Here is a 115,343-nt window from a genome sequence, read left to right as displayed (position 1 = left end):
ATCTTTTTGAAAGATATAATCTCTTCTTTCTTCTTCATCTTCTTTTACAAACTTCATAATTTCTTTAATTTATTGGTTAATATAAACTGTTTTTTTATTCACAAAGGCTAGCATACCTTCTTTAGATAATTCACGGCCAAAACCTGAATTTTTCGTGCCTCCAAATGGCAGTCTTGGATCCGATTTTACCATGCTATTAATAAAAAAAGCTCCATCTTCTATTTTCGAAATTTGCTTTGAGGCCCTTTTATAATCTTTTGTAAAAACCATGGTTCCTAATCCAAAAGTGGAATTTGAAGCGGTTTTATAAGCTTCATCTTCGGATTTAACTTTAATAACTGCGGCTACTGGCCCAAAGGTTTCTTCCTTAAATATAGGCATTTCAGGTGTAACATCGGTTATAACCGTAGGGTGATAGTAAGCACCGTCTCGTTTATTTCCTATAACCACCTTTGCACCGAGTTTAATTGATTTTTCAACTTGTTTCTCTAATGTTTCTGCTAAATCCTCGCGAGCTAAGCATGAGATCGTAGTGTCTTTGTCGGTTGGATTTCCGTATTTTAAATGTTCCGTTTTAGATATAAATTTTTGAATGAAATCGTCATAAATTTCCTCAACAACAATAAATCGTTTTGCGGCAATGCAACTTTGACCAGAATTCTGCATACGTGCAGAAACTATAGTATCTATATGTGCGTCTAAATCGGCATCTTTTAAGATAATACACGCATTATTTCCGCCCAATTCTAAAAGTGAAGACTTAAGATTCTTGCCAGCAAGTTCCGCAATTTTTCGTCCGGCTTTTTCGCTTCCGGTTAAGGAAACCGCTTTAACAACTTCGTCTTCCATGAGGTTTTCAATAGCATCATGGTCTGTAATGAGTGTTTGAAAACACCCTTCAGGAAATCCGGCATCTTTAAATAATTTTTCAATGGCTAGCGCGCACCCTGTAACATTAGATGCATGTTTTAACAATGCAACATTTCCAGCGGTTAAGGTTGGAATGGCGAATCGAAAAACTTGCCAAAATGGATAATTCCACGGCATAATAGCAAGTATGCAACCTAAGGGATCATAGCTTATAAAACTTTCGTGTGCATCGGTCTTTATAATGTCATCTTGTAGAAATTGAACTGCGTTCTTAATATAAAAGTCAATAAGAAAATTACACTTCTCAATTTCGGCTTCACTTTCAAGAATTGGTTTTCCCATTTCCTTAGTAATGAGTTGACTTAATTCCGATTTATTTTTAAAAATTTCATTAGCTAAATTCTGCAATAGTTCAAAACGTTTGGTAATTTCAACTTGTTTCCAAGTCTTAAAAGTGGTGTCTGCAAAGGCTAGTTTTTCTTGTAAGTCTGATTTTGAATTTACCGTGTAAGTTTCAAGATGGTTTCCATTAAAAGGATTGTATGTTTTTATTGTTGCTGTATTTGTTTTCATATATAAATGTGTTCTTCAAATTTAATTTTAATCGAGATTTTAACTTAATGCGATTACTAAAATATTTAACGCTAATAATAAATAGCATAACAGCTAATATTGCTATCTAAAGAGTTAAATTGTGGATAGTGTTGCTTATATCTTTGTAACACAGCAAAGTGCTGAATTTAAAAATTAATATAAAAATAGAAACATGAGTGATAACGGAAATACAGTTTTAGGAATATTAGCAGGAACCGCAGTAGGAGCAGTTTTAGGAATATTGTTTGCACCAGATAAAGGTAGTGTAACGAGACAGAGAATTGCAGATGAAGCTGCCACACGAAGAGATTATATGGCCGATAGAGCCACTGAATTAAGAGATTCTCTCGGAAATACGATATCTAGCCAAAAGGAAAACTTGGATCATCAAGTTGAAGCAATTATGTCTAACGCTAGTTATAAAGCAGAGGATGTGATTACAACGTTAGAGTCGCGTTTAAAAGATTTAAAAGCTAAGAATAAGAACTTACAGAAAAAAGCCTAATAAATGAGTGTATTTAGCGATATAAATAACACTACGGAAAAAGCTTCTCATATTGGTGAGCGCTATGTAAAAGCGTCTCACCAATATTTTAAGTTAAAGGTTTTTCAGCAATTAACGGTTTCCATAAGTTTGTTAGCTAAAGTGTTAGCGATTGGTATCCTTTTATTTGCTGGTTTGGTGTTTTTCTCAGTGGCAGGAGCCATAGAGTTGAGTAATGCATTAGATAGCTATTCGCTAGGGTTTTTCTTGGTTGGACTAATTTATATTTTAGTCTCAATAATAATCTACCTTATGCGAGCAAAATTCAACCCGTTTATTATAAAGAAACTTGGACCTAAATTTTTTGATTAAAATATGAAATCATATACCACATTTAGAGAGATTGAAAACGATCTAAAACGCTATAAGTTAGAACGCGATATTGCATGGGAGGAACTTAAGCTAATTAAAAGTGAATATAAGGAAGACTTACAACCATTGAATTGGGTGGGTTCTGCCGTTAAATTGACTGGAAAATACAGTTTTGTTGCCTTAATGAAAAAATGGATTTTCGGTAAATAATGCGTTACACCTTTACTTTAGCAACAATTTGTTTTTTAAATTCATTTGGTGAAATACCGTATTTTTCTTTAAAAATTTTAGAAAAATAACTTCTACTAGTAAAGCCAATGGAGTATACTATCTGCGAAATATTTAAGTCGGTCATTTTCATCAACTCTCGGGCTTGTTCTAAACGAATATGTCGAATAAATTCAGTAACCGTTCGTTTGTACAGAAACTTAAATCCATCTTGAAGCTTCGCTTGAGACAATCCATAGTCAATTGATAATTGATCTAAAGAATATTGTTTTGCAGGCTCTTTTTGTATAAGATCGCAAATTTTCTTAACGGTTTTTAATTCTTGCTTTGTTATCGATTTCGGTAGTTTTTTACCGCTTGTCTGCCTGTTGTGTTGCTGAATATGTAGCGAAAGAATTTCATAAATTTTTGCCTCAATTTTTAAAACACGCAACATACCTTTGGACTTAATCTTATGGATAGATTTTACATCATCAGCCATTTTTAAGTTCAATTCTCCATAATGTACAAACCTATTTTCGTGATCCGTATCAACAAAAACTTCATATAATTTTTTGTTTAGGGATGATACATTTGTAGTTCTCTTTTTTAAAAATTCCTTTCGTACGATTTGAATAATATTAATCTGAAGCTTTTCGTTTTTAGGAAAGTGAAGGTAATTAGTACCGTCTGACTTATTCGCGAATATCACAGATTGAAATTGCTGAGTCTTACGCTCTTCATTTTGTGCGCCTAAGCGATGTTCAAAAGCACCTTGCAAATTATAAATAAACCTTATAGGATTAAAATCTTCAGCTTCAATTTTAAGGACAAACTCCTTATAAAATTTAATATCGAAATCTAATAAATTAACTCCCCAATCAAACGGAATATAAGTGATTGTTCCACGAGCGTTGGCATTATCAATAGTCATCGTGTATTCTCCCCAACTTTCTTCCACTGTACCGTCTAGGTATTCACTGATTTGAGTGAAAATATCTCTAGTATTGGTTGGGTTTATTTCTATTTCAATCATATTTATTTATTAGTGTTCGTCTTGTTTAAAGGATTTAACGGTTTGAGATCTACATAAGCATAATTCACATCTCCGATGTGTTTATAATTTTCTTCACCTTGATTCAGCGGAGACCAAAATAATCTTTGATCTAAATCATTGGTGTTATACTGATCTAATAACGTTTGAGAAAACAATATATAGTCGTCTTTATCGATAGTGTTTTTTAACAGTTTGTGTGCAATAACCACATCTTCGCCCATTAACTTTATGTGCTTGCCAATGTTTACCGCTTCAACGTTTTCTCCATAATGCAAAATTATTTTTAACCCTAAAGATTTTATAATGGGTTTGTTTTGCATTTCATGCTTGTCATCTAAACTGGCTAGTTTTTTATAAAATTCAGAATAAAAGAAAGTGCATTGATCAATCAATTTTTTTAGCGGTGGTAATTCGCCTCGCTTAAAAAATAAAACGGCATCCCCCTCAATTTCCGAGACTCTAAGGCCAATTTCATTTGCATAAATAATTTGGTTCAATAGGGCAAGAATCACTTTTGAACTCAGTTCTGCTTCTGTAGCACTCATAAATTTAGTAAATCCACTAATATCGGGTATACAGATTAACATAAGTGATTTATTAAATTAGACATGAAAAATGTAAAATTAAGTTATTTTAAATTATGATTTTGACAAATGTTAAAATTAATTGCCATTAAACATAGTAATGTTGGTTATTAGCACCATATCAGTTAAGCATTAACTCGATAGAGCAAATTTAAAGACGTCGCAGGATTTACATTCGTGAAGTAACCAAGTTATATAATATTATGAATATTTACGAAGCCATTAGAAGAGACCACGATATACAACGCGATTTACTAGATAAATTAGTTGATACCTCTGGTGACACCAAAGAAAGAACTCATTTATTTAAAGAGCTGCGCAAGGAATTAACGTTGCACGCTAATGCTGAAGAACGGCATTTTTATAAACCTTTAATACCAACTGATATGATGCAAGAACATGCGAGACATGGAATTGCAGAACATCATGAAATTGATGAGCTTATTGAACAGCTTGAAAAGACCGATATGGATTCGTCGGCATGGTTGAAAATTGCAAAAAATTTAAAGCACAAAGTAGAACATCACTTAGAAGATGAAGAGTTGACTTTTTTTCAGTTATCAGGCAAAGTTTTAAATGACAAAGAGAAATTAGAGTTAGCTACTAAATATAACGCTTATATGGAAGCGCATAGATAAGCTATTATTTTCTACCATAGGAAAGCTATTTGAATAAATTTTATCAATAGGATATAAATCCATTTTTAAACTTATTTGAATAGCTTTTTTTTTGTCTAATCTCATATAGGTTGTATAAGGTAATGAGATTTATTTCCTTTATGAGGCCATTAAAAATTCACCATAATTGTTAAGAGAATTAATCCTAATTAGTTGCGTTAATTTCTTAAGTAAATGCATTAACGAAACTGTGATAGGATACTTAATTTTGAGTAATAATGCAAAGTGTTATATCAACACTAGAAATAATTAAGATGTAAACGAGTAAGCATCAGTAAATTACTCAGACTTAAAAACATAAATAAAATGGCAACATACACAAAAGAAGTAGGAAACAAATTAAATGGTTTATTAGAAAAGAATTATGATGCGGAAAAAGGGTATCATAAAGCTGCTGAAAATACAGATCACACAGGTTTGAAATCTTTTTTTAATCGAAAAGCAGAGCAAAGAAGAACATTCGGTTATGATTTAAAATCAGAGATTAAATCATTTGGACAAGAAGTTGATAAAGGAGGTAGTCTTACAGGTTCGGCTCATAGAGCTTGGATGGACGTTAAAGCATTATTCTCTTCGGACGATGCGGAATCTATGTTAGAGGAAGCTATACGAGGAGAAAAAGCCTCGGTTGACGAATACAATGATGTTATTAATGATACTAGTTTACCGAGTTCAACGAAATCGATTCTAATGTCTCAGAAAAATCATATTGAAACCGATTTATCTAATATAAAATCATTAGAAAATTTAAAATAATTAGTTCATTGTAAACTGATTTTAAACGCGCGTGATCTATAATCACGCGCGTTCATTTTATGTGCCAACCTGATTATATTTTTAATTACAGTTTGGAACCTAAAAAAATTAATGTCTCTTATTAGTGTCATACTATCAATTTAGAAGCAGTGAAAATCGGTAATTAAATTAACACTGAATAGCGTTAATTTTTTATTGAGATAATGTTTTAAGCATTCAAGATAAAAGTTAAAGAAGTTAATCACGTACTTGTAAATAAAAATAAAATGTTTTATAAACTTTCAAATACATCCCCTTTACTATTAATAGAGGCTGCTTTTGATGCGAAATTTAAATATCCTTTACTTTTTAAAAATGCTCCAATTATCAATGGATTGTCAGAGCAAACACTGCCAGTAATAACCATGAATAACCCCAATAAAATTGATTATGCAATTTGGGGTGCTTTACCACAAGATTATAAAGACGGTTGGGAAAATTTTCAGAATCTCACCAATACTTTAAATATGTCCATCGACAAAATTCAAACATCAGATTGGACCAATCAATTACTAAATCATCAACGTTGTTTAATCATAGTTTCTGGCTTTTTTACATCTTATCTCCACAATGGTGAAGTATATCCATTCTATGTGTATGAAAGGAACCATAGACCGTTTGCTTTGGCCGGCATATATTCTACGTTAAATGATGGATTTTTATCAGTAAGTCTTACAACGTCTACAATGACTAATGGATTAAAAAATATACACAATATTGGTCCAGATTTTCCGATCGCGATGGATGGAAATAATGCGCGGGATTGGATCGACCCAGACTTAACGACATTTGACGAAAGTAATTTGGTGACACTCAATTTAAAAGCGCACACTATTTCAAAAGAGTTTTATAAGAATGATATTATATATGACTCCATACTAGAACCTGCGCATTATAATGGTATGCCAATTTTATCTGTGAAATAATTAATTCTTCGTTATAAAAAATCCAACTACGCCCAAATCTAAATTACTACTAGTCTTCATATAATATAATGTTTGGTCTTTAACCCATTTCTTGCTAGTTCTAAGTTCTTATTTTGGATAAAAATAATAATTGATTTATAATATCACGGTTTACATCTTTATGGTTTTGCTTTGAATTACAACAATACTCTTAGTAATTTATTATTCATCACTTTTTTAGGGTTTTATTTAATTAACCTACCATATCTTTTCTGCCAAATTTGAAGTCGTAATTCTATATAGTCAATTCAAAAATTCAGTATAAAAAATAAGTTACTTTATATACCGAAAAAAAAAGACAATTTGAAAAAATCGACATATTACAAATTTACATTCTTAGATTAAATTCGGTGTTATTGAGTCAACAACTTCTTCTATAGAGTTAAGTGAATTTTAAGGTATTACGTATATTTGTTAATATAATTAATAGCTATAAAGTTGAAAATACTTTTATTAGTTTAGTATAGGTTGGTTACCTAGTAGATGAAGCGAATTCTCGGTTAGAGAATTCGCTTTTTTTTGTGAAAATTTGGTTCTATTAAAGCGGTTAAGATCGGTTGCATTTGAGCAAATAGAAGTCGTGGTTATAACCCATCTTTGTATGGAAGGTTAGAGGTTCTAACCTATTAACTTAAAACCAAAAAATATGTTACGTTGGACAATCACATTCGTTATAATAGCAATAATCGCAGCAATCCTTGGATTCGGTGGAATTGCAGGAGCAGCAGCAGGAATTGCTAAAGTTGTATTCTTTATATTCATAGTACTTTTTGTACTATCTTTATTAAAAGGAGTCATAAAAAAATAAATAATTAGTATTATATAACTATTTAATAGTCTTGAGAAACTCAAAATTCTCAAGGCTATTTTTTTTTCCACTGGCAATTGCGATGTTATATTTATATAGGAATAAGGTGATAACAGACTCAGTTTTTAGTTAGACTCAGTAAGTATTGTTTTGTAGCTAATTAGTCTCATTCCAAAAGCATTTTAAAATGTATTTTTTTGGTTTAAATATGTTCAAGTATGTATCAGGATTGAAGCTTTTATCTCTAGTAAATGTTATTCGATTCGTACATAATTTTCAGAAAAGATTTTGTTGCCCTCTTCATCTAGTTCAATTTGTTCAAAACGATTTTCAGAAATTTCAAGTTCAAAGTTAAATTCTTGTTGTTCTTGTATAACTTCATTCATAAAGGCAGAACCAAACTCTAAAATTTCTGTCAAATTATCATCATCATACTCATAAGAACCATAACCAAAAAATTCAATAGAATCGGTTTTTAATAATTTACACCACATCACTTTGCTGTCAGAATACATTTTAATCTGCCGTGATATTGTATTATTTGAAAACGAATCCACAACCTTATTGTCCTTATAATTGTAAAATCCTTTAAGTTCCCAAGTCCCTTTCAGAAGATTGGTTCGTTTATTTACCTCAGTATTTACTTCGGTCGTTTCAAGGTCGTTTTTTTGTTGATCCTTACAGGCAAATACCAAGACTAGAACCATAATTAAGAATGTCGATTTAATTTTCATGATTTTATGGATTTTGTAGTTAAATACTTAAAAATTACGAAATTAAAAGCAAAAATCAGCGTGTATTCATATTATTTATACTACCATAACGAGTGTTGATAACTTATAAGTAAGGTTTTATACAAAAAACCTACTTTTGTTTTACGTAATAAAACACAAGATATGTCAGATACGATAGAAAAAGTAAAATGTTTAATTATAGGTTCTGGACCTGCAGGGTATACAGCTGCTATTTATGCTTCTAGGGCTAATATGTTTCCGGTTTTATATCAAGGAGAACAGCCAGGAGGTCAATTAACCACCACTAATGATGTTGAAAATTTTCCGGGTTATCCAGAGGGTATCACTGGGCCTGAAATGATGATTGAATTACAAAAACAAGCGGAACGATTTGGCACTGATGTGCGTCATGGTTGGGTTACAAAGGTCGATTTTTCAGGGGATATCCATAAAGCGTGGATAAATGAAGAAAAGGAAATTCATGCCGATACTATAATTATTTCTACAGGTGCTTCTGCAAAATATTTAAACTTACCGTCCGAACAAAAATATTTAAAACTAGGAGGCGGCGTGTCTGCTTGTGCGGTTTGCGATGGTTTCTTTTATAGAAATCAAGAAGTCGTAATTGTTGGAGCCGGGGATTCTGCTTGCGAAGAGGCTCATTATTTATCTAAACTTTGTAAAAAGGTCACCATGTTAGTGAGACGTGACGAATTTAGAGCTTCTAAAATCATGGCGAAACGTGTAAAGAATACAGAGAATATTGAAATCTTATTTAATACAGAAACGGAAGAGGTTTTGGGTGACGGTCAGGTAGTAACGGGTGTCAGGGTGTTTAATAACCAAACTAATGAAAAACATGATATTGAAGCCACTGGTTTCTTTGTAGCTATAGGTCATAAACCAAATACAGATATTTTTAAAGACTATTTAGATTTGGATGGCACTGGTTATATTATTAATGCAAAACCAGGCACCAGCAAAACGAATGTAGAGGGTGTATTTGTTAGCGGAGATGCTGCAGACCATGTTTATAGACAGGCAATAACAGCAGCAGGAACAGGCTGTATGGCAGCCTTAGATGCTGAACGATATTTAGCTGCTAAAGATTCTGATTTTGAATTTGTAACTCCGACTTATAACTAAATAGTTGTTATAATTTATTACATTAAAAGAGCCGAAGTATTAAAACTTCGGCTCTTTTATTTTAAGTTATAATCTATAACTACCGTTGCTTTTTTTGTAATTTAGAGGTGTCTTCAAATTTAGTAATGGTTATCGCCGGATTCCCAAAAAGATAAATCTCACTATCACCAGAAGCCGCAATCGTAATACTTTCAGTGGCCGATATGGTTAAGTCACTACTATCTTCTAAAGTCGCTTCAACCACTTTTACATCAAATTTGGCTCCATCAAACTTGGTGGAGCTATCTAATTGAAATAATGCACTATCTGCAAAACCTTCTATCACGGCGTCAGAGCGTTGATATAAAATAAAGCCAGTTACTTTACTATTTATAAGAGCGTCTAGTTTACAATTGTCGCTCAATTCTATTTTTGTAGTTTCGGCATTTAAGTTCAATCTTGTTTTCGATTTTCCTGAACTTTTATAATCGATGCTTTTTGCATTAATGTTAAGGTAAGCTCTTGAATCGTCTGCCGTTATTAAAGTGACATCTCCCAATTCCATTGAGGTCAGTGATCTAATTTCTCCATCACCTCTGGTCTCTATGGTTTGTAATCCCTCACTATAATTTACAGTAATATTTAATTTTTTTTTGGTCGTAATTTTCATGGCTTCAGAAAAAGTAAGAACACCATCTACAACATTAAACTGTATCACGTCATGTAGATTGTCATCAGCTTCTACACTTACCGAAGGTTTACTATTATAAACGACTTCTACAGCAAAATCACTGTCAATTACAATTGTATGGAAATCGTCGACGTACGTTTGCTTAACCGTGACATTTCTATCGCCTTTAATCTTTTCTGTCGATTGTGCAACTGCCCATTGAGAAAGGGCAATAAATACAAGCAGAATAAGTAATAATTTTTTCATATTTAAAAGTTTACTGTCTTTAAGCGTAGCAAAACACGCTACTAAGGGTCATTTTTTTCATCTATATAATCCTTAAGCTTATATTTTGCAGTTCAATATTAATGATTTCTATTTAATATTGGTCAATTAAAAGTAATTTAACTCATAAGAGCAAAAATCAGCCCAAACTTATAAAGTAGCTGAATAAGGCGTGATATTTCATTGTTTTAGGGTTTTAAAATACGTGGATAATTTAGACCTCTAAACTGAAATGTTGACATAGTATAAATTTCTATTTAATGTTTTACTTTATGAACGATAATCAGCTTAAATGATTACGACCTTGTATTTATTTTTAAATTCTTTATACCGTTTAACTCTCATAAATAGCATGTGATAAGATTAAGAGTTAGATGGTTATATTTTTATAAATATTTTGAGGGTTTCAATTTGAGTTCATCAAGGTATTGCACAAATTGTAATTTGGATATAATTAACCAAGACATAACCCCATGTGAAGATTCCATTTTAGTAGGGAATAATTATTTTATCAAATAAAAAATAGTAAATTGTTGAATGATAATCCGGCTGATTAGTCTTAATCATAACGATATAATTTTTATAATGCAATTAATTATATCGTTATAAATATTAGGATCAAGCCTTTATAAAATAAATAACGATATTTTTGAAAAGAAATTTAGCCCAGAATGGTCACCAACAGCACTGAAAAAGTCTATCAATTACTAGAAGAAGCCTACACTTCTCGAACCAACGATATTTCCAATAGTATAGCTATTACCAAAAAAGCATTACGTTTAAGTGAAGAAATTAATGACAAGGCGCTAATAGGCAAAAGTTTGAATAAATTGGCGCTTTACTATATGGTAATTAGCGAATTTGAAAAATCTAATGTTTTATCAGAACGAGCGATTCAAATTTTTAAATCTATTAGCACCCAACATGTTGGTATTGCAGATGCACTTTACAATATAGGCAGCGTATTCTATAAGACAAACGATTTTTATAGCGGTTTAATTCAATTGTTAGAAGCTTTAAAAATTTATAGAAATGCTGATGATTTACATGGCGTTTCTAAAGTAGAAAAGGCGGTGGGTACTATCTATGAATACATTGGGGATTATGAAAATGCTTACAAAACATACGTCAGTTCTTTTGAGATTGCTTCCAAGTTATCGGATAGAAATTTGGAATCCAATGTGCTCAATAATTTATCTGGTTTATTTCTGAAAAACGATAATATAGAATTGGCGAAAGAAAAAATAAATCGCTCAATTATATTAAAAAATCAGGCTAAAGATACCAGAGGTCTCGGGTTTGCTATATATGGTCGTGGAAAGATTTTTTTAAAGACAGGTCAATATGAAGAAGCTAAGCGCGATTTTTTTAAAGCATTAGATATCCATATGGAACTGAATGAGCAAATGGGCTCTGCCATGTGCTTAACGAAGCTTGGGGAAATGTATAATAAGCTTCAAGATTTTGAAAAAGCAGAATTTGTACTTAAGCAAAGTTTAGAGATTGCTGTTAGTATTAACTCCGCAATGTTAAAGATTAAAACGTACAATCTCCTTTATAAGATGTACAAAGGCCATCGCAATAATGTAGATGCCTTGAAATTTTTGGAACTTTATGTTCACGAGAAGGAAAAAATAACAAATTCACAGACAGTAAAAATTATTGAACATTATGACCTCATTAATCAAATGAATAATTTGGAGAATGAAGCGAGAATAAATAAAGAAAAACAAAAAGCTACCGATAAAATAAACAAAGAAGAACAGGAAGCAGTGAGGTTAAGACAAGAGTTTTTGTCTATTATGAGTCATGAAATCAGAACTCCATTAAATGCCATCACTACTATAATTTCAATTTTAAAGGATAATATCATTAAAGCCGACAAAGAATTATTTAATAGTCTCCAGTTTGCTTCTAATAATTTAATAAATACTGTAAATGATACGTTAGATTTTACAAAATTAGATTCGAATAAGTCGGTATTAGAAGTGCGCAATGTTAATCTTAAAGAACTATGTTCAAATATTATTAATTTACATAGCAATAACGCAAATCTCAAGGATCTTAATTTAGTTCTTAATAGTAATATCCCTCCAGACCGTTATTATTCCATGGATCAACCTAAAATCGGTCAGATATTAGGTAACTTAATTAGTAATGCCATAAAATTTACTAGGAGTGGAGGTGTAGTTCTAAATACTGTATTAATAGAGGAAGATGACGTTTATGATACCATTCAGTTCAGTGTTACTGATTCAGGAGAAGGCATTTCAAAAGAAAATTTAGATGTTATATTTGATAGTTTTTCGCAAATAAAACCTGTAATTTCTAGAGATCAAGGCGGCACTGGATTAGGACTTGCTATTGTTAAAAAATTAGTAGAATTACATCAAAGCGAAATATTTGTTAGTAGTATTCTTGGCAAAGGATCAGAATTTTATTTTGAGCTAAAACTAAAAAGAGTTCTCAATATTATAAAAGTAGAACCGATAGATTATAGTAAATTGAAAGGTAAATTAGCCCTCATTGCAGATGATACTTTAATTAATGCCTTACTTATGAAAAAGGTCTTGAAAAAATGGAATGTGTCGTCTGATCTGGTTAAAGATGGAAAAGAAGCGGTAGAAGCCTCTAAAATTAAAAATTATGATTTTATTTTAATGGATATACATATGCCGATAATGAATGGTGTCAAAGCCACCAAAATGATTAGGAATACTAAAAATAAAAATAATAATACACCAATTTTTGCCGTCACTGCTGACGTTCAGATAAAAGAACGTAAAGAAAATAGAACCTTGTTTGATGCTATTTTATGGAAGCCATTAGAAATTGAAAAACTATATCTTGCTTTATCGAAAATAAGTGAATTAAAAGCGTAAGTTTCACACTGCTTACATTTTGAAGATTGAAAATAAGATCAAAAAATAACCATCCTAAACTCTAATTAGAATTTAGGATGGTTTGTCTACTGAGAGTATCTCAGTACAGGTTGATTGGCTGATAAAAGTATTTATTGTTTTCTTATATTTCCTGCTGAGGTATCAGACTTTTCAATGATTTGAGGATTTCCTGAATATTCAATATCTCCACCACTTGTCGCTTTTGCCATTAATTTTTTAGACGTATTGACTGAAATGTCAGCACCACTTGTAGCTTTTACATTAGAGGTTTCTGCTAGTAATTCTGAGGCATCTATATCGCTACCGCTGGTTGCTGATGCCTTAAAGCTAATCGTAGTACCACTTAACTTAATATCACTTCCACTTGTAGAATTACAAGTTAATGCTTTAGTTTTTACACTGAGTTTTATATCTGCTCCACTTGTGGATTTTAAGTCTAAATTAGAGACTTCAATAGTGTTTCTAGAAAACACATCGCTTCCGCTTGTTGCTTTTATTGCCGATATGTTTTCAATATTTAAAAACACTTTTTTCGATGCAGCTTGTCTAATATTTTCCGTAGCGTAGATTCTTAAAACACTATTTTCAACCTCGGTCATTATTAGGTCCTGAAGGTTTTCATCGGCTTCAATGGAAATTCCAACGTCATCCGTTTGTGTAATATAAAGGTCTAGACCGTGGCTGACTTTAATTTCTTCGAAATCTGATGAGATTGCTCTCTCAACTTGAACAACATTGCCGTTGCCATCGATACCCGAGCCTAAATTCATTGATAAGTTACACGATAGCATTAAAATACTGATAATACTGGTTGCTATAATTCTTGTTAGTGTGGTCATGATTTCTGTTTGTTTTTTGATTGATGAATTAAATTTTTATAAATTTAAGATGATTATATACCATTTGATAATAAAGAGTGATGAGCTGTTAAAAGTTATGGCTCAATTGTCATTAACTTCTATATCCACCCCGTTTTCTTCATTAATTTGAACGCTAACCTCTGGTTGATCGTCAATAGATGCGTTTGTTTTAGTTACGGACTCAATAATTTCCTTTTCTACCTTGGTAAAAATTTCCTCGTCTTTTTTAGATGCTTTACAGTCTAAGCAAAGTACATCACCATCAAGAACTTTATAGTATTGGTTGCCCATATCGTATTTTAATAAATTTCTCTGTGCGTAGTAGTCTTGAGTAAATCGAGGTGCAAAATCATAAGGAAAAAATATAGTGCCTTCCGGAAGATAAAGTGTAACTTCAATTCTTTGATCGCTAAATTTATTGACTGCATCTGTTGTTAAAAATGCATCTAGATTTAAAACATTATCTTCAACGGAATAATTATAACTTATATTCTGAGCCCGATCTCTTGCCGTATCATAATTACTACCTCTTGCAAATCCGTTAATTTTAATACTAGCTAAAGAATCTGTCGTAGATTTTATCATCAATCTAATATCAGTCGTTGAAATTATCTTTTGGTCATTATTTGCACGGGTTATTTTATAATTGTGATAAGATCTATTCAAATGTCTATTATAACTGTCATGACCAATCATTTTAATTGCCAAAGTATCTCCAGATATAACATTTATAGGTTCTTCTACCTGTGTAATATTAGCGTCGTATGCTTGCTCAGTAGCTTGTTTCACTCCGGTTATAATTAGCCCTATAATAGACACAATCCAAAGCCCTAATAATGTAAATTTAGCCACATTGCCAATGGATTTTAAGTTGTTGACCAGAATTTTTAAACCTAAATAAAATATAAAGAAAAATGGAATGCCAATAGCGAAGAATAATAGTATAGACATTAACCAAATTGGAATATTTGCGGCATTCGAAGCATCAATAAAATCCATACCAGGAAAATGAATGGCATCGGTTATACCAACGGTAAAAAGTGCGATTATTAAACTTATTATGGCGCTTATACCAATAATTATTAATAATATACCAATAAATTTAGCGATGACTTTTAAGAAAAACATTATTATAGTACCAATGGTCTCAAAAAAGGATTGTGAACTCGATTTTAACTTACTACCTTGTTTTTGAAAATCAACACTTTTTACAGATTCAGAAATATTATCAGACACATGGTCAAAACCTTCTTTTAGTTTATCACCATGTTTTTTTAAATCGACATGTTTAAAGTTTTCCGAAACTGTATCAATACCGTCTTTAATTTTTTTTTCGATGTTGCTAATATTTACAGGATCACCGGTCATGGTCAGTTTTTCGGCTGTGGTTTTTGCTTCAGGAATTAAAGCCCAAAGCAAAATATAGAGTAATACTCCTGTACCAGCACTAAAAAATAGAATAACCCAAATAAGCCTAATCCACAGCGCATCGAGTCCAAAATAATGGCCTAAACCAGCAGCAACACCGCCAATATAAGAATTGTCTGTATCTCTGTATAAACGTCGGGATGATGTTGATTTTTGTTTATAATCTTGTTTTGGCTCATCTTCAAAAATTTCGTCGTCTACAAGATAGTCTTCTGGTTGGCCCATAATGGCAATAACGTCGTCAACGAGTTTAACACCTACGACCTGTTTTTCATTCTGTATGCGCTCAGAAAACAATTCTGCAATGCGAGCTTCTATGTCTGCTATAATTTCAGAACGACCTTGAGAGTCCGTAAATGAACGTTTTATAGCCTCAAGATAACGCGATAATTTAAGGTATGCATCTTCATCTATATGAAAGAATATACCTGCTAAATTTATATTGACTGTTTTATTCATTTTTTTGGTGTTTTTGTATTGGTTACTAGGTTAACTGCATTTTGTAAATCGCTCCAAGTGGAGTTTAATTCATTGAGAAACAGTTTTCCTGTTTCCGTAAGACCATAATATTTTCTTGGTGGTCCAGAGGTTGATTCTTCCCAACGGTAATTGAGCAATCCAGCATTTTTTAATCTTGTTAATAGCGGATATATAGTTCCTTCTACCACAAGCATTTTAGCGTCCTTTAATGTGCCCAGAATTTCAGCAACATATGCATCTTCATCTTTTAAAATGGATAAAATGCAATACTCTAGGACACCTTTGCGCATTTGTGCTTTTGTGTTTTCTATCTTCATATTTTAAGAGTCTTAAATTTGATTAAACTGTTCATTTTTTGATTGATTTGATTATTGATGAAATATTAATTATTTTAAAAAGTTGATGGTGAGAGGAAATTTAAATTCACGTCCATCTCTTGCGGATAAACTTGCTTTAACAATAAGTGCCAATTCCACAATAAAAGCCATTACGGCTAATACTCCTAAACCTCCTCCTATATAAAGCAGCGCAGAAGGCTCACCGACATTGATATGGAAATTATGAAACCCATTAAAATCGATAATATCCAAACCTCTAATTAATTTGAAAATGAAAAACGGTACACTGATCGTTCCAATAATTATAGCATATAGCAAAACACTTATTTGAAAATTAATAGCTTGCTTACCATGCTGATCTATAAATTCTGATTTGTTCTTATTTACCGACCATAATACAATGGGGCCAATGAAATTTCCAAACGGAATTATAAATTTAGAAAAGGTGGACAAATGAATGAATGTTGCTAAATTTTTATGATGATTATCTAACATATCTAAAAGTATATAATAGTTTCTTATACAAATATATGTCTTTAAAAAGGTATTATGTTACGCATAGTACTTAAAATTAACATTTTTTTAACATTAGTTAGGTTGAATATTTTGAATTATTTTAGTGGAAATTATAGTGTTAATAAGTTTCCCAATGTCATGGGAATGAAATAAATTTCAATGAATATTTCTCCTTCAAAACTCAACTCTTTTTTAATGTTCAAGCTTCCTGCGGCCTATTTTACGGGTGTAAGAACAAAAGAGATAACCAACAACTCATGTAAGGTAATAGTAAAACATCGTTGGGTAAACCAAAACCCATTTAAATCCATGTTTTGGGCAGTACAAGGCATGGCGGCAGAATTAACCACTGGTGCATTGGTGATGAAAAAGATAAGAGAAAATGGTAAAAAAATTTCAATGTTGGTAGCGTCTAACAATGCGTCATTTTCTAAAAAAGCCACAGGAAAAATCACATTTACCTGTACCGAAGGTGGTAAAATTGATGAGGCTATAAGACAAGCAATTGAATCAGGAGAAGGGCAAACGGTTTGGTTAAATTCAAAAGGCATTAATGAAGAAGGAGTGGAAGTTTCTGATTTTAATTTTGAGTGGACGTTAAAAGTTAAATCTTAGTATTATCATTATGAGATCCTAAAGAATGTTTATGTAGATGGACGTCTTGTTTTGGTAGTCTGATAGACCTAGAAAAAGAGAGGTATCGTTATAGTATTCATTTTCAAAGTGCCCTTCATGTAATTTGAAATTTTTTTAATGATGTAACAAAATCTAAAAAAGTACAACCTATAAAAGAATCAAGTACTACTGAATTAGTTCAGTATCTCAATCAAAAATTAATTTATTATGGAACAACTACCTAATTATAATGACAGAAATGCTCACGAAATAGATTATCGCATCTATGGAGAAGAAATGCAATATGTAGAAATAGAACTCGATCCTCAAGAAGCTGTTATTGCTGAAGCTGGAAGCTTTATGATGATGGACGATGGTATAAAAATGGATACTATTTTTGGTGATGGTTCTCAAAAAGATACGGGTTTTCTAGGTAAAATTCTTGGTGCTGGAAAACGAATCCTAACGGGAGAAAGTTTATTTATGACTGCTTTTTATAATAACCTTACAGGGAAACGAAATGTTTCCTTTGCGTCTCCATATCCCGGAAAAATAATTCCTATTGATTTAACTGAGTTTGGAGGTAAATTTATCTGTCAAAAAGATGCTTTTCTTTGTGCAGCTAAAGGTGTTAGCGTTGGCATTGAGTTTTCTAAAAAATTAGGTCGCGGACTTTTTGGAGGGGAAGGATTTATAATGCAAAAATTAGAAGGAGATGGAATGGCCTTTGTGCATGCCGGAGGTACAACTGCCGTAAAAACATTGGCAGCAGGTGAAACCTTACGTGTAGATACCGGTTGTATTATAGGTTTTACGCAAAGTATTGATTACGATATTGAATTTGTAGGAGGTATTAAAAATTCTATTTTCGGCGGAGAAGGTTTATTCTTTGCTAAATTACAAGGCCCTGGAAAAGTATTTATACAATCGTTGCCGTTTAGTAGATTAGCAGGTCGTGTGCTAGCCTCTATTCCCCAAGGAGGAAAATCGAAAGGAGAAGGCAGTATTCTCGGAGGTATCGGCGATTTGTTAGATGGAGATAATCGTTTTTAAAATCAATGTATTAGCTAATTGTTAATTCGTGTCTCAGCACATTATCATTCAGTATCTAAGCATGTTTTAAAACTAAGAAAATCTCATTTTTTTAACATAATTAGCTGTTAAACTTTATAGGATCTAAATTAGATTTCAAAAATTTTACTACCTTTAAGACTGAATTGAAATAATAGCCTATAGAGAACATCTACTTTTGTTAAACCTAAAACCAAAATCACCTATGGCGCGAGCAATGTACGAGTACACTAAAACTGTACTTAGTAAAGTGAGTTTTGATGCAACATTATTTTGTAAGGAAGTTCAAAAAGCAGTTAGACGATTATTGCCTCATGAACTTGAAGAACTTAGAATTTTTGTGCAGTCCCTAATCAATCAAAACCCAGAATTAAATCAATGTTTAATTTATTTAAAAGCATAAATAAAAAAGCGACTTTCGAGTCGCTTTTTTTATAATATTTTGGAAATCAATCTGTAGAGTTATCTCTGTAAATCATCATACCTCAAGATCAATAGTTGAAATTTCTTTTTAAATCTATTTCGCTTTTGGACTTATGATTTCTACATTCTGAAAAGCAATGGCTCCACGAATTATTCCAGAAATTACGTTGTGCATAGCATCAATAATTTGCATCTTTAACTCGCTTTTATGATATATAATGCTGACTTCCCGAGCAGGAGATGGTTCATTGAAGTGTCTTAAATTCGGATTCAATTTCTCTTTAATATCTAATGTATGTAAATAGGGGAGCAGTGTCATTCCCATTCCTTCATTAGACAACTTAATTAAGGTTTCGATACTACCACTTTCAAGCTGGAAATTTTCATCAATTTGATCCTTGAATGATTTACATAGATTTATAACCCCATCTCTAAAACAATGACCATCTTCTAAAAGTAACATATCATCAATACTTAGATCAGAAACGTCAATAGTTCTCTTGTCTTTTAATCGGTGACTTTCGGGGATATAAGCTACAAAAGGTTCATAATATAATACACGTTCTTTAATGTTGTCGCTCTCTAGTGGGGTCGCCGCAATAGCCGCATCTAGGTGACCATCACTTAATCTCGATAGAATTTCTTCAGTGGTTAATTCTTCAATCTTTAGTTTAACTTTTGGAAATTTTTTAATAAAAGTATTTAAAAACATTGGTAACAGTGTTGGCATAATCGTTGGAATAATGCCCAAACGAAACTCACCGCCAATAAAACCTTTTTGCTGATCTACAATATCTTGAATTCTATCGGCTTCATTAACAATATTTCTGGCTTGATATACAATTTTACGACCAACATCAGTTAATTCAATTGGTTTTTTGCCTCTATCAAAAATCACGATATCTAATTCATCTTCTAATTTCTGAATTTGAGTACTTAACGTCGGTTGCGTGACAAAACATTTTTCCGCTGCTTTAGTGAAATTCTGATGTTCTGCTATCGCCAAAGCATATTTGAGTTGTGTAATGGTCATAACTATTAATTTAGACTATAAAAGTATATAAACTATTCATAAAAACTATGCATATTAAAGCTTATTTGAGTCGTAAATTTGAATAAACAATTCAACCATACAATATTGTAATATTGAATTAAAAAAATATATATCATGACACTAAATAGTATAGGTTTAGACACCGAAAAAACGAAAGTATTAGTTGATGAATTAAATCAGTTATTAGCAAATTTTCAATTGTATTACCAAAACTTAAGAGGTATTCACTGGAATATTAAGGGTAGAGCGTTTTTTGATCTTCATGTAAAATTTGAAGAATTGTATACCGACGCTAACTTAAAAGTTGATGAAATTGCAGAACGTATATTAACACTTGGAGAAACACCGCTGCACACATTTGACGATTATACCAAAGCAGCTAAAGTACCTGTTGGAAAAAATATTTCTAAAGACGAGAAAGCAGTACAACTGATTGTAGATTCTCTATCGGAATTATTAAAAATAGAACGTGGAATTTTAGAAACTTCAGATGAAGCTAATGATGAAGGTACAAACTCAATGATGAGCGATTTTATTACTGAACAAGAAAAAACGGTTTGGATGATGAAAGCTTGGTTGGGTGAGACCGTTTAATTTACAGAAAATTCAAATCTACTAATGTTTTGTTAGTAGACTATAATTTTTTATAAAACGATATTTCATAACTAGATAAAGCCAGCAATATGCTGGCTTTATTTTTACTTCGATAGATATTTCTAAGGCTTAAAATCTAATATTCAGGTTTAAATCTTTATTGTAAACAGTGAATTTGGCATCCTCATAATTTGGTGGGCCAAATGACATAGAATTATTAGAAATGCCATACGATTCTAATGGCATACCATTGTCTCTAAAGTCCATTTTCCCATTACTGTTTGCATCGTGGAAAGCAATAATTGCATAGTCGCCAGCTTTAACGTTTTCAAAAGTAACGGTTATTTTTCCGTCTTTTATTTCAGATTCTGCACTCATTAACCCTTTGCCTTTCATAAAAGTGTCAGCGGTATGAAGTCCTAATTTAACTGTTCCTTTGTCGCTAGTTACATTATTTATGGTAACTGTTACAGTAACGCTCTTATCTTGAGCGAAACCGAATAGTGTGGTGAATGCAAGCGCTAGTGCTAAGAATAAATTTTTACTTGCAAATTTGGTTGTGCTTTTTTTGAATTTGTGAATCTTTAATTTCATAATAAAATTGAATTGGTGGTTAGTAAATAATACGGTTCTTTTTTGTTGATGATTCAAATATCATATAATAGCTTCAATATCTATTATCGCAATTACTGAACTGTATAATTATGAGGATGAGCTGTGTTTTTTTAGTTAAAAGTGATCAGTTCACTCCCTACAATCCATTTACCAGCAACCGGCTATAATAATCCTCTCGCTTTTATTTCCAAATATTTGTTAATTGTATTAATCGTTAAATTCTCTGGTGCCGTTAAAATGGATTGAATACCATGTTTTTGAAGTTCGGTGACAATTAATTTCTTTTCGTAAACAAATTTTTCAGCAATAGTTTTCTGAAAAATATCGAAGGTATTATGAGCATTGGTCTTAGTGAGTTTCTGTAACTCTGTGTTTTCAAAAAATATAACGACTAATAAATGATGTTTAGCAATGGCTTTTAGATAAGGTAATTGGCGATGAAGCGCATCTAAAGTTTCAAAATTGGTGTAGAGTAGAAGTAGACCACGTTGTGTAAGACTTCTTTTAATATCGATATATAGTCTAGAAAAGTCAGATTCCGCAAAATCAGTATTAACATTATATAGGGTTTCTAAAATTAAATTCATTTGCGATGGTCGTCTTTCTGCAACGACCTTATTATCTACCTTGCGAGAAAAGGTAAACATGCCAGCTTTATCTTGTTTTTTAAGCGCAACATTACTAATAACTAAAGTGGCATTGATGGCATAATCTAAAAGGCTTAAACCTTCAAAAGGCATTTTCATAGCTCTTCCTTTGTCTATCACAGAATAAACAGGTTGAGAGCGCTCGTCTTGAAATTGATTAACCATCAATTGATTACGTTTGGCTGTGGCTTTCCAATTGATATTTCTTATATCATCACCGTTAACATAATCCTTAATTTGCTCGAATTCGATAGTATGACCTATGCGACGTATCTTCTTTAAACCATATTCAAATAATTTATTCGAAAAAGCTAGGAGCATATATTTTCGTAGCTGCAAAAAAGATGGATAATTGGGAACCATCGCATCTTTGGCAAATTGATAACGTCTAATTACAAAACCAATGGGTGAATTGGCATAGATATTAAGATTACCAAAATAATATTCGCCACGTTCTAAAGGTCTTAACGTATAAGTGATTTTCTTTTTATCTTGCTTTTTGAGTTGGGTATTAATTTCAAAATCGCGCTTTTGATATTGAAAAGGCATTTCGTCGATGAGTTGTAAATCTGCAGTAAAATTATAAGTATTCTGAATGGACAACTCTATAGGGTTGTCGTCGCCATTACTTAGTTTTTCAGGAAGAATTCGTGATGCAGAGATTCCTTTTTGTTTGTACAATAAAACGAAATCAATGAGCAATAAGCCAATAGCGATAAAGAATAATGTGATGATTATGTTTAGTAATCCTGGAAAAATATACGCAAGGATAAACAATGCTACCAAAATCATGGCAACCACAAAAAACCGAAAGGTTAAATAGGTATGTTTAAAAAAGCGCTTCACTATCTTGGAATCTCAATGGTTTCGAGGATTTGGTCCACAACCTTTTCCACAGTAAAAGCTTCCATTTCACGTTCAGGTGTTAATACTAATCTGTGTTTTAAGACGGCTTTTGTACATCGTTTTATGTCATCTGGCGTTACAAAATCTCTACCATTAATCGCGGCATTCGCTTTGGCAGCATTTAAAATTGCAATAGAGGCTCGCGGTGATGCACCTAAATATAAATTGGCATTGGTTCTGGTATTATGCACAATAGATGCAATATAACTCAAGAGATTATCTTCTACGACTATTTGCTTAATGAGGTTTTGATAGTTTTTTATAGATTCCGCAGACAGTACCGCTTTTATAGAATTAAAATCCATTTGGTCTTGGCGAGAATGATTATCAACCAAAATCTGAACTTCGTCTTGTAGCGACGGATAATCCACTTCAATTTTGAACAAAAAACGATCTAATTGTGCTTCTGGCAAACGATAGGTGCCCTCTTGCTCAATTGGGTTTTGGGTAGCGAACACTAAAAAAGGTAGTTCCATGTCGTAACGTGTACCATCCATAGTGATTTGGCGTTCTGCCATAACTTCAAATAAAGCAGCTTGTGTTTTTGCTGGCGCTCTGTTAATTTCGTCAATCAATACAATGTTCGAGAAAATAGGTCCTTTTTTATATTCGAACTCACTAGACTTTACATTAAAAATTGAAGTTCCTAAGATATCACTTGGCATTAAATCTGGCGTAAATTGAATACGGCTAAAATCTACAGCCATAGTTTTAGCAAGCATTTTTGCCGTAACTGTTTTTGCCACACCAGGAACTCCTTCTATGAGTGAATGCCCATTGGTTAAAATAGAAATAATTAAAAGTTCAATCATTTCATTTTGTCCAACAATGAATTTTGCAATTTCTCGTTTAATGTCTTCAACACTATTTTGAAGCGGTTGTAAATCAATTCGGCTTTGAAAATCTTCGGAAGTCGGTTGAGGAATCGGTTCGGTTACTTCATCTATACTTTCGTTAACTGGATTTGCTTTATTAGCGCTATTTTCTTCAGTTGAATTTGTAGCGTCAACACGTTCTGATGATGGTTTATTTTGGTCTTCCATAATAACTTATGTTCGTTTAAAATGTTCTATTTTTTTATTCAATTCTATCAGCTCTCGCTCTGTATGATCCGTTTTCGACTTTAAAAAGAGAATGTAATCTACTAAGGCTTTTGTTTCTTCGTTGGTATGGTTAGATTTTGCGGCTAGTTTATTTATAAAACTAACATTAAATTGATTGGTTTCTAAATAATATTGCGTTCTTACAAACTCTAAAAAGTATTGAATTTTCTTTTCAATTATATTAGAAAAATCGCCATGTTGGTAATACAATTCGCCAATCGTTTTTGTGAAATCCACGGTAGCATTTTCGAGTTTATTAATCACGGGAATTATACGTTGTGTGCGTTTTCCTCTAAAAATAACAAAGAGTATAAGCCCGAACATACTAATGTAAAACGCCCATTTAAGAGCAGAGTTTGATAAAATAAATCGCAGTGGACTTGTGATAACTTTTCGGCCACTTTTATAATTGTTATCCCAAATAATCTGTTGCTTTGGCATGTAGGATAAAACGGTTGCTGCATAATCTTCTTTATCGTCTAAAAGATGGTAATTGGTAAAAGCAAATGGGTTGGTATGTAGAATAAATTGCCCACTATTTTCGCCAATATCTATTTTAATAAAGTTGGCATGTGTTTCATCTATCTCATCGTCGTTTTGGGTGGTAATCGTTCCTAAAATGGTAGTTCTTAAAGTGTCAACAGATTCAAAAAAACTATTTTCTATAACATCTTTATAAATTCTGTTATTGGCTTTGAGGCTAGGACTTGTAAATTTTGTGTCGGCTTCTTTCCTATAAATATTGGTGTATTGGCGTTGCACACTAACATTCAGGGTGTCCATGACATTACCATAGAAATAAGTGCTGCTGATAAAAACGGTATTGCCGTCTTCAACAAATTGTATTAAAGCCTCGGATTCTTCTTTTCCGAAATTGATATGGTCATTGATAAAGACAAGGGATTTTGGTTCTGAAAATGTTTCGTCCTTTAGGTATTCGTAAATCGATTTCTCAGACACTAGAATTTCATCTTCAGAAAACGTGTTCAACTCATTGAAAAGCACATAACAACCCAAGGGTATTTTATCTACCGCAGAATACGAATTTCGCCAGTTCAAAGCTTTTGGTTTAGTCACTTCGGCCACCATCATAAAAACGATTACAGCTCCAATGATATAGAGCGCAACTTTAGAACGCTTATCCATGCTGTGTTGTTTTTATTAATTGATTAAAATCGGCTTGGTTTTTATTAAAACTAGCTTTGTCTATAGGAAATTCCCCGTACCAAACATAATCGTATATATAGGATACACGTTTAAATAAGATTTTGAGTTGGCTGTCGTTTATTTCATTGAGGTAATCTGAATTGGTCTTTTCGAAATGCCAATCTATAATTTGTTTTTTTGCTAAGAACTTTAAAGATTGTAGATAAAGGTAACGTGTTGCGAGTCTGTAATTATCATCTTTTAAAGCTTTTGAAATTAACTTATCGAAATCTATCTGTTCAATATTTTCTTCCACATAACTGAAACCTTCAATAATTTTATTTTCAGTCTTGAAAACAGATCTTATTGGATTATCTAAGAGAAATTTAATTAGCAGGTATAAAACAATAATACCTAATAATCCATATACAATGTATTCCAAAGTTTGATAGTCGATAAAATCGATATCGAACCCAAATACATCTCCCAACCAGTTGAAAAATTTTCTGAGAACACGTTGCATGAGATTAATACCGCCTGTGTCATTTATAGAATAATTGAAATCGTCGCCCGAATACTGCTCTTTAAAGTTGTCTTTAAAATAGGTTACATCGAGTTGAGACGAGTCTTTTTTAATTATAGCATCTTGCGCTTCTAACAAAGCAGAACTCAAAACGGTGCATAAAAACGTGTGACTATATTTGAGTTGAGCGTTACTCATTTATACCAATTTGGTCGATTTTCTTTTGAAGGAATACATTGTATTTCAATTCATTTAGGTTGTAATATAAAATACCGTAGGCTATTTGTGATAAGGCCTGTGTATAGATAAATGATAATAAGAATGCCGCAAAACCAATGGTAAATACTAATGTCGCGAAAGTACTTGTGGCTAAATCTACATTGCTCTCTACTGAGAAATAGACATAGACTCCAATAATAACACTTGGAATTGAAATGATGAGCATGGATATCATAAAGTTAAGAATACCAATAACCAAACCGAATAAAACAATACGCCAAAAATTTGACATTGTAAAACTAAAGCCTTCTGAAAGTGCGTCTCCGATGCTTTTACGGGTTGAGAAAATAGACATAAATGTTAAACCGAAAACGGCGCTCAAGGTAAAATTTAAACCATATTGCGCTAACATACCTAATAATGGAATAAAAGCTAAAACCATGGTGATAATCATATATGCTACTACAAGAAGTGCTCCGATAAGAATAAAAACGATGATGGTACTTAGGTTCTCTAAAATACTTTTCCAAATACGTTTTGATGCTATATCACCTTCATATTTAACATAATCAGCAACGTAAGCACTAGAAAAACTAAAGTTAATTAACGACGTCACAAAAAGAATTAAAAACAGAATAATAGCTCCAGCAATAAAGTAGCTTTCGGTTGCTACATTGTTACCCATTCCAAATCTAAAATCTTGACTCGCCAACCCCATAAAACCTGTGACCAATAGATAAGAGCAAATCAAAGTCAGTATAATACTTATTGCGTTGTACCGGAGATATAGATTGGTGTAGGTTTTAAAATTATGTTTCAGAAATAAAAAGTAGGTATTTATAATATCTCCAAACGTATTTCTTGTTCTAAGTTCAATATACTTTTCGTTCACGCTATTAAGGATTTGGGTTGTAATTGTGATGTGGCGACCTGTGGTTTTATTTTATGTGCTTTGTTTAAGGCAATAGGGTAAACGATATAATAGAAAACAATTATAAATAACGATAAAAAGATAATACCATAAGCCAAGAACCAAGGCATTTGTTCGCCATATCGGGTTATAAATCCTTCAATAAATCCAGCAATTACAAAGAAAGGTATTGTGCTCACTACAATTTTTAAACCATCTTTAGCACCTTTCATAAAAGCAACCCGTCTCGAATAGGTTTTGGGGAATAAAAAGCTATTACCCATAACTAATCCTGCACAACCTGCAATAACAATTACAGAAATTTCAATAGTGCCATGTAACCAAACTGTCGATGTTTTATCTAAAATTCCATGATTATAAAAAAATGTAATAAAGGCGCCTAGCATAATGCCGTTGCTAAAAAGTACGTAAATCGTTCCCACGCTAAAAATTGCTCCACAGGCAAAAGCGATGATAGCGACTCTAATGTTATTAATGGTAATCCCTAAAAAGGTGCCAATTTCACTACCGCTTTTATAAACAGCCATGGGTTCACCTTTTTCAATGTTTTCTAAAGTCATATTTACATAGCCATCGCCAAGTATTAAGCGAATAAAAGAATCATCATTTAGAGTTGAAACTGCACCAATAGTTACGGCCGCCATGAAAATTAGAAAGGTGTAAAGTAAGGTTTTATGATATTGATAAAAGAATAATGGAAATTCGTCACGCCAAAATGAAACAATTTTATTTTTCGATTCTTTTTTGGTGATATAAATTTTCTGATGTGCTTGCGAAGCTAAAGAATTGAGATACAACAAAGTTTTGCTCTCTGGATAATACGTTTGAGCATAAGATAAATCGTTGGTAAGTTGTATATAATAAGAAGCTAAGTCATCAGGATTTATTTTAGCATTATTCTCTAATGCATTTTCAAATTCAATCCATTTTTCCTTATTTTGCTTCACGAATGACGCTTCGCGCATAAATCATTTTTAATTAGAAACGAATATACATTTCAATGAGCAAATTAGCAATTAACACGGCACAAAATGTCAACTTAGATTATAAGTTAATTGGTTTAGGTGAACGCATGGTGGCTTTTTTAATTGATGGGATTATATTATTAACTTATATGACCATTATTGAGAATTTGGTTTCGGTTTCTGAAATTTTTGAAGCCGATAGCTGGACCAGACGTGGTTTTTTAGGATTGTTAACCTTACCTGCACTTTTTTATTCTGTGATTTGTCACATACTTTTTGGAGGACAGACCATTGGAAAAATGATCTTAAAAATTAAAGTTGTTAGCGTAGACGGCTCGCCAACACAGTGGTATAATTTCTTTGTACGTTGGATGTTGAGAATTGTTGATTTATGGATTTTTTCACCATCTATAGGGCTTATTAGTATTTTATTGTCAGATAAAAAGCAGCGTGTTGGAGATGCCGCTGCAGGAACGGTAGTTATAAGTGTGAAAAAAAATCACAAAATTACCAGTACTATCTTAGACGATATCAACGACGATTATATCCCCGTTTTTAGTAACGTCACTCAGTTATCAGACAAAGATGTGAGGATTATAAAAGATGCTTTTACAATTTCTAAAAAGAGCAATGATTTTAAAACCTTAACGATTTTAAAAAATAAAATTTGCGATACCTTACAAATTGAGTCTAATTTATATGATGTTCAGTTTATCGATACCATATTAAAAGATTATAATTATTATACACAGAACATGTAAGTAGAAGCTATTTTTGTTTAATTAAGGATTGTAGCATTTATTTGTAGTCAATACAACTAGACTATCACAGAAAGCCAATTTCTGAGAGTTATGCAAAATATTTTAGACTATGATTTCAAGATCAATACAGGTGAAATAAAAGAAACAAATAAACTATGTTTTTCCAATTTATAGATATTTTAGGAACCATAGCATTCGCTATTTCTGGTGCACTCGTGGCTATGAATAAACGGATGGACCCTTTCGGTGTACTAATCATTGCTTTTGTAACTGCCGTTGGTGGTGGAACTTTACGAGACGTTATGATTGGTATTGAACCCGTTTCGTGGATGAGAAATATGACATTTGTGTATGTCATTATTGGTTCTGCTACTTTTGCTGTAATCTTGAAAAATCGTATAAATTATCTTAGAAAATCGTTATTTTTATTCGATACTATCGGTATTGCGCTTTATACAGTGGTTGGCGTAGAAACCGGACTTATAGCCGGTTTGCACCCTTTGATTTGTATTGCTTTAGGAACTATGACCGCTTGTTTTGGCGGGGTTATAAGAGATATACTTTGTAATGAAATTCCAGTAATTTTTAGAAAAGAAATTTATGCTACGGCTTGTATTTTAGGAGGGTTAACTTATTTCTTATTATTACAATTTTTAGATGAAAAGAACTACTTATTTATTATTGCTGGTTTGGTGGTAATAATAGTGAGACTGGTAGCGGTACGGTTTAAGATTAGTTTACCTAGCTTATATAAAAAGGATGAAACATCAAAACTAGATTAGATGCCACAAATTTAAAATCAGTAAAATTTATGTTTACATTTTTCTTTTTATGAGAACTTCGTAAGTAATGTCTAAATCTATTGTCTGTAATTGATTTTTTTGAATAATTATTAAAATTAGTCATTTGGAGAATTACAAATTACAATAAGTTATTTTTTTTAATCCTGATGGTTTAGGACACTTTTTATTAAAATGTAAGTCATAGGTAACCATTCAATGGGCTAGCATTTAGTCTGCGGACAGTTTTCTCCATTGTGGTTTGCGGTCTGTATAAAGTTAGTAAATTCGTTCAATGAGCTCGAATGCAATTACGCAATCAAAAACGATCTTAATTGTATTAGGGTTTTGATTGTCCTAACTTTTTATTAAATCTTGATATTCATAAAAAAAGGCTTCAAATAAACTCATGTTTTTATTAAAGAATTTCATAACTTCTCTCCACGTATTTTTATTATGGATAGATACTTTTTTTCCTAGAGGTAAGTAGATACGTGAAATTTCTTTACCATTATCTAAAAAGTATTCTTCCTCATAAATGGCGTCTGGCAAGAATTCACTTTTTAATATGCTTTTTAGAGCCACTAATTTTTCCCAACAATTAATGCGGTTTTCTAAATCATCTTCTAAGTCTAATGCAATCAACGCTTCTTTAGTGTCGAAATGGAATTTAAAAGCAACTCCTTTTATTTTGGTGTCGTATAACAACCATTTTCTAGGAAATGACTTTCCGAAGCTCGTCCAAAATTGTTGTCTTAATTGTCTTGATTCTTCTTTTGAAAACAAAGTATAGTGATTTTGAATTCAAATTTAGTAATAAAATTGATTGTTTAGTTCATTGCATGGTCGAAGGACATGAAAATCTGATGTGCTTTCTTAATCTCATCAGATTGCTTCGTACCTAAAACTGATGGAAATAAGAGGTATAAAAATTCAATTCTTTAAATAAAATAAGCAATCAAAATACCCAAACAAATCGCCACTAATTTCGATAAATTAAATTTATGGCCCTCACCAGTTTCAAACAAAATAGTAGTAGAAATATGAAAAAAGATACCGATAACTATAGCATTGATGACATCGACATAATTAGTCATAAAACTAGAATGGTTCGAAATGAATGTACCTAGTGGTGTCATTGCAGCAAAAACCACCAAAAAACTAATGATTTGTAATTTACTGTAACTAGACTGTAATAAAAAAGTAGTGATTAATATGGCAATTGGGATTTTGTGAATCAGCACTCCATAAACCATATCGTTGTGCTGGTGGATAGGAAAACCTTCTAAAAAGCTATGAATACATAAACTAATAAATAGCAACCAAGGAAATTCAGTATCTTCTTTGTGTATATGAACATGACCATGTTCTGCTCCTTTTGAGAAAAACTCTAATATTATTTGAAGTAAAATACCGCACATAATATATAAGCCCGTTAGCTTCGCATCGATATGGTGATAGACTTCTGGTAATAAATCGAAAAGTGTCAGTGCCAGTAGAAAGGCACCACTAAAAGACAAAAGCAATTTGGTGTAAATTGACTTTTGCTTTTTGGTTAGTAGAGCAATGACAACTCCAATGATAACGGCTAATAGAGGTAATAGGTAGCTATTCATTTTACTTAAAAATCATAATTAAGCGTTCTGATGTTTTAGAATGAAATTTTCGCAATTTAAAATCGCCAAAAATATCCAACAAATGAACACCTGCTTTTTCAAATAGGGTCTCAAAATCTTCTAAGCTAAATGCCTTTACGCGTTCTTGAAATTCAAATTGTTCTCCATCAGCCTCAAAACTGATGTCTTTTATAATATAACCATCTTCTACATAGCGCTTTTGATGGAAATCAATACCCTCAACCGTTTTAATATCTTCGGCAACTAAATTTTCGACGACATAGTTGGTATTCATAAAATCTATGACTCCAAACCCATATTCATTGAGTTCAGCTTTGATGGATTTTATTGTTTTAAGATTACAATCTTCATCATCGAAATATCCAAAACTTGTAAAAAGATTAAAAACGGCATCAAAAGTATCGGGATACGTTTTACTCATATCATGAACATTGAACTTCAAGGTTTCATTTTCAAATTGCTTTGCGTATTCAATACTTTGCTCAGATAAATCAACTCCAGTAACATTATATCCCAATGAGTTGAGGTATACAGAATGTCGGCCCTTGCCACAAGCCAAATCTAAAATCTTTCCGCCCGCTGGTAGATTAAGATACTTGGTGAGATTATCCATAAACCCTTGGGCTTCATCATAGTCTCTATCTTTGTATAAAATATGGTAGTAAGGCGTGTCAAACCAAGAGGCATACCATTGTTCTGTGGATTTATTCATATCATTATCTACGAAAGCAGTCCCGAATTTGCGAGATTTTTAGTTTAATTATTTATAAATCAGATTTTTTCCATTTTACATACCTTGAGGTGAACCCTACGGATTGTACGCAAGGCAACGATGACGTAATTGTTGGAATTTTCAAATAATATAATTGTTTATTGCGTCCTGCAAAAATACTGTATTTTTGTAATCTCACAGACCTAATGTATGGACAATAATTTCAAAATGTTAGCCAAGACACTATTTGGCTTCGAAGATATTTTAGCAAAAGAGCTTACCCAACTTGGCGCTATGCAAGTAGAAAAGGGAGTGCGTAATGTAAGTTTTGTTGGGGATAAAGGATTTATGTATAAGGCCAATCTCGGTTTAAGAACGGCAATTAAAATTCTAAAACCTATTCATTCTTTTAGAGTTGTTAAGGAAGAGGATCTATATAAACATGTTAAAAATATAAAGTGGGAAAACTACTTGAAGTCTACAGGTTCTTTGGCTGTTGATGCCACGGTTCATAATAGTGTTTTTACACATTCGCAATACACGGCTTTAAAAACAAAAGACGCTATTGTAGATCGATTTAGAGATATAGATGGCACGAGACCCGATGTAGATTTACGTTTTCCAGATTTAAAAATCAATGTTCATATTGATCGTCAGCGTTGCACGATTTCACTAGATACCTCAGGCGAATCCTTACATAGAAGAGGTTATAAAACGGCTACCAATATTGCACCAATAAACGAAGTTTTAGCTGCCGGACTAATTATTATGAGCGGCTGGGATGGGCAAACGGACTTTATGGATCCTATGTGTGGTAGTGGAACGATGTTGGTAGAAGCGGCTATGATTGCCTGCAATATACCGCCAAATTTAATGCGGAAGGAATTCGCTTTTGAACGGTGGGAAGATTGGGATGTCGATTTATTTGAAAAAATTGAAGAATCGCTTTTGAAAAAAACGCGTGATTTTCACCATAAAATATTAGGTTATGATAAGTCGCCTTCAGCCGTAGCCAAAGCCAAGGACAATATAAAGAATGCCCATTTAGATGAATTTGTGCATATTCAACATGAGGATTTCTTTAAAACTCAAAAATCTGGCAATGAGAAATTACATATGGTATTTAATCCACCCTATGGTGAACGATTAGAAAATTTGAATGTTGATGAATTTTATGGTAACATTGGTACAACTTTAAAGCATGGTTATCCAGGTACGAATGCGTGGTTAATTACTTCGAATCTTGAAGCTTTAAAATCTGTTGGACTTAGACCCTCACGAAAAATTAAAGTCTTCAACGCAAAGCTCGAAGCGAGATTGGTGAAGTACGAAATGTATGAAGGTAGCCGAAAAGCAAGTAAGCAATAATTTGTTGATTAGTTTTTAGCAGTAGTTATAATTTTTAAGCCGTAGCTATTTCTTTCTAATTCTAAACGTAAGTTAAGTTTTAAAAATGATATAAATTTCGAATGACTAATTGAATTTCCGTTAGGCTAATCGATACTACGTTGCAAATCTTTAGGTAATTGATATCAAACTATAGTTACCGTTTTCAGAATTCAAATTTGTGCCTTAGCATTTTCTTTAAATAGTTTTAGCGTTCCAATTGCTTTAATTGTAAATTATAGTCATACTGCAAATCTTCATGTAATACACTAATTTTTTTCTTAATAGAAGCCATCTGACGTTCGTATAAATTGCTGAGTGTGGTATTTCTATGTATTGATGGTTTCAACTCATTCAAACGTTCACAGAAATAGAGCAAGAGTTCAACTTCCGTCGTTTTCTTTAAGGAATACCGACTATAAATACGAATCTGTCTTAAAATCTTCCGAATGGTTTTCTTCATATAGAAATAACTGTCTGAGTTAATACCTTCAAACAAGTCATCTAAAGTTGATTTTACACTTGTAATGTATCCATCTTCGTCATGAGATTCAAATAATAAATAGGTGAGTAGTGCTTTGTTTTCTTTTTTAAATTTTCCTAAACGCAGACACAATTCTAGCAACTCTTCTTGAGGTAGGTGCTTTAGTTCTTTCTTTATAGTGACTATGGATTCAATTTTCATATTATAATTTTACACAGTTGAGGTTAAAATCACTTCTAAGATAAAAATAAAAGCAGTTAACTATAACTAATTAACTGCTTCAAAAAATTATAAATAGTGATGTTTATCTCAATTTTGGATAATCATTTGGATTTAGCTCGTGCATTACGTCATAAATCGCTTCAAATATATCTTCTACGGATGGTTTTGAGAAATAATCGCCATCAGTGCCATAAGCTGGTCTGTGCGCTTTTGCAGCTAGTGTTTTTGGTTGACTGTCTAAATATCGGAATGCATTTTGTTCGTTTATTATTTGATCTAAAATATATGCCGAGGCTCCACCTTTTACATCTTCGTCAATAACCATAACTCTATTGGTTTTTGAGATACTCTTTACGATATCGTGATTTAAATCAAACGGTAATAAAGATTGAATATCAATAATTTCAGCATCTATACCAACTACCTGTAGTTCTTTCGCTGCTTGTTCCACTAAGCGTAGGGTAGAACCATAAGACACTAACGTAATATCCTCACCCTCTCTAATGGTTTCAACGACCCCTAGAGGTGTTTTAAACTTACCGAGATTGTTAGGTAACTTTTCTTTTAGACGATAACCGTTTAAACATTCTACAACTAAAGCGGGTTCGTCACTATCTAATAATGTATTATAAAAACCAGCGGCTTTGGTCATATTTCTCGGAACTAAGACGTGGATACCTCTGATTAAATTGAGAACTCCACCTAATTGTGAACCAGAATGCCAAATGCCTTCTAAACGATGACCACGAGTCCTTACAATTAAAGGTGCTTTTTGGCGACCTTTAGTTCTATAATGAACGGTTGCTAAATCGTCACTCATAATTTGAAGCGCATACATTATATAATCTAAATATTGAATTTCGGCTATAGGGCGTAATCCGCGCATCGCCATACCAATACCTTGACCTATTATAGTAGCTTCTCTAATACCAGTGTCAGAAACCCTCAGTTCACCATATTTTTCTTGAAGTCCTTCCAGTCCTTGATTAACGTCACCAATATAACCAGCATCCTCACCAAAAATTAAAGCTTCAGGATAATTATTAAATATAGCATCAAAATTGTCTCTTAAAACTACACGTCCGTCAACATCTTGTGCCTTAGTATCGTAAGTTGGTAAAATTTCAGATTGGTTTAAGGCATTGTGTGATGATTCACTATATAAGTGTGAACTGTATTTTGGTTGATTTTTACTGATGTAATCATTAATCCAATTTTGAAGAGCCAATTTTTCAGAAGAAGATTCTGAAACTACGTAGCGTAATGCCTTGCGAGTAGCGGATAATAAATCGCGTCTCAATGGCTCATCCATAACTTCTAAATCGTTCTTTAATTTTTTGATAAAAACACCATTTGCGCTCGTTGAAGCTAAACGCTCTAAAATGTTCAGAGCTTCAATACGTTCTGCTAAAACAGGGTTAATAAAAGCGGTCCAGGCTGCTTTTTTAGCTGCTCTAACTTCTTTTTTAATACTACGTTCTAACGAGACTAATTCTTCAGTAGTTGCGATATTATTTTCAATAATCCATTTTCGCATTTGTACGTTACAATCGTATTCAGCTTCCCAAGCTAAACGTTCTTGATTTTTGTAACGCTCGTGAGATCCAGATGTAGAATGGCCTTGAGGTTGCGTTAGTTCTTGAACATGGATCATTACAGGAACATGTTCTTTTCTAGAAATTTTAGCAGCTCTTTGGTAGGTATCCATTAATTCAGGATAATTCCAACCGTCGACTCTAAAAATCTCGTAACCTTTATCGTCTTCATCGCGTTGAAACCCTTTCAAAATTTCAGATATATTTTCTTTCGTAGTTTGGTGCCTTGCATGTACAGAAATACCATAATTATCATCCCATATGCTAACGATCATAGGAACTTGTAACACACCAGCAGCATTTATGGTTTCAAAAAACAAACCTTCACTCGTACTAGCATTACCAATAGTTCCCCAAGCAATTTCATTTCCAGACTTAGAAAAATTTGTAGTGTCTATACCCTTAACTTTTCTATAGATTTTAGATGCTTGTGCTAAACCTAAAAGTCGAGGCATTTGGCCTGCCGTAGGTGATATATCGGCACTAGAATTTTTCTGTTCCGTTAAATTTTTCCAATGGCCATCTTCATCTAAGCTGTGAGTGGCAAAGTGGCCTCCCATTTGGCGGCCAGCAGACATAGGTTCATCTTTTATATCTGTATTGGCATACAAGCCGGCAAAAAACTGCTCTATAGTTAATTCGCCAATGGCCATCATAAACGTTTGGTCTCTATAGTAGCCAGATCGAAAATCACCATTTTCAAAGGCTTTAGCCCATGCAATTTGTGGAATTTCTTTACCATCACCAAAAATACCAAATTTGGCTTTACCAGTTAAAACTTCTCGACGCCCTAACAAACTACATTCTCTACTAGTTACTGCGAGTTTATAATCATTTAAAACTTCCGCTTTAAAATCATCAAAAGTAATTTCTGTTTTGGTGTTAGGATTAGTCTTCATCTAAGAACTGTTTTAAGTGTGAACTAAATTGTATTCGAATTAATTTAGTCTTGCGAAAGTACAAAAATTAAAAATTTTATACAATAGTACAGAACGTTATAATAATGAATTATTCTCACAAAAAGAATCAAAAAGCAAAGAATTCTCTAAATAAAATTAATAAATTAACTTTTCAATAAGAATTTGTTAATGAGCCTCGAAAAAATTGTTGTGCTTTTATATAAATTGAATGTTGATGTCTAGATCGAAACATTCTTAATATAACTTAGCACGCTTATATATTAAGGGCTATTAACTTTAAAAGAACTGTTAATGATTAAAGATTACAGATAAAGTATATGGCGACAGATTAATACCACTTTCGTCTAAATAGTCCTAAAAGGACTTGGGGATCTACAGTAAACATAAAACGGATCCGTTGGTCGTAGTTTTGTTGTGCGATTTCCCATCCAAGATTAGAATAAACAGGGAAATATATCTCAAAATAATCTTCCACCAAGGTTAATCGAATACCAGAATCGTAAACAAATTTGGCACTATCATATTTGTTTTTTACCAAACCAACATCTCCATAAGCCTGGATGTATCGCCAAATCGACGTACTAAAATTAGCCGTGGTCATCCATTGGTTGGCAAATGGTGTTTCTAATTTTGACTTAAATCCTCCTTCAGCTATTATAATTTGCTGGCTAAAGATGCCTGACGCTTCAGATCTTCCTAAATAGTTGAAATCGAATAAGTAATCTGTTGGTCTGTCGAGGGCGAAACTAAAATAATTAGATCCTAAATCCGAATTGTTTTTTAAAAAGTAACCTGCAAAAAATCTAAAATTGATATTTCTATTACTTTTAGTCAGTTTTCTAAATTCATAATTGAGAGATAGTTTACTGAATTTATCTGCAATTTGAACGTCAGTTCTAAATGTAGAATAGTTAATAATGCCTGGGTTAGAGTGGATGTATCTTAAGTTAAACACACCATAATCAGGTTCATCAATAGTAACGGTAGCATTTTCACCGAGTTCTCTTTTAATACTTACGTACCTGGCATTAATTTGATCTATTTTATTGGATCTGAAATCGGAATCATCTCTAAAGCTAAAAGTTATAGACGGACGTATCCGAGTAAAAAAAGCATCTTCAGCAAAGGCTTGATATCCTGCAGAGAGGCCATAGGTGATATCATATAGTTTCTGATTTTCTAAATTGTGCGTATAATAAACACTCAAACCACCTGTAAAGGATTTTGACTTTGTGGCATATTGAGGTGAGAATTTATAATTTAAACGTTTTCTTAGTATCGTTTTATTATAGAATTTCGCTCCAAGTGTTAAACCGTCATAAATATTGTTGAATTCAACTAGCGGCATCAGAAATACTTGATTATAGTTAGCGTCTTCAACATCTTTAAATAAACGAAACTGTAACGGTTTATTGTTAAGAAATGAGCCTTCTACTGCTTTGTAATTATCACGTTGATTATATTCTGGTATAATGTTGTTGAAATCTAAAGCTAACTTTTCCGTGCTGTCTTTTGGGATGGTGATTGTTTTAGTTTCTTTTATATTCTCAACCCATAATTTACCAATAACTGAATCGTTTTTTAATTTAAATAGAGATATTGGCATTGAATTATCTCGCTTGTTCTTAATGGTCAGTATTATAGAGTCTTGAGACGTTTTTACGTTTGAAATCTTGAAATCAATTTTTTTTCTAGTATTTATATAATCCGTGAAAAACCAACGTATATCTTTATTTGTTTTAGAGGTTACAAACGTCTCAAAATCACTAGTGTTGATTGATTTTAATTGATTTTTTTTAAGAAATTCTGTAATTAATTCAGATAAATTAATATCATTGGCAAATTCATCTAGATAATTAAGACCAATACCTGCTTTAAACTTACCAGCGATGTTGGCATTAAATTTTGTAAGAGAATCTTTAGACATAGTCAACGGCTGATCTTTATTTTTTCTGGCTATTTCCATAGCATATAAATAATACCGATAGTTGAAATTTAAATTTGCAGCATGAAACGATTTAATTCCCCAAATATCGGCCAAAGTACCTAATAGTTTCATATCTGGATAGTATTCTTCTACATATTTGGTTAAATAATATATTTGAAGCCCTTCACTTAACCAATGTTCTTTTCTTGGGTTGAGCAGAAGTACATTGTCTATATATTTTTTTACCGCCGTTTTAACTAATTTTAATTCATATTGAAAATCATTAGGAAAAGGCCTGAAAAAAGCGGGTAATTGGTTAAGTCCATATAAGGGGTTCTTACCGTAATCGATAGAAGACACTAACAATTGCTGATGTGGATAATCGCCCAAATGTTCGGTTAAATATTTCGTTACTCTATCTGTGATGATTGCTTTTTCTGGGCTTTGTAAACCTTTTTCGCTAATATTAGAGATTATGGTAAAGTCATCGGTTTGAACAAAACCGTAAGGGGGAAATTTATTTAGCGATAAATAGGTGTCGATGCGATTTTGGCCAGTAAGAATTGTTGTTTGGGTATTAGGATCTTCGCCAAAATCTACGGCGTTAAAATCTAGTTCAGACGTAACTTTGTAATTCCTTGGATGTGTAATTCGCAATGAGATATCCGATTTTGGTATAAATAAATCATCTAAATTTTTATTGCTATAATAGTGCCAATTTCCATTATAAACAGCTGGCGTAATATACCAGTATTTTAAATTGAAATCGTTCGATTTTGTGATACCATAATCTGTAAAAGTAGCATCTGGTATTAAAAGTTGGTAACTGAGTTTTATATGGTAAGCTTGACTTGGCTGTAAAGGGGTCTTTAAATTAACTTTTATGACATCTGGATGTTTTTCTAACCGACTATATTCTAACAAGGAATTATTCTCGTTTTTAATAGTCGTTATAACCGTTGATCCACGTTGCTCATCTTTTGCTAAATGAAATTTAGTGCTGAACTCTTCCTCAAAGCGTTTAGCTAATGGAGTAGATTTGCTTGAGTAACTATGATTCCAATCACTAAGATAAATGGCGTTAAGCACATCGTTAGATTCATTTTTATAAACAATGGTTTGAGAAATAGTTATAGTTTTGGTGTCTACATTTACCTCGGCACTTATATCCATAGCATTTTGAGCTTTAGAAGAAAAGCCAAACACTACAATTAAAAAGAATGCTATTATGAGATTTTTATTCAATTAGAAATGATAAATTTTATAGGATTACTTTGGGTATAAGATGTCTTTAAATAATACAAACCATTCTGCAAATCAGAAACATCAAAATGTTGATTCGGGGTGGAGTCCATTACGAAAGTTTTTATTTTCTGTCCCAAATTATTATAAATGTTTAAATGCGCATTGTAAAATTTAGCGTCATTAAGATTAACGGCAAGGCTTTGATTTATAATTGTAGCTTCCAGTTGAAGGGTGGATAATAACTCTTCATCCTTAATACTTAAAAACGTAGCTTCGGTCTGTAACGACATAGTAACGGGTAGATGATCGCTAAAATTGTATAATGCATTTCTTAATTCATACGAAAATGGCGACCCTGTGGTTTCACAATACGAAGAATTTATAGATTTATTCCAGCATGATGCTAATCCATTATTACCGTATACTTGATAAGAATTAGGCACGTAGGTGATATTTGCTGTAGTCGTCATTGATTCTGAAGTTAAAATAAAATCAAAACGGTCATCAAAACCACCAGAAGAACCTCCCAAATTGGTCCCTGAACGCGTAGATTGTGTAAAAACATCAGCAAAATTGGTATTATTATGCCAGTCGCCAACACGATTAGCTGGATCGACGAAAGTAATGGTATTATTTTGACTCAACAGACTTTGAAAGGCCGCTTCATTGGCTGAATATATATTGAGATCGCCTCCTAATAATACATTAGTATTGGCTGGTAATGTATCTAAAAAGTTTTCAAGTTCTTCTATCATTTCGAAACGCTTTTGAGCATTAACAACGCCGCTAGAAGCTTTTAAGTGTCCAATTACAATATAAATTTCAATAGGGTCTGTAGCCCGATTTATAGTTTTTAATTGCACACGATATACGTTAAAATCTCGTAAATTAGTGGGTACAATTATTTGGTCTATAATCGAAAACTTTGAGCTATTGAAATAGAGTAGATTTTGAAAATCGTTTTGATCACCTCTATAATCATCAGAAGTGTTAGAAACATAACTAGCCATTTCATAATTAGAATTGATACTCGATTTTGTAGTGTTTAGTATGTCTATTGCTCCAGTGATATTATTGAGTTCGCAGACTAAAAATAAATCGGGTTGATAATCATTTAGTATATAAGACAAGTCCGTAATTCGATTAGGAACTGTATTATCTAAAGGATAATTCAATAAATTATAAAACATCACTTTAATAGTTTCTTGGGAAGAAACGTTAGAAAAAGTGCATACAATTATTGTAAAAACACTTAGAATTTTCTTTTTCATAGCATTGAAATAGTTCTTCAAATAAAGTGTTTCCTAGAAGTTAGGACTCAAATCATATTCCTTATAAAAATCATCTAATACAGCTAAAACTTCATCTGCGGTGTCTACCAAATGAATTAAATCTAAATCGGTTGCGCTAATGTTTTTTGCCTCAATAAGTGTTTTCTTAACCCAATCCATTAGACCGCCCCAAAATTCGGTACCAACTAAAATGATAGGAAAACTTTCTATTTTATGTGTTTGAATAAGAGTTATAGCCTCAAACAATTCATCGAGTGTACCAAAGCCTCCGGGCATAACCACAAAACCTTGTGAATATTTTACAAACATTACTTTTCTAACAAAGAAGTAATCAAAATCGAGGCTTTTATCGTTATCTATATATGGATTGTCGTGCTGCTCAAAAGGTAATTCTATGTTTAATCCTACAGATGTTCCGCCAGCGATGTGCGCCCCTTTGTTACCTGCTTCCATAATACCTGGTCCTCCACCTGTAATAACACCATAACCATGATCTACTATTTTAGAAGCTACTTCTTCAGCTAACTTGTAATATTTATGATCTGGCTTAGTTCTTGCGGATCCGAATATAGAAACACAAGGTCCTATTTTACTTAATTTCTCATAACCATTAACAAATTCACCCATGATTTTAAAAATCGCCCATGAATCGTTTGTTTTTATTTCGTTCCAGCCCTTATGATTATTTTCTTTTCTCATTTAACGTATCTAATTTAGTATAACAATTAAAAAGCCATATTGAAATATGGCTTTATCTTAATTTAAAAGACCAGCAAATTTAAGATAAATTGCTCGAATTTGGCGTGTTATTAGCAAAAAAATAAGCGTATCGAAATGCATCGATACGCTTACAATTTTAATTTTTAATTGTTTTTATAATGGTTTTCTACCTGAAATAATGTTATATAAAATTATAATTACTGCAATTACTAGTAAAATATGAATTAAGCTACTAGAACCTAATCCAGGAACAATTCCTAATAATCCTAATAACCATACAACGATAGCTATTACTGCTACAAGCCAAAGAATACTTTTCATAATGTTTTGTGTTTTTGTTAGTTAATCGAAGTTAAAAAATATTCTTGAAACTGACGACCGGTTTAATCAAATGGGTTAAACATAATGTTAAATACGTTATAATTTGCAGTTTTACAGGCTTGTAAGGCCAATGGGCATTGGTGAAAACATCAATATTACTTATACTTAATTCAAATATAGGATATTTGTTTTCTGTAATTATTCCTTAATTATTGACTTCATATTTTGAACAAGATTTGAATTATTTTTAATAATCTAAGTGACTTAAATTAGTTTAATTCCTTTTTTAAAAATTGAGCTGTATAACTTTTTTTATTTTTAATAATTTGTTCTGGTGTGCCTTTGGCGACGACTTCTCCACCACCTTTTCCTCCTTCGTAACCTATATCTATAATATAATCTACAGTTTTAATAACATCGAGATTATGTTCAATAATTAAGACAGTATTACCTTTATCTGCTAATTTGTTGAGTACTTTCATAAGAACTCTAATATCTTCGAAATGCAAACCAGTAGTAGGTTCATCGAGTATATAAAAAGTATTGCCAGTATCACGTTTACTCAGCTCTGTAGCTAATTTTATACGTTGTGCTTCGCCCCCAGACAGTGTTGTGCTTTGTTGACCTAAAGTAATATATCCTAAACCCACTTCTTTAATGGTTTTGAGTTTTCTGTGAATTTTAGGAATGTGTTTAAAGAAATTAACAGCTTCATTAATGGTCATATTTAAAACATCACTAATAGATTTCCCTTTGTACCGAATTTCTAATGTTTCACGATTAAATCGTTTACCTTGACACGTTTCGCATTCAACATACACATCTGGCAAAAAATTCATTTCTATTACACGCAATCCAGCTCCTTGGCAGGTTTCGCAACGTCCACCTTTTACATTAAAGCTAAAACGACCTGGTTTGTAACCACGTATCATCGCTTCTGGTATCATCGCGAATAACTTCCGGATTTCATCAAAAGTTTTAGTGTACGTCGCAGGATTACTTCTTGGAGTACGTCCAATTGGTGATTGATTAATGTCAATGACTTTATCTAAATGTTCTAAGCCTTTTATGCTTTTGTATGGCATCGGTTTTTTTACACCATTAAAATAATGCGCATTAAGAATCGGGTAGAGTGTTTCGTTAATTAAGGTCGATTTTCCACTTCCCGAAACTCCGGTGACACCAATCATTTTTCCTAAAGGAAATTCTACATCCACATTTTTTAGGTTATTACCAGTACAACCCTTTAAAATTAGCTTTTTACCATTTCCTTTTCGTCTTGTTTTTGGCACTTCAATTTCTTTTTCACCATTGAGGTAAGCCGCGGTTAACGTATGTTGTTCTAGTAATTCTTTTGGTGTACCTTCACTTATAATTTCTCCGCCATGTTTGCCCGCAAAAGGACCAATATCAATTACGTGGTCGGCACGCTCTATCATATCTTTGTCGTGCTCAACTACGATAACCGAGTTGCCAACATCTCTTAGTGAGACTAAAGAATTAATGAGTTTTTCATTGTCACGTTGATGAAGTCCTATGCTTGGTTCATCTAAAATATATAACACACCGACCAATTGCGATCCAATCTGTGTTGCTAGTCTAATACGCTGCGCTTCACCACCAGACAGAGATTTAGAACTACGATTAAGAGATAAATAGGTGAGTCCTACATCTAATAAAAATTGAACCCTATTTCTAATTTCCTTAATAATTTCAGCAGAAATTTGTTGTTGCTTTTTTGATAATCTATTATTTAGATCTTTTAGCCATGTGCCTAATTCAACAACATCCATGTTTACTAATTCGGCAATACTTTTTCCATCTACTTTAAAATAAAGCGATTCTTTACGTAAACGAGATCCGTCGCAAACTGGACATTCAACCCGGTCCATATATTCTTTTGCCCAACGTTTTAAAGATGTAGAATCTGAGTTGTATTGGCTTTCAATAAAATTAGCTACACCTTCAAAATCGATTTTATAATCGCGAGTGACTCCTAACAATTTACTTTCTACAGTAAATTTATCTTTACCACCATGCAGTATGATTTGTTTGGCTGCTTCAGGAATATCTTTCCAAGCATCATTAAGTGAAAACTCAAAACGTTGTGCTATGGTTTCAAATTGCTTAAAAATCCAACTTTTCTTTTGGGGGCCGTGTGGGGCTAACGCTCCGTTTTTTATAGATAAAGAATCATCTGGTACTAATTTTGTATCGTTAACTACATATAATTCTCCTATCCCATTGCAATTTGGACAGGCCCCTTTCGGGGAATTGAATGAAAAGTTATTAGGTTCTGGGTTGGGATAAGAAATACCAGAAGAAGGACACATTAAATTTCGACTAAAAAAACGAGGTTCGTTAGTATCTTGGTCTATAACCATTAACACATCTTCCCCGTGATACATCGCGGTATTGATAGATTCCATTAATCGTTTCTCGTTATTTTCGGAATTATCAATCTTTAATCGATCAATTACAATTTCGATATCGTGAGTTTTATAACGGTCCAATTTTAAACCTTTTTCGATATCCACAATTTTACCATCAGTTCTTACTTTAACAAAACCTTGCTTAGCAATTTGTTGAAACAATTCGCGATAATGACCTTTTCTAGAACGTATTACTGGAGACAAAATATTAATGCGTTTGTCTTGATAAGACTCTAGAATGAGGTCTTTTATTTGCTCGTCGTTATAGCTCACCATTTGTTCGCCAGTTTCATAACTATAGGCATCCGCTGCTCTAGCATAAAGTAAACGAAGAAAATCATAAATTTCTGTAATGGTACCTACTGTAGAACGTGGGGATTTACTCGTTGTTTTTTGCTCAATGGCGATTACAGGAGATAGACCGTCTATTTTGTCTACGTCGGGACGCTCTAAACTTCCTAAAAACTGACGTGCATAAGCTGAAAATGTTTCAATATAACGACGTTGTCCTTCGGCATAAATTGTATCGAAAGCTAGCGACGATTTTCCACTACCAGATAAACCTGTGATTACCACAAGTTTTTCTCTCGGTATGGTAACATCAATGTTCTTTAAGTTGTGAACGCGTGCTCCTTTGACTTCAATAGAATCGTTAAATTGGCTCATACTTGATTTAAAATCTTTTGTGTTTTTAACAAAGTTGCAAAGGTAAGGATTTAGTTGTTAAATTATTGTGAAGCTTAATTCTGAGTTTGTTATCATTATTAGAACTGTTCCTGAATTAAGAATATTAATGTATTTAAAAACACTATAAATTGAAAATTAAGGAACGTTATATAAGTGTAGCTAAATTTTTAAACGCCTTTGTAAATGGATTAATAATTAAGGTATTGGAGGTAAACTATTTTGGGGTATTCTTTTAACTTCGTGTTGACAAAATACAGCATAATAGATATGGAAAAATTATTAAGAATTATAGGTGCGGCATGGGGCGCAAAGAAAATTGGAGGAGGCAAATGCGGTTGTATAGGTACTATCGTCGTATTTTTTATCCTATATTGGTTATTAGGATTTGTATTTAACATTTTTTAATGTACCAGAATTGTTACTGTGCTAAATAGTCTTAGTAAGAATTGTAGCATCTTTGTAAAATGATCTTATAATTATTCTAATTGAAGATTTTAATTTTTTCGTCCGTTATTAGCATGTCTCTTTTTGTACTCTTCAAACATTTTATGTTTAAAGGAGCGTTCGGCCTGATACAATTTAATTATTTTTGTAGCCGGAAGAATTTTAAATAATTCATTGAGTAATGACGATTGTAATTCTAATTTATCTTTTTCAATTTTTTCCATTTTCAGTAAAAGCGATTTCGCTTCACTTTCCGAAAGCTCTTCAGGGCTTTTATCTTTGCGACTCGTTTTAGAAGCCTGTCTAAGATTGTCTTTTTTATCTTCGTTGGCATTATAAATAGGCCAGAATTTTTGAGCTTCCTCTTTTGATAAATCCAATTGTTCAGTAATATGAGCAATTTTCAAAGCTTTCAATTTTTCTCTATCTAAACGTTGTGCAAATACACTCGATGAAATAAACAGGATGATAATAAATGTGTACAATGTTTTCATAATAATTAATCTGTAATAAAATCTTCAGTATCTATACTTTCTAAATATTCATTAATAGTGTCGTCTGAAAGGTTAATTTCAATAAAAGCAGTTTCAGAGATATCATTTGGGTTAAAAAATGATGCAAATTCTTCGCTTGTATAATCCTCTTGATATAAATAGTTTTCTATTGTTGCCGTATCAATGGCTTCTATATTAATTTGATCATCGCTATTAAAAAATAAGCCAAAAAGGAATATGATACTTGCGGCAATACCAATTATAGAGTAAGTTGTTGTTCTCGGTTTTAGAGAAATTACAGGTTTTTCTTCAGACTCTCGATTTCTTAATATATTGTTTTCTACGGTGTCAAAATAGTTCTTTGGCACCGTAAAGCCAGTTGAGTTCTCGCCATTAAGGAATTCTTTTTCATCCAAACGGTCATAGAGTTGGGCTTCCAACGTATCAAAATAATGGTCTGGGGTCTTAAAACCAGAAGTAGAAATATTATGTATTTTGTCTCTTTTCATTTTATGATGAACTCGTCAGTATTTCAGTCTTATAGAGTGGAATCTCATTTATTTATTAGACTTCAAATTTCTACAATAGTTTAATCTGAAGTTAAGTAGGTTTCTAATTTTTTTACCGCAATATGGTACGATGACTTCAGCGCACCTTCGCTTGTCTCTAAAATTTCAGCCATATCCTTATATTTTATTTCTTCGAAATACCGCATATTAAATACTAGCTGTTGTTTTTGTGGCAATGTAGCAATAGCTTTCTGTAATTTAAGTTGAATGGCATCACCTTCAAAATAAACATCTGCTGCTAAATTATTAATAGCTTTATTCTGATGTTCTTCGTTTGTAATCTGTAATCGTTTAGCATTTTTATTGATAAATGTTATAGATTCATTAGTCGCTATTCTATATAACCATGAAAACAGCTTACTTTCTCCTTTAAACTTATCGATGCTACGATGCACTTTAATAAATGTATTCTGAAGGACATCATCCGCATCTTCGTGTCGAATAACTATTTTTCTAATATGCCAATACAGTCGTTCTTTATAACGCTGCAATAATTCTCTAAACGCTGCATCTTTGGTGGCAGTATTTTGTAAACGTGTTATTAAGTCTGATTCGTCAATCAAGTGTGTTTATTTGATAGTAGGACTTAGAAAATTACAAAAAGTTTAATTAAAGACCGGTAAAAAATCGGCTGATTTTCGTCTATATGATTATCAGACAATTATAGCTAATCATATCGACGAAAGACAAATAATCACGACAAATAACATTTTTTTTCTTGTGTCGTTAATTTATTTGTTTTATGTTTGCTTTGCTTAACCTATTAGTTATCAGTCCCCCAAATCTGATAGCATAAAGAAGGATGTGTTTTATTACGCATCCTTTTTTGTGTTCTTCAGTAAACCTAACAAAGCAATTTTTCAAAAGTTATTGCTTTATAGGGATATTGTTATATTGTTTTTAGCATTACTATATCTTAAATATTTTAAAGTTTTATAGATAAACAACAGAAGACTACTCAAATTCAATTCCATTTTATTTAGATAAAATGAATTACAGTAATTTATGTGCTAATCAAAGCTTTGCATGTCAACAAGTTTTCTGTAGACCCCGTTTTTAGCTATTAAATCCGCATGAGTACCTTGTTCTGCAATCTCACCTTTTTGCATCACTACAATCTGATCTGCATTTTGAATTGTAGATAAACGATGGGCAATCACAATAGAAGTTCTGTTTTTCATCATATTTTCTAAAGCATCTTGCACTAATTTCTCACTTTCAGTATCGAGGGCAGAGGTGGCCTCATCTAAAATCATTATTGGTGGATTTTTAAGCACCGCTCTTGCAATACTTAAACGTTGTTTTTGTCCACCAGATAATTTATTACCAGAATCTCCAATATTAGTATCGATACCATTAGGTAAATCTTTAACAAATTCCCATGCATTCGCAATTTTCAAAGCATCAATTATTTCTGTATCAGTGGCATTTTCTTTTCCTAAAAGAATATTGTTTTTAATACTTTCATTAAATAGAATGGAATCTTGTGTTACTAAACCCATTAAACGTCGCAAGGAATGTTTGGTAATGTTTTTAATATTTTCACCATCTATGGTAATACTACCTTCATTAACATCATAAAATCGTGTCACCAAATTAGCAATGGTACTCTTACCACTTCCAGATTGTCCAACTAAAGCCACGCTTTTTCCTTTTGGGACTTCAATAGAAAAGTTTTTGAGAACGAAATCGGCTTCATATTTAAATGATACATTATTTAAACTAATATTAGTTTTAAAATCTTCTTTAGATTTTGCATTTGGTTGATCGTCTAAACTGCTTTCTGTTTCTAAAATATCCAGCACACGCTCTGCCGCTGCATTACCCGATTTCACTTGATAACTCGCTTTACTAATCGCTTTTGCGGGAGTTAATATTTGGTAAGATAATGCCATATAAGCAATAAAAGAACCCCCAGATAATGTTTGCTCTACCATTACCATATTGCCTCCATACCAGAGTAATGCTGCAATTGTGGCGATACCTAAAAACTCACTCGTAGGTGATGCCAAATTTTGGCGATTCATCAGGGTGTTAGAAAAATTATAAAATCGGTTTGTGGATTCTTGAAACTTACTGTAAAAACGTTTTTCAGCATTGAATCCTTTAATCACTTTTAGACCTCCTAATGTTTCTTCTAAAGTTGAAAGAAAGATACCTTGTTCCTTTTGAACTTTGTCAGATTTTCGCTTTAAACTTTTACCAATTCGCGATATGATAAAGCCTGCAACGGGAATAAAAATAAATACAAAAATCGTAAGTTTTACGGAAATCATAAACATCGCTACAATGGCAAATACAATTGTTAAAGGTTCTTTTACAATCAATTCTAAAACCGAAAGCATTGAATTTTTAACCTCGTTAACATCACCAGAAATACGAGCAATAATATCTCCTTTTTTCTTTTCAGAGTAGTAGGAAATAGGGAGAGTTACCACCTTATTATAGATTTCATCTCGTAAATCCCTAAGCACTCCGTTTCTTAAAAATGTAATAAAGAACAACGCTAAATAATTGAATAAGTTTTTAAGTAGGAAAAGGCTAATAATTAAAACAATCATATACAACAGGGCCCGTTGAGGACCATCTGTTGCTGTGGTTGTGGTAACTATATAGTTTAAGTAATTTTCAGAATAATCTTTAATTTCATTGAGACCATTATAAACTGGTTTGGCAAACACTTTTTCACTTTCTCCAAATAGCACATTTATCATGGGCATTAATGATAACATGGCCATTGTGCTAAATAATGCATAAAAAACATTACAAATAATATTTAGTACAGCATAGCGTTTATAAGGAACAATAAACCGCGATAACTTTTTTATATAATCCATTAATTACAAATTCATATCCCTAAGGATGGCATCAATTCTGTCATCCAACAATTGCTCCGTTTTTTTGAAGTCTGCCGAATTGTCAAGATCAGTATTTACACTTATATAAAATTTTATTTTAGGTTCGGTACCACTTGGGCGTAATGCTATTTTACTGCCATCTTCTGTATAATAAATTATGACATTAGACTTTGGAATATCTAATGTTGTTTCTTCATTGTTTTGAAGATTTTTAGAAATTGATAAATCATAATCCTCTATTAAAACTACTTTTTGGCCGTTAATTTCTTTTAAAGGATTGTTTCTGGCATCTATCATCATTTGTTTAATTTCTTGAGCTCCCGAAATTCCTTTTTTAGTTAAAGAAATTAAGCGTTCTTTAAAGAAACCGTGTTCTATATATAAATCTATTAACTTTTGGTACAGGGTTTTTCCATTCGCTTTGGCTTGTGCAGCAATTTCACAAGCTAAGAGAGTAGATGTAACAGCATCTTTATCTCTAACGAAGTCGCCAACCATAAAACCAAAACTTTCTTCTCCTCCTCCAATAAAATCGAGTTCAGGGTAGTCTTTAATCATTTTAGCGATCCATTTAAACCCCGTTAATCCTATTTTACAATCTACATTATATGCATCGGCTAAAACGGACATCATTGGTGTCGAAACAATGGTAGAAGCTACAAATTGGTTTCCGTTGATTTTGTTTGATTTCTTCCATTGTTCTAAAAGAAAATCCGTCATTAAAATCATGGTTTGATTACCATTAAGTATCACCAATTCATTGTCTAAGTTACGTGTTACCACACCTAAACGGTCGCAATCTGGATCAGTACCAATTACTATATCTCCATTAACTTTTTCTGCCAATTCCATGGCCATTTTTAAAGCTTCTGGTTCTTCAGGATTTGGTGAAACTACGGTTGGAAAATCGCCATTAGGTAAGCGTTGTTCTTCAACAATATGTACATTTGAGTAACCGGCACGTTTTAAAGTCTCTGGTATCGCCGTGATTGAGGTGCCATGTAAGGACGTGAAAACAATGTTCAAGTTAGCTTTGGCTTCCGCAGACGTATCGAAACTTCCATTTTCCACAGAAGCATCTATAAATACGTCATCAATATCTTTTCCGATATACTGAATTAAATCTTTATTTGCCTCAAACTTAATTTCCGAATAATCTAAACTATTTATTTCCGCAATTACACCTAAATCTTGTGGAGGAACTAACTGACCGCCATCTTGCCAATAGACCTTATAACCATTATACTCTGGTGGATTGTGCGACGCGGTAAGTACAATACCACAATGACAGTTTAAATGTTTTAATGCGAATGATAATTCTGGGGTTGCTCTTAAATCTTCAAATAAATAGACTTTAATCCCGTTGGCCGAAAACACATCTGCTACTAGCTTTCCAAAAGTATCACTATTATGTCTGCAGTCGTAAGCAATAGCTACTTTTATCTCTTCGTTAGGGAATGATTCTTTTAAATAATTACTCAAACCTTGAGTGTTTTTGCCTAAAGTGTATTTGTTGATCCGGTTAGTACCTAATCCCATTATACCTCGCATCCCACCAGTTCCAAATTCAAGATCTTTATAAAAGCTCTCTTCTAATTCTTTCGGATTAGAGGCAATCATATCTTTGATTGTTTTTTGAGATTCGTCATCAAAAGTTGGGGTTAACCAAGCATTTATTCGGTCTAAAATTTCTGGTTTAATATGGATCATGGTTGTAAAGATTTATAAGCTAAGTTATTTGTTAAACAAAAATAAACAATTCAAAATTTGGAAATAGCCTGAACGATTATAAATTCCATCAAGACTCAACATTTGTGTGCGTATAATTTTTTTTAGACATTACAGATATTTTCACATTTAAGCAAAAAAATAGGGGACATGAAAAATATAAATACTTTTTAAATAAGTAATAAGATTTAGACTCCCTAATTAACGTATAACATACAAGTTTCAAAAGTCGAAGGGTTAGTTAAAGCATCACCCTATAATTACAATTCTCAGCTAAGATACATTTAAATTTTCTTTGATAAAGTAACGTTGTTGCTCTCGTTTAGAACGCAAAACAAGTTCACCCAAAAAGCCAGCAATAAAAAATTGCGAACCGATAATCATAGTAGATAAAGCGATATAGAATTGAGGTCGATCTGTGATGAGTCTTCCAGTTGGATTTAAAAATAATTTGTCAATACCTAGGTAGAAAGCAAATCCTAAACCGATAATAAACATCATAACTCCAAGAGCGCCAAATAAATGCATGGGGCGTTTTCCAAATCGAGAAATAAACCAAATGGTAAGCAAGTCTAAAAATCCATTGATGAAACGGTTCATTCCGAATTTAGTATGACCATATTTTCGGGCTTGATGTTGTACCACCTTTTCTCCAATAGTGGTAAATCCAGCATTTTTAGCTAATACGGGAATGTAGCGATGCATTTCGCCATATACATCAATATGTTTTACAACGGTATTAGAGTACGCTTTTAAACCACAATTAAAGTCATTGAGCTGAACACCAGAGGTGCGTCTTGCTGCCCAATTAAACAATTTTGAAGGTAAGTTTTTAGAAAAATAGGAGTCGTACCGTTTCTTTTTCCAACCCGAAACAAGATCAAATTTTTCATTTTTTATCATTTGATATAACTCGGGGATTTCTTCAGGATTATCTTGTAAATCCGCGTCCATAGTTATAACCACATTTCCGGCAGCTTTTGCAAAGCCAGCATGTAAGGCTTGAGATTTTCCGAAGTTTTTTATAAACCGAATGCCTTTAACATTGGGATTTATTTCAACAAGTTCAGAAATAATTAGCCAAGAATTGTCAGTACTACCGTCATCTATAAACAAAATTTCATAAGAAAATTGATTGGATAACATCACTGATGCTATCCAATCGTGTAATTCATTTAATGATTCTTCTTCGTTAAGTAGTGGTATTACTACTGATATATCCATTGAGCTTTTGTCTAATTATATAGACTTCAAAAATAGAGAATTTTTTTAAGCAATGTGAGGATCATTTCGTTTAACTACAGCAGCTACAATTAAACCCACAATACTAAATCCAACAAGTTGATAAGCCATAGATTTTAAAGAATTACTAATGGTAAAAAAGCTACCTTGAGCTTCAGCCTGTTTCATTGCCTCATCGATAGCAGATTGAGGTGCCCCAAAATTTTGCATCATGGTCAATTGCGTATTTATAATCTTTTCTTGCAATAATGTTGCAGCATCGGGATCAATGAAGTTAAATATGATTAAACCAATAAGAGCAGGAATTACTATTCCAATAGCTATAGTAATAAAAAAAGCAGTAAAAGCGTTCTTAAAACTTATAAAGCCTTCTAACAGTTTTCTGGCCTGAACAGCTGAAACAATTCCGAAAATAATAACGAGTATCATTTGACTAATTCCAAACCACCATTTTGTGAATAGATCTAAATAGGCGGCATAACCTATTATCGTTAATGAAGACAGAATTAATGCTAAATAAATGCCATAAGTCGTTGCAGAAGATTTTAAAGTTTTTTCCATTATTAGTAGTTTTGTTGGTTAAATAATTTGTTAGTATTCAAAGATAGAGAATTGTTACAGTATATTTTGTGAAAACTGAAAATCCACCCTTTAAAACGGAAAACTTGTCGACAAAAAGGCATAGATATAAACCATTTATTATAAAGTTAGAATAAATTCATAAAAAAAGATTGTACATTTATAAAAATTACTTAAATTTGCACCTCGAAAAATCGAATACATTTAAAGCATTTAGTGATGAAAGCAGGAATACATCCAGAAAATTATAGAGTAGTAGCGTTTAAAGATATGTCTAATGAAGAGGTGTTTTTAACAAAATCTACAGCAGATACAAACGAAACTATTGATGTTGATGGTACTGAATATCCATTAGTTAAATTGGAAATTTCTAGAACATCTCATCCATTTTATACAGGTAAATCTAAATTAGTAGATACAGCTGGTCGTATTGATAAGTTTAAAAACAAATACGCTAAGTTTAAAAAATAAACCTAGCTTACCGATAGTTAATAAAGCCTTTCTAAAAATAGAAAGGCTTTTTTGTTTTCTATATTTAAACTATTTTTGAACCGCTAATCGAAGTTTTGAGTAATATTATTAAAGCATTTAATTTCAAAACTTTAAACTATAAAATTTAGAATGAACTATATATTATTCGACGGTCCTTATCGCAACAATTTATTGCCATTTACTTTTACAAGACCTGTAGCAGATATTAGGGTTGGTATTTTAACTATTAGACAAAAATGGGAATCTTACTTAGAATACACTACCACAACGATTACTGAAGATTATTTGGCTGATAAGTTTCCAATGGTTGAAATGGATGAGAATATTATGATAAATGCCTCATTCCTTCCTAATTTCGAAGTGGTTGAAATTGTAAAAAATTTGAGTCATAACCAAGCGTTATTTAAAGATGAAGATGTAATTGCCTTTTATGCTAAAGAAGGGGAGGAGCATTCTGATTTTTCCACGTTTGAGGCTATAGAACTGCAAGGTGATATATTAAAAATTGAGCATACTTGGGACATTTTCTCTAAAAACGGAGAAGCTATAGTCGAAGATTTCAATTTAATTACAAAGGACAGAAAATCGCAACCGATTCCTTCCACTATAAATACCATAAATCCTGAAAACATTTTTATTGAAAAAGGCGCTACATTAAATTTTGCGACTTTAAATGCAAGCTCTGGACCGATTTATATTGGCAAGGACGCTGAAATTATGGAAGGTTCGATGGTTAGAGGCCCTTTTGCACTATGCAATAATGCGACTCTAAAATTAGGCACCAAGGTTTATGGTGCAACCACAGTAGGCCCCTATAGTAAAATTGGAGGTGAAGTTAGTAATTCGGTTATTTTTGGATTTTCAAATAAAGGACATGATGGCTTTTTAGGCAATTCAGTTTTAGGAGAATGGTGTAATCTGGGGGCAGATACTAACATTAGTAATTTAAAAAATAATTATGCGGAAGTAAGACTTTGGGATTACGAAACCGAAGGTTTTGCAAAAACGGGATTACAATTTTGTGGATTAATGATGGGGGACCATAGCAAATGTGGTATTAACACTATGTTTAATACCGGTACAGTTGTTGGTGTAAGTGCTAATATCTTTGGCAGTGGTTTTCCTCGAAATTTTATACCGAGTTTTTCATGGGGAGGAAGTAAAGGTTTTGTAACCTATAAAACGAATAAAGCGTTTGAAGTCGCTGAAGTAGTTATGGCCAGACGAAAGGAAGAATTTACAGCTCAAGACGAAGCTATTTTAGAACATATATTTGAAGAAACAAAAAGTTATAGACGAGAATAAATTGAATAATATGACACTTAAATTGAAATTTACGCTACTTTTTTTACTTACTATAAGTTTTGTTTTTGCACAGAAAGTCACAATTAAAAAGCTTAAGATCAATAATAAATTCGATCATTTTGCTGCTAGAGTTGTTAATGATAAAATATTCTTTAGTTCTAATCTATTGACAAATAGAGGTCGAGAAATATTAGATTTGTACGAGCAAAAGTTGTTTGGTATTTATGAAGGTACTGTTGATGTTGAAGGGGAAATAGATAATGTTGAGTTAATTACAAGACGTGAAGTCGGTATGTCCAATATGTCCGTTGCTACTTATTCTAAAGATGGAAAGTATATGTATTTTACTGCGAACCATACAGCAAAAGGTGAGAATAAATTAAAGGATAAAAACACGTTTAATCTTTTAATTCAGCGTGCAGAATATAAAGAAGGTAAAGGTTGGACTAATTTTACAATTTTACCATTTTGCGATTCAGACTTTAATTTTGCTCACCCCGCATTGAGTCCAGACGGAACGACCTTATATTTTATTGCTGACGTAAAGGGAACCAAAGGAAAGTCGGACTTATACAAGGTTTCGGTTTCAGGTCATAAAACATACGGGGAAATTACAAGATTAGCGGACCAGATAAATTCTTCTCGTACTGAGATTTTTCCTTTTGTAAGTGCAGATAATAAGCTATATTTTTCTTCTGATCGACGAGGTGGAAAAGGTGGTATAGATATTTATAGTTATGATTTGGGTTCTAATGACGAAAAACAGAAGCCAGTATCTCTCGATGCTCCTATTAACGATCGTGGTGACGATTTTTCGTTTTTTTTAAATGACGATTTAACTTCCGGTTATTTGTCTTCAAGACGTTTGAGAGGTGAAGGTGGTGATGACTTATATTATTTTACCGGATTTGATAATTAGATTTCATCCAGTTTTAACGTTGAAAGTTTTGCTTCCTAATTTTAATCTTTTTCCAGTTTTCCTTTAACGACTTTAAGAGTGTTATTCTGTTTTTCGTACGGATTTCAATTCTAATAAATTTGTAGCGTTGATTCCTAAACCTTTCACATTTTTTTGCGTAAACCGTACCACTTCATCATAAAATAATGGCACAATAGGGGCGGAATTCATTATAAGTGAATCCATTTTGGTATAAAGTTCTGCTCTTAAATCTGGATCAGTTTCTAAATATGCTGCTTCGTACATGCGATCGAATTCTTCATTTTTAAAATGCGTATAATTTGGACCATTTGGAGCAAAATTCTTACTGTAATATAAAGACAGGTAATTTTCAGCATCAGGATAATCGGCAATCCAACTAGCTCTAAAAAAATCGAGCTGACCGTTCGCTTTAGCATCTTTTAAACTCGATGCAGGTATAACATCAACATTAACTAACAGTCCTGTTTTTTGTAGTTCACGTTGAATAAATTCACAATAACTTAAATAATTACTAGTGGTAGTTAAAGTAATTTCAGGATTTTTAATACCCGTTTCAGATTTAAATTCTGATACCAATTGTTTTGCCAAGTTGGGCTGATAATTAAAACCAATTGAGGCATTATAGCCCGGAAGTCCTTTTGGGATAAAGCCACCATTAGCAGGAATTCCGATGCCGTTTCTCAAATAGGTCATCATTTTATGTTTGTCGAAACCTACATTAATCGCTTTTCTTAATTTCAAAGACTGAATGGTGCTCAACTCCGTTTTCATATAAAAACCCAAGTATTCTGTATTGAGATATGGACCACGAATCATTTTTATATCAGTAGCGTAGCTTCGTCTTAATTGGCCTTCGGCTGTTAAAATTTCGTCTTTGTAGGATCCATCTAAACTGTTTAGAAAATCGATGTTCCCTTGCGCGAATTGTAAAAATTCACTTTGTTTATCTGGTAAAAATGTAATAGAAACGGCTTCAAGATGTGGCAATTGCTGACCTGTAGAATCGGATTCAAAATAATAATTGTTTTTTCGGAATACCAATTTTAGGTTTTCTTCCCACCGTTTAAATTTAAATGGACCAGTTCCAATCGGATTTGATCTAAAATCGTTGCCATAATAATTTACAACTTCCTTAGGAACTACGGAACAATATTTCATGGTGAGTAATCCTAAAAACGCAGGAAAGGGTTGTTTGAGTTTTATTTGGAAGATAGAGTCGTTTAAAGCTGAAAAATCTTCAACCTTATTCAACACCCAACTGCCTGGTGACGCAATAGATTTATCTCTTAACCGATTAAAACTATATTCAAAATCAGAAGCGATGACTTTTCTTGAAGAGTCTTTTTTAAACAACTTATGTTTGTGAAAAAACACATCATTTCGAAGTGTAAAATTGTACGTTTTAGCGCTATCCGTAATTGTCCAACTTTTTGCAATGCTGGGTATTACATTAAGTTGGTCGTCCATTTGTACTAACCCATTAAATAATTGGTGTGTTGCCCATATATCTGCTAAATCTTTTGAAAAAGCAGGGTCTAAGGAGCCAATATTCTTATGTTCATTGTATCTAAAAACAAGATGCTCTTTATCAGATGACTCTTTAGAAGCACAAGACAATTGTATTAAAATTAATAATAGAACTGATAATCTGGTATGTAAAAGTTTAATGAGTTTTAGCATATAATTTATATGTTGTAAATTTGCCAACTTGGTAAAAATACAAGAATGAATCCAACAAAAAAAGTCGCATTTTATACATTAGGTTGTAAACTTAATTTTTCTGAAACATCTACTATTGCCAGAGGTTTTAAAGATGAAGGATTTGAACGTGTGGATTTTAAGGAAGAAGCCGATATATACGTAATTAATACCTGCTCTGTTACTGAAAACGCTGACAAACGATTTAAGACCATTGTAAGTCAGGCACAAAAAAAGAACCCTGACGCTTTTGTTGCGGCAATAGGTTGCTATGCGCAATTAAAACCGGAAGAATTAGCCGATGTTAATGGGGTTGATTTAGTTTTGGGTGCGACAGAGAAGTTTAAGATTACGGATTATTTAAATGATTTAACAAAGAATGACTATGGCGAAGTACATTCTTGTGAAATTAAAGATGCTGATTTCTATGTTGGTAGCTATTCCGTTGGCGATAGAACTAGAGCATTTTTAAAAGTTCAAGACGGCTGCGATTATAAATGTACCTATTGCACCATTCCGTTGGCTAGAGGAATTTCGCGTAGTGATACGATGGGTAATGTGCTTAAAAATGCTAAGGAAATTTCTGATCAAGGCATTAAAGAAATAGTGCTGACAGGAGTTAATATAGGTGATTACGGTAAAGGTGAATTTGGCAATAAAAAACACGAACACACTTTTCTGGATTTGGTAACCGCACTAGATGACGTTAAAGGTATTGAACGATTAAGAATTTCTTCAATTGAGCCTAACTTATTGAAAAATGAGACTATTGAATTGGTAGCAAACTCTAGAGCATTTGTACCCCATTTTCATATACCACTTCAAAGTGGAAGTAATGTTATATTAAAAAAGATGAAACGTCGCTACATGAAAGAACTGTATGTAGATCGTGTTTCAAAAATAAAAGCAATAATGCCCCATGCTTGTATTGGTGTGGATGTCATTGTAGGTTTTCCTGGTGAAACGGATGAATTATTTTTAGAGACTTATAACTTTCTAAACGAATTGGATATTTCTTACCTACACGTATTTACATATTCTGAGCGTGATAATACAGAAGCTGCAGAGATGGATGGTGTAGTTTATAAAAATGTAAGAGCTAAACGTAGTAAGATGCTTAGAGGTTTGTCGGCTAAAAAACGAAGAGCATTTTATGAAAAGCAACTAAACACAACGCGTTCGGTTTTATTTGAAGGCGAAAACAAAGAAGGTTACATCCACGGATTTACCGAAAACTACGTAAAAGTAAAAGCTCCTTGGAATCCTGAATTGGTAAATACACTACAAAAGGTGGAACTCACCGAAATTGATGACGATGGTTTAGTGCGGTTTCAAACTCTAGAAAATTTTGCGATTAACTAGGAATCCCTGAAGTTTAATAGCGTTTGTTTTTATTGTAACTAGTTGTACTGTTTACAATAGAAAATTGGAAAATTATTATAATGAAAAATATATATAATACCTGTATATTTATTTGTCTAATTAGTGTTTTGTCTTGTTCTAAAGACACTAATGTATCTCACATTGTTGGCACTTGGCAACTTAGCACGCGGACTATTGGAGCGTCGTTTGATGTCAACCAAGATAATATTTACCGTACTAACCTTATAAAAGAAGCAAATTGTAATGATATAGAAACACTGACTTTTACGGAGGAAGGCACTGTTTTTTCTGGTAACGAATATGTTTCTGATATCATTTATTTCAAATATGACGATTCAGATAATTATGGAATAAACGTCGAGTGTGATAAAAACAGAATCATTAGTTTTGCTTCAGAATATGAAGATTTAAATGAGGCTTCAGTACTCATTTTAGATAGAGTTTATAGAATTGAGGACCATACTTTAACCACTATTTTCAAAGATGCTATTACTATTTATAACGAAGATTTAACAACTGTGATTGAAACTAGAGATTTAAAGCTCGTGTATATAAAACAATAAAGCTTAGTAGTCGCGATAAAAAAAAATCCGAAGTTTAGGCAGCTTCGGATGTTTAATAATATTTTTTTACGATTCTTAATTATATACGGATGCCTACTGGTAGCATGCGTTTATACTTACGATTTCGTCTTACAAATTTTGCAATTTCTGGGCTTGTTGGTACTACACTAATGTTCCTTTCTTTAATGTTCGCGAATACCAAATCGATAAAATCCAATTCAAATTCATCTGATCTAATAGTGTCAGGAATAATCATTTTGGTTAAGAATATTTTACGTTCTTGTAAAGAATACTCAATAATAGCCATGTCGTTTTCAACCTTTAATTCAAATTGACGTAGAAAATCATTGTCAATCAGTTCAGCAGTTTCTGTCATAATTTTTAGATATTAAATTCAGCGGTTGGTAGCGTAGACACTATAAATTATATAGTTTTGCTGTGCAAAGGTACAAAAAATCAACTAGAGTTTTAGGTTATTGTTGTTAAAACCTTACATTATAACTTATTAAGACGTGCTAATAATATTTTTATAGACTTATGAACTCTCAATTAACTCATGTATACTTAATGCCAGGGATGGCAGCAAACCCTATGATTTTTGAGTATATTAAATTACCTGAAAAGGATTATAAAATCCATTGGTTAGAATGGCAAATCCCTAAGAAAACCGAATCGCTTAAACAATATGCTTTAAGAATGTGTGAGTTTATTACACATGAAAATGCCGTGTTATTGGGTGTTTCATTCGGCGGTATTCTCGCGCAAGAAATGAGTAAGTATTTACACTTAAAAAAGCTTATAGTGGTCTCTAGCGTAAAGTCGCACCACGAGTTGCCAAAACGTCTAAAACTATTAAAAGTGACTAAAGCTTATAAAATTCTACCCACACAATTAGTAAGTAATATCGATTTATTGGCTAAATACGCTTTTGGTGAAACTATAAAAAAACGAGTTGATTTATATAAAAAGTACCTATCTATCAATGATAAAACGTATTTAGATTGGGCAATTAAACAAGTGGTGTGCTGGGATCAAGAGCGAGCTCATCCACAAGCTATTTATATCCATGGGGATAACGATGCTATATTTCCGCATTCGTGTGGTGGAAATTGTATTGTAATTAAAGGAGGAACCCACATTATGATCATTAACAAGTATAAATGGTTTAACGAAAATTTACCAAAACTTATTGAAGATTGAATTTGAATTTTGAGATTAGATTGATTACATTTATATCGAAGAAGTCTGAAGTTAGAAGTTGAAAATTAGATTAAAAAAAAGTAACATGAAAATTATAAAAAATAGTTTAGCATTAGTAGGGGTGGTCTGTATATCAGGCTTATTTATTTTTTCGATGCAAAAATCGCCTAATGAAAAAGCTCCATCAGATAATACATTGGGAAAAGAAGACCCTATTGTAAATAATTATAATGTTTATGCATTAGAAATGCCCGAAAATTTAAACTTTGCTGGTGAAGCAGTACCCGTGGAGAACCCTGATATTTACGAACGTATGGATCGTGAGTTATTGGTAAATACCTATTGGCAATCTAATGGGCTATTAATGTTTAAACGTGCCCAAAAATATTTTCCAATAATAGAACCTATTTTGAAGAAAAATGGAGTGCCTGATGATTTTAAATATTTAGCTGTCATTGAAAGTGGCTTAGTACAAACCGCAAAATCACCTGCCGGAGCTAGTGGAGTTTGGCAAATTATGAAAGCTACAGGACGAGAAAATGGTTTAGAGGTCAATGAGAATGTTGATGAACGATACAATCTTGAAAAAGCAACAGAAGTAGCTTGTGATTATTTAAAGAAAGCCAAAGCGAATTTAGGATCTTGGACCAAAGCTGCAGCGGCCTATAATGCTGGTAATTACGGAGTGTCAAGACGTTTAAAGGAACAAGATGTTTCTGGATACTATGATTTGTTATTGGGTGAAGAAACAGGTCGTTATGTTTTTAGAATTGTAGCGTTGAAAGAAATACTTTCAAACCCGAGTAAATATGGTTTCAATTTTAATAAAAGTCATTTATACAAATCTGTGCCTACTCATAAAGTGGAAGTCGATACTGCAGTAACCGATTTTGCTCAGTTTGCTAAACATTTCGGCATTAACTATAAGATTTTAAAACTTCATAATCCTTGGTTAAGAGAACCGCATTTAAATAATAAATCCCGAAAATCTTATTTAATAGATATTCCAGAAAAAGGCTATTATAGCTCTAAACCTTAAGTAATAATTGGAATTTATTAGTAATCATACTTGGAAAATTATATTTGCAATCAATTACGCGATAGCCTTATCTGCTGTAATTACAATTCTGCTTAAAAAGTTGAATCCCACTAAGGCAATGAGTTATATCATTGGTTTATTGGCGTTACCTTTTCTGGGTATTTTATTTTATTATTTATTCGGACAAGAATATCGTAAGACGAAAATTTTCAGTAGGAAACATGTTTTAAATCAATCTATTGTTAAAACCATTCAAGAGCAGTTAGAGCTAGATACCAAGACAATCAATGAAGTGGATGACTTGCTCGACGAGAAGTCAAAATTAATTCCTTTATTATATAATAGTGAAAAGTCTAAATTGACTGTTAACAATGACGTTAAGCTAATTAAAAATGGTGATGATAAATTTAAAATGCTTTTTAAGGACATTAAGGAAGCAAAACATCATATTCATTTAGAATATTTTATAATAAATGACGATAAGATAGGGACTGAGTTACTTAATCTGTTATGCGAAAAAGCAAAAGAAGGTTTAGAAATTAGAATTGTAATCGACGATGTAGGAAGTTCTATAAGCTCTAAAATGAAACGTCAATTAAAGAATTGTGGTATAGAAATGAATTCGTTTATGCCCGTTTTATTTACAAAATTTACGGGTCAGATGAATTATCGCGATCACCGTAAAATCGTAATTATTGATGGTATTATTGGTTACACGGGCGGTGTTAATGTTTCAGATGATTATGTAAATGCCAATAATAAACGATATTGGAGGGATACGCATGTACGCATAATCGGAGAAGCGGTAAAATCACTTCAAATTTTATTTTTTACAACATGGGATTTTGTAAATGAAAAAAAAACAGACTTATCAGATATATATTTTCCTGAGCATAATTGTGAAGAAAATATCCCTTTACAAATAGCGGCCAGTGGACCAGATACTGATTGGTCTAATATAATGGAATCTATTTTCGTTGCTATTACTAATGCTGACGACCATGTATATATTACAACTCCATATTTTATTCCTAATAGTGAAATTGTAACCGCGCTGCAAGTTATAGCAAGAAGTAATATAAAAGTTAAAATTATTGTTCCCCAAACTGGCGATTCATGGATTGCACAGTATGCAACTAATTCATATTTAGGTTTACTTTTAGAAGCAGGAGTAGAGGTTTATTGCTATACTAAAGGCTTCATTCATGCTAAAACCATGGTTGTAGATGGCGTGTTTAGTACTGTGGGAACAACTAATATGGATTATAGAAGCTTTAATATTAACTTCGAAGTAAATGCTTTAATCTATAATAAAGAAATTAGTAGTCAACTTACTGAGTTCTTTAATGCAGATTTAAAAGATTGTGAGCAAATAGATTTAAAATCTTGGGAAAACCGATCTAAACGAATTAAGCTTATCGAAGCGGTGGCTCGTTTGATGGCGCCCCTGTTATAATCAACGTCGACTTCTTCGGTTTTGTCTAGCAGATGTTGGCTGTCCATATTGTTGCTTAGGAATCACGGCTTTCTTCATCTGTTGTTTCATCATTTTTATTTGATCTTTTAGCATGTCTCTTTTGTCTAATTTCTCTGCTTCAGCTAAAAGTTTTTGCGCTTCAGCCTTTCGTCGTTTAGAGAAAGCGATACCCGCTAAATTTAATTTGGCCATTGCTAAATCATGATCCATAGATAAACCTAAACTGATGGCTTTCTTAAAATAACCTTCGGCTTCATTCATGTTAGTTTGCGAAACCATAATACCATTTAAATAATTTAAATAGCCTTGTTGTTTCTTTACTAAGGCACCTTCTGGGTTCTTTATTTTATCTAACCATTTCTTTGCACCCGCAAAATCTTGCTGTCGCAATTTTAAAAATGCGAGTAATATCATTTCATTTTTAAAGTAAAGGAATATAAAAATGGTAGAGAGTAGGATATACATAATACCATTACCAATGTAACCTTCTGTAAATTGATAGATGCCAAATCCTATGATTAATGCGGCAATTGCTAATTTTATATATTTATGAAACATAATTCTTTGTATTTTTGCGGAGCGCAAAGGTAATAAAATTCTATAAAAAAATATTTCTTTTGCTATTTGCAAAAGTAAAAACTTGTTGTATATTTGCACGCAGTTTTGAGATAGCTCTCAGTTAAATAAAGAAAAATTAGTTTTTAAAAATATAAGTCATGCCAAAAAGAACATTTCAACCGTCAAAAAGAAAGAGAAGAAACAAACATGGTTTTAGAGAAAGAATGGCTTCTGTTAACGGAAGAAAAGTTTTAGCACGTAGAAGAGCTAAAGGAAGAAAGAAAATATCTGTTTCAACAGAATCTAGACATAAAAAATAATGATTAACAATTGTTAATATATTAGAGGCGTTACTTAGGTGTAACGCCTTTTTTTGTATTTAATTGTTACTTATTTTTGCACAGCCAAATAAATTAAAAATACATTTTATCTCTAAGTCTTATGCCAAAAAATAACAAATTAAAGTCTATATTATTAATCGGTTCAGGTCCTATTGTTATCGGACAAGCCTGCGAATTTGATTATTCGGGATCTCAAGCATTACGCTCATTACGAGAAGATGGAATAGAAACAATTTTGATAAATTCTAATCCTGCGACGATAATGACGGATCCAACAATGGCCGATCATGTTTACTTGTTGCCTTTAACCACTAAGTCTTTAATTCAGATTTTAAAAGACCATCCGCAAATCGATGCGGTTTTACCTACTATGGGTGGACAAACGGCTTTAAATCTTTGTATTGAAGCCGATGAAAAAGGCATTTGGAAAGATTTTGATGTTGATATAATAGGGGTAGATATCGATGCTATAAATATTACAGAAGATAGAGAAAAATTTAGGGAACTAATGTTAAAAATTGGGGTTGGCATGGCACCCCAAGCAACAGCCACATCTTACCTAAAAGGCAAAGAAATAGCGCAAGAATTTGGTTTTCCTTTAGTCATTAGAGCCTCATATACTTTAGGTGGCGCAGGAGCATCCTTTGTTTTTAAAGAAGAAGATTTTGATAATAAATTAACGCATGGTTTGGAAGTGTCTCCAATTCATGAAGTTATGATCGATAAAGCACTCATAGGCTGGAAAGAATACGAGCTAGAATTGTTAAGAGATAAAAATGATAATGTCGTTATTATTTGTACCATCGAAAACATGGATCCCATGGGTATTCATACAGGTGACTCCATTACTTTGGCACCAGCAATGACCTTATCAGATAAGACCTTTCAGAAAATGCGAGATATGGCAATACATATGATGCGTAGTATTGGGGATTTTGCAGGTGGTTGTAATGTTCAGTTTGCCGTTAGTCCGGACGATGAAGAGGAAATCATAGCTATTGAAATTAATCCGCGAGTGTCACGTTCGTCAGCTTTAGCAAGTAAAGCAACAGGTTATCCTATTGCTAAAATTGCGACAAAATTAGCCATTGGTTACAATTTGGATGAATTAGATAATCAAATTACAAAATCAACGTCTGCCTTATTCGAGCCGACCTTAGATTATGTAGTGGTTAAGATTCCACGTTGGAATTTCGATAAATTCGAAGGGTCCGACAGAACTTTGGGTCTACAAATGAAAGCGGTAGGCGAGGTGATGTCTATAGGACGTTCATTTCAAGAAGCCCTCCATAAAGCCACACAATCTTTAGAAATTAAAAGAAATGGACTAGGAGCAGATGGTAAAGGATATAAAGATTACGATACTATTATTGAAAAGCTAACGTATGCAAGCTGGGATCGTGTTTTTGTGATTTATGATGCTGTTGCGATGGGAATTCCGTTAAGTCGTATTCACGAAATCACTAAAATTGATATGTGGTTTTTAAAGCAATATGAAGAGTTATTTCAACTTGAAAAAGAGATCTCTCAATTCAATATAGAAACTATAGAACGCGAATTATTGCTTGAAGCGAAGCAAAAAGGATATGGCGATCGTCAAATAGCACACATGTTGGGTTGTTTAGAAAGCCAAGTTTATAATAAGCGAAAAGAGCTTAGTATCAATCGCGTGTTTAAGTTAGTAGATACTTGCGCAGCAGAGTTTAAAGCACAGACCCCTTATTATTATTCAACTTTTGAAAGTGAAGTGGAAACGGCTGATGGCGAAGTCTACGTTCACAACGAAAGTATAGTTTCAGATAAAAAGAAAATCATTGTTTTAGGCTCAGGACCTAACCGAATAGGTCAAGGTATAGAGTTCGATTATTGCTGTGTACACGGTGTTTTAGCCGCCGCAGAATGTGGCTATGAAACCATAATGATTAACTGTAACCCAGAAACAGTATCGACTGATTTTGATATTGCAGACAAATTATATTTTGAACCGGTTTTCTGGGAACATATTTACGATATCATTCAACATGAAAAACCAGAAGGTGTCATAGTTCAATTAGGTGGGCAAACCGCTTTAAAATTGGCAGAAAAACTAGAAAAATGGGGAGTTAAGATTATGGGAACCAGTTTTAAGTCACTCGATTTAGCTGAAGATAGAGGAAGTTTTTCAAACATTTTAAAAGAACATAACATTCCTTATCCAGAATTTGATGTGGCCGAATCTGCTGATGAAGCCTTAGCAATTGCAGATGTATTAGATTTTCCAATTTTAGTAAGACCTTCGTATGTCCTTGGGGGTCAAGGAATGAAAATTGTTATTAATAAACAAGATCTTGAGTCTCATGTAATTGATTTATTAAAATCTATTCCTGGTAATAAATTATTATTAGATCATTATTTAGATGGGGCAATAGAAGCAGAAGCGGATGCGATATGTGATGGAGAAAATGTGTATATCATAGGTATTATGGAGCATATTGAGCCCTGTGGAATTCACTCTGGAGATAGCAATGCGTTATTACCTCCATTTAATTTAGGAGAATTAGTAATGCAACAAATTAAAGATCATACTAAAACCATAGCTCTAGCGCTTAATACTGTTGGATTAATTAATATTCAATTTGCAATTAAGGATGACGTGGTTTACATTATTGAAGCTAATCCTAGAGCATCACGTACAGTGCCTTTTATTGCTAAAGCTTACAAAGAACCTTATGTAAACTATGCGACGAAAGTAATGCTCGGTGAAAAGAAAGTAACTGATTTCGACTTTAATCCTCAATTAGAAGGTTTTGCAATTAAACAACCTGTTTTTTCCTTTAACAAGTTCCCTAATGTGAATAAGCAATTAGGTCCAGAAATGAAGAGTACAGGTGAAAGCATTTTGTTTATAGATAACTTAAAGGACGATCAGTTTTACGATTTGTATGCTAGAAGAAAGATGTATTTAAGTAAGTAGCACCAAAATAATTAATAAAAGCTATTACCGTTTTATAGACTATGCTAAGAATTTTTAATGTCAATTAAATTAATAGATACTTCATTTTCTTTGAGTAATATTATTTTTTTAATTTGATGTAATTGGCATAGTTTTCGATGAAGTGTAACTGTTATTCATTAATAATTACTAACTTAGCTATAGCAATTACCCACATTGTATGAAGAAAACTGTACTCAGTCTTATAACATTATTATCCGTTGGTGCTTTGTTTGCCTTTAGTGCAACACCGCAAAATGAGAGTATTGAAGATATATTAAATCCTTATTCGGAGACGAGTAAATGGATGGATGGAAGTAGTTTTGAAATAGAATATAAATTATTTCAAGATGAGAATTTTAAGATTTCGCCAAATCCTTCTAAAAATAAGTTGAATATTAAATTACCAAGGTCATCTGAAAATATGACACTTGAGGTGTTTGATGTTTTAGGAAAACGTATTCATAAAAGCGTAATTACTAAATTAGAAGCTTCTGTAGATGTGTCTGGTTGGAAAACGGGTGTATATCTTGTTAAGGTATCAGATGAAAATAATTCACAGACCAAACGATTTATTAAACAATAAGAAAATTAATTATTATAAAAAAAGCTGTTTCTGAAAAATGAAACAGCTTTTTTTTTACTTAAAGTCAATTTTTACATTATAATCTTTTAGTTGTTCTAAATGGTCGTCGAGATTTTTATAAAGATTTTCTAAATCTTCACTGCGCTTAGAATCACTTTCTTTTCTAATTATTGACTTTATGAAACGTTTTGCCGCCAGTTTATTAGTTAATATTAAACCCGGAACTTTGACGGTATTGCCTTCTTCATCTACAGCAACCATTATAAAATAGGAAGAATTACAGTGTTTTACTTTTCCTGTGGTGATATTTTCAGACTCTACTCTTATACCAACTACCATGGACGATTTTCCGACATAATTTACGGAAGCCTTCATGGTTACTAACTCTCCGACTTCAATAGGATTTAAGAAATTAACTTTGTTTACAGAAGCTGTAACACAATAACTTTGCGAATGCTTTGAGGCACAAGCAAATGCGATATTATCCATTAGACTTAGAATATAACCACCATGGATTTTGCCTCCAAAATTGGCGTGATGTGGTTTCATTAATTCTGAAATCTGAATTTTAGAATCTTCAGTGGTTTTAAACATAAGGTGTTAGATTTAAAAAAAGTAAACTTGTTATTATAGCAATACCAAAACTTATTAATGTACCTATTAAAATGTACTCGGTGAGTTTTCGTTCTTTAGAAGCTGTTAAATCGCCGAATCGAAATACAGATTTAGCGGTAATTAAAAATCCTACAGCTTCCCAATGCCCAGTTATAATAAATATAAACACCAAAAGTCGCTCTAAAACACCAATGTATTTGCCAGCATCTTTTAAGGATTCATTATCTTTTGTTAGTTTAGAAATATTCCACTTAGAAAAAATCGTTTTCATTATAATGGACGTTGGTGTTGCTAAGAATGCCACACAAAAAATTAATAATATGAGTCGGCTATCTAAATTAAAATCGAAATTCTCCGCATATAGAAGTACCGTTAAACCTACGATTGAAACAAGGTGTAAAAGTTGATCTATAAAAAAGTATAAGCGTTTGGTTTTTTTACGCTGAAAAGTAAGTTTTAGTCCGTCTATTAATAAATGTAATAATCCAACTCCTAAAATTAATGGAGTGTAAGTAACATCCCAAATAAGAAAAAACATTAAAACTAAATGAATTATAACATGTACATAGAGCCAAATTGATTTTAATTTCTTTTTCTCTTTATGTTTTACCCATTTGTGAGGTTGCAGAAAGAAGTCTCCAATAAGATGTGCTAAAAGTAGCTTTAAGATTATAAGTGTCATATTAAAGAAGCAATTTTTTTTCTGTAAAGCGTATCTAAATCTAAAATTTCATCTAAGTAAGCTCGTTTTTGTCTTTTACTTACAGCATCTTGGCTGATACCAATTAGCTTCGCCAATTCAGATTGAATCATAGTTGGAAACTCTAAACTTAGTTTTACGATTTCTGCAGAATTGACCGTCCAGTTGTCCATAGCAATTAATGCCAATCTAAAATATAGATTTAATTCTTCATTTAGCGTGTCGTTGCTCGTTTTTATTTTTAGATTTTGTTTTTCTTTTTTAAGAGTATCAAAAGTTTCTCCTGAAAAAATAAAGGCTTCACCATTAGATTCACTGACGGACTTACCCTCATAATCTTTTTTACCGATACCGATAGACATCCTAACATCTATGCCTTTAATAGATTTTAAAAATGCTTTTATATATATAGATGTTCTAAAACTATCCTCTATTGTATGAGATTCTAATTGAAAACTATCTCCTCTATAGATGTCATAGAAGGAAGTGTCATTAGATATATTTGATAAGGCTGCTTTTAAAGGAGTGAGCCAAACATCTTCACTTTGGGCAGCTCTAGATTTTATAATATCACCCGTAATAACGCTAATCATAATAATTACATTTATATAAATATATGCCTTAATTGTGGAATAATCTAATTAATTCCTTAAAAAAGGCATATATTTAATTATTCCTTTTAGGCAGCATGTGTATTAATCCTCTTCAGTAGCGCGTTTAATGATGCTCTCAGGGAGCGCTTTTTTAGCTTTCGCTCCCATTTTTTTAATTTTTTCAACACGAGAAATAAGATTGCCTTTTCCATCAACTAACTTATTCATAGCAGAAGAATAATCATTTTTTGCAGCATCTATTTTTTTACCAACTCCAGTTAAATCGGTAACTAAACCTTCAAATTTATCGTAAAGTGCACCAGCTTGTTTTGCAATTTCTAAAGCATTTTGTTGTTGTTTTTCGTTATTCCACATGGTATCAATGGTACGTAAGGTGGCCAAAAGAGTAGAAGGTGTAACAATCACAATATTTTGCTCAAAAGCTTTGTTATATAGCGTATTATCATCGTTTATAGCGACGGCAAAAGCAGGTTCAATAGGAATAAACATTAATACAAAATCTGGTGATTCAATGTCATATAAATCCTGATAATTTTTTGCTGACAGCTGATCTACGTGTTTTTTTATGGAATTAACATGTGCTTTTAAAAATAAAGGTCGTTGATCCTCATCAGCATTAACAAATTGCTCGTATGCGGTCAATGATACTTTAGAATCGATAATCATTTTTTTAGAATCCGGAAGGTGCAGCACTACATCTGGCATAACACGAGATCCATCTTCCCGTTGAAAATTTTGCTGTAAAAAATACTCTCTGTTTTTTTCTAACCCTGATTTTTCTAGTACGCGTTCTAATACCAATTCTCCCCAATTGCCTTGAATTTTACTATCTCCTTTTAATGCTCGCGTTAAGTTTGTAGCTTCTAATGCCATTTGTTGGTTGAGGTCTTTAAGTCCTAATAATTGCTCTTTTAAAGCTGAATGCATGCTGATACTTTCCTTTTGTGTATCCTCAACCTTTTTTTCAAATGTTTTAATTTTTTCTTCAAGAGGGTTTAAAATATTCTTGATATTCTCTTTATTTTGAAGTGTAAATTTTTCCGATTTTTCATCTAATATTTTTGAAGCCATCAATTCAAAATCCTTACGAAGTTGTATTTGTTGTTGTTCTAATTCTTCATCACGTTTTAAATTGGCTTTTTCAAGATTTTCAAACTCAGAATTACGTCTTGATAATTCGGTATTTAAAAATTCTTTTTCTCTTCTAATGGCTTCACGTTCAGTTTCAATTTTCGAAATATTATCTTTTAACTCATTTAGAGATTGACTAAAATACTGCGCTTGCTTTTGATTTTCTCCTTCTGAAAATTGTTTGAACTCGTTGAATTGCTGCTGCAAATTAGCATTGCGTTCTTCTAAAGTACTTTTGTCACTTCTACTTTTTAATTGCGAAAATTTAAGTCCAATAAAAGCTCCAATAGCTGTAGAAATAAAAATGGTAAAGATGAGAATTAGGGTGTCGTTCATGTTAAAATTGAAATTTATCAAAGATAATCGATAATGTTGAAATCGAAATCTAAATTGAAACGAAATAGCTGCAAAAAACGTTTATTAAAACAGCTTTTAAAAACTATAGACTCTTCCCCCTTAACAATAAACTTATCACTATATTTGAAGCTTCAAAAAAATCAAACAAAATGGCACTTTCATCGCTTAATGCAATTTCACCAATTGATGGTAGATACCGATCTAAAGTCGAAAAATTAAAAGATTATTTTTCGGAAGAAGCACTTATTAAATATCGTGTTTTAGTAGAAGTTGAATATTTTATTGCTCTTTGCGAGTTGCCATTACCGCAATTACAGACGGTTCCAAATACCGTTTTTAAAGATTTGAGAGCGCTTTATAAAGACTTTACAGCTGATGATGCCTCCGCCATTAAAGACATTGAAAAAGTTACCAATCACGATGTAAAAGCGGTTGAGTACTTCATTAAAGAAAAATTTGATGTGTTAAAATTATCTGATTATAAAGAGTTTATTCACTTTGGATTAACATCGCAGGACATTAATAATACAGCTATCCCGTTAAGTATTAAGGATGCTATGAATGATGTGTATGTCTCTGAATATACTTCTCTTTTAGAGAAAATTGAAAGCTTAGCAAAAGATTGGAATGACATCCCAATGTTAGCAAGAACGCATGGACAACCTGCATCACCAACCCGTTTAGGAAAAGAGATTGAAGTATTTGCAGTGCGGTTAAAAGAGCAATTCAATTTACTTAACGATGTGCCGAGTGCCGCAAAATTTGGTGGTGCAACAGGAAATTTTAACGCTCATAAAGTGGCTTATCCTAAAATAGATTGGAAAGCCTTTGGAACTATATTTGTTCAAGAAAAGTTAGGCTTACACCACTCGTTTCCAACAACCCAAATAGAGCATTACGACCATGCGGCAGCCTTGTTTGATGGCTTAAAGCGCATTAATAGTATAATTATAGATTTAGACAGAGACATTTGGACGTATGTCTCTATGGATTATTTTAAACAAAAAATTAAGAAAGGTGAGGTAGGAAGTTCTGCAATGCCGCATAAAGTAAATCCTATAGATTTTGAAAATAGTGAAGGTAATTTAGGTATTGCCAATGCTATATTTGAGCATTTGTCTGCTAAATTACCAATTTCAAGATTACAACGCGACCTAACGGACAGTACTGTTTTGAGAAATGTTGGTGTGCCTTTTGGGCATACACTAATTGCGTTTAAATCTACAATGAAGGGTTTAAATAAATTATTGCTAAACGCACCTAAATTTGCACAAGATTTAGAACATAACTGGGCTGTAGTGGCCGAAGCTATTCAGACGGTATTAAGACGTGAAAGCTATCCTAATCCTTATGAAGCATTAAAAGGCTTAACTCGAACCAATGAGGCGATTACACAAACTTCAATTTCAAATTTTATTGATACCTTAGACGTTTCTGATACTATTAAAACTGAATTAAAAGCGATTACCCCTAGTAATTATACGGGAATATAAATACTTAAAACTTGAAACAATTTATTCCAAAGACTAAAGATGCTATTGCCTTATCGGCTGTTACTGCCGTTGGATTTGGGCTATTTGTAGCAGGTTTATGCGATATCCTTAATTTTGTAATTATAAAGGTTGTATTGTTTTTAAGTGTAGGAGTGTTATTTGTAATAGCAAGTACGTTTGCTTTTAAAAACGTAACAAAAAAAAATCGTCCTGAAGATACACTTCAAGACAATTCTCATTAATCTTTAAATAAAATCTTTATAAATTTTCAGTTCTCAGGAATTGTGAGATTACTTAATTTTCTAAACTTTTTTATTTAAAAAAGTCCGTAAGGCCATTTAAATTAGAATCTTCTAATTTTGCATTATCTAAAACGGAACTTAAAGACATTAATTTACCAGCATTCATGTCATCACCTAAAATTCTAGCGATTAAAAAGCCTTTGTTAGTTGCGTGTCCAAAAATGATGAGTTCGTCGATATTTTCTATGTCTCCTATAAATTTAATTACGAACTTCCCGTCAGTTAAATTTCCACCACGCATTAATTCTTCGTATTCCGGATTTTTTAAAATGGTTTTTACTTTTTCTAATTCCAACTGATAGTCTTCAGCTTCCGTATCTTCTTTCATGAAAGTGAGAACATTTAATTTGTCTACAGAATTATAGGCTTCTTTTTGTTCTTCACTCATTTTTACATTGTCGACATTCACAAAACTTGTAGGCACGTCAAAGGAGGCAAAACCTGGCTTTAACTCGTTGTCAACATAGTATGTTTGCAACGTTGGTTCTTGGTTACAGCTGGTAACAACTGCAACCAAAAACAACATTACTATTGATTTTTTGATTGATTGTATCATGATCTTATTGTTTTTTTTCTCCAGCTTTCTTTAATTGCTCACCACCTGGAATATCCATTTGATTTGTAATTTTAGAAACCTGTCTTAGATCTATATCTCCAGTTAATGAAAGTAAAACGGTTTCAAATTCTCGTTTTTTACCGTTGATTTTAATGTTTTGGTCTTTCGTTAATTCCTTTAAGCCACTAACAAACATTAATAGTTCTTTTACATGGTTTTCATCACTACCTTCTTTCACATAAAACTTAACGGTTTGTTCACCATCTTTCATGCGCATCAACTCTTCAAGCTTAGATGATTTTAAATATTTATCGACTGTTGCTTTCATATCTGCCGAAACTTTACCGTCGCCAGTTGTAAACACTTTTAGACCAGTAATTTTCTTAACCATATCCATATACTGTTGAGCTTCTGGGTCATCCATATCAATATCAATGCTAGCAATCATGCTAAACATTTTTTGATTGACAATTACCGATGCTACCTCATTCATATCTTCATATTTATCAAAAATACTTTGAGCTTCAGACATAAATGGTGCTACAATAAGTGCGATTATTACAATTAATTTTTTCATAATTCTTTAATTTTTGTTTGTTACTTGTTTTTAAAAATTTTATTTGTTGTTTCTGTAAATTCACTTAGTCTACCGGCTTCTTCTATTCCCTCATTTAAATTATCAGAAACTAGAACTAGCGAACTAAGTTGTTGTTTGCCTTCATTCATTCCTATAGAAATTAAACTAAAAGCTTCTACCGTTTGGTTGTAGGCCATAAGTGCTTCTTGTTTTTCCTCTTCCGTAGGACCCATGAAATTTGGTACAACTAAACCAAGCATTAAAACAGCCACTGCTGCGACAGAAATCCATTGATACAATTTTGCTTTATTTGATTTTAATGGAACGTCTTTGGTGTACTGCTCTGTTTTAGATTGTGAAAAGTACTGAAACATTGGTCTGTAATGTTCTAAATGAGGTGCAACATTACCGCTTAGAAAATACGCTTTTAATTGAGCCTCTTCTTGTAATGACGTCTCCGCATTGTGATACTTTTCTATTAATTTCTCTATATTATTTAATACCATGTTGATGTGTATTAGTTAATTTTTCTCTTATTGTTTTTCGTGCCCTCGATAAGTTTACTCTAATTGCAGTTTCATTCATATCGAGCATTTTTGCTATTTCTGCATAATCGTATTCTTCAATATCTCTTAATTGTACTATAATTTTTTGTTGCTCTGGTAAATCTTCCATTATTAAAGAAATCCAATTCACACTATCTTTTGCTTCAACTTGTGTTTGCAATGAAGAATTGTTATCCGTATAATTACTATGAACAATTTTTAAATTTTGTGCCTGTTTAGACTTTAAACGGTCCAAACAAAAATTCTTAGTCATGGTCATTGAAAACGCTTCCACATTTTTATAATCACTTATTTTTTTTCTATTTTTCCATAATTTCAACAATATTTCTTGCGTGGCATCTTCGGCTTCTTCACGAGATACTAATAATCGTTTTGCTAAACGAAACACTTTATCTTTAAAGGGCATAACGATATCTACAAAATCCGTCTGCTTCATTATTTCTTTGGTTGGTTGATGAATTTGAATAGTACTCGCCTTCAATATTACGACGATAGACATTATATTTTGTTACAAAGATTTATAAAGATTTACTTTAATTACAATATTGTGAGTAATTTTAGAGTTTTACAGACTAAAGAAAACAATTGCTATTTAACCGGTTCGAAAGAGAAAAATTAAACTATGAAAAATATTAGGGTAATACTATTTACGTTTTTTGTGACTTTAACATTAACAAGTTGCTTCGATGATAATGACGATAACATTATTTCTGCGTCTACATTAGATATTAATGATTTTGTATGGAAAGCTATGAATATTGTTTATTTGTATAAGCCCGAAGTCCCTGATTTGGCTAATGGAAGATTTAATACCGATGAAGCGTATAATAATTATTTAAATGACTTTAATAGTCCAGAAGCCTTATTTGAATCTTTAAAATTTAATCCGACCACAGTAGATCGATTTAGCCGTATATATGATAATTATTTCGATTTACAGAATCAACAATCGGGTATTACGTTGAATAATGGTATTGAATTCATTTTGTATCGAGTACCCGGAGATGAAACACAAGTATTTGGCGCGATTAGTTTAGTTTTGAATAATAGTGTTGCCGATGATTTGGGCTTAGAACGCGGACAGATTTTTAGAGCTGTGGATGGTATCAACTTAACGCAATCTAACTATATTAACTTACTTTATGACCAAGATTCTTATACCTTAAATTTTGCGGATTATAATGACAATAATACGACGCAATCTGGAGACGACACCATAAGTTTAAATGGGCAAAATGCAGATTTAACTAAAGTAGTATATACCGAGAATCCTGTACATATTTCTAAGGTGATAAATGTAAATAATGAAAATATTGGATATTTAATGTATAATGGGTTTATTCAAAATTTTGATAGTTCCTTGAATGCTGCCTTTGCACAGTTTCAGGCAGCAGGAGTAACTGAATTGGTCTTAGATTTACGATATAATGGGGGAGGTTCGGTACAAACAGCAGCATATTTGGGGAGTATGATTACTGGTCAATTCACTGGTGAAATCTATTCAAAATTATTTTACAATGAAAATTTAAGTTCTAATAATCGAAATTATTTGTTTACAAATTCAATTCAAAATGTGGGTTCTATAAACAGTCTAAACCTATCTAAAGTCTATGTTTTAACAACACAGAGACGAACGGCCTCTGCAAGTGAATTGGTTATAAATAGTTTAAGCGCTTATATCGATGTGGTGGTTATAGGAGAAAATACCGTTGGTAAAACTCAGGCTTCGAGAACCATATACGACTCACCTGATTTTTCGTTTGACAATGTGAATATAAATCATACTTACGCTTTGCAACCTTTAATAGCAAATTCAACTAACGTAAATGATTTACTAGTTCCATCGAATGGATTACAGCCAGATATTGAAATATCCGAAAGACCACACACATTAGGCGCTTTAGGCGATGTTAATGAACCATTATTGGCTGCAGCAATATCAGAGATAACCGTATCGGACCGTTCCTTTAATCTGCCTAGCAGCAACATCTTTTTTAGACCTATTGATGCGCCTATTCCATTTTTAGAACAAGAAATGTATATCGATTAATTTAAAATATTTAAATAAAAAAAGGTAGTAATTTAAATTACTACCTTTTTTTATTATTCATAGATTACTACTTATCAAATTATATACTAAGGTGTAGCGGAAACAACACCAAGCGTATAAAGCTGTTCCATTGTTGGAGTCGCACTTCCGCCTTCAGGTTCTAAAGTAACACCAAAGGCCTGACTCTCATTTGCATTAGCTATAGTGAAAATTTTATTCTCGTCCGTGTTGAAATCATCAATAGTACCCAGACTAGTCGGCGTTAAAGGATTTAAGGTTAACGACCATACCTGCCAAACTTTACCATCTGGTGCATTAGGTAAACCTTCTGCATCTAAGTAAATTGTATTATCAGCTTTATTCCAGTAGACTTTTGCAAATGACGAAGCATAATCACCTTGACCACCTAGAGGTACCGCGATAATATCCTTATCTCTTATAACATTCAATAAGTTTTTCGTTGCAGCTAGATCTGTTTTGGCGTCTTCTATTTGAGTTTCAAGATATATATTATCTGTTTCAACAGTTTGCAATTGCTGTTCTAAATCGGTGTTCTGGTTTAGTGTCCATAGTAAACCTGCGGCTAGTAAAATTGAAGCTGCCCAACCTGTGTAGGATATCCAATTTGTCTGCTTAGGTTTAAGGTCTACGACTTTAGTTTCACTGGCGCCTAATTTTCCTTTAATCGAATTAAAATTAACAGCGTGTGGTGATACGGCAGCAGTCAATTTAACAACAGCGGCTTCAATTTCTAAAACTTCTTGTAACAATTCTGGATGTTGTTGCAGAAGGTTATAAATCTCTTGATTTTCGTTCTCAGAAAGTCGACCTGCAACGTACAGCTCTAAAATTCCTGATTCTATGTAGGTTTTAATATCCATAATTTATAATACCATATCTCTTAACTGTTGAATACAGTTTCTATTTCTAGTTTTTACAGTACCAATTGGCATTTGTAATTCTTCAGAAGTTTCTTTTTGAGTAAATCCTTTAAAATAGAGGAGTTCAATTACCGCTTTACATTTTTCACCCAATTGAGTTACAAATTTTTTAATTCCTATAGCATCAGTGCTATCGTCTAAATTATCATAACCCGCTATGATATCTACGAAATAATCTGCATTGAGGTTTTGCCGTGATTGTTTAAACGCCTTAGAACGTGTTTTATCAATAGCAGCATTACGAGCTATATTAAGAATCCACGTAAAAAAGCGACCTTTCTTTGATGAGAATGTATCTGCTTTGTGCCATGCCTTTATAAAGACGTCTTGCATCAATTCATCTGCTATTGCAGTATCTTTTACAATATTGTAAACCACTCCATGTATACTTTTGCTGTACATATCATAGAGTTTTTTAAATGCAACTTGGTTTTTATTCTGAAATTGCATTACCAGTGTATCTAAATCTGTCATTAAAGCTGTATTAAAGAGTTTGATGTCATTGTGGGAAGTAGAAAATGACTCAATAACTCTAAATTATACTATTGATTTATGTTATGATACATTGATTAATTGTATCAATAGCAATTAAAATGTGTGTCTATTGAATGATTCCAGCACAACCAATACGAGCACCAGCGGCACCAGAAGGTTGTGATTTTAAATCGTCTACACCAAGATGTACAATTATAGCTTTGCCTAAAATATCTTTAGTTTCATCTCCACAACCAATACACCATTCATCAGTAGTTTTAGTAATAGTGGCGCGTCCAGAAGCGTTCGCAGTCATGTTACCTATATCACCTTTGTGGTAACCAGCAGCATCTCCCCAAGCACCATGCGGCTGCGCTGTAGGATTCCAATGGCCGCCAGAAGACTTACCATCGTCTGAAGAACAATCCGCTTTTTCATGAATATGAATAGCATGGTCTCCTTCTTCCAAACCAGTAACTGTACCAACCATAGTGACGATACCGTTGCTTTCAGAAAAATTAATGGTTCCAGAGACCTGGCTGTCGCTTTTAGGTGATAAAGTGATGCTTAACTTTTTTTCTTTAGAATCTTCTGACATGTCATCATTATCCATCATATCATCATTATTCATATTGTCGTTCATTTCTGTCGTATCAACATTATCGACCTCTTTTTTATTCTCCTTACAAGCTGATACAAATAGTAATAGTGTACAACTCAATACAATTAGTTTTAAAGTTTTCATGGTTAGTGTTTTTTAGTTCAGTTAAAAGTAACTAGATATGCGCACTTATCCAAATAAGTAAAGTATATGTGATAAAAAACATACCATTTAAGTTAATACACTAAAAAGTCAATATGCGCTATTATTACAACTCATTTTTGGTCACCTCCACGAAATAGAATAGCAGCGCTTTTGTAATAATTCTTTCGATATGATAAATATCATATTTTTTAACTATTTATAAATTTAATTTTGACACCTAAATTCATAGGTATGAGTCAGTTGTTAATCAACAAATACAATGTACAAGGTCCACGTTACACGAGTTATCCAACGGTCCCTTATTGGGATATGGAAACATTTTCTCTAACACAATGGAAAAACTCACTAAAGCGGTCTTTTAAGGAAAGCAACAAGACTGAAGGCTTAAGTTTATACCTGCACTTACCATTCTGCGAAAGTCTTTGCACATTTTGTGGTTGTCATAAGCGTATTACCAAGCGTCATGAAGTTGAAGCCCCATATATTAAAGCTGTTTTAAAAGAGTGGAGTTTATATTGCAATTTATTAGAGGAAAGACCAAAAATTAAAGAATTGCATTTGGGCGGTGGAACACCAACTTTTTTCTCACCAGAAAATCTTAATTTTTTAATTTCAGAATTATTAAAAACTTCAGATTTAGCCGAAAATTATGAATTTAGTTTTGAAGGTCATCCTAATAATACCACGGAAGATCATGTACAAACGCTATTTAATTTAGGTTTTAGGCGGGTGAGTTTTGGCGTTCAAGACTATAACATGAAAGTGCAAATTGCTATTCACCGTATTCAGCCTTTTGAAAACGTAAAACGAGTTACTGAACTGGCTCGAAAAATTGGGTATACCTCTGTTAGCCATGATATTATTTTTGGCTTACCATTTCAAACTGAAGCCCATGTTTTAGAAACAATTACCAAAACTAAAACTTTAATGCCAGATCGTATTGCCTTTTACAGTTATGCACATGTGCCTTGGATAAAAGGTAATGGACAACGTGGTTTTAATGAGGCCGATTTGCCTTCGGGTGAGGCTAAACGTCAACAATACGAAACCGGAAAACTATTTTTACAAGATGCGGGTTATGTAGAGATTGGTATGGATCATTTCGCTTTACCAAAAGATGCTTTACACGATGCGATGGAAAATAAAACTTTGCACCGGAATTTTATGGGTTATACAGCTTCTAAAACCCAAACAATGATTGGGTTGGGTGTATCTTCAATTAGCGATAGTTGGTATGGTTTTGCACAAAATGTAAAATCCATTGAAGCGTATTATAATTTATTGAACAATAATATATTACCTGTCTTTAAAGGCCATATTTTAAATGATGAAGAGTTAGTTATAAGAAAACATATTCTTAATCTAATGTGCAATTTTGAAACGTCGTGGAAAGATAACACCATGGCCTTTGAAGCCTTACCCGATGTTCTCATAAAATTAAAGGAATTTGAATTAGATGGTTTACTACAATTTAGATCAAAACAAATAAATGTAACCGAGAAAGGAAAACCATTTATTAGAAATATTTGTATGGCTTTCGATTTGTTATTGCAACGAAAAAAGCCAGAAACAAAGTTGTTTTCAATGACAATTTAAAAATGAACTCATTAAAATAGTGGTTTGAGAATTAGTCGCTTAATACACTTTTATTAACAAACATTATTAAGAACTTATAAATAATAACACGATGAAAAAAATAATTGTACCAGTAGATTTTTCAGATCATTCAGAGTTTGCCTTAGAGGCTGCAGCAAGTTTGGCTCAAAAGTTCAATTCTGAACTTATTGTACTTCATATGTTAGAACTTTCTAACGCAATTATATCGTCTTCTAGCGATGCACTAAATCAAGAGGCTGTTTTTTATTTAAAGTTGGCCGAACAAAAATTTGTCGATTTTTTAGATAAACCCTATCTACAAGAGATTGAGGTAACACCGATTGTGAAACATTTTAAAGTATGGAGTGAAATTAATGATGTGGCTAATGAGCACCAAGCCGATCTTATAGTAATGGGTTCACATGGCACCAGTGGTATAAAAGAAGTTTTAGTGGGCTCTAATACGGAAAAAGTGGTGAGGTATTCAGATATTCCTGTTATAATAATAAAACATAACCCTATTTTGTTGGATTTTGAAAATGCTGTTTTTGCAAGTGACTTTACAGAAAATGCCGTAGAACCTTATTTAAAAGCCAAAACTACATTCGATAAACTTGGGGCTAAAGTGCACTTAGTATATGTAAATTCTCCCGATGGAAACTTTAGAAGTTCTTCTGAAATTGATAAAAAAGTAACTAACTTTTTGAAAAAAGCCGATGGTGATTTAAAAAATTTAAATAATGTAAATATTGTTTCGGATTATTCTATTGAACAAGGTATTTTAAATTTTGCTAATCTTATTGGAGCAGATGTTATAGCCGTGGCCACACATGGCAGAACAGGATTAGCGCATTTCTTTGAAGGTAGCATTTCAGAAGATGTAGCCAATCATTCTACCTTACCAGTGATGACTTTTAAAATGTAATTCTTGATATTTATTAGTTAGTGTTTTTTTATATCAAGTTGAAATGCCAAAGATTAAATTCTTTGGCATTTTATATTTTTTGGGTGTTCTAAACAATTGTTTGGTTTTAATAGTGAATTTCAACTTGATATCCGGTTCTTTCTGCTTAAGAAAGCTAATCTTATCTAATCCATTATTTCAAAAACTTAGGCATTCTATTTTTTAGAAAACTACTGCAGCTAAACAGCTGTCATAACGTCTACAATTTCCATCTTATTTTTTCATTCGTTTTCTTGATGTTTTTCATCATTCAACTGATAAAAGTCATGTTTTAAAATAGAATCAAATATTATTTTTGAAATGTATTAGGATAGTTTTATCTTATTTAAAATTTGTACTGATAATGTAATTTGTTTAACACGCTAAAACCATAGATAAAATGAAAAAATTAAATTTAGTATTAGGAATTGTAATAGTTGCAATGCTATATCTTACATCTTGCTCTAACGATGAAAAAAAAGAGTCGTCAGATACCGCAGGAATTCCAGTAAGTAGAGAAATGATAGCAGAGTTAACCTCACCACCAAATGTGCCAACTCCTATCGGAAGACGAAAAGCCAAAAAACTTATTGTTAACATGGAAATTCTTGAAGAAGAAGGAGAGTTAACTGATGGAGTAAAATATGTATATTGGACCTTTGGTGGTTCTGTACCAGGTAGTTTTATTAGAACTAGAGTAGGGGATGAAGTAGAATTTACCTTATCTAACCATCCAGATAATAAATTGCCACATAACATAGATTTACATGCGGTAACAGGACCAGGCGGTGGAGCTGAGTCTTCGTTCGTTGCGCCAGGTCATGAAAAAACTTTTTCATTTAAAACTTTAAATCCAGGACTCTATGTTTACCACTGTGCTACAGCACCAGTAGGTATGCATATTGCCAACGGAATGTATGGATTAATTCTTGTAGAGCCAGCAGGAGGCTTACCTAAAGTGGATAAGGAATATTATATAATGCAAGGCGATTTCTACACTAAAGGGAAGAATGGAGAACGAGGTTTACAGCCATTTGATATGCAAAAAGCGGTTGATGAACATGCCGATTATGTGGTTTTTAATGGTAGTGTCGGTGCGTTAACAGGCGATAACGCTATTACAGCCAAGGTTGGTGAAACTATTAGACTGTTTGTAGGTAATGGTGGACCAAACCTAGTATCGTCTTTTCATGTTATAGGTGAAATATTCGATAAAGTCCACGTTGAAGGTGGCGACTTAATAAATGAAAACGTGCAAACCACACTAGTGCCTGCTGGTGGTGCTGCAATTGTTGAATTTAGAGTTGATGTACCAGGAACATTTATTTTAGTAGACCATTCAATTTTTAGAGCGTTTAATAAAGGTGCTTTAGGCATGTTAAAAGTAGAAGGAGAAGAAGCTAAGAAAATCTATTCTGGCGAAATACGTGAGGGGATTTATTTACCAGAAGGTCCTGGTATACAAGAAATGCCAACAACCGACGAAATTGTTGAAGCAGAAATACCAGCGAAATCTTTAGATGAGCAATTAGAATTTGGAAAACAAATCTACATGCAAAACTGTTTTGCTTGTCATCAAGCTGAAGGTCAAGGTATACCCAATGCATTTCCTCCTTTGGCAAATTCAGATTATTTAAATGCCGATGTTAATCGCGCTATAGATGTGGTAGTTAATGGATTGAGTGGTGAGATTACAGTGAATGGAGAAAAGTACAATAGTGTAATGACGAAGCAGATGATTTCTTCAGATGATGTCGCTAATGTATTAACCTACGTTTATAATAATTGGGGGAATTCTAAGAAAGTAGTGACCAAACAAATGGTTGAGAACGTTAAAAATAAATAACAGTATATAATGAAAACTAAATTCTTTAGTTTGTTCATAATGTGTGTAATGGTTCAATCACCTTTGTTTGGACAAGCTGAAGATATGGTTCTCATTGAAGGCAGTCGTTACATACCTTTATATGGACGAGACTCCACAGTTGTAGAAGTTAAGGATTTTAAAATGGATATTTATCCTGTGACTTCACAAGAGTATGAGATGTTTGTTGAAAAATATCCAAAATGGAGAAAATCTAATGCACTAAAATTATTTACCGACAGGACCTATTTATCTAATTGGAAAAATGATTTAGAAACTAATGATTCTATCCACCCTCAAAGTCCGATCAATTATGTTTCATGGTTCGCAGCAAAAGCGTACTGCGAATGCCAAAATAAACGGTTACCAACGGTAGACGAATGGGAATATGTTGCCATGGCAGACGAAAGTACTAAAGATGCACGTGTAAAACCGACCTATAACGCTCAAATTTTAGCCTGGTATGAAGCTCCAAAAACAAAAGATAATCGTGTTGGTGAATCACCAAAAAATGTTTGGGGAGTTTACGATTTACATGGCTTATTTTGGGAATGGACTTTAGATTTTAATTCCGTTTTAATTACAGGAGAATCACGAAAAGATGTAGATAAAGATAGCAACCTCTTTTGCGGAAGTGCAGCGGTTAATGCCACAGACTTAATGAATTATGCGGCATTTATGCGGTATGCTATCAGAGGAAGTTTAGAGGCTAAATATTCAATGAAAAATTTAGGCTTTCGTTGTGTTAAAGATATTAAATAAGTTAAATGATGACATATTTTAAAATAGTAGTATCCGTTTTAATATTGTGTGTAGTTACGACGTCATGCAATTCAGATAAAACCAAAAATTCCCAGAAATACTTGGTAGCATATCAATGTCCTATGGAATGTGAGGGAGATAAAGTTTATAAAAATGAAGGCAGTTGCCCAATTTGTAAAATGGATTTAAGGCCAGTTGAAAACACTTCAAAATTAGAATCTACAGGTGAAATTTCAGAAACATCAATTTTTAATTTAACGAGCAAATGGCATACAGAAGAGGGTGATAAAATTCAACTTGAAGAACTAAAAGGAAAAACATTAGTCATAGTTATGATTTACACTTCTTGCAAAGCAGCTTGCCCAAGATTAGTGGCCGATATGCGTAATATTGAGGCTGAAATTCCTGAAGAGCGACTAAAAAATCTACAATTTGCTTTAGTAAGTATTGACCCAGATATTGATACTCCAAAACGCTTAAAAGCATTTGCTATAGAAAATCAGATGAACGATGCTCATTGGACTTTTTTACAAGGTACAGAAAGTGGCGTACGAGAATTTGCAAATGTATTATCTGTAAAATACAAAGAAATTTCACCGATAGATTTTTCGCATTCAAACATCATAAGCGTGTTTAATGCTGGTGGAGAATTAGTACATCAGCAAGAAGGCTTAGGAGTAGATAATAAAGAAACTATAGAAACTATACTAAAGCTAACTGAATAAACAGCCTACCGCTCGAAAAAAACAATGTATTCGGTTTCTAACCCTGATAGGCGTCATTAAATTTTAACTAAACCAAGGAGGTTCCTGCTTGCAGGGAGTATAAACATGAAAGCAATTTTAACAATCCTATGCTTGGGCATTGTATTGAGTTCTTATGCACAAGAATTTGAAATTTCAACAGAATTAAGACCACGCTTTGAATATAGACATGGCTATAAAACTCTAATACCAGAAGATGTTGAAGCTGCATCGTTTATATCGCAGCGTACACGAATTAACTTAGGTTACCAAAGCGAAAAATTAACTGCTTACGTTACATTTCAGAATGTGAGAGTATGGGGAGATGTGGCTACATTATCCTCTTCAGATCAAAACGGAATTGCGCTTCACGAAGCTTGGGCAGAACTACATTTAAAACCCAATTTTTCCTTAAAATTAGGGAGGCAAGAACTTGTTTACGACGATCAAAGAATATTTGGGAATGTGGGTTGGGCACAGCAAGCCAGAAGCCATGATGCATTGGTCGTAAGTTTTAAACCAAATAAAAATAATCGTTTAGATCTTGGTTTAGCAATGAACGAAAATGCGGAAACTTTATTTGATGAAGATTATACGGTTAATAATTATAAAGCTTTCCAATACGTATGGTATCATACCAATGTTAACGCTTTCGGCTTAAGTGTTCTATTGTTAAATAATGGCTTAACATATATTGACGAAAATAACGAGCAAAAAGTAGATTACAACCAAACTATAGGTTCTAGAATTACCTTTGGTAAAAATAAATTTAGTGCTGATGCGTCAATCTATTTTCAAACAGGAGAAATAGCAAATACCGATTTGATGGCTTTTAATTTTGCTGCAAATGTGCTTTACGAAATTAACGATAAGTTTAAAACAGGTTTAGGTGCAGAGTATCTTTCTGGTACCGATATGAATACCAGAGAAGGTGAATTTAAATCCTTCAACCCATGGTTTGGTACCAACCATAAATTTAATGGTTTAATGGATTTTTTCTATGTTGGTAACCATATAAACTCTGTAGGTTTAATAGATGTAAATGCGAGTTTAAGCTATCAGAAAGATAAGTTTTCTGCCAAAATAGAACCACATATATTTTTATCTGCCGCGTCTGTAATTGGTGCTTCAGCTGAAGAACTGGATCATTATTTAGGAACTGAATTAGATGTGGTCTTGGGATATAAATGGACCAAAGATATCAGTTTTAACGCAGGCTATTCACAATTATTTGCAACAAATACCATGGAAGTTTTAAAGGCAGGAAATAAGGATAATATTAATAATTGGGCTTGGTTAATGATAACTGTTAAGCCTAGTTTATTTAAAACCGTTTTTTGAAATAAATACAATTTAATATGAAAACAATAGTCACAATACTACTTTTGGTTTTGGTTATGAGCTGTAAAACTGATAACAATAAATCTAAACATACTGTGGTAGAAACTGAAGTAAACGCTACTACAAACAATCAATTGAAATTAAATAATGGAATAAAATGGAATGCTAACCTAGAAACACATCATAGCATGAAACGTATTGCCTCTATTTTAAACAGGGAAACTTATTCCAATGCAATTATTCTAAGTGACGCTCTTTCTAAAGAGACCAGTTTTATTATTAAAAATTGTGATATGAAAGGTAAACCGCACGACCAGTTGCACATAGTACTATTACCCATACTCGAGGAAATTTCTGCTATTAAAGAAGAGCAAACCGAGATTGAGTTTAATAGAAGTATTAAAAAATTACAGAGGTTAACGGATCAGTATTTTAGTCATTTTAAATACAATTAGTACCGTCTTTTTTTACCCGTAATGTATTCGATATGTATTATAAAAACAACAGCGCTATTCGCACTACCAATGCGTGCTGAAAACTAACTTATAAAATCGAGATCTCATAATTCCTTTTGCATAATAACGTCTTTCACTCCCAATGAAAAGGTATGCAATAGAGCTTTAGCCGTACTGCCCTTAAGCTCTTGATATTTCCCGTGTACCACATCGGATTTCCATATATGTAAATTTGTTATTTCAGAGACTTCTAACGCTACAGAATTGCATTTACGGAGAGCATTTATCTTATAACCTTTTCCAGAATAACAAATAATTTTATGATCCGTATAAAAATAGGTTATAGGAACAACAAAAGGTTGATTTTTGTATATATAGACTAAATGACCAATTTAATTTTTCTGTAATAAAAGTTTAGAGGCTCTATCCATTAACGTGCTAATCATAACTTTGGATTTTATTGAATTGACTAAAGTTAATGATTGTAACTGGTTAATATTTTGATGAATATTAGTTTAAGATAGTTGTAAATTAGGTCCAAAATAAATCGTCTTCCTTATCGATAAATTTTTCAGGTTGATGGATTTTTTCAATTTGAAGAAATTCTTCTTCTGTTGCTACTTTCTGAATTTCAGGAAAGAGCACACGTTCTTCAAATCTGATGTGTTGATCCAATTCTTCTTCAATTTTATTTAAAATTTTAGTATCATCTTCACGTTCTTCAAATAAACGCTTTAATCGCCTATGATCCGCTAAAGCTCGTTTTACTAATTCATGGTTAGAATCTAAAATGGGGAAAATGTGCTGTTCTTCCATTTTAAAATGTGGAATTAGATGATTTTCAAAAAACCAATCAGCATACACTCTAATGCGTTTTGGATTAATTTCTTTGTTAAATCCGGCTCTGATTTTCCAAGATAATAGTAATCCATGATGATGTTCTCTGCTTAAAGGTTGTAAAGCTTTATGTCGTTTTTGAGGTTTAGGTTGCATAAATTTTGTTTTTAATTATGTTAAATAAAATAAAGAAGATACCCAATGGTAAAAAGAGGCTAAATAAGAATAATAATTGATAATAGTTGGTAAGGATTCCGCGTCCAAAATAGAACATGGAGCCTTGTATAACTAAAAGTAATTCAGTTAATATAAAACCAATAAGGAAGCTATAAATACCAATATATAATGATCTTTTTTGTTGAATGAATTTGCTTTTTAATATAAAAGACAATAGGAATCCAGAAATGACTCCTAACATTAAAAGGTGAATAAAACCAATTATAAAGTTACGATGGTTGTAAACAGTTTGTGAAAATTCGGGTAGAATCGACAATAATTGGAATAAAATTTTGACAGCAAAGCAAAATAAAGCAAAACTGTACATTACAATTACTAGATGTGTTTCTTGTTTTACGACGTGCTTAAACTTAGGATTTATTAATTTATAAAATATAAACAGTGCTATAACTTGCATAATAATACCAATAGCATTGATCCATATTAAAGCATCGTGAAGTGCAAACCACTGTATTGGTAATGCAAAGGTCAGCAAAGTTGATAATACCAATACAATGTAAAAATTTCTAAAACGTTTAGAGTATGGAATTTTTAAAAGGTGAAAAAAAATAGCCATAACCGCAATTAAAAACCATCCGTTAAATTGAAAGTGTAAGAAGAACTGAATAGCAATCTGATATAATGCTGAGGTTGGGCCAAGCATAGAAACCGCAGGACCTAAACACCAAACGCCTATGGTAGATAAAACCATAAATACCAGTGACGTTTTTAGCAATTTTCTAGTAACCACAGATTTAATTTGATGATGTTTCCAGATGAGAAAAACAAAGTAATAACTACAAAAAATATGTAAGGATGAAAATGATATGGAAATCGCTGCATAGCCTTGAATAGGAAAACTAATCATCATACCAACAACAGCAAACTCAGTTAACCAAAATAAACGGTTAAAAATTTTGGTTTTATGAGGAATAAAATAGTGAACAAAAAGTGTAAATAGCATGAGATAAACCCAACCCAACATTGCAACATGAGAGTGAGCATGTGTAAGAAATCTATAATTTATGCCTATGGAATCTAAAAAAGAAAAACGTAATGCTAATCCCATTAGGGCTGCGATAAGAAAATTAATTAAACATATAACAACTAATTTTTTTGACATTAGCGAGATTTTCAATTCCTAGTTATAGTAACTTAAATAAAAATAAACGAATAAAACCATTTAGTAAAAAATAATTGTCATATTGAGCACCGATCTAATACCATGGAAATGGCGCTATAGCTAATCGATTGTGCTCAATATGACAAAAGTTTTTAATGTGATTTTAAAATTATTTAATTAGATTATTACGCACCAAACTGTGCTTCTAACTTTATCGCCTTTGGGAACAAAATGTTATTTTCTAAATGAATGTGTAGATGTAAATCTTTTTCAAATTCATCGAGCATTGCAAAGGTGACTTTGTAGGTGTTGCAAGCGTCAGCAGGTGGGTTATAGTTATTGGTAAGCTCTGCAATTTGTCTAAAGCGTTCCCCTTCGGTATCATGCTCATGTTTCATCATAGCTATTGGATTTTCAACCGTTCCAAACTGCGGAGATTGAACCACTCCATTTTCAAGTTTAGCTTCTACCATTTTTTTAACGAAAGGGAAGAGGATAAGTTCTTCTTTTTTCATGTGCGAAGCTAATTCACCAGCAGAGGCAGTAAATAATTCATTGATTTTAAACAACTCCGGATGACGTTCGCCGTGAACACGACAAAGTTTTTCTAAAAACTGTCGTAAAACGGGAATTTTTTCCTCTACATATCTATGATGTTTTTTTTCAATGTACTCAGCTAAAAGGTCTATCGGCCAAGCGTTATAATCAATAGATTGATCTGTTTTAGTTTGTATAAGGGTATCGAGTTCGTCTAAGACCTGGTTGGGATCAATTCCCTTTTTATCGCAAGCTTCAAAGACGGATCTATTACCATTGCAACAAAAGTCAATTTTATATTTTGAAAAAATAGCAGCGGTTCTAAAGTCGTCTGCAACATATTGTCCTATTTCTTTTTGAGAGTTTTCTTGTAATGTTTCCATAATTTATAATTGTTTTTTATGTCGGATAAAATCATCCTATTTATAATTAAAAAAATATTTTTTTCAGATTTTTAAGAATGAAACACCAGACTTAATATCTAAAGCCAATTGTTCTAAATTCGTGTTTTCTAGCATAGCTTTAAGTTCTTCTCTAATGGTTTTAAACTTATCGTGTACGGGACAAGGATGATTTTCATCGCAAGCATGTAAGCCTAAGCCACACCCTTTGTATATGTTATCACCATCAATAGCATTCACTATCTGCGCTAATTTAATGGATGAAATATTGGGCTTTTCAATTTCAAAACCACCATAGGCGCCTTGTACGGATTGTATAATATCGTTCCGAACTAAATCTTGAAGAATTTTAGCTGTAAAAGCCGCAGGTGAGTCTATCTCTTTGGAAATTTCCTTAGTGCTAACGCGCTTGCCTTCAGACGAATTGATCGCAATAAATATTGATGCTTTAATACCGTATTCACAAGCTTTTGAAAACATATTATTTTTATTTTATGATACAAAGATACATTATATTCTTAAATAAGACAAAAGCATCTTAATTAAATTTACCTTTATAATTGACTATTTTGGGGTATTATGATCTGTGAATCAAAATTGTTTGATCAAATAATTTATTAAATCTGTGGTTGTTACAATACCAACTAAAACACCATCATTAATTACAGGCAATGCATGAAACTCTTTCTCGGCGAGTATTTTAGCAACTTCTGGTATGGTTGCATGTATATTTATTGTTACTAAGTTTTTAGCCATTACTTGGTCTATGGTAAACATATTATATACCACAGTATCCACATTTCTGCCATCGTCGCTTACAGACTCGGCAAAACTTATCCGTAATAAATCTGTATAACTTAGCATGCCTATAATCGCATCTTCTGTAACCACAGGAATGTGTCTTATCTTATGTTTTTTGAAAAGTTTTTCAGCTGTTTCTAAATCATCGGTTCTATCTAAAGCGATAATTTTCTTGGTCATAATTTCTGATATGGGAGTGTTTCTGTTCATCATTTCAACATTTAATTTTATATGTTAAAGGTAGTATTATAAGACTCTTTTTACTATGATAAATATCATAGAAACCGGAATTTTCTTATAATAAAAAGCGTGGTGTTACGGAAATAAATTCAGATTAATGACACTCAATAGCACTAGATGCTATCTCAGTAATTGGGGCAGGAGAGAGGTAAGGGATGCCTAATCCCAAGCCACGAAGAATAAATATGATGCCAATAAGTACTACAAATACTGGTATGGCTTTTTGAATGCGTTGTTTTATTGTGGTATTTAAAAATTTACCCAAATAAATTGCGGAGGTCATTAAAGGAATGGTACCAAGCCCAAATAGTATCATATACAAACTGCCTTCCCATAAACTGCCAGTGGCAACCGCTCCAAACACTGCCATATAAACTAATCCGCATGGTAAGAAGCCATTAAGAAATCCTATGGTTAAAAATGTATCTGCGGTTTTCTTTTTTAAGGCTTTGCCTAAATTAGATTTAACTTTAGAGATCAATGCATTCAACGGTTTCGACAAATTATATTTACCAAGGGTTTTATAAGGAATAATAACAAGAACAATCATTATAACGCCTATGCCAATAGATAGCTGTTGTTGAATACCAAAAATGGAAAAGCTTTTGCCAATTAAGCCAAACACTAAACCAATAATACTATAAGCCAATAATCTACCAAAATGATACACACCAATTTGACTTATTTTTCTGAAAGAGTTAGAACGATCAACAGGTAGCATAAAGGCTATTGGTCCACACATACCTACGCAGTGTAAACTCCCTAATAGACCTAATATGAATCCCGAAACTAACATTTAATATAAGATTTCAGTTTTATAGATATAAGAATTTGTGTTATATTTCCAATCAACTTTAATGTTCCAACGACCACCTAATAAACGTTTGTCAGGTATGAGCAAATTGTGGTTTGATAATGAAATGGGTATTTCAAAATCAAATTGTTTATTAGATGGTCTATATAGGAACACCTTGCCTTTAATATTTTGAATATTCAAATCTTCCGGAAAAATGAGTATTACACCTTCTTCGGTCTTTTTCCAAGATAAATTTGTTTTTAATGTTTTAGAATGTACTTCTTTGTTTAAATCTTCTTGAAACTCTAATTCTTGACCATAGTAATCTTCTGTTACTAAATCAAAATCATATTTATCATTTGTACTCATTGTAATGATAAAATACATGATGAAGCTAATGAATCCTACAAATGCAATTACGATGCCTGTTCCCCAATTTATTTTCATATTTATTGCCCACAAAAGCGGGAATCTTTACAATTTCTGCGAAAGCAGGAATTTTTTTAGTTATTATTTATCCTTTTATTGAACGTTATAATTTGCTTTTCTCAAGACCTTAAGATTTTAAAACCTTTGAGGTTTTGTGTCTGCCAACTAGAGACTGCCTTCTGCTAACTAATTTTAATTATAACTCCGAGGTCCTAAAAAGTTTACCGTCGTAGTTTCAATTAGTTCATCATCACTATATACTTCTAGAATTAATTTGTTTTTATCCCCAGATAATTCACTTTGATCAATTTCAATAAATAAAGTTCCATCTGCAATTTCTTGGGCAGGAACCATAAAGGTGTCTGACGTACCAACTAATTTAATTGTGCCGTTAAATTTTCTAATTTTAAAGCTTATGTTAGGTATGTCTTTGGTGGTTTTATTGACTAATTTATAGGTGTAAACATTGCTTATTATATTTCCATCTTTATGTTCATACAACTGCCCAGGTAGCTTAAGAACGGTAGCTTCAACATCGTTACGCAATAAAAGTAAACCAACAAATAATCCTGTAAGAATACTTAAAATGGCTATATAGCCTTTCATTCTTGCAGTTAGTTTAAATTTTTCTTTTCGTTCAATCTCACCTTCACTGGCAAAACGAATTAAACCTTTTGGAAGATTGATACTTTCCATAATATGATCGCATTCGTCAATACAGGCTGTACAATTCACACATTCCAGTTGAGTTCCGTTTCTGATGTCGATTCCAGTCGGACATACATTAACACATTGTAAGCAATCAATACAATCGCCATAACCTAAGGCTTCACGGTCTTCATTTTTTCTGAATTTCTTTCTGCCATTTTCAGCTTCACCACGTTTATAGTCGTAGGCCACGACAATAGATTTATCATCGAGCAAAACACTTTGTAATCGTCCGTAAGGACAGGCAATAATGCAGACCTGTTCTCTAAACCAAGCAAAGACAAAATAGAAAACCGCTGTAAAAATAATTAATGGAAAAAGTGTTCCTAAATGGTCTAGTGGATTTCCTGTGATGTATTTTATCAGCTTATCACTTCCTATTAAATAGGCTAAAAACACATTAGCAATGACGAAGGAAATAATCAAAAATATAAACCACTTGAGTCCCTTCTTTCTTATTTTTTCTGCATTCCATTCCTGTTTATCTAATCGGCGTTGTTTGTTTCGGTCTCCTTCAATCCAATATTCAATTCGACGAAAAACCATTTCCATAAATATAGTCTGTGGGCAAATCCAACCACAAAATACGCGACCAAAACTAACTGTAAACAAGGCAATAAAAACAACACCAATCAGCATTGAAATAACTACCAAATAAAAATCTTGAGGCCAAAACGGTAAACCAAACACATTGAAACGACGCTCTAAAATATTGAACAATAAAAACTGATTTCCATTGATTTTTATAAATGGGGCGGCCAATAGAAACGCCAGCAAACCATAACTAACAATCTTGCGGTACTTATAGTATTTACCACTCGGTTTTTTAGGGTAGACCCAAGCACGCTTACCATCTTCGGTCATGGTGCCGATAGAGTCCCTAAACGATTCGTTATGTTCTGATGGTTCTTTCAATGTTCATTTAAATTTTAAAAGTCAACAGAGGTTTCTAAAGAATCTGGAATAATGCTTTTCACTTCCACATCTATATCGTGTACTTTCTCACCTGTTTCCACATCTTTTAAGGCGGCGTCTATCCAAATATCACCCTCAGCATCTTTTGGTTTTGCGGCAATTGTTCCTTCAAATTGCAACACGTAACTTGCCACTTGTGCTATTTCTAAAGGCTTCAGGTTTTGCTTCCATGGTACCATGCCTTTTCCAGCTCTTCCTCCTTCAGAAATAGTATTAAAAACATTTTTAATACCTCCTCCAAGAATCCAATTCGGATCGGTTAAATTAGGTCCAATTTGTCCACCACCATCAGCAACGTGACAAATAGCGCAATTGGCTTCATAAATAATCTTACCAGCATTTAAGTCAGAAGCATCCACAAGAACCTCCACTGTATTCACATCTACTAAATTTTTTGCCGTTTTTTTGTATTCCTCAATAGCGACTTTGGCTTCAGCATATTCCGTGTCTAGCTCGTCGTATTGGTTGTCTCCATTAAAAACTTCATATTTAAACATATAAATAACTGCGAAAATGATAGAAGCATAGAAACCATAAAGCCACCATGGTGGTAAATCATTATCTAATTCTTTAATGCCATCGTAATTATGGTCTAAAATTATTTCGTGTTCTTCTTGTATTGGTTTAGAACCTAGCATTTTTTGATAGGTGCGTTTCACCCAACGTACAAATTTTGGGGTTCCAGATGCTTTTAAATCGTATCTTTTTTTGCCTTCTTCATCTAAACTTTGATACAGAATATTGTTTAAAGATCCGACCATAGCTTCAATAGCAATAATGACTAATAATACTAATAGAAGAAACAACAAAATTAAAGGCTCCTTTATAAAAGCAGGTCTATCACCAGAATCAACGAAAAATTCTATCAGTCCAACAATTATAAAAAATACAAAAGGTATTCTTAACCAAGATGGTATTAAATTTCTCATAGTTTTGTGTCGTTTTGGTTATCTAAAGGTAAATTACTTACGGTTGTGATATAGTCTTTTTTGGCTGTGACAACCCACCAAAATAGCACTACAAAAAAGCCAAAGAAAATAAGTAGGGATATAATTGGATAGATTTCAATCCCAGAAATACTATCCATATGGTTTTTTACAAATTTCAGCATAATTCTAATTTTGAGTGGTTTCTAAATCTTGAACTCTAATATCAGTTCCTAAACGTTGCAAATAGGCAATCAACGCTGTAATTTCACGATTTCGCATTTCTACAAAATCAGCACCTCCAGCAGCTTTATCTGCTTCATAAGTTTCTGCAAAATCGGGATCTGTATAGAGGTTTTGTTCAATTTTGGTGCCTTGCTCTAGCATATTTTGTTGCGCATTGGCAATGTCTTCCTCAGTATAAGGAACACCTAAATCTACCATAACTTCCATTTTGGCTTCGGTTTCCGATTTGTCTAACTCATTTTTGATCAACCATTGATAGGTCGGCATTATCGAGTTTTGATTCATCGCTTGCGGATCGTACATGTGGTTGAGATGCCATGTGTCGGAATATTTTCCACCAACACGTTGTAAATCGGGTCCTGTACGTTTACTTCCCCAAAGGAATGGATGGTCGTACACAAATTCTCCTGCTTTTGAATATTCTCCGTAGCGCTCAACTTCACTTCTAAACGGCCTTACCATTTGCGAGTGACAACCCACACAACCTTCACGTATATAAATATCTCTACCTTCTAATTCTAAAGGAGTATAAGGTTTTACAGCAGATAATGTTGGAATATTAGATTTAACCATAATCGTTGGTACAATCTGTACAATACCACCAATTAATATGGCGATTGTTGCATAAATAGTTAATTGAATAGGTTTACGTTCTAGTACCGAGTGCCAACCTTCACCTGCAGCTCTATGTTTAGCAACACGTTGTAATGCTGGCGCTTCTGCTAATTCGTCTTCTACGGCACGTCCTCTTTTTATAGTAACATATACATTGTAGATAAGGATTAGCATACCGATAATGTAAAGCGTTCCACCTACGGCACGCATGTAATACATTGGCATTATTTCAGTCACTGTTTCCAAGAAGTTACCATACATTAGAGTGCCATCTGGATTAAATTGTTTCCACATACTGGCTTGTGTAAATCCGGCAACATATAGCGGTAGGGCATAAAACATAATACCAAGCGTTCCGATCCAAAAATGAACATTGGCTAATTTGGTAGAGTAGAGCTTTGATTTCACTAAGCGCGGTACTAACCAATAAATCATACCAAACGCTAAGAAGCCATTCCAAGCTAGAGCACCAACGTGAACGTGCGCAATAATCCAATCCGTAAAGTGACCAATAGCATTCACATTTTTGAGTGATAATAGTGGGCCTTCAAAAGTAGCCATACCATAACCCGTCAGCGCTACAACCATGAACTTTAAAACGGGGTCTGTACGTACTTTATCCCAAGCTCCACGTAAGGTTAAAAGTCCATTAATCATTCCTCCCCAAGATGGCATTAATAACATTACTGAGAATGCAACTCCGAGATTTTGAGCCCATTCAGGTAAGGCCGTATATAATAAGTGGTGCGGTCCTGCCCAGATATAAATAAATATTAATGACCAAAAGTGAATAATAGATAAACGATAAGAATACACTGGTCGGTTAGCAGCTTTTGGCACAAAATAGTACATCAATCCTAAAAAAGGTGTGGTTAAAAAGAAAGCAACCGCATTGTGTCCATACCACCATTGCACTAATGCGTCTTGCACACCTGCATAAACCGAATAACTTTTCATCCCAGTGATGCTCACTGGAAGTGATAAACTATTAAATATATGAAGCACAGCGACCGTAACAAATGTGGCTAAGTAAAACCAAATGGCAACGTACATGTGACGTTGACGACGTTTTAAAATAGTTCCAATTAAATTCCATCCAAAAACCACCCAAACAATGGCAATGGCAATATCTATAGGCCATTCTAATTCGGCATATTCTTTAGACGACGTATATCCTAAGGGTAAGGTAATTGCAGCAGCAACAATTATAGCCTGCCAACCCCAAAAATTAATTTTACTTAATGTATCATTAAACATTCTGGCTTTTAGTAAACGTTGTGAAGAATAGTAAACACCAGCAAAAATAGCGTTACCGACAAAGGCAAAAATCACAGCATTAGTGTGTAGTGGCCTTAAACGACCAAAGCTTAGCCATGATACCCCGCCAGGAAAAATACTATCGATCATGTTCGGAAAAACGAACATAAATGCTAATAGTAATCCTACCGACATACCTACAACACCCCAGAAAATAGTGGCATAAAGGAAATTTTTAACGACTTTGTTATCGTAATAGAATTGTTGTACTTCCATAGTAATTATTTGATCTTAGTAGTTTTCATAGTTGATTTTGATTGGTCTTCTACCAGTTCGTCCTCAAAGAGCATACGAACGGAGGGTGTATAGCTGTCGTCGAACTGTCCTTTTCTAACGGCTACAATAAAAGCAACGAAGAAAATGATAGCCACAATGATGCTAACGGATAATAAAATATAAATAACACTCATACCTAGTGAAGTTATGGGTCAAAAGTAATATTGAAACTATAATTAAAACATGACATTTATCATATTGCATAATTTATTTTAATTTTCTTCCTAAAAGGTTTGTCGCAATAGTTGTAAAAACTACAATACTAATAGAACTCAAAGGCATTAAAATGGCCGCAACTACAGGTTCTAATTGCCCTGTGACTGCAAAGTATAAACCAATAACATTATAAAAGAATGATAATACAAAGCTCCATTTTATGATTTTTATTGCCGATTTAGACGCATTTATATACGAGAACAATTCTTCAAATTTAGTAGCGTCTAAAATGGCATCACAAGCTGGAGAGAAAACATTAACATCTTCAGAAATGGCTATGCCTACATCACTTTGTGCTAAGGCTCCGGCATCGTTAAGTCCGTCACCGATCATTAAAACTTTTGCACCTTCGGATTGATGGTATTTTATATATTCAAGTTTGTCCTCTGGTTTTTGGTTAAAAATCAATTTGGTTTTTGTAGGTAGTAATTTTTTTAAATTTTCGAATTCTCCTTCATTATCGCCAGAAAGAATGACCAAATCAAATTGTTGTTTCAATTGATTGAACAATTTTGAAACGCCTTTTCTGTAACTATTATAAAAGGTAAATTTCCCTTTGTAAACGTTGTTACTACTCACATGAACGGTGGTATTGAGAACCGTACTTGTATCTGGATTTCCTACAAAACTAGCTGAGCCAATTTTCAAATTTATGGCGGCATGTTTTGCTTCAATACCCTTGCCAATATGCTCCTCAAAAGCATCTAATGTAACTATGTTATTTTCTTTTAAAATGTGATATAAAGTTCTACTTAAGGGGTGATTAGAGCCTCTGAGGGAATTCTTCAAAACGATATTTTCTGAGTCGGAAAGGATAGCTCCATCGTATTCGGCATTACTATCTTTGTTGGACGTTATTGTTCCTGTTTTATCAAAAATTATAGTATTGATTTGAGCTAATTGTTCGATAACACTCGCATTTTTAATGTAGAACTTTTGTTTTCCAAAGATTCGTAGTAAGTTGCCAAATGTGAAAGGCGCAGAGAGTGCAATAGCACAAGGGCAGGCAATAATTAGAACCGCCGTAAATACATTCATAGCTTTACTTGCATCTGCAAATAACCAAAACGTAGTTGCTAGTACAGCGATAGTTAAAAGGGTAATAGTAAAATGTTTGCTAATGGTGTTAGTTATATTAGTAAAACCATCCTCCTTATTTTTATTGAATACATCGTTACTCCATAATTGCGTGAGGTAACTCTGTTCAACAGATTTCAAGGCTTCCATTTCAATAACACCGTTGGTTTGTTTACCACCTGCAAATAATTTATCTCCAGAATGTTTGGTAACCGTTTGGGATTCACCAGTAACAAAACTGTAATCTATTTTCGCTTTACCATTAATGAGAATGCCATCTACAGGAATTAATTCTTCGTTCCGAATAAGAATGCGATCGCCTTTTTCAATGTCATAAACCTGAATAGAGTTCTCGTCACCATCCTTATCAATTTTAGTGATGGCAATAGGGAAGTAAGATTTATAATCGCGCTCAAAGGAAAGAAAATCATAGGTTTTTTGTTGAAAGAACTTACCGACTAATAGAAAAAATATTAATCCGGCTAAACTATCGAAAAAGCCTGACCCAATATCGAACATAATTTCAATAGTACTTCGTATAAATAATACCGAAACTCCGAGCGCAATCGGAACATCAATATTAAGAAGTCGAGCTCTTAAACCTTTGTATGCTGAAATAAAATAATCTTGTGCCGAATAGAATACAATTGGCAAGGACATAGCAAACATTAACCACCGGAAAAACGGTTTGTATTGTTCTAGCCAAAATTCATCCACTTCAAAATATTCTGGAAAGGACAAAAACATAATGTTGCCAAAACCAAAAGCAGCAATACCGAGCTTATAAATTAAGCTACGGTTGATTTGTTGTTTTCCAGATTTAAAATCATCTAAACTTATATAAGGTTCATAGCCAATAGAACTTAACAGTAAGACTACAGATTTTAAATTCGTAGTTTCCGAATTATACGTTACTCTAACCGTTTTCTTACCGAAATTGACCTGAGAATCTGAAATATTCGGATTAAGTTTGTTGAGGTTTTCTAAAATCCATATACAAGAACTACAATGGATATGCGGAATATAAAGTGTGGCGATTTCAATAGAACCATCTCTAAATTCAGTAAGTTTTTCAATAATATTTTCCTGTGAGAGAAAATCATATTTACCTTCAATCTCTTCAGGAATGGCTCCTGGTGAATTTTGTAAATCGTAATAACAGGTTAAGTCATTTTCATTGAAAATTTCGAAAACGGTTTTACAACCATTACAACAGAACGATTTCTCCTGAAATGTTATTGATTGGCGATCACAATCATCACCACAATGAAAACAAGTGTTGTTTTTCATTTTAATATTTGCTCAATTATACCTGTGGCAAATATCACAATGCATTTCATTATAATCTATGATATTTATCATGTTTTGATTAACTTTGTCATTAACAATTTTCCTATGAGCAAGTGCGATCAATGTATTATTAGACAATTTAATTCTTTAAGAGCTTTAGGTAAAAACGATTTGATCCGATTAGCTGGATGCAAGACCTCTCGATTTGTTCAAAAAGGTGAGATACTCTTTAGAGAAGGTGAAAGTATCAATGGTATTTTTTGTGTAAAAGATGGGGTATGTAAACTGTCTAAATTGAGTGCCAATGGTAAAGACCAAATTGTAAAATTAGTAGTTAGAGGTGACTTAATTGGGCAACGCTCTTTAGTGTCTGATGAGAAATCAAATCTTACCGCGGTTGCCGTAAATGAAATGGAAGTCTGTTTTATCCCCAAAAGCGAAATTCTTCATGATTTATCTAAAAATGCAAAATTTTCTTTAGACATGTTACAAGAAATGGCTAAAGAACTTAGAATGGCCGATAATATCATAGTCGATATGGCTCAAAAGTCAGTGAAGCAACGTTTAGCTGATGTACTGATTTATTTACACGAAACATTTGATAAGGATGTCAATGGCTTTCTAAGCGTAGTTCTATCTCGAGAAGATTATGCAAGTCTTGTAGGAACGGCTACAGAATCTGCTATTAGAATTCTATCACAGTTTAAAAAAGAAGGTCTAATTTCTACCACCGGAAAACATGTGAAGATTGAAGATTTAGAAGGTTTACGACGGATAGAATAAAAAAACACCCTAAATAAATTAGAGTGTTTTTTAATGAAGTTCTAGATGTTATATTAATCGATACTAAAACGTTTCACCTCTTTGAATGGATTTGTTTTAATGACTTGCATTTTTTCTTGATATTCTTTCCAATCATTATTAAAAAAACTATTGGTTTCAGCAAACAAGGTATTCAAAGCCTTTTGAGCTTGATTAATTAATGTGGTTTCTGTAGAAGTTAAGCCATTCTGGCTTCCGTTAACATAACCACTTGCAGTACCGAGACGTTGTAAAGGAGTGACTTCAGGACTTCTAGTTATCCCTTGGCGCTTATCAACTTTGCCTAAATAGTTGTCGATTAGACTATCAATGGTTTTAATAATTTCACTGGAAGCTTTTATATTATCCTTGTATTTTTCTTTATCAAGTTCAGCTAAATCTTTCTTATAGTTTACGGCAATGGTTTTGCTTTCCACTAATTGTTTTACCGCATCAGCAGCGGTTTGTTGTAGTTGCTCTAACTGTTTGGATGCCGCATAAACTTCGTCAATATTTTTTTGTGAAACGTTTAATCTAGGGTCTGAAGCAATGGTTATATTAGTTTCGGAGGTTTGGTCACCATATTGTAATACCGCTTTATAAATCCCAGGTTTTACCGTTACACCTCCAGATTCTCTTGTGTTTTTTCGTAGTTTTCGTGATGGTCTGTCTACACCAGCTTCGCGCATTCGCCACGTCCACTTATGTACTCCATTTTCGTTTGGTGCTTTTCTTTTTAAAGTTCTTATTAAGCGATTACCGTCGTAAATTTTTAAAGTTAACGAATCCCACTTTTTATTCTCAACCCGTTCACTAGTTTCATCATTTTCCGTATCCTCATTTTTATCCTTTAGAATAGTCGGTTGCTCTTTTCCTGTTTTATCCAATTCTTTTTTAGACTTTTTATCTTTTGGATTGGTAATAGCGCCATTTTCCTGCATTTCTTTCATGTTGAACAAATATGAAAAACGGGCACCACCACCACGATTTTCTCCATGGTAAATAGCATCAGCACCAAATCGACTTCCTGTAGGTTGCTGGTATGCCGCTTGATATGCTGTTGGAGGTTCAAATAATTTTATAGTTGAAGACATCACCATTTTATTCTTAGCCATTTCTCGCAGCGGTCTAATATCATCTAAAACCCAAGCAGCTCTTCCAAAAGTGCCAATAACCAAATCGTGTTCTCGTGGTTGAATTACCAAATCCTTAACGGAAGTGGTGGGGAAACCTTCTGTCCATTTGGTCCATGTGTTCCCCGCATCAATAGAAATGTATAAACCATCATCTGTTCCTAAGAATAAGAGATTTGGTTCATCTAAATCTTCAACAATCGATAAGGTGTAACTCTCAACATCATTTTCATCAACAATACGTTCCCATGTTTTGCCATAATTTTTAGTTCTGTATGCATAAGGTGTATAGTTGAATCGTCTGTAATCATTGGCAATTAAAAGTGCTTCGCCTTTATTTTTATTTGATGCTTTTATCTGTGCAATCCAACTACCTTCGGGTAAACCTTTTAATTTTGATACATCATTCCAAGTATTCCCTCCGTCTGTTGTAAAATGCACACGGCCATCATCGGTTCCGACCCAAAGCATGTCTTTTTCAATAGGCGACGGTTCAATGACTAAAATTGTCGTATGATTTTCAGCACCTGTGGCGTCTAAAGTTAGACCTCCACTTTCTGATTGCTTTTGTTTTTCAGGATTGTTGGTAGTTAAATCTGGTGAAATTACAGCCCAAGTCTCTCCTTTATCTGTAGATTTATGTACAAATTGACTTCCAAAGTATATAGTACTATTATCAAATGGATCTACATTGATTGCAGAATTCCAATTAAAACGTAATTTCACATCTGGATCTGGATGCGTTGGTCGTACCATATAATTATTTCCAGTTTGCCAATCGTAACGGCTTACATAGCCTTGTTGGCTCATCGTCCAACCATATCTTGAGTCGTCCTTATCTGGAATTACATCAAAGCCATCTCCAAAACTGATTTCTTGCCAATAACTATTTCTTATGCCTTGCGCTCGCCAAACATAGGCAGGTCCTCTCCAAGAACCATTATCTTGCATTCCTCCATAAACATTGTAAGGAAAGTCATTATCGACATTAATATGATAAAATTGCGCTACAGGTAAATTACCAATAAAACGCCAGGTTTTTCCGCCGTCTCTTGTAATATTTAAACCGCCATCATTACCATCAATCATAAAATTACCATTCTCAGGATGAATCCACCAAGCATGATGATCGGGATGAATACCATTATCAACTCCATAAGCAGGCATTAATTGTTCAAAATTTTTCCCACCATCTTGTGATACATTTACATAAGTAAATACGGAATACACTCTGTTTTCATTTTCTGGATCGACGTAAATTTCAGAATAATAAAACGGTCTATTTCCAATATCATCTTTATCATTAATTTTTTTCCACTTAAAACCACCATCTTCACTTTTGTAAAGCGCATTTTTTTTAGCTTCAACCAAAGCATAAATAATATTGGGTTTGTTTGGGGCAATAGCTACTCCGATGCGTCCTAAATCGCCTTTTGGAAAACCATCGTCTTCAGTGATTTTTTTCCATGTCTTTCCTCCATCATGGGTGATATGTAAACCAGAACCTTCACCGCCAGAATTAAAGAACCATGGCTCACGTTTATGCTCCCAAAGTGTGGCAATTAATTTATTCGGATTGGTTGGATCCATTACTAAATCGGCAACTCCGGTTTTATTATTTACGAATAAAATTTTGTTCCATGTTGCTCCTCCATCAGTTGTTTTAAAAACACCGCGCTCTGGATGTTCTCCCCAAGGTGAACCAATTGCACCAACATAAACCACATCTGGATTCGTTGGATCTACGATGATGCGATGAATATGGCGTGTTTTTTCTAAGCCCATTGCCATCCAGTTTTTTCCACCGTCTAGGGATTTATAGACTCCATAACCACCATTTAATGAGTTACGAGGGTTTCCTTCTCCTGTACCTACCCAAATCACACTCGGATTTGATTGTTGGATTTCAACTGCTCCGATGGACGCTGTCACTTCCTTATCGAAAATAGGGTTCCAAGTAATGCCTCCAGAATTGGATTTCCATAATCCACCAGAAGCGGTGCCCACATACATTACATCAGGATTAGAATTGACTACATCAATAGCGGTAACACGACCAGACATACCGCCAGGTCCAATATTCCTAGGAGTCATATTTTTCACCAAATCCATTGAGAATTCTTGGGAGAAACTAAATGTTATACTAAATAGGAAAACAAGAGAAAATAAATATTTCATTTTTTATAAGATTGGTTGTGTAAAGTTTAAATTTAAGGAAAAAATTTTTAGATTTTAGTAATGCTATGATGGTGTTATTCTTTTAACTTTTTAATTTGTTTAGGTTTTAACCATAACCAAAAACCACTAAAAGCTAAAAGTATTAATCCTAAAGATGTGATCGTTGAATACAATAATTTTACTGGTGTCGATTGATTTTTAAATAAGAAATCTATTATAGAACCATCATGAATCATTTCAATAATATCCGCTGTTCGGTTTTTTTCTGAAACTATTTTTCCGGTATAACAATCAACTTGTAGTTCGGTGAAGTGATTTTCGAATCTAACTTTTGCAATGCCCTTGTTCGGTCTATAATCAATGCGATTAATCTCAGAAGAGAGATTTAAGGTTTTAACATGTTTAATCGCCTTATTTTTTATCTCATCTAAAGATATTAAAACCCTATCATTAGAAAGGGCTGTTTCTGATTTTGGTTTAAGTTGAAGTTGATCTTTCCATGTTAAAAGTAAACCTGTTGCTCCCAATAAAAACATAAAAAATACTAACGGCACAGCAATTGCACGATGCAGTTTTCTATACACTCTAGAGGTTTTTGCAAGTTGCTGTCGTTTTTGTTTCAAAATAAGGATTTTTATAAAATTAAAAGACGTCTAAAATATACAATCTTGATGGGAAGAAATCTTAAATTCTTGTTAAGGAAAGACATCATATTTAAAGTGGTGGGCAACCATAAATCACTTAGATTGTTTTAAAATTTCGACGTCTTTTTTTTGATTTTTAATTAGCGTTTATATTATAGTTAATTAAATGTTAGAATCGAAAATATGCAAATAAAGCAATGGTAAAATCATTATTTTTACATAGCTATGAATGATAACAGAAACAAGTCAGGCTTTGTATTTAAAACCTACGAAGCTCCCAACCAATCTCCTTTCGAAAAACTCTTCGAAATATTTAAGGAGTTGATTACACATACTTCGGGCGATTTTGATGAAGCTATAGACTGGTTGCGACAACTAGACAAGGAATATAAGTTGACGACACCAGATTATACTATCGATGATTTTATCGAAGATTTAAAAAAGAAGGGTTACATCCGAGAAGAAATTGATCCTACAGGTAATGGCAACGGTAAAGGTAAGACTACCATAACGGCAAAAACGGAACGTGCGATACGCCAACAAGCTTTAAACCATATTTTTGGAAAAATTAAGCGAAGCGGTTCTGGCAATCACAGAAGTAAAGGAGTAGGATTAGGTGATGAACATACAGGCGATTTTAGAGCTTACCAATTTGGTGACGCGTTAGATAAAGTATCCATGACTGAAAGTATTAGAAATGCTCAAATTAATAATGGTCTCGGTGATTTTAGTATAACGGAAGATGATTTGGTAGTTGAAGAAACCCTTCACAAAAGCCAAATGAGTACGGTACTTATGATTGATATTAGCCACAGTATGATTCTTTATGGTGAAGACAGAATTACACCTGCCAAAAAAGTCGCTATGGCTTTAGCTGAATTAATCACCACGCGCTATCCAAAAGATACTCTAGAAATATTAGTATTTGGAAATGATGCTTGGCCAATTAAAATAAAAGAATTACCGTATTTAAACGTCGGACCTTATCATACAAATACGGTTGCTGGATTGCAATTAGCCATGGACATGTTGCGCAGAAAACGAAACACTAATAAACAGATTTTTATGATTACGGACGGTAAACCGAGTTGCTTGCGGATGCCGGATGGTCAGTATTATAAAAATAGTAATGGTTTAGATCCGTTTATCACCAATAAATGTTATGCGATGGCCCAGCAGGCAAGACGCTTACATATTCCTATAACCACGTTTATGATTGCTGAAGATCCTTATTTGATGCAATTTATAAGAGAATTTACAAAAGCGAATAGGGGTAAAGCGTTTTATACCGGCTTGAAGGGATTGGGAGAGATGATATTCGAGGATTATGAGAATAATCGGAAGAAGCGAATTAAAGGATAAAATAAAGCTGTGGGCTTTTAGGTGTTAGTATTTTAACTCGTGTGGAGTTTGCTAATAGTTAAAATCCAATAGCCAAAAGCTAAAAAATGAAAGACATAAAAACACTAGGCAAATTAAAACAATCGGGTTATCAATCAAAATCTATTAAAGATGAATTGAGAGATAATCTTATTGAAAATATAAAAAATAAGAAAACGACCTTTGAAGGGATTCATGGTTATGAAAATACGGTGATTCCGGAATTGGAACGTGCTATTTTATCGCGTCATAATATTAATTTATTAGGGTTGAGAGGTCAGGCAAAAACACGTTTGGCCAGAATGATGGTGAATCTTTTAGATGAATATATTCCAGTGGTTGAAGGTTCTGAGATTAATGACGATCCATTAACACCCATTTCGAGATATGCAGAAGAATTGATTACAGAAAAAGGAGATGATACGCCAATAACTTGGTTGCATAGAGATGATCGATTTGCTGAAAAGCTAGCGACACCAGATGTAACTGTTGCTGATATTATTGGAGATGTAGATCCTATTAAAGCTGCGAATTTAAAATTGAGTTATGCCGATGATCGTGTCATTCATTACGGCATGATTCCTCGAGCCAATCGTTGCATTTTTGTCATCAATGAGTTACCAGATTTACAAGCCCGAATTCAAGTGGCTTTATTTAATATTCTGCAAGAAGGTGATATTCAGATTCGGGGATTTAAGTTACGATTGCCATTAGATATGCAATTTTTGTTTACCGCAAATCCAGAAGATTATACCAATAGAGGCAGCATTGTAACTCCTTTAAAAGATAGAATTGGCTCTCAAATATTAACGCATTATCCCGAGTCTGTAGAAATTGCCAGAACGATTACATCGCAAGAAGCTAAATTAGACGAACGTCAGTCGAGTTCGGTTTATGTGCCAGAATTAGCGAAAGATTTGTTAGAACAAATAAGTTTTGAAGCTAGAGAGAGTGAATATGTTGATGCAAAAAGTGGTGTGAGTGCTCGTATGAGTATTACCGCTTTCGAAAACTTGTTAAGCACAGCAGAAAGACGCGCTTTAATTTCTGGTGATGCAAAAACATCTGTAAGATTATCGGATTTTGTTGGTGTGATTCCGGCTATAACGGGGAAAGTTGAATTGGTTTATGAAGGTGAACAAGAAGGTGCTGATTTTGTTGCTAACACCTTAATGGAAGAAGCCGTTAAAACATTATTTCCAAAATATTTTCCGAAAGTTGAAAAATTAGAAAAGCAAGGAGAAGAAACTCCTTATGACGATTTAATTTCATGGTTTTTTAATGGGGATGGTTTTGAACTGCTTGATGATTTCAATGATGCTACTTATAAAGCGAAATTAGACGAAGTGACTCCTTTAGATGCGTTGATAGCCGATTATCAACCAGAGATTGATCCAAAAGATGTCTATTTCGAAAAAGAATTTATTCTTTGGGGTTTAACGCAGTTTAATAAATTGAGTAAATATCGTTATTCGGAAGGTATGCAGTTTAAGGATCCTTATGGAAGTTATATTAGTGGGTTATAGGTTATAAAACTTTGTTGAAAAATTTAAAGCGTCTCTAAGGTCCCCTCGAGGGAACATTAGTTCTAATATTATTTGGAGAATTGTCCCCTTGAGAGGACTTTAGGGGTGTAATAATTTATTTTTGAGCTTAATTATGTGTAAGCTATAACTTACCGAACATCACGACTTTTAATATTAGAATCGCAGAGTTTAATTATCTCTGCGATTCTTTTTTGTTGTGTCGTTTCTCTTTTTACTTGATTTAACCAATACAAGAAACTTTTTCTATAACTAGGCGCAAAGTAGTGGTAGTTTTCAAAAGAATTTTTGTTAGCATCAAAGGCGTTTTGAAGCTTCTCAGGAATAATGCCTCTTTCTATAGCATCTAATCCTGTCCAACTGCCATTTCTTTTGCAATTTTAATAAACAGGTGTCCACTTTGATGAATTAAGTTTTGTTGATACAAAGCCTTGATATAATTTTCATTGAGCGCACTCCAGACACTCTTTGGCTTTCGTGGGCAGAAATATTGTCGTCGTTTTCCGTTGCCCAAACTTTTAACGGTAGAATCTATCTAACCATAACAAAGTGCTACTTTAACGGCTTCTTCCCATCGCATAGAAGCTTCTTCGTGATTTATTTTATAGAAAATTAAGTGTACTCCTTTTATGACGTCATGATTGTTGTGTAACCATTCGCCATTCGACATCTGTTTTAAAGTATAATTCAAGTAACTCCATTAGCTTCTTTTCCGATTTTGCATATTTCAATGCCGAAGCTTCGAGACTAACAAGTCGTTACTTAAATTTCCTTTGAATTTACATAAAAATCACGATCAATCTTAATTTTATCAGTATCGATTTTTTTAGTCTGCCATTCCGCCTTTGGAAACAACCATTCTGTTTTATCATTAATTTCTATTTGAATTGGCATATCAAAACCGTCGACAATATTTATCCAACGGTATTTGAAGTCTTTATTTTTAACAGCGTATTCTAAGGTCGGAATTTTCGTGGTTCTTAAATATTGATTAAAAAACTCGGTTAAATCAATGCCCGCTTGTTCACTTATATAATCTTCAATCTGTTTTGTGGTTACTGTCTGATGATAAAATTCTGAATTCAACCCACGAATAATTTGTCGCCACTTTTCGTCATCTTCAATCAATTGTCTTAAGGTGTGCAGCATATTTGCACCTTTGTAATACATATCACTAGAACCTTCATTATTAACGTTATATTGCCCAATTAAAGGTTTATCATTCTGAATATTAGCGCGCGTACCAATCACATAATCGGCAGAGGCTTCTTTTCCGTAATAATAATCTAAGAACAGGTTTTCAGAGTAGGCTGTAAACCCTTCATGGATCCACATATCGGCAATATCCTTGTTGGTGATATTGTTGGCAAACCACTCATGACCAGCTTCATGGATAATAATAAAATCGAATTTCAATCCCCAACCGGTTCTCGATAAATCACTTCCTAAATATCCTTTCATGTATTTGTTTCCGTAGGTTACAGAACTTTGGTGTTCCATACCCAAATATGGGACTTCAACCAGCTTAAAACTATCTTCATAAAATGGATACGGTCCAAACCAATGCTCAAAAGCTTTCATCATCTTTGGGGCATCTATAAAATGTTTTTTAGCCTTGTCAAGATTATAAGATAAAACCCAATAATCCATATCTAGATCTCCTTTTTCGCCTTTATACATTTCAGAAAAATTCACATAATCACCTATATTTACATTGACGCCATAATTGTTTATAGGATTACTGACAAACCAGTGAGAAGTTACGGTGTTATTATCATTTTCGACCACTTCGCGTAACCGACCATTAGAAACATTGGTCAACCCTTTGGGATTGGTTACGCTAATGAGCATACTATCCACTTCGTCATACATGTGATCTTTGTTTGGCCACCATACACTGGCACCTAATCCTTGGTTGCTCGTAGCTATAAAGTGCTTTTTATTTTTATCTTTTTTCCATGAAAATCCACCATCCCAAGGTGCGCGTTTGGCTTCTTTAGGTTGTCCTTGATAAAATATTTCAAGAGCATGAAGTTCTCCTTTATGTTGATTAGAAATAAGATTGATGAAATAGGCGTTGCCGACCCGCTTAAAAGTTAATGATTTTCCATATTGAATCACCTTGGTAATTTCTAATGGTTCCTGCAAATCGATTTGCATTACCTTGTTTTTCTCTAAGACCTTATAATGAACTATATTTTTTCCTGAAATAAATTTCTCATCTGGTTTCACTTCAACATCTAAGTGATAATAGGTTAGGTCCCACCATTCGCGTTCTGGCGTAATGCTTCCTCTAAGTGTATCTTGTTTTGTGAAGTTGTTTTTATCCTGAAGTAATTGTGCTTCAGAAATAGAAAATATAAGCACTAAAAGAACAAGTATTTTATGTTTCATATTTAATTTATTTGTTGGCTTCGTCCCGTAGGGTAGACTAGGGTATATTTATCTCAAAATTTTATTAGGAAAAACTACTGGACTTTCATGCCCATTTTCTCCAACAGAAGCAACTCCAAAGAAGAAGTTATCAATGACGATGCCGTCTAATGTAAATTCATTGACATCTTCTAAATAACGACTATGATCCCAAGTAGATGAGGTGGTGCTTCTCCAATAAATCTTGTACCCTTTTGCGCCGTCAACTTTGTTCCATTGTAATTTAGCTGAAGCTTCTACGATGCCACCAATGCCAACATCGGTTGGTGCTGGTGGAGCAGAAGCAAGGCTTGCCATGGTAATAGCATTAACAGCGGTTAATTTTTTACAGTATGGAAAGTTAACATGCTTAAACGTATCTCCATATTCAATATCATTTTCAGTTCTAATATCTTGGTGCTGTTGTGTATAGTTTTCATGTGCTTCCATGATTCTTATACCAGGAAAGCCTGCATCGTTAAAAGGTCTGTGATGTCCACCGCGACCAAAACGGTCTAAACGATATATCATCATCGGATTCATTTCTGGCATATAAGCTTGTGTAGTTTTATAAACATATCGCGCTAATTGGCGTGAAATTCCATCAACTTCCCCACCATAAAAACGTCGTGCTCTAGCTTGATTAGCTAATTGTTTAGGATCTGTTTCTGAAGTTGTGATGGGTTCTGAGAAAATTCGGAAGGTTCTATTATTGATTACTCCATCAACACCACTAATGTTTCCTATCATGTCATTGTTTAAAACTCCAATAATATCCCAATTATTTTCTTTGGCATATTTAGCCATTCCTTGACCACCAAACAAACCTTGTTCTTCACCAGATAAACCCAAATAGATAATACTACTTTCAAATTTATAATTAGACAAAACTCTTGCAGCTTCAATAGCACCTGCCATACCTGTTGCATTGTCATTAGCTCCTGGTGAGTCTGAAGTGAAATCATTAGGGTCAGACACTCTAGAGTCAATATCACCACTCATAATGATAAAACGATTGGGATATTTTGTTCCTCTTTGGATCGCCACCACATTAACCACCATCACATCTTTTACGATACGTTGGTTGGCTCCTTTTTTTACTAAATCTTTTTGATAAAAAACGTCCAAGCAATTATTACAGTTTTTAGAGACGTCATCGAATTGCGATTTTATCCATCGACGCGCAGCACCAATACCTCTAGTTTCAGAAATAGTGTCACTTAAGGTATGTCGTGTACCAAAATCGGCTAACGTTTTCACATCGCTTCGTAAACGGTCTTCAGATACAGCACTAATAATATCATATATTTTTGAATCGGTTTGTGCAAAACAGGTAAATGAAAATAGAATGGTAAAGAGTGATACTTTATAGATCATACGTGCTTAATTTATAAGTTTTAAAGTTCCGAAAATATTAGCATCAATCCAACCTTTGTTTTTGTCTTCACCTTCTACATAGATAGAACCAATAAAGTTTTCACGTTCTTTACTATTATCATTATCGCAATAGGCTAGGGCAAAACCAATATTTTTATCAACCTGTAATTTTAATGGAGTATTTTCTTTATCGTCTCCATAAGTATCATCAAATAACGAAATTTTCACTTCCCAAATAGAGGTGTTTCCTGTTGTGATACGTTTGGATGCTATATGTGAATTGTAGAGTTTGCCTGTTTTTTCGGTAGACATGTCTACCACGTTTCCATCTAAAGCAATATGATATGCAAAGGCATTGTGAGTATATTGATGTTTTCCACCACTATTGTCTTCATCTATAAAAATTTCGAGGCAATCGTCGTCCCACCATGCCATTAAAGGGTCTGAATTGTTATCGATTAATTTATCATCTTTTATTTCGGCTAAAAGGTAGAGCGCATCTTCAGCCCAAGATAACTTGTAACGACCAGAAAAATCTTCTTTAGTATAAGGATTACCAAGCCATAACTGATCTAATGGGAGCCATGTTGTGTTTGCCCAAATTTCATCGTCCGCTTTTCCATCTATTTTTGGTTTTATGCTTGCTTTTTTTACACTTATAAGTTGATTGATCGGTTTGGTGGATTCGATTTTTTTTGTATAGTTAAATTTAACCGTTTCAACTTTTTCTTCCTCTTTAATATCAAAGTAGACATTCATTTCAGACTTACTTACTTTTTCGAATGTCATACCTTCAAAAACTACTTTGTTTTCTGTAATATATTTTAGAGGGAAATCCACAGTTTCATCTTTGGTTTCCCAACCTTTTAAATCTGGACCAAAGTGTTTTAACTGTAAGACTAAAGTGTTTTCGATTTCTCTTATGACTTCAATTTCGTAGAATGTTATTTCTCCTTCTGTAATCAATTTGAAAGTAGCCATCATAGAACCGCCCGAAGGTTCGCTCCAGATTTCTTCCGTAACTCCACCAAAAGCTTTTCCATGCCATGAGCCAGAAATCCAGGCTATGTTTTCTAATTTTGGTTCAAGAGTTCGAAACGCTTGTGCTTTACACGAAAACGCTTGAATTTGAGTTGCAATTATAGCAATAATAAGAAATGCTTTCATAGTTTGAATTTTAATTGAGATCCTTGGTTCGTCGTTTGGAATATTGAACAGAAGGACTGTTTTATGATTAAACTCGATAAATTTTACTGAATAAATGTTACTCGAGAAATCAGATCATTTTGAATTTCGTAAATAGCAATGGCATAAAATGTTTCACCTTTAATAAGTACTTTTTCTTTATCTATTACTTTATTACCAATTACGATCCTATTTACGATTTCGGCATTCAAATCTGGCACATTCTCAAAAAGTGTGGCATATTGTTCTTTAAGCAAATCCTTCCCTTCCGAATTTTGCTTGTAGGGGAATGAAAATAACTTAATATCGTCACTGTAAGTTTTTACAAAACTATTAAGGTCTTTATTGTTGTATGCTTCTAATTGCTCGTTCACAATATATTCTGGATTAGAATCTGTTTTAGAATTACTAATAAAAGTCATGGTCTTTATATTGTCGTCATCTGTTTCGTAAATAGTAACTTGCCTCTTCGTTGTATTGTTCACAGTTATTAATTCTTCATCTATGACCATATTTTTATGCGTAATTCGATTAATCACCTTAACTTTAGATTTTGCGTTTTTCTTAAAAAATTGATTTTAATGTGCTCGCAAAGTAGTTCTGCCCGAATACATTTTTGCTCTAGGAAAGCGGTTCACAATCACATCGGTGTCGAAAGCCAACACTAACTCATCTAATTGTCTATGGTTAAACGCTTTTATGTGTCTTTGTACAAGTTTAGCGGATTCTATTTCATCTGTATTCGCATTGGTCTGCGTGCTTTCTTCTGAGATTAGGTCTTTGGCTGGTTCCCTCACTACTGTATCGGCTTTAATATCACCTACTAATAACAGTTTGGTTCCAGAAGTGTTTGTTGATAAACGAGTGATTTTTGTAATTTCGTTCGCGGTAACATCGGCTATTATTTTCCAATCGTTGTCTCGTTGTAGTCTTAATTTGTACAAGAAATTATCCTTTCCGGAGAGCAGTGTTTTATTATTTAACCAACATATATCTTCAACACCTGCAATTGTATTTGCAATAAGTTTGATTTTACCGGTTTTGGGGTTTAATGATTTTATTTGCCATTGATTTTCTTTTGCTTTTGAAATAAAACTCACTAAATCTGAATTTGGAATTTTATGAAATGATCGGCCCACATTGGAAGCATATTTTTTATTGATCCCAGTTTTAATGTTAGTTGTATATAAATTTAAATTCTCGTCCTCAATGACCGCTAAAACCACCGTGTTTTCATCAGCCCAGGTGTAATAAGCAACCACTAAATCTTTAATCAGTTCTGTAGATTTATCTTCGTTTAAATTATATGCATATAAGCGTTGCTTTCCGTCCTTATCTAAACGAACGGCCGAAATTTGCGATTTATTAGGAATTTTCAATGGCGAATATTCTCCTCCTTCTGTAGAATTAATCCAAATTTGACCATGGAATTTTGAATCGTATTTTGCAATATCCGTTTGTTCACTTCTGCTGGATGCAAAAACAATAAACTGATCATCTATAAAGGACGGCTGATTGTCATAACCATTATTATTAGAAATATTTCTTCCATTCTTAATTTCGATTTTAGAATGGTTAGCAGTAATATCGAATAAGAAGATTTCGGAGTTGTTTTGTGAGAAAATTGAAATTGTAAAGCATAAACTGAAAATTAATTTTGTCATATTCGTTCTTGTAAAATTGAATACGTTAAAGATAGTTAAATAAAAAAAGCCAATTCAATCCAAATTTTATTTTGGGAGAATTGGCTTAAATAATTAGAATTATTTGAGTTAGTCTGTTTATCTAATTATTGATTTTTAGAAACAATATTTATTTTCTGCCTTTACTTTTTCAGCAACTTCCTTACGCAAGTCAACAATATCTGGATAGTTTTGATATTTCGTAAAACGTTTTAATCCCATTAACATCATACGTTGTTCATCGCCTTCAGCAAAAGAAATAATGCTTTCCTTTCCTTTTTCTTCTACGATATCTACCGCGTGATATAAATATAATTTAGACATAGCAATTTGAGCAGATTGAGATTCTTCACCAAAGCGTTTAGCATTCTTTTCCGTTCTCAAGATTGCTGATTCCGCCATATAGATTTCAATTAAAATATCTGCCGCAGCAATCAATAGTTGTTGATGTGCTTCTAAATCTTGTCCATATTTTTGAACAGCTCCACCAGCAACCATTAAGAAGGTTTTCTTAAGTTTCTTAATCATCTCTTTTTCTTCGGCAAACAATTCAGAATAATCCGGGGTGTCGAATGAAGGAATTCCCATTAACTCTTCCTGAACTGCTTGGGCAGGACCTAGAAGATCTACATGACCTTTCATCGCTTTTTTAACCAACATACCTACAGATAACATTCTGTTGATTTCGTTTGTACCTTCGTAAATACGTGCAATACGCGCATCTCTCCAAGCAGCTTCCATAGGTGTTTCTTCAGAGAATCCCATACCACCAAAAATCTGAATACCTTCATCAGCCGCATTCTGAACATCTTCTGAAACAGCAACTTTTAAGATTGAACATTCAATGGCATATTCCTCAACACCTTTAAGTTCTGCTTCTTGATGAGAATTGCCTGCAGCTTCGCGTAATGCAATACGATCTTCAATATTCTTTGCAGCTCTATAAGTTGCAGATTCACCAGCGTAAGCATTTGTGGCCATTTCAGCTAATTTCACTTTGATAGCTCCAAAATCTGAAATAGGTGTTTTAAATTGTTTACGTTCGTTCGCATATTGAACTGCCGTAGTTAAAATACGTCTTTGAGAGTCTAAACAAGCGGCAGCCAATTTAATACGTCCAACATTTAACGCATTCATAGCAATTTTAAAACCTTCACCTCTCCCGGCTAACATATTTTCAGCAGGAACTACTGTATCGTTAAAAAACACTTGACGCGTAGAACTTGCACGAATACCTAATTTGTGTTCTTCTTCACCTAGTGTTATACCGTTTGGCTCTTTTCCGTCATACTCCACAATAAAACCAGTAATGTTTTTATCATTTTCAATACGCGCAAATACGATCATCAAACTACAGAAACCTGCATTTGAAATCCACATTTTTTGCCCATTGATTTTATATGATTTTCCGTCCTCTGATAACTCAGCCGTAGTTTTACCTGAATTAGCATCAGAACCAGCACCTGGTTCAGTTAAGCAATAAGCTCCAAACCATTCACCTGTCGCTAATTTTGGTACGTATTTTTTCTTTTGTTCTTCTGTCCCGTATAAGGTAATTGGCATGGTTCCGATACCTGTATGCGCACCAAATGCTGTACTAAAAGACCCAGTACCAGAAGAAATATAGTCACAAGTTAAACAGGTAGACACAAATCCCATACCTAAGCCATCGTAAGCTTCTGGAACTGCCACTCCAAGGAAACCCATTTCTCCTGCTTTTCGCATAACTTCCTCAGTGAGCGCAAAATCTCTAGCTTCAAAACGAGGTTTGTGAGCAATTATTTCGCGTTCGTTGAATTCCATTACGGATTCTTTCATCATGTTTTGCTCCTCCGAAAAATCTTCAGGAGTAAAAACGTCTTCACAGTTGGTTTCCTTCACTAAGAATTGACCTCCTCTTAGTATTTCTTTTTCTTTTGTATCCATTGTTTTTTAGATGCTAGACAGCTAGATATTAATTTCTAGACTGTTATTTGTTAATTGT

113 protein-coding genes (1 of these 113 running past the window's edge) are annotated in these 115,343 nt (G+C 33.1%); 40 read left to right on the top strand and 73 right to left on the bottom strand.

The window, feature by feature from the left end:
• On the bottom strand, positions 1-57 hold the 5' end (the start) of the coding sequence (locus tag QMA06_RS06460) for a hypothetical protein (RefSeq protein WP_290206050.1). 96 nt of this gene lie to the left of the window's left edge; 57 of the gene's 153 nt are visible here — the first part of the coding sequence; the start codon lies at positions 55-57; its stop codon lies off the left edge, out of view.
• Between the two features lie 12 nt (positions 58-69).
• Positions 70-1,443: an NAD-dependent succinate-semialdehyde dehydrogenase gene (locus QMA06_RS06455; protein ID WP_290206049.1), complete on the bottom strand. Its 1,374-nt coding sequence runs from the start codon at positions 1,441-1,443 to the stop codon at positions 70-72.
• A gap of 193 nt (positions 1,444-1,636) precedes the next feature.
• Here QMA06_RS06455 and QMA06_RS06450 point away from each other — a divergent pair, with 193 nt between their 5' ends.
• The 3 genes from QMA06_RS06450 to QMA06_RS06440 are packed head-to-tail and all read left to right on the top strand — an operon-like array spanning position 1,637 to position 2,530.
• Positions 1,637-1,969 carry a YtxH domain-containing protein gene (locus tag QMA06_RS06450; RefSeq protein WP_290206048.1) on the top strand — a complete coding sequence of 111 codons (333 nt, stop codon included), beginning with the start codon at positions 1,637-1,639 and terminating at the stop codon, positions 1,967-1,969.
• 3 nt (positions 1,970-1,972) lie between these two features.
• Positions 1,973-2,320 carry a hypothetical protein gene (locus QMA06_RS06445; RefSeq protein ID WP_290206047.1) on the top strand — a complete coding sequence of 116 codons (348 nt, stop codon included), beginning with the start codon at positions 1,973-1,975 and terminating at the stop codon, positions 2,318-2,320.
• Positions 2,321-2,323: 3 nt separating this feature from the next.
• Positions 2,324-2,530, top strand: coding sequence for a DUF6327 family protein (locus tag QMA06_RS06440; protein ID WP_290206046.1), 207 nt, complete (start codon positions 2,324-2,326; stop codon positions 2,528-2,530).
• Between the two features lie 4 nt (positions 2,531-2,534).
• Here QMA06_RS06440 and QMA06_RS06435 read toward each other — a convergent pair whose 3' ends face one another.
• Together QMA06_RS06435 and QMA06_RS06430 are read right to left on the bottom strand one after the other, a co-directional pair.
• Positions 2,535-3,563, bottom strand: coding sequence for a helix-turn-helix domain-containing protein (locus QMA06_RS06435; protein WP_290206045.1), 1,029 nt, complete (start codon positions 3,561-3,563; stop codon positions 2,535-2,537).
• Positions 3,564-3,565: 2 nt separating this feature from the next.
• Positions 3,566-4,171, bottom strand: coding sequence for a DUF2652 domain-containing protein (locus QMA06_RS06430; protein ID WP_290206044.1), 606 nt, complete (start codon positions 4,169-4,171; stop codon positions 3,566-3,568).
• Positions 4,172-4,371: 200 nt separating this feature from the next.
• Between QMA06_RS06430 and QMA06_RS06425 the strand changes: the two genes are divergently transcribed.
• From QMA06_RS06425 to QMA06_RS06410, 4 genes are all read left to right on the top strand, one after another.
• On the top strand, positions 4,372-4,806 hold the full coding sequence (locus tag QMA06_RS06425; RefSeq protein WP_290206043.1) for a hemerythrin domain-containing protein: 435 nt from the start codon (positions 4,372-4,374) through the stop codon (positions 4,804-4,806).
• Positions 4,807-5,151: 345 nt separating this feature from the next.
• Entirely contained in the window at positions 5,152-5,601 is a 450-nt protein-coding gene (locus QMA06_RS06420; protein WP_290206042.1) for a ferritin-like domain-containing protein, read from the top strand.
• 266 nt (positions 5,602-5,867) lie between these two features.
• On the top strand, positions 5,868-6,566 hold the full coding sequence (locus tag QMA06_RS06415; RefSeq protein WP_290206041.1) for an SOS response-associated peptidase family protein: 699 nt from the start codon (positions 5,868-5,870) through the stop codon (positions 6,564-6,566).
• Between the two features lie 685 nt (positions 6,567-7,251).
• Positions 7,252-7,413, top strand: coding sequence for a DUF1328 family protein (locus QMA06_RS06410; protein WP_290206040.1), 162 nt, complete (start codon positions 7,252-7,254; stop codon positions 7,411-7,413).
• Between the two features lie 254 nt (positions 7,414-7,667).
• On the opposite strand, the gene QMA06_RS06405 is transcribed toward QMA06_RS06410, so the two are convergent.
• Positions 7,668-8,147: a hypothetical protein gene (locus tag QMA06_RS06405; protein ID WP_290206039.1), complete on the bottom strand. Its 480-nt coding sequence runs from the start codon at positions 8,145-8,147 to the stop codon at positions 7,668-7,670.
• Between the two features lie 162 nt (positions 8,148-8,309).
• On the opposite strand from QMA06_RS06405, the gene trxB reads away from it, so the two are divergent.
• The gene (gene trxB, locus QMA06_RS06400) at positions 8,310-9,293 is read left to right on the top strand and encodes a thioredoxin-disulfide reductase (protein WP_290206038.1); all 984 of its coding nucleotides are present in this window, start codon (positions 8,310-8,312) and stop codon (positions 9,291-9,293) included.
• A gap of 79 nt (positions 9,294-9,372) precedes the next feature.
• On the opposite strand, the gene QMA06_RS06395 is transcribed toward trxB, so the two are convergent.
• Positions 9,373-10,209: a GIN domain-containing protein gene (locus tag QMA06_RS06395; protein WP_290206037.1), complete on the bottom strand. Its 837-nt coding sequence runs from the start codon at positions 10,207-10,209 to the stop codon at positions 9,373-9,375.
• Positions 10,210-10,898: 689 nt separating this feature from the next.
• On the opposite strand from QMA06_RS06395, the gene QMA06_RS06390 reads away from it, so the two are divergent.
• On the top strand, positions 10,899-13,109 hold the full coding sequence (locus tag QMA06_RS06390) for a tetratricopeptide repeat-containing hybrid sensor histidine kinase/response regulator (protein WP_290206036.1): 2,211 nt from the start codon (positions 10,899-10,901) through the stop codon (positions 13,107-13,109).
• Between the two features lie 131 nt (positions 13,110-13,240).
• Here the strand turns inward: QMA06_RS06390 and QMA06_RS06385 are convergent, their stop codons facing one another.
• The 4 genes from QMA06_RS06385 to QMA06_RS06370 form a co-directional block, all read right to left on the bottom strand.
• Positions 13,241-13,969, bottom strand: coding sequence for a head GIN domain-containing protein (locus QMA06_RS06385; protein ID WP_290206035.1), 729 nt, complete (start codon positions 13,967-13,969; stop codon positions 13,241-13,243).
• 102 nt (positions 13,970-14,071) lie between these two features.
• Positions 14,072-15,877 carry a PspC domain-containing protein gene (locus tag QMA06_RS06380; RefSeq protein ID WP_290206034.1) on the bottom strand — a complete coding sequence of 602 codons (1,806 nt, stop codon included), beginning with the start codon at positions 15,875-15,877 and terminating at the stop codon, positions 14,072-14,074.
• A complete protein-coding gene (locus tag QMA06_RS06375; RefSeq protein ID WP_020896132.1) occupies positions 15,874-16,215 on the bottom strand; it encodes a PadR family transcriptional regulator in 342 nt (113 codons plus the stop codon). The genes QMA06_RS06380 and QMA06_RS06375 overlap by 4 nt, the downstream gene beginning before the upstream one ends.
• Positions 16,216-16,284: 69 nt before the next feature.
• Positions 16,285-16,731 carry a DUF4870 domain-containing protein gene (locus QMA06_RS06370; protein ID WP_290206033.1) on the bottom strand — a complete coding sequence of 149 codons (447 nt, stop codon included), beginning with the start codon at positions 16,729-16,731 and terminating at the stop codon, positions 16,285-16,287.
• Between the two features lie 180 nt (positions 16,732-16,911).
• Here QMA06_RS06370 and QMA06_RS06365 point away from each other — a divergent pair, with 180 nt between their 5' ends.
• The 3 genes from QMA06_RS06365 to QMA06_RS06355 all read left to right on the top strand — a co-directional run bounded on the left by QMA06_RS06365 (position 16,912) and on the right by QMA06_RS06355 (position 18,841).
• Positions 16,912-17,367: a DUF4442 domain-containing protein gene (locus QMA06_RS06365; RefSeq protein ID WP_290206032.1), complete on the top strand. Its 456-nt coding sequence runs from the start codon at positions 16,912-16,914 to the stop codon at positions 17,365-17,367.
• A 228-nt stretch (positions 17,368-17,595) separates the two neighbouring features.
• On the top strand, positions 17,596-18,420 hold the full coding sequence (locus QMA06_RS06360) for a TIGR00266 family protein (protein ID WP_290206031.1): 825 nt from the start codon (positions 17,596-17,598) through the stop codon (positions 18,418-18,420).
• Positions 18,421-18,643: 223 nt separating this feature from the next.
• Positions 18,644-18,841: a hypothetical protein gene (locus QMA06_RS06355; RefSeq protein WP_290206030.1), complete on the top strand. Its 198-nt coding sequence runs from the start codon at positions 18,644-18,646 to the stop codon at positions 18,839-18,841.
• Positions 18,842-18,955: 114 nt separating this feature from the next.
• Here QMA06_RS06355 and QMA06_RS06350 read toward each other — a convergent pair whose 3' ends face one another.
• Positions 18,956-19,894 carry a LysR substrate-binding domain-containing protein gene (locus QMA06_RS06350; protein ID WP_290206029.1) on the bottom strand — a complete coding sequence of 313 codons (939 nt, stop codon included), beginning with the start codon at positions 19,892-19,894 and terminating at the stop codon, positions 18,956-18,958.
• A gap of 135 nt (positions 19,895-20,029) precedes the next feature.
• On the opposite strand from QMA06_RS06350, the gene QMA06_RS06345 reads away from it, so the two are divergent.
• A complete protein-coding gene (locus QMA06_RS06345; RefSeq protein WP_290206028.1) occupies positions 20,030-20,509 on the top strand; it encodes a Dps family protein in 480 nt (159 codons plus the stop codon).
• Positions 20,510-20,638: 129 nt separating this feature from the next.
• Here QMA06_RS06345 and QMA06_RS06340 read toward each other — a convergent pair whose 3' ends face one another.
• The 7 genes from QMA06_RS06340 to QMA06_RS06310 form a co-directional block, all read right to left on the bottom strand.
• Entirely contained in the window at positions 20,639-21,103 is a 465-nt protein-coding gene (locus tag QMA06_RS06340) for a DUF2141 domain-containing protein (RefSeq protein WP_290206027.1), read from the bottom strand.
• A 182-nt stretch (positions 21,104-21,285) separates the two neighbouring features.
• Positions 21,286-22,617, bottom strand: coding sequence for a DUF58 domain-containing protein (locus QMA06_RS06335; RefSeq protein ID WP_290206026.1), 1,332 nt, complete (start codon positions 22,615-22,617; stop codon positions 21,286-21,288).
• A complete protein-coding gene (locus QMA06_RS06330) occupies positions 22,617-23,624 on the bottom strand; it encodes an AAA family ATPase (protein WP_407704304.1) in 1,008 nt (335 codons plus the stop codon). Before QMA06_RS06330 ends, QMA06_RS06335 begins: the two co-directional genes overlap by 1 nt.
• Positions 23,625-23,726: 102 nt before the next feature.
• A complete protein-coding gene (locus QMA06_RS06325; protein WP_290206024.1) occupies positions 23,727-24,926 on the bottom strand; it encodes a DUF4350 domain-containing protein in 1,200 nt (399 codons plus the stop codon).
• Positions 24,919-25,647, bottom strand: a complete 729-nt coding sequence (locus tag QMA06_RS06320) for a hypothetical protein (protein WP_290206023.1) — start codon at positions 25,645-25,647, stop codon at positions 24,919-24,921. The genes QMA06_RS06325 and QMA06_RS06320 overlap by 8 nt, the downstream gene beginning before the upstream one ends.
• Positions 25,640-26,560, bottom strand: coding sequence for a hypothetical protein (locus QMA06_RS06315; protein ID WP_290206022.1), 921 nt, complete (start codon positions 26,558-26,560; stop codon positions 25,640-25,642). The genes QMA06_RS06320 and QMA06_RS06315 overlap by 8 nt, the downstream gene beginning before the upstream one ends.
• Entirely contained in the window at positions 26,557-27,564 is a 1,008-nt protein-coding gene (locus QMA06_RS06310) for a stage II sporulation protein M (RefSeq protein WP_290206021.1), read from the bottom strand. Before QMA06_RS06310 ends, QMA06_RS06315 begins: the two co-directional genes overlap by 4 nt.
• Before the next feature lie 35 nt (positions 27,565-27,599).
• On the opposite strand from QMA06_RS06310, the gene QMA06_RS06305 reads away from it, so the two are divergent.
• Both QMA06_RS06305 and QMA06_RS06300 read left to right on the top strand, forming a co-directional pair.
• Entirely contained in the window at positions 27,600-28,325 is a 726-nt protein-coding gene (locus QMA06_RS06305; protein ID WP_290206020.1) for an RDD family protein, read from the top strand.
• A gap of 155 nt (positions 28,326-28,480) precedes the next feature.
• Positions 28,481-29,107, top strand: coding sequence for a trimeric intracellular cation channel family protein (locus tag QMA06_RS06300; protein ID WP_290206019.1), 627 nt, complete (start codon positions 28,481-28,483; stop codon positions 29,105-29,107).
• Positions 29,108-29,461: 354 nt separating this feature from the next.
• Here QMA06_RS06300 and QMA06_RS06295 read toward each other — a convergent pair whose 3' ends face one another.
• The 3 genes from QMA06_RS06295 to QMA06_RS06285 all read right to left on the bottom strand — a co-directional run bounded on the left by QMA06_RS06295 (position 29,462) and on the right by QMA06_RS06285 (position 31,453).
• On the bottom strand, positions 29,462-29,890 hold the full coding sequence (locus QMA06_RS06295; protein ID WP_290206018.1) for a DUF4268 domain-containing protein: 429 nt from the start codon (positions 29,888-29,890) through the stop codon (positions 29,462-29,464).
• A 155-nt stretch (positions 29,891-30,045) separates the two neighbouring features.
• Positions 30,046-30,720, bottom strand: coding sequence for a ZIP family metal transporter (locus tag QMA06_RS06290; protein WP_290206017.1), 675 nt, complete (start codon positions 30,718-30,720; stop codon positions 30,046-30,048).
• A gap of 1 nt (position 30,721) precedes the next feature.
• Positions 30,722-31,453, bottom strand: coding sequence for a class I SAM-dependent methyltransferase (locus QMA06_RS06285; RefSeq protein WP_290206016.1), 732 nt, complete (start codon positions 31,451-31,453; stop codon positions 30,722-30,724).
• Positions 31,454-31,663: 210 nt separating this feature from the next.
• Between QMA06_RS06285 and QMA06_RS06280 the strand changes: the two genes are divergently transcribed.
• The gene (locus tag QMA06_RS06280; RefSeq protein WP_290206015.1) at positions 31,664-32,821 is read left to right on the top strand and encodes a THUMP domain-containing class I SAM-dependent RNA methyltransferase; all 1,158 of its coding nucleotides are present in this window, start codon (positions 31,664-31,666) and stop codon (positions 32,819-32,821) included.
• A 226-nt stretch (positions 32,822-33,047) separates the two neighbouring features.
• Here QMA06_RS06280 and QMA06_RS06275 read toward each other — a convergent pair whose 3' ends face one another.
• The 14 genes from QMA06_RS06275 to QMA06_RS06210 form a co-directional block, all read right to left on the bottom strand.
• Positions 33,048-33,524, bottom strand: a complete 477-nt coding sequence (locus tag QMA06_RS06275; RefSeq protein WP_290206014.1) for a hypothetical protein — start codon at positions 33,522-33,524, stop codon at positions 33,048-33,050.
• Positions 33,525-33,627: 103 nt separating this feature from the next.
• On the bottom strand, positions 33,628-36,039 hold the full coding sequence (locus QMA06_RS06270) for an alpha-ketoacid dehydrogenase subunit alpha/beta (RefSeq protein ID WP_290206013.1): 2,412 nt from the start codon (positions 36,037-36,039) through the stop codon (positions 33,628-33,630).
• 349 nt (positions 36,040-36,388) lie between these two features.
• A complete protein-coding gene (locus QMA06_RS06265) occupies positions 36,389-39,232 on the bottom strand; it encodes a gluzincin family metallopeptidase (RefSeq protein ID WP_290206012.1) in 2,844 nt (947 codons plus the stop codon).
• Entirely contained in the window at positions 39,229-40,503 is a 1,275-nt protein-coding gene (locus QMA06_RS06260; RefSeq protein ID WP_290206011.1) for an endonuclease/exonuclease/phosphatase family protein, read from the bottom strand. The genes QMA06_RS06265 and QMA06_RS06260 overlap by 4 nt, the downstream gene beginning before the upstream one ends.
• Before the next feature lie 33 nt (positions 40,504-40,536).
• Entirely contained in the window at positions 40,537-41,223 is a 687-nt protein-coding gene (locus QMA06_RS06255; RefSeq protein ID WP_290206010.1) for an LOG family protein, read from the bottom strand.
• 174 nt (positions 41,224-41,397) lie between these two features.
• Positions 41,398-41,565: a lmo0937 family membrane protein gene (locus QMA06_RS06250; RefSeq protein WP_178988952.1), complete on the bottom strand. Its 168-nt coding sequence runs from the start codon at positions 41,563-41,565 to the stop codon at positions 41,398-41,400.
• A 269-nt stretch (positions 41,566-41,834) separates the two neighbouring features.
• Positions 41,835-44,663, bottom strand: a complete 2,829-nt coding sequence (gene uvrA / locus QMA06_RS06245; protein WP_290206009.1) for an excinuclease ABC subunit UvrA — start codon at positions 44,661-44,663, stop codon at positions 41,835-41,837.
• Between the two features lie 515 nt (positions 44,664-45,178).
• Positions 45,179-45,622 (bottom strand): sensor of ECF-type sigma factor, encoded by a 444-nt coding sequence (locus QMA06_RS06240; RefSeq protein WP_290206008.1) that lies wholly within the window; start codon positions 45,620-45,622, stop codon positions 45,179-45,181.
• A gap of 5 nt (positions 45,623-45,627) precedes the next feature.
• Positions 45,628-46,131 (bottom strand): hypothetical protein, encoded by a 504-nt coding sequence (locus QMA06_RS06235; protein WP_290206007.1) that lies wholly within the window; start codon positions 46,129-46,131, stop codon positions 45,628-45,630.
• Positions 46,132-46,211: 80 nt separating this feature from the next.
• Positions 46,212-46,754, bottom strand: a complete 543-nt coding sequence (locus QMA06_RS06230) for an RNA polymerase sigma factor (RefSeq protein ID WP_290206006.1) — start codon at positions 46,752-46,754, stop codon at positions 46,212-46,214.
• 447 nt (positions 46,755-47,201) lie between these two features.
• Positions 47,202-49,028 (bottom strand): ABC transporter ATP-binding protein, encoded by a 1,827-nt coding sequence (locus QMA06_RS06225; RefSeq protein ID WP_290206005.1) that lies wholly within the window; start codon positions 49,026-49,028, stop codon positions 47,202-47,204.
• Between the two features lie 3 nt (positions 49,029-49,031).
• Complete coding sequence (locus tag QMA06_RS06220) at positions 49,032-50,759, bottom strand: phospho-sugar mutase (protein ID WP_290206004.1); 1,728 nt, start codon at positions 50,757-50,759, stop codon at positions 49,032-49,034.
• Positions 50,760-51,050: 291 nt separating this feature from the next.
• Positions 51,051-52,001, bottom strand: coding sequence for a glycosyltransferase family 2 protein (locus tag QMA06_RS06215; protein ID WP_290206003.1), 951 nt, complete (start codon positions 51,999-52,001; stop codon positions 51,051-51,053).
• A 45-nt stretch (positions 52,002-52,046) separates the two neighbouring features.
• Entirely contained in the window at positions 52,047-52,580 is a 534-nt protein-coding gene (locus QMA06_RS06210) for a DUF4199 domain-containing protein (protein WP_290206002.1), read from the bottom strand.
• Between the two features lie 237 nt (positions 52,581-52,817).
• Here QMA06_RS06210 and QMA06_RS06205 point away from each other — a divergent pair, with 237 nt between their 5' ends.
• The 3 genes from QMA06_RS06205 (at position 52,818) to QMA06_RS06195 (ending at position 55,314) form a co-directional block, all read left to right on the top strand.
• The gene (locus QMA06_RS06205; RefSeq protein ID WP_173280421.1) at positions 52,818-53,069 is read left to right on the top strand and encodes a type B 50S ribosomal protein L31; all 252 of its coding nucleotides are present in this window, start codon (positions 52,818-52,820) and stop codon (positions 53,067-53,069) included.
• 150 nt (positions 53,070-53,219) lie between these two features.
• Positions 53,220-54,395, top strand: coding sequence for a GlmU family protein (locus tag QMA06_RS06200; protein ID WP_290206001.1), 1,176 nt, complete (start codon positions 53,220-53,222; stop codon positions 54,393-54,395).
• A gap of 10 nt (positions 54,396-54,405) precedes the next feature.
• A complete protein-coding gene (locus QMA06_RS06195; RefSeq protein ID WP_290206000.1) occupies positions 54,406-55,314 on the top strand; it encodes a TolB family protein in 909 nt (302 codons plus the stop codon).
• Between the two features lie 81 nt (positions 55,315-55,395).
• Here the strand turns inward: QMA06_RS06195 and QMA06_RS06190 are convergent, their stop codons facing one another.
• Positions 55,396-57,015 carry an ABC transporter substrate-binding protein gene (locus QMA06_RS06190; protein ID WP_290205999.1) on the bottom strand — a complete coding sequence of 540 codons (1,620 nt, stop codon included), beginning with the start codon at positions 57,013-57,015 and terminating at the stop codon, positions 55,396-55,398.
• Positions 57,016-57,060: 45 nt separating this feature from the next.
• Between QMA06_RS06190 and mtaB the strand changes: the two genes are divergently transcribed.
• Together mtaB and QMA06_RS06180 are read left to right on the top strand one after the other, a co-directional pair.
• Complete coding sequence (gene mtaB, locus QMA06_RS06185; protein WP_290205998.1) at positions 57,061-58,395, top strand: tRNA (N(6)-L-threonylcarbamoyladenosine(37)-C(2))-methylthiotransferase MtaB; 1,335 nt, start codon at positions 57,061-57,063, stop codon at positions 58,393-58,395.
• Between the two features lie 80 nt (positions 58,396-58,475).
• Positions 58,476-58,979 (top strand): hypothetical protein, encoded by a 504-nt coding sequence (locus tag QMA06_RS06180; RefSeq protein ID WP_290205997.1) that lies wholly within the window; start codon positions 58,476-58,478, stop codon positions 58,977-58,979.
• A gap of 79 nt (positions 58,980-59,058) precedes the next feature.
• Here QMA06_RS06180 and QMA06_RS06175 read toward each other — a convergent pair whose 3' ends face one another.
• Positions 59,059-59,355: an N-acetyltransferase gene (locus QMA06_RS06175; RefSeq protein WP_290205996.1), complete on the bottom strand. Its 297-nt coding sequence runs from the start codon at positions 59,353-59,355 to the stop codon at positions 59,059-59,061.
• A gap of 161 nt (positions 59,356-59,516) precedes the next feature.
• Between QMA06_RS06175 and QMA06_RS06170 the strand changes: the two genes are divergently transcribed.
• The 3 genes from QMA06_RS06170 (at position 59,517) to cls (ending at position 62,674) form a co-directional block, all read left to right on the top strand.
• Positions 59,517-60,179 carry an alpha/beta hydrolase gene (locus QMA06_RS06170; protein WP_290205995.1) on the top strand — a complete coding sequence of 221 codons (663 nt, stop codon included), beginning with the start codon at positions 59,517-59,519 and terminating at the stop codon, positions 60,177-60,179.
• An 85-nt stretch (positions 60,180-60,264) separates the two neighbouring features.
• On the top strand, positions 60,265-61,218 hold the full coding sequence (locus QMA06_RS06165) for a lytic transglycosylase domain-containing protein (RefSeq protein ID WP_290205994.1): 954 nt from the start codon (positions 60,265-60,267) through the stop codon (positions 61,216-61,218).
• A 7-nt stretch (positions 61,219-61,225) separates the two neighbouring features.
• Positions 61,226-62,674, top strand: a complete 1,449-nt coding sequence (gene cls / locus QMA06_RS06160; RefSeq protein ID WP_290205993.1) for a cardiolipin synthase — start codon at positions 61,226-61,228, stop codon at positions 62,672-62,674.
• On the opposite strand, the gene QMA06_RS06155 is transcribed toward cls, so the two are convergent.
• On the bottom strand, positions 62,675-63,253 hold the full coding sequence (locus QMA06_RS06155; RefSeq protein ID WP_290205992.1) for a tetratricopeptide repeat protein: 579 nt from the start codon (positions 63,251-63,253) through the stop codon (positions 62,675-62,677).
• Between the two features lie 158 nt (positions 63,254-63,411).
• On the opposite strand from QMA06_RS06155, the gene rpmH reads away from it, so the two are divergent.
• The 3 genes from rpmH to QMA06_RS06140 all read left to right on the top strand — a co-directional run bounded on the left by rpmH (position 63,412) and on the right by QMA06_RS06140 (position 67,151).
• Positions 63,412-63,573 carry a 50S ribosomal protein L34 gene (rpmH, locus tag QMA06_RS06150; protein ID WP_290205991.1) on the top strand — a complete coding sequence of 54 codons (162 nt, stop codon included), beginning with the start codon at positions 63,412-63,414 and terminating at the stop codon, positions 63,571-63,573.
• Between the two features lie 121 nt (positions 63,574-63,694).
• The gene (gene carB / locus QMA06_RS06145; RefSeq protein WP_290205990.1) at positions 63,695-66,547 is read left to right on the top strand and encodes a carbamoyl-phosphate synthase large subunit; all 2,853 of its coding nucleotides are present in this window, start codon (positions 63,695-63,697) and stop codon (positions 66,545-66,547) included.
• Positions 66,548-66,746: 199 nt separating this feature from the next.
• A complete protein-coding gene (locus tag QMA06_RS06140; RefSeq protein WP_290205989.1) occupies positions 66,747-67,151 on the top strand; it encodes a T9SS type A sorting domain-containing protein in 405 nt (134 codons plus the stop codon).
• Positions 67,152-67,205: 54 nt separating this feature from the next.
• Here the strand turns inward: QMA06_RS06140 and QMA06_RS06135 are convergent, their stop codons facing one another.
• The 4 genes from QMA06_RS06135 to rmuC form a co-directional block, all read right to left on the bottom strand.
• Entirely contained in the window at positions 67,206-67,745 is a 540-nt protein-coding gene (locus QMA06_RS06135) for an acyl-CoA thioesterase (protein ID WP_290205988.1), read from the bottom strand.
• On the bottom strand, positions 67,738-68,448 hold the full coding sequence (locus tag QMA06_RS06130) for a DUF3307 domain-containing protein (protein WP_290205987.1): 711 nt from the start codon (positions 68,446-68,448) through the stop codon (positions 67,738-67,740). The genes QMA06_RS06135 and QMA06_RS06130 overlap by 8 nt, the downstream gene beginning before the upstream one ends.
• Positions 68,445-69,059 carry an HMG-box domain-containing protein gene (locus tag QMA06_RS06125; protein ID WP_290205986.1) on the bottom strand — a complete coding sequence of 205 codons (615 nt, stop codon included), beginning with the start codon at positions 69,057-69,059 and terminating at the stop codon, positions 68,445-68,447. The genes QMA06_RS06130 and QMA06_RS06125 overlap by 4 nt, the downstream gene beginning before the upstream one ends.
• Before the next feature lie 102 nt (positions 69,060-69,161).
• The gene (rmuC, locus tag QMA06_RS06120) at positions 69,162-70,547 is read right to left on the bottom strand and encodes a DNA recombination protein RmuC (RefSeq protein WP_290205985.1); all 1,386 of its coding nucleotides are present in this window, start codon (positions 70,545-70,547) and stop codon (positions 69,162-69,164) included.
• 170 nt (positions 70,548-70,717) lie between these two features.
• Between rmuC and purB the strand changes: the two genes are divergently transcribed.
• Positions 70,718-72,061: an adenylosuccinate lyase gene (gene purB / locus QMA06_RS06115; protein ID WP_290205984.1), complete on the top strand. Its 1,344-nt coding sequence runs from the start codon at positions 70,718-70,720 to the stop codon at positions 72,059-72,061.
• A gap of 11 nt (positions 72,062-72,072) precedes the next feature.
• A complete protein-coding gene (locus QMA06_RS06110; protein WP_290205983.1) occupies positions 72,073-72,303 on the top strand; it encodes a hypothetical protein in 231 nt (76 codons plus the stop codon).
• 70 nt (positions 72,304-72,373) lie between these two features.
• Here QMA06_RS06110 and QMA06_RS06105 read toward each other — a convergent pair whose 3' ends face one another.
• The 4 genes from QMA06_RS06105 to QMA06_RS06090 are packed head-to-tail and all read right to left on the bottom strand — an operon-like array spanning position 72,374 to position 74,498.
• Positions 72,374-72,919 (bottom strand): DUF4252 domain-containing protein, encoded by a 546-nt coding sequence (locus tag QMA06_RS06105; RefSeq protein ID WP_290205982.1) that lies wholly within the window; start codon positions 72,917-72,919, stop codon positions 72,374-72,376.
• Positions 72,920-72,923: 4 nt separating this feature from the next.
• Positions 72,924-73,496 (bottom strand): DUF4252 domain-containing protein, encoded by a 573-nt coding sequence (locus QMA06_RS06100; protein WP_290205981.1) that lies wholly within the window; start codon positions 73,494-73,496, stop codon positions 72,924-72,926.
• 20 nt (positions 73,497-73,516) lie between these two features.
• The gene (locus QMA06_RS06095; RefSeq protein WP_290205980.1) at positions 73,517-74,002 is read right to left on the bottom strand and encodes a hypothetical protein; all 486 of its coding nucleotides are present in this window, start codon (positions 74,000-74,002) and stop codon (positions 73,517-73,519) included.
• Complete coding sequence (locus tag QMA06_RS06090) at positions 73,989-74,498, bottom strand: RNA polymerase sigma factor (RefSeq protein WP_290206629.1); 510 nt, start codon at positions 74,496-74,498, stop codon at positions 73,989-73,991. The genes QMA06_RS06095 and QMA06_RS06090 overlap by 14 nt, the downstream gene beginning before the upstream one ends.
• A gap of 186 nt (positions 74,499-74,684) precedes the next feature.
• Here QMA06_RS06090 and QMA06_RS06085 point away from each other — a divergent pair, with 186 nt between their 5' ends.
• A complete protein-coding gene (locus QMA06_RS06085; protein ID WP_290205979.1) occupies positions 74,685-76,112 on the top strand; it encodes a S41 family peptidase in 1,428 nt (475 codons plus the stop codon).
• An 86-nt stretch (positions 76,113-76,198) separates the two neighbouring features.
• On the opposite strand, the gene QMA06_RS06080 is transcribed toward QMA06_RS06085, so the two are convergent.
• The 3 genes from QMA06_RS06080 to QMA06_RS06070 all read right to left on the bottom strand — a co-directional run bounded on the left by QMA06_RS06080 (position 76,199) and on the right by QMA06_RS06070 (position 78,272).
• On the bottom strand, positions 76,199-76,993 hold the full coding sequence (locus tag QMA06_RS06080; RefSeq protein ID WP_290205978.1) for an anti-sigma factor: 795 nt from the start codon (positions 76,991-76,993) through the stop codon (positions 76,199-76,201).
• Positions 76,994-76,996: 3 nt separating this feature from the next.
• Positions 76,997-77,527 (bottom strand): RNA polymerase sigma factor, encoded by a 531-nt coding sequence (locus QMA06_RS06075; RefSeq protein ID WP_290205977.1) that lies wholly within the window; start codon positions 77,525-77,527, stop codon positions 76,997-76,999.
• Positions 77,528-77,654: 127 nt separating this feature from the next.
• On the bottom strand, positions 77,655-78,272 hold the full coding sequence (locus tag QMA06_RS06070; protein WP_290205976.1) for a superoxide dismutase family protein: 618 nt from the start codon (positions 78,270-78,272) through the stop codon (positions 77,655-77,657).
• Between the two features lie 252 nt (positions 78,273-78,524).
• Between QMA06_RS06070 and hemN the strand changes: the two genes are divergently transcribed.
• The 7 genes from hemN to QMA06_RS06035 all read left to right on the top strand — a co-directional run bounded on the left by hemN (position 78,525) and on the right by QMA06_RS06035 (position 85,997).
• A complete protein-coding gene (gene hemN / locus QMA06_RS06065) occupies positions 78,525-79,889 on the top strand; it encodes an oxygen-independent coproporphyrinogen III oxidase (protein WP_290205975.1) in 1,365 nt (454 codons plus the stop codon).
• 91 nt (positions 79,890-79,980) lie between these two features.
• A complete protein-coding gene (locus QMA06_RS06060) occupies positions 79,981-80,814 on the top strand; it encodes a universal stress protein (RefSeq protein ID WP_290205974.1) in 834 nt (277 codons plus the stop codon).
• A gap of 418 nt (positions 80,815-81,232) precedes the next feature.
• Positions 81,233-82,678: a copper-containing nitrite reductase gene (nirK, locus tag QMA06_RS06055; protein ID WP_290205973.1), complete on the top strand. Its 1,446-nt coding sequence runs from the start codon at positions 81,233-81,235 to the stop codon at positions 82,676-82,678.
• A 9-nt stretch (positions 82,679-82,687) separates the two neighbouring features.
• Positions 82,688-83,458 carry a formylglycine-generating enzyme family protein gene (locus tag QMA06_RS06050; RefSeq protein ID WP_290205972.1) on the top strand — a complete coding sequence of 257 codons (771 nt, stop codon included), beginning with the start codon at positions 82,688-82,690 and terminating at the stop codon, positions 83,456-83,458.
• Between the two features lie 122 nt (positions 83,459-83,580).
• The gene (locus tag QMA06_RS06045) at positions 83,581-84,183 is read left to right on the top strand and encodes an SCO family protein (RefSeq protein ID WP_407704303.1); all 603 of its coding nucleotides are present in this window, start codon (positions 83,581-83,583) and stop codon (positions 84,181-84,183) included.
• Between the two features lie 105 nt (positions 84,184-84,288).
• Complete coding sequence (locus QMA06_RS06040; RefSeq protein ID WP_290205970.1) at positions 84,289-85,542, top strand: alginate export family protein; 1,254 nt, start codon at positions 84,289-84,291, stop codon at positions 85,540-85,542.
• 17 nt (positions 85,543-85,559) lie between these two features.
• Positions 85,560-85,997, top strand: coding sequence for a hypothetical protein (locus QMA06_RS06035; RefSeq protein ID WP_290205969.1), 438 nt, complete (start codon positions 85,560-85,562; stop codon positions 85,995-85,997).
• A 104-nt stretch (positions 85,998-86,101) separates the two neighbouring features.
• On the opposite strand, the gene QMA06_RS16505 is transcribed toward QMA06_RS06035, so the two are convergent.
• The 14 genes from QMA06_RS16505 to QMA06_RS05970 form a co-directional block, all read right to left on the bottom strand.
• The gene (locus QMA06_RS16505) at positions 86,102-86,389 is read right to left on the bottom strand and encodes a pyridoxamine 5'-phosphate oxidase family protein (protein WP_407704302.1); all 288 of its coding nucleotides are present in this window, start codon (positions 86,387-86,389) and stop codon (positions 86,102-86,104) included.
• A gap of 139 nt (positions 86,390-86,528) precedes the next feature.
• Positions 86,529-86,990: a hemerythrin domain-containing protein gene (locus tag QMA06_RS06030; protein ID WP_290205968.1), complete on the bottom strand. Its 462-nt coding sequence runs from the start codon at positions 86,988-86,990 to the stop codon at positions 86,529-86,531.
• Positions 86,980-88,173: a hypothetical protein gene (locus QMA06_RS06025; protein WP_290205967.1), complete on the bottom strand. Its 1,194-nt coding sequence runs from the start codon at positions 88,171-88,173 to the stop codon at positions 86,980-86,982. Before QMA06_RS06025 ends, QMA06_RS06030 begins: the two co-directional genes overlap by 11 nt.
• A 185-nt stretch (positions 88,174-88,358) precedes the next feature.
• Positions 88,359-89,093 carry an iron-sulfur cluster repair di-iron protein gene (gene ric, locus QMA06_RS06020; protein WP_290205966.1) on the bottom strand — a complete coding sequence of 245 codons (735 nt, stop codon included), beginning with the start codon at positions 89,091-89,093 and terminating at the stop codon, positions 88,359-88,361.
• 63 nt (positions 89,094-89,156) lie between these two features.
• Entirely contained in the window at positions 89,157-89,591 is a 435-nt protein-coding gene (locus QMA06_RS06015; protein ID WP_290205965.1) for an RrF2 family transcriptional regulator, read from the bottom strand.
• 111 nt (positions 89,592-89,702) lie between these two features.
• Positions 89,703-90,122, bottom strand: coding sequence for a CBS domain-containing protein (locus QMA06_RS06010; protein ID WP_290205964.1), 420 nt, complete (start codon positions 90,120-90,122; stop codon positions 89,703-89,705).
• Between the two features lie 124 nt (positions 90,123-90,246).
• Complete coding sequence (locus tag QMA06_RS06005; protein WP_290205963.1) at positions 90,247-90,948, bottom strand: sulfite exporter TauE/SafE family protein; 702 nt, start codon at positions 90,946-90,948, stop codon at positions 90,247-90,249.
• The gene (locus QMA06_RS06000; RefSeq protein WP_290205962.1) at positions 90,949-91,395 is read right to left on the bottom strand and encodes a FixH family protein; all 447 of its coding nucleotides are present in this window, start codon (positions 91,393-91,395) and stop codon (positions 90,949-90,951) included.
• 174 nt (positions 91,396-91,569) lie between these two features.
• Positions 91,570-92,949: a cytochrome c oxidase accessory protein CcoG gene (ccoG, locus tag QMA06_RS05995; protein ID WP_290206628.1), complete on the bottom strand. Its 1,380-nt coding sequence runs from the start codon at positions 92,947-92,949 to the stop codon at positions 91,570-91,572.
• Between the two features lie 65 nt (positions 92,950-93,014).
• Positions 93,015-93,989: a cbb3-type cytochrome c oxidase N-terminal domain-containing protein gene (locus QMA06_RS05990; RefSeq protein ID WP_290205961.1), complete on the bottom strand. Its 975-nt coding sequence runs from the start codon at positions 93,987-93,989 to the stop codon at positions 93,015-93,017.
• Positions 93,986-94,171, bottom strand: coding sequence for a CcoQ/FixQ family Cbb3-type cytochrome c oxidase assembly chaperone (locus QMA06_RS05985; protein ID WP_290205960.1), 186 nt, complete (start codon positions 94,169-94,171; stop codon positions 93,986-93,988). The genes QMA06_RS05990 and QMA06_RS05985 overlap by 4 nt, the downstream gene beginning before the upstream one ends.
• A gap of 4 nt (positions 94,172-94,175) precedes the next feature.
• Positions 94,176-96,380, bottom strand: a complete 2,205-nt coding sequence (gene ccoN, locus QMA06_RS05980; RefSeq protein WP_290205959.1) for a cytochrome-c oxidase, cbb3-type subunit I — start codon at positions 96,378-96,380, stop codon at positions 94,176-94,178.
• Positions 96,381-96,385: 5 nt separating this feature from the next.
• Positions 96,386-96,574 carry a cbb3-type cytochrome oxidase assembly protein CcoS gene (ccoS, locus tag QMA06_RS05975; protein WP_290205958.1) on the bottom strand — a complete coding sequence of 63 codons (189 nt, stop codon included), beginning with the start codon at positions 96,572-96,574 and terminating at the stop codon, positions 96,386-96,388.
• Between the two features lie 73 nt (positions 96,575-96,647).
• Entirely contained in the window at positions 96,648-99,023 is a 2,376-nt protein-coding gene (locus QMA06_RS05970) for a heavy metal translocating P-type ATPase (RefSeq protein ID WP_290205957.1), read from the bottom strand.
• Positions 99,024-99,128: 105 nt separating this feature from the next.
• Between QMA06_RS05970 and QMA06_RS05965 the strand changes: the two genes are divergently transcribed.
• A complete protein-coding gene (locus tag QMA06_RS05965) occupies positions 99,129-99,806 on the top strand; it encodes a Crp/Fnr family transcriptional regulator (RefSeq protein WP_290205956.1) in 678 nt (225 codons plus the stop codon).
• A 53-nt stretch (positions 99,807-99,859) separates the two neighbouring features.
• On the opposite strand, the gene QMA06_RS05960 is transcribed toward QMA06_RS05965, so the two are convergent.
• Together QMA06_RS05960 and QMA06_RS05955 are read right to left on the bottom strand one after the other, a co-directional pair.
• A complete protein-coding gene (locus QMA06_RS05960; protein WP_290205955.1) occupies positions 99,860-103,135 on the bottom strand; it encodes a WD40/YVTN/BNR-like repeat-containing protein in 3,276 nt (1,091 codons plus the stop codon).
• Between the two features lie 74 nt (positions 103,136-103,209).
• A complete protein-coding gene (locus QMA06_RS05955) occupies positions 103,210-103,758 on the bottom strand; it encodes a PepSY domain-containing protein (protein WP_290205954.1) in 549 nt (182 codons plus the stop codon).
• 246 nt (positions 103,759-104,004) lie between these two features.
• Here QMA06_RS05955 and QMA06_RS05950 point away from each other — a divergent pair, with 246 nt between their 5' ends.
• Positions 104,005-105,141: a vWA domain-containing protein gene (locus tag QMA06_RS05950; RefSeq protein ID WP_290205953.1), complete on the top strand. Its 1,137-nt coding sequence runs from the start codon at positions 104,005-104,007 to the stop codon at positions 105,139-105,141.
• An 86-nt stretch (positions 105,142-105,227) separates the two neighbouring features.
• On the top strand, positions 105,228-106,685 hold the full coding sequence (locus QMA06_RS05945) for a MoxR family ATPase (RefSeq protein ID WP_290205952.1): 1,458 nt from the start codon (positions 105,228-105,230) through the stop codon (positions 106,683-106,685).
• Between the two features lie 149 nt (positions 106,686-106,834).
• Here QMA06_RS05945 and QMA06_RS16475 read toward each other — a convergent pair whose 3' ends face one another.
• From QMA06_RS16475 to QMA06_RS05910, 8 genes are all read right to left on the bottom strand, one after another.
• Positions 106,835-107,029 (bottom strand): YdeI/OmpD-associated family protein, encoded by a 195-nt coding sequence (locus QMA06_RS16475; protein ID WP_318036598.1) that lies wholly within the window; start codon positions 107,027-107,029, stop codon positions 106,835-106,837.
• A gap of 209 nt (positions 107,030-107,238) precedes the next feature.
• Complete coding sequence (locus QMA06_RS16470; protein ID WP_318036594.1) at positions 107,239-107,373, bottom strand: YdeI/OmpD-associated family protein; 135 nt, start codon at positions 107,371-107,373, stop codon at positions 107,239-107,241.
• A gap of 92 nt (positions 107,374-107,465) precedes the next feature.
• On the bottom strand, positions 107,466-109,097 hold the full coding sequence (locus QMA06_RS05935; RefSeq protein ID WP_290205951.1) for a M1 family metallopeptidase: 1,632 nt from the start codon (positions 109,095-109,097) through the stop codon (positions 107,466-107,468).
• 48 nt (positions 109,098-109,145) lie between these two features.
• The gene (locus QMA06_RS05930) at positions 109,146-110,492 is read right to left on the bottom strand and encodes a M28 family metallopeptidase (RefSeq protein WP_290205950.1); all 1,347 of its coding nucleotides are present in this window, start codon (positions 110,490-110,492) and stop codon (positions 109,146-109,148) included.
• A gap of 6 nt (positions 110,493-110,498) precedes the next feature.
• Positions 110,499-111,659: a DUF6265 family protein gene (locus QMA06_RS05925; protein ID WP_290205949.1), complete on the bottom strand. Its 1,161-nt coding sequence runs from the start codon at positions 111,657-111,659 to the stop codon at positions 110,499-110,501.
• Between the two features lie 83 nt (positions 111,660-111,742).
• Positions 111,743-112,216: a nuclear transport factor 2 family protein gene (locus tag QMA06_RS05920; protein WP_290205948.1), complete on the bottom strand. Its 474-nt coding sequence runs from the start codon at positions 112,214-112,216 to the stop codon at positions 111,743-111,745.
• 39 nt (positions 112,217-112,255) lie between these two features.
• The gene (locus QMA06_RS05915; protein WP_290205947.1) at positions 112,256-113,341 is read right to left on the bottom strand and encodes a TolB-like translocation protein; all 1,086 of its coding nucleotides are present in this window, start codon (positions 113,339-113,341) and stop codon (positions 112,256-112,258) included.
• A gap of 135 nt (positions 113,342-113,476) precedes the next feature.
• Positions 113,477-115,285, bottom strand: a complete 1,809-nt coding sequence (locus QMA06_RS05910) for an acyl-CoA dehydrogenase family protein (RefSeq protein WP_290205946.1) — start codon at positions 115,283-115,285, stop codon at positions 113,477-113,479.
• Positions 115,286-115,343: the final 58 nt, after the last annotated feature.

The sequence above is a fragment of the Winogradskyella bathintestinalis genome (assembly GCF_030407435.1).
Lineage (GTDB): Bacteria > Bacteroidota > Bacteroidia > Flavobacteriales > Flavobacteriaceae > Winogradskyella > Winogradskyella bathintestinalis.
Note: the sequence above shows the minus strand (reverse complement) of the source record. Positions and strands in the feature narration are given on the sequence as shown.

Coding starts and splice junctions, on each gene's coding strand:
- QMA06_RS06080 (WP_290205978.1), bottom strand. CDS start 76,993: ATGGATATTAAAACCTACATAGAATCAGGAATTTTAGAGCTGTACGTT.
- QMA06_RS06455 (WP_290206049.1), bottom strand. CDS start 1,443: ATGAAAACAAATACAGCAACAATAAAAACATACAATCCTTTTAATGGA.
- ccoS (WP_290205958.1), bottom strand. CDS start 96,574: ATGAGTGTTATTTATATTTTATTATCCGTTAGCATCATTGTGGCTATC.
- hemN (WP_290205975.1), top strand. CDS start 78,525: ATGAGTCAGTTGTTAATCAACAAATACAATGTACAAGGTCCACGTTAC.
- QMA06_RS06015 (WP_290205965.1), bottom strand. CDS start 89,591: ATGTTTTCAAAAGCTTGTGAATACGGTATTAAAGCATCAATATTTATT.
- QMA06_RS06310 (WP_290206021.1), bottom strand. CDS start 27,564: ATGCGCGAAGCGTCATTCGTGAAGCAAAATAAGGAAAAATGGATTGAA.
- QMA06_RS05910 (WP_290205946.1), bottom strand. CDS start 115,285: ATGGATACAAAAGAAAAAGAAATACTAAGAGGAGGTCAATTCTTAGTG.
- QMA06_RS06390 (WP_290206036.1), top strand. CDS start 10,899: ATGGTCACCAACAGCACTGAAAAAGTCTATCAATTACTAGAAGAAGCC.
- QMA06_RS06255 (WP_290206010.1), bottom strand. CDS start 41,223: ATGAGAAAAGAAAATAATCATAAGGGCTGGAACGAAATAAAAACAAAC.
- QMA06_RS06010 (WP_290205964.1), bottom strand. CDS start 90,122: ATGAACAGAAACACTCCCATATCAGAAATTATGACCAAGAAAATTATC.
- QMA06_RS06365 (WP_290206032.1), top strand. CDS start 16,912: ATGAATATTTCTCCTTCAAAACTCAACTCTTTTTTAATGTTCAAGCTT.
- QMA06_RS05960 (WP_290205955.1), bottom strand. CDS start 103,135: ATGAAATATTTATTTTCTCTTGTTTTCCTATTTAGTATAACATTTAGT.
- QMA06_RS06035 (WP_290205969.1), top strand. CDS start 85,560: ATGAAAACAATAGTCACAATACTACTTTTGGTTTTGGTTATGAGCTGT.
- QMA06_RS06155 (WP_290205992.1), bottom strand. CDS start 63,253: ATGTTTCATAAATATATAAAATTAGCAATTGCCGCATTAATCATAGGA.
- QMA06_RS06395 (WP_290206037.1), bottom strand. CDS start 10,209: ATGAAAAAATTATTACTTATTCTGCTTGTATTTATTGCCCTTTCTCAA.
- QMA06_RS06205 (WP_173280421.1), top strand. CDS start 52,818: ATGAAAGCAGGAATACATCCAGAAAATTATAGAGTAGTAGCGTTTAAA.
- QMA06_RS06250 (WP_178988952.1), bottom strand. CDS start 41,565: ATGAAAAGTATTCTTTGGCTTGTAGCAGTAATAGCTATCGTTGTATGG.
- QMA06_RS06190 (WP_290205999.1), bottom strand. CDS start 57,015: ATGCTAAAACTCATTAAACTTTTACATACCAGATTATCAGTTCTATTA.
- QMA06_RS06210 (WP_290206002.1), bottom strand. CDS start 52,580: ATGGAAAAAACTTTAAAATCTTCTGCAACGACTTATGGCATTTATTTA.
- QMA06_RS06240 (WP_290206008.1), bottom strand. CDS start 45,622: ATGAAAACATTGTACACATTTATTATCATCCTGTTTATTTCATCGAGT.
- QMA06_RS05970 (WP_290205957.1), bottom strand. CDS start 99,023: ATGAAAAACAACACTTGTTTTCATTGTGGTGATGATTGTGATCGCCAA.
- mtaB (WP_290205998.1), top strand. CDS start 57,061: ATGAATCCAACAAAAAAAGTCGCATTTTATACATTAGGTTGTAAACTT.
- QMA06_RS06355 (WP_290206030.1), top strand. CDS start 18,644: ATGGCGCGAGCAATGTACGAGTACACTAAAACTGTACTTAGTAAAGTG.
- QMA06_RS06360 (WP_290206031.1), top strand. CDS start 17,596: ATGGAACAACTACCTAATTATAATGACAGAAATGCTCACGAAATAGAT.
- QMA06_RS06030 (WP_290205968.1), bottom strand. CDS start 86,990: ATGCAACCTAAACCTCAAAAACGACATAAAGCTTTACAACCTTTAAGC.
- QMA06_RS06435 (WP_290206045.1), bottom strand. CDS start 3,563: ATGATTGAAATAGAAATAAACCCAACCAATACTAGAGATATTTTCACT.
- QMA06_RS06285 (WP_290206016.1), bottom strand. CDS start 31,453: ATGAATAAATCCACAGAACAATGGTATGCCTCTTGGTTTGACACGCCT.
- QMA06_RS06350 (WP_290206029.1), bottom strand. CDS start 19,894: ATGACCATTACACAACTCAAATATGCTTTGGCGATAGCAGAACATCAG.
- QMA06_RS06200 (WP_290206001.1), top strand. CDS start 53,220: ATGAACTATATATTATTCGACGGTCCTTATCGCAACAATTTATTGCCA.
- QMA06_RS06090 (WP_290206629.1), bottom strand. CDS start 74,498: ATGAAGCAGACGGATTTTGTAGATATCGTTATGCCCTTTAAAGATAAA.
- QMA06_RS06125 (WP_290205986.1), bottom strand. CDS start 69,059: ATGATTAGCGTTATTACGGGTGATATTATAAAATCTAGAGCTGCCCAA.
- QMA06_RS06405 (WP_290206039.1), bottom strand. CDS start 8,147: ATGAAAATTAAATCGACATTCTTAATTATGGTTCTAGTCTTGGTATTT.
- QMA06_RS06305 (WP_290206020.1), top strand. CDS start 27,600: ATGAGCAAATTAGCAATTAACACGGCACAAAATGTCAACTTAGATTAT.
- QMA06_RS06040 (WP_290205970.1), top strand. CDS start 84,289: ATGAAAGCAATTTTAACAATCCTATGCTTGGGCATTGTATTGAGTTCT.
- QMA06_RS05985 (WP_290205960.1), bottom strand. CDS start 94,171: ATGCTGAAATTTGTAAAAAACCATATGGATAGTATTTCTGGGATTGAA.
- QMA06_RS06340 (WP_290206027.1), bottom strand. CDS start 21,103: ATGAAATTAAAGATTCACAAATTCAAAAAAAGCACAACCAAATTTGCA.
- QMA06_RS06175 (WP_290205996.1), bottom strand. CDS start 59,355: ATGACAGAAACTGCTGAACTGATTGACAATGATTTTCTACGTCAATTT.
- QMA06_RS06440 (WP_290206046.1), top strand. CDS start 2,324: ATGAAATCATATACCACATTTAGAGAGATTGAAAACGATCTAAAACGC.
- QMA06_RS06410 (WP_290206040.1), top strand. CDS start 7,252: ATGTTACGTTGGACAATCACATTCGTTATAATAGCAATAATCGCAGCA.
- QMA06_RS06300 (WP_290206019.1), top strand. CDS start 28,481: ATGTTTTTCCAATTTATAGATATTTTAGGAACCATAGCATTCGCTATT.
- QMA06_RS05930 (WP_290205950.1), bottom strand. CDS start 110,492: ATGATCTATAAAGTATCACTCTTTACCATTCTATTTTCATTTACCTGT.
- uvrA (WP_290206009.1), bottom strand. CDS start 44,663: ATGAGCCAATTTAACGATTCTATTGAAGTCAAAGGAGCACGCGTTCAC.
- ric (WP_290205966.1), bottom strand. CDS start 89,093: ATGGAAACATTACAAGAAAACTCTCAAAAAGAAATAGGACAATATGTT.
- ccoG (WP_290206628.1), bottom strand. CDS start 92,949: ATGACCGAAGATGGTAAGCGTGCTTGGGTCTACCCTAAAAAACCGAGT.
- QMA06_RS06415 (WP_290206041.1), top strand. CDS start 5,868: ATGTTTTATAAACTTTCAAATACATCCCCTTTACTATTAATAGAGGCT.
- QMA06_RS06380 (WP_290206034.1), bottom strand. CDS start 15,877: ATGAATAAAACAGTCAATATAAATTTAGCAGGTATATTCTTTCATATA.
- QMA06_RS06140 (WP_290205989.1), top strand. CDS start 66,747: ATGAAGAAAACTGTACTCAGTCTTATAACATTATTATCCGTTGGTGCT.
- QMA06_RS06215 (WP_290206003.1), bottom strand. CDS start 52,001: ATGGATATATCAGTAGTAATACCACTACTTAACGAAGAAGAATCATTA.
- QMA06_RS05935 (WP_290205951.1), bottom strand. CDS start 109,097: ATGAAACATAAAATACTTGTTCTTTTAGTGCTTATATTTTCTATTTCT.
- QMA06_RS06075 (WP_290205977.1), bottom strand. CDS start 77,527: ATGACAGATTTAGATACACTGGTAATGCAATTTCAGAATAAAAACCAA.
- trxB (WP_290206038.1), top strand. CDS start 8,310: ATGTCAGATACGATAGAAAAAGTAAAATGTTTAATTATAGGTTCTGGA.
- QMA06_RS06270 (WP_290206013.1), bottom strand. CDS start 36,039: ATGAAGACTAATCCTAACACCAAAACAGAAATTACTTTTGATGATTTT.
- QMA06_RS06225 (WP_290206005.1), bottom strand. CDS start 49,028: ATGGATTATATAAAAAAGTTATCGCGGTTTATTGTTCCTTATAAACGC.
- carB (WP_290205990.1), top strand. CDS start 63,695: ATGCCAAAAAATAACAAATTAAAGTCTATATTATTAATCGGTTCAGGT.
- QMA06_RS05945 (WP_290205952.1), top strand. CDS start 105,228: ATGAAAGACATAAAAACACTAGGCAAATTAAAACAATCGGGTTATCAA.
- QMA06_RS05915 (WP_290205947.1), bottom strand. CDS start 113,341: ATGACAAAATTAATTTTCAGTTTATGCTTTACAATTTCAATTTTCTCA.
- rpmH (WP_290205991.1), top strand. CDS start 63,412: ATGCCAAAAAGAACATTTCAACCGTCAAAAAGAAAGAGAAGAAACAAA.
- QMA06_RS06280 (WP_290206015.1), top strand. CDS start 31,664: ATGGACAATAATTTCAAAATGTTAGCCAAGACACTATTTGGCTTCGAA.
- purB (WP_290205984.1), top strand. CDS start 70,718: ATGGCACTTTCATCGCTTAATGCAATTTCACCAATTGATGGTAGATAC.
- QMA06_RS06045 (WP_407704303.1), top strand. CDS start 83,581: ATGGAATGTGAGGGAGATAAAGTTTATAAAAATGAAGGCAGTTGCCCA.
- QMA06_RS06275 (WP_290206014.1), bottom strand. CDS start 33,524: ATGAAAATTGAATCCATAGTCACTATAAAGAAAGAACTAAAGCACCTA.
- QMA06_RS06375 (WP_020896132.1), bottom strand. CDS start 16,215: ATGAAGATAGAAAACACAAAAGCACAAATGCGCAAAGGTGTCCTAGAG.
- QMA06_RS06260 (WP_290206011.1), bottom strand. CDS start 40,503: ATGAAAAAGAAAATTCTAAGTGTTTTTACAATAATTGTATGCACTTTT.
- QMA06_RS06070 (WP_290205976.1), bottom strand. CDS start 78,272: ATGAAAACTTTAAAACTAATTGTATTGAGTTGTACACTATTACTATTT.
- QMA06_RS06195 (WP_290206000.1), top strand. CDS start 54,406: ATGACACTTAAATTGAAATTTACGCTACTTTTTTTACTTACTATAAGT.
- QMA06_RS06420 (WP_290206042.1), top strand. CDS start 5,152: ATGGCAACATACACAAAAGAAGTAGGAAACAAATTAAATGGTTTATTA.
- QMA06_RS06025 (WP_290205967.1), bottom strand. CDS start 88,173: ATGTCAAAAAAATTAGTTGTTATATGTTTAATTAATTTTCTTATCGCA.
- QMA06_RS06170 (WP_290205995.1), top strand. CDS start 59,517: ATGAACTCTCAATTAACTCATGTATACTTAATGCCAGGGATGGCAGCA.
- QMA06_RS06135 (WP_290205988.1), bottom strand. CDS start 67,745: ATGTTTAAAACCACTGAAGATTCTAAAATTCAGATTTCAGAATTAATG.
- QMA06_RS06385 (WP_290206035.1), bottom strand. CDS start 13,969: ATGACCACACTAACAAGAATTATAGCAACCAGTATTATCAGTATTTTA.
- QMA06_RS06100 (WP_290205981.1), bottom strand. CDS start 73,496: ATGAAAAAATTAATTGTAATAATCGCACTTATTGTAGCACCATTTATG.
- QMA06_RS06430 (WP_290206044.1), bottom strand. CDS start 4,171: ATGTTAATCTGTATACCCGATATTAGTGGATTTACTAAATTTATGAGT.
- QMA06_RS06450 (WP_290206048.1), top strand. CDS start 1,637: ATGAGTGATAACGGAAATACAGTTTTAGGAATATTAGCAGGAACCGCA.
- QMA06_RS06220 (WP_290206004.1), bottom strand. CDS start 50,759: ATGATCCATATTAAACCAGAAATTTTAGACCGAATAAATGCTTGGTTA.
- QMA06_RS06180 (WP_290205997.1), top strand. CDS start 58,476: ATGAAAAATATATATAATACCTGTATATTTATTTGTCTAATTAGTGTT.
- nirK (WP_290205973.1), top strand. CDS start 81,233: ATGAAAAAATTAAATTTAGTATTAGGAATTGTAATAGTTGCAATGCTA.
- QMA06_RS06165 (WP_290205994.1), top strand. CDS start 60,265: ATGAAAATTATAAAAAATAGTTTAGCATTAGTAGGGGTGGTCTGTATA.
- QMA06_RS06445 (WP_290206047.1), top strand. CDS start 1,973: ATGAGTGTATTTAGCGATATAAATAACACTACGGAAAAAGCTTCTCAT.
- QMA06_RS06290 (WP_290206017.1), bottom strand. CDS start 30,720: ATGAATAGCTACCTATTACCTCTATTAGCCGTTATCATTGGAGTTGTC.
- QMA06_RS05965 (WP_290205956.1), top strand. CDS start 99,129: ATGAGCAAGTGCGATCAATGTATTATTAGACAATTTAATTCTTTAAGA.
- QMA06_RS06095 (WP_290205980.1), bottom strand. CDS start 74,002: ATGGTATTAAATAATATAGAGAAATTAATAGAAAAGTATCACAATGCG.
- QMA06_RS06005 (WP_290205963.1), bottom strand. CDS start 90,948: ATGTTAGTTTCGGGATTCATATTAGGTCTATTAGGGAGTTTACACTGC.
- QMA06_RS06105 (WP_290205982.1), bottom strand. CDS start 72,919: ATGATACAATCAATCAAAAAATCAATAGTAATGTTGTTTTTGGTTGCA.
- rmuC (WP_290205985.1), bottom strand. CDS start 70,547: ATGAACGACACCCTAATTCTCATCTTTACCATTTTTATTTCTACAGCT.
- QMA06_RS06325 (WP_290206024.1), bottom strand. CDS start 24,926: ATGGATAAGCGTTCTAAAGTTGCGCTCTATATCATTGGAGCTGTAATC.
- QMA06_RS06425 (WP_290206043.1), top strand. CDS start 4,372: ATGAATATTTACGAAGCCATTAGAAGAGACCACGATATACAACGCGAT.
- QMA06_RS06370 (WP_290206033.1), bottom strand. CDS start 16,731: ATGTTAGATAATCATCATAAAAATTTAGCAACATTCATTCATTTGTCC.
- QMA06_RS05925 (WP_290205949.1), bottom strand. CDS start 111,659: ATGAAAGCATTTCTTATTATTGCTATAATTGCAACTCAAATTCAAGCG.
- QMA06_RS05990 (WP_290205961.1), bottom strand. CDS start 93,989: ATGAGAAATTTAATACCATCTTGGTTAAGAATACCTTTTGTATTTTTT.
- QMA06_RS06050 (WP_290205972.1), top strand. CDS start 82,688: ATGAAAACTAAATTCTTTAGTTTGTTCATAATGTGTGTAATGGTTCAA.
- ccoN (WP_290205959.1), bottom strand. CDS start 96,380: ATGGAAGTACAACAATTCTATTACGATAACAAAGTCGTTAAAAATTTC.
- QMA06_RS06320 (WP_290206023.1), bottom strand. CDS start 25,647: ATGAGTAACGCTCAACTCAAATATAGTCACACGTTTTTATGCACCGTT.
- QMA06_RS06085 (WP_290205979.1), top strand. CDS start 74,685: ATGAAAAATATTAGGGTAATACTATTTACGTTTTTTGTGACTTTAACA.
- QMA06_RS06000 (WP_290205962.1), bottom strand. CDS start 91,395: ATGAAAATAAATTGGGGAACAGGCATCGTAATTGCATTTGTAGGATTC.
- QMA06_RS06235 (WP_290206007.1), bottom strand. CDS start 46,131: ATGAAAAGAGACAAAATACATAATATTTCTACTTCTGGTTTTAAGACC.
- QMA06_RS16470 (WP_318036594.1), bottom strand. CDS start 107,373: ATGTCGAATGGCGAATGGTTACACAACAATCATGACGTCATAAAAGGA.
- QMA06_RS06345 (WP_290206028.1), top strand. CDS start 20,030: ATGACACTAAATAGTATAGGTTTAGACACCGAAAAAACGAAAGTATTA.
- QMA06_RS06130 (WP_290205987.1), bottom strand. CDS start 68,448: ATGACACTTATAATCTTAAAGCTACTTTTAGCACATCTTATTGGAGAC.
- QMA06_RS06060 (WP_290205974.1), top strand. CDS start 79,981: ATGAAAAAAATAATTGTACCAGTAGATTTTTCAGATCATTCAGAGTTT.
- QMA06_RS05950 (WP_290205953.1), top strand. CDS start 104,005: ATGAATGATAACAGAAACAAGTCAGGCTTTGTATTTAAAACCTACGAA.